The 115,343-nt window shown below is 74.1% G+C and carries 88 protein-coding genes and 4 pseudogenes (1 of these 92 running past the window's edge); 46 read left to right on the forward strand and 46 right to left on the reverse strand.

Going from position 1 to position 115,343, the window contains the following annotated elements; genetic code table 11:
• Positions 1–212: 212 nt before the first annotated feature.
• The gene (locus RM844_RS00005) at positions 213–2,540 is read left to right on the forward strand and encodes an ATP-binding protein (RefSeq protein ID WP_311663167.1); all 2,328 of its coding nucleotides are present in this window, start codon (positions 213–215) and stop codon (positions 2,538–2,540) included.
• 67 nt (positions 2,541–2,607) lie between these two features.
• Here the strand turns inward: RM844_RS00005 and nucS are convergent, their stop codons facing one another.
• Positions 2,608–3,285: an endonuclease NucS gene (gene nucS / locus RM844_RS00010; protein ID WP_311663169.1), complete on the reverse strand. Its 678-nt coding sequence runs from the start codon at positions 3,283–3,285 to the stop codon at positions 2,608–2,610.
• A gap of 51 nt (positions 3,286–3,336) precedes the next feature.
• A complete protein-coding gene (locus tag RM844_RS00015; RefSeq protein WP_311663171.1) occupies positions 3,337–4,887 on the reverse strand; it encodes a cation:dicarboxylate symporter family transporter in 1,551 nt (516 codons plus the stop codon).
• A gap of 239 nt (positions 4,888–5,126) precedes the next feature.
• On the opposite strand from RM844_RS00015, the pseudogene RM844_RS00020 reads away from it, so the two are divergent.
• From RM844_RS00020 to RM844_RS00030, 3 genes and pseudogenes are all read left to right on the forward strand, one after another.
• A pseudogene (locus RM844_RS00020) lies at positions 5,127–6,708 on the forward strand (sensor histidine kinase); the annotation flags it as partial.
• A gap of 14 nt (positions 6,709–6,722) precedes the next feature.
• Positions 6,723–7,415: a response regulator gene (locus tag RM844_RS00025; protein WP_311663173.1), complete on the forward strand. Its 693-nt coding sequence runs from the start codon at positions 6,723–6,725 to the stop codon at positions 7,413–7,415.
• 240 nt (positions 7,416–7,655) lie between these two features.
• The gene (locus RM844_RS00030) at positions 7,656–8,048 is read left to right on the forward strand and encodes an SCO5389 family protein (protein WP_311663175.1); all 393 of its coding nucleotides are present in this window, start codon (positions 7,656–7,658) and stop codon (positions 8,046–8,048) included.
• On the opposite strand, the gene RM844_RS00035 is transcribed toward RM844_RS00030, so the two are convergent.
• The gene (locus tag RM844_RS00035; RefSeq protein ID WP_311663177.1) at positions 8,009–9,124 is read right to left on the reverse strand and encodes an LLM class flavin-dependent oxidoreductase; all 1,116 of its coding nucleotides are present in this window, start codon (positions 9,122–9,124) and stop codon (positions 8,009–8,011) included. The genes RM844_RS00030 and RM844_RS00035 overlap by 40 nt on opposite strands.
• Positions 9,125–9,465: 341 nt before the next feature.
• On the opposite strand from RM844_RS00035, the gene RM844_RS00040 reads away from it, so the two are divergent.
• Complete coding sequence (locus RM844_RS00040; protein WP_394814375.1) at positions 9,466–9,711, forward strand: ATP/GTP-binding protein; 246 nt, start codon at positions 9,466–9,468, stop codon at positions 9,709–9,711.
• A gap of 618 nt (positions 9,712–10,329) precedes the next feature.
• Here RM844_RS00040 and RM844_RS00045 read toward each other — a convergent pair.
• Positions 10,330–10,788: a MarR family winged helix-turn-helix transcriptional regulator gene (locus tag RM844_RS00045; protein WP_311663181.1), complete on the reverse strand. Its 459-nt coding sequence runs from the start codon at positions 10,786–10,788 to the stop codon at positions 10,330–10,332.
• 169 nt (positions 10,789–10,957) lie between these two features.
• On the opposite strand from RM844_RS00045, the gene RM844_RS00050 reads away from it, so the two are divergent.
• Positions 10,958–12,181 carry an MFS transporter gene (locus tag RM844_RS00050; protein ID WP_311663183.1) on the forward strand — a complete coding sequence of 408 codons (1,224 nt, stop codon included), beginning with the start codon at positions 10,958–10,960 and terminating at the stop codon, positions 12,179–12,181.
• A 66-nt stretch (positions 12,182–12,247) separates the two neighbouring features.
• On the opposite strand, the gene RM844_RS00055 is transcribed toward RM844_RS00050, so the two are convergent.
• The 7 genes from RM844_RS00055 to mce all read right to left on the reverse strand — a co-directional run bounded on the left by RM844_RS00055 (position 12,248) and on the right by mce (position 21,432).
• A complete protein-coding gene (locus tag RM844_RS00055) occupies positions 12,248–13,267 on the reverse strand; it encodes an ABC transporter permease (protein ID WP_311663185.1) in 1,020 nt (339 codons plus the stop codon).
• A complete protein-coding gene (locus RM844_RS00060) occupies positions 13,264–14,379 on the reverse strand; it encodes an ABC transporter ATP-binding protein (RefSeq protein ID WP_311663187.1) in 1,116 nt (371 codons plus the stop codon). The genes RM844_RS00055 and RM844_RS00060 overlap by 4 nt, the downstream gene beginning before the upstream one ends.
• Positions 14,380–14,564: 185 nt before the next feature.
• Complete coding sequence (locus RM844_RS00065) at positions 14,565–15,332, reverse strand: ABC transporter permease (protein WP_311663189.1); 768 nt, start codon at positions 15,330–15,332, stop codon at positions 14,565–14,567.
• A gap of 3 nt (positions 15,333–15,335) precedes the next feature.
• The gene (locus RM844_RS00070; protein WP_311663190.1) at positions 15,336–16,268 is read right to left on the reverse strand and encodes an ATP-binding cassette domain-containing protein; all 933 of its coding nucleotides are present in this window, start codon (positions 16,266–16,268) and stop codon (positions 15,336–15,338) included.
• A 101-nt stretch (positions 16,269–16,369) separates the two neighbouring features.
• The gene (locus RM844_RS00075) at positions 16,370–17,320 is read right to left on the reverse strand and encodes a coiled-coil domain-containing protein (RefSeq protein WP_311663192.1); all 951 of its coding nucleotides are present in this window, start codon (positions 17,318–17,320) and stop codon (positions 16,370–16,372) included.
• Between the two features lie 215 nt (positions 17,321–17,535).
• Positions 17,536–20,862 (reverse strand): hypothetical protein, encoded by a 3,327-nt coding sequence (locus RM844_RS00080; protein WP_311664279.1) that lies wholly within the window; start codon positions 20,860–20,862, stop codon positions 17,536–17,538.
• 117 nt (positions 20,863–20,979) lie between these two features.
• The gene (gene mce / locus RM844_RS00085) at positions 20,980–21,432 is read right to left on the reverse strand and encodes a methylmalonyl-CoA epimerase (protein ID WP_311663193.1); all 453 of its coding nucleotides are present in this window, start codon (positions 21,430–21,432) and stop codon (positions 20,980–20,982) included.
• A 163-nt stretch (positions 21,433–21,595) separates the two neighbouring features.
• Between mce and RM844_RS00090 the strand changes: the two genes are divergently transcribed.
• Both RM844_RS00090 and meaB read left to right on the forward strand, forming a co-directional pair.
• Positions 21,596–22,807: an acetyl-CoA C-acetyltransferase gene (locus tag RM844_RS00090; RefSeq protein ID WP_311663195.1), complete on the forward strand. Its 1,212-nt coding sequence runs from the start codon at positions 21,596–21,598 to the stop codon at positions 22,805–22,807.
• Entirely contained in the window at positions 22,800–23,780 is a 981-nt protein-coding gene (meaB, locus tag RM844_RS00095; protein ID WP_311663197.1) for a methylmalonyl Co-A mutase-associated GTPase MeaB, read from the forward strand. The genes RM844_RS00090 and meaB overlap by 8 nt, the downstream gene beginning before the upstream one ends.
• A gap of 169 nt (positions 23,781–23,949) precedes the next feature.
• Here meaB and RM844_RS00100 read toward each other — a convergent pair whose 3' ends face one another.
• The gene (locus RM844_RS00100) at positions 23,950–24,729 is read right to left on the reverse strand and encodes a PepSY domain-containing protein (RefSeq protein ID WP_311663200.1); all 780 of its coding nucleotides are present in this window, start codon (positions 24,727–24,729) and stop codon (positions 23,950–23,952) included.
• 115 nt (positions 24,730–24,844) lie between these two features.
• On the opposite strand from RM844_RS00100, the gene RM844_RS00105 reads away from it, so the two are divergent.
• Together RM844_RS00105 and RM844_RS00110 are read left to right on the forward strand one after the other, a co-directional pair.
• Positions 24,845–25,522 carry a response regulator transcription factor gene (locus tag RM844_RS00105; protein ID WP_311663202.1) on the forward strand — a complete coding sequence of 226 codons (678 nt, stop codon included), beginning with the start codon at positions 24,845–24,847 and terminating at the stop codon, positions 25,520–25,522.
• Positions 25,515–27,062 (forward strand): sensor histidine kinase, encoded by a 1,548-nt coding sequence (locus tag RM844_RS00110; protein WP_311663204.1) that lies wholly within the window; start codon positions 25,515–25,517, stop codon positions 27,060–27,062. Before RM844_RS00105 ends, RM844_RS00110 begins: the two co-directional genes overlap by 8 nt.
• Before the next feature lie 48 nt (positions 27,063–27,110).
• Here the strand turns inward: RM844_RS00110 and RM844_RS00115 are convergent, their stop codons facing one another.
• Positions 27,111–27,590 carry a MarR family winged helix-turn-helix transcriptional regulator gene (locus RM844_RS00115; protein WP_311663205.1) on the reverse strand — a complete coding sequence of 160 codons (480 nt, stop codon included), beginning with the start codon at positions 27,588–27,590 and terminating at the stop codon, positions 27,111–27,113.
• Between the two features lie 123 nt (positions 27,591–27,713).
• On the opposite strand from RM844_RS00115, the gene RM844_RS00120 reads away from it, so the two are divergent.
• The 3 genes from RM844_RS00120 to RM844_RS00130 all read left to right on the forward strand — a co-directional run bounded on the left by RM844_RS00120 (position 27,714) and on the right by RM844_RS00130 (position 32,039).
• Entirely contained in the window at positions 27,714–28,058 is a 345-nt protein-coding gene (locus RM844_RS00120) for a DUF3817 domain-containing protein (protein ID WP_311663207.1), read from the forward strand.
• A 130-nt stretch (positions 28,059–28,188) separates the two neighbouring features.
• A complete protein-coding gene (locus tag RM844_RS00125) occupies positions 28,189–30,024 on the forward strand; it encodes a glycosyltransferase family 2 protein (protein WP_311663209.1) in 1,836 nt (611 codons plus the stop codon).
• On the forward strand, positions 30,021–32,039 hold the full coding sequence (locus RM844_RS00130) for a radical copper oxidase GlxA (RefSeq protein WP_311663211.1): 2,019 nt from the start codon (positions 30,021–30,023) through the stop codon (positions 32,037–32,039). Before RM844_RS00125 ends, RM844_RS00130 begins: the two co-directional genes overlap by 4 nt.
• A 63-nt stretch (positions 32,040–32,102) precedes the next feature.
• Here the strand turns inward: RM844_RS00130 and RM844_RS00135 are convergent, their stop codons facing one another.
• On the reverse strand, positions 32,103–33,158 hold the full coding sequence (locus tag RM844_RS00135; protein WP_311663213.1) for a glycoside hydrolase family 6 protein: 1,056 nt from the start codon (positions 33,156–33,158) through the stop codon (positions 32,103–32,105).
• Positions 33,159–33,321: 163 nt separating this feature from the next.
• Between RM844_RS00135 and RM844_RS00140 the strand changes: the two are divergent.
• The 7 genes and pseudogenes from RM844_RS00140 to RM844_RS00170 all read left to right on the forward strand — a co-directional run.
• Positions 33,322–33,825 (forward strand): annotated as a pseudogene (locus RM844_RS00140) (MarR family winged helix-turn-helix transcriptional regulator); the annotation flags it as partial.
• 117 nt (positions 33,826–33,942) lie between these two features.
• Positions 33,943–34,290, forward strand: coding sequence for a DUF3817 domain-containing protein (locus RM844_RS00145; RefSeq protein ID WP_311663214.1), 348 nt, complete (start codon positions 33,943–33,945; stop codon positions 34,288–34,290).
• Between the two features lie 81 nt (positions 34,291–34,371).
• Positions 34,372–36,081 (forward strand): acyl-CoA mutase large subunit family protein, encoded by a 1,710-nt coding sequence (locus RM844_RS00150; RefSeq protein WP_311663215.1) that lies wholly within the window; start codon positions 34,372–34,374, stop codon positions 36,079–36,081.
• 147 nt (positions 36,082–36,228) lie between these two features.
• On the forward strand, positions 36,229–37,194 hold the full coding sequence (locus RM844_RS00155) for a tetratricopeptide repeat protein (protein WP_311663217.1): 966 nt from the start codon (positions 36,229–36,231) through the stop codon (positions 37,192–37,194).
• 460 nt (positions 37,195–37,654) lie between these two features.
• Complete coding sequence (locus RM844_RS00160; protein WP_311663219.1) at positions 37,655–38,269, forward strand: DUF6230 family protein; 615 nt, start codon at positions 37,655–37,657, stop codon at positions 38,267–38,269.
• Between the two features lie 108 nt (positions 38,270–38,377).
• Complete coding sequence (locus RM844_RS00165) at positions 38,378–38,926, forward strand: DUF6114 domain-containing protein (protein WP_311663221.1); 549 nt, start codon at positions 38,378–38,380, stop codon at positions 38,924–38,926.
• Positions 38,916–40,340 carry a hypothetical protein gene (locus RM844_RS00170; protein ID WP_311663223.1) on the forward strand — a complete coding sequence of 475 codons (1,425 nt, stop codon included), beginning with the start codon at positions 38,916–38,918 and terminating at the stop codon, positions 40,338–40,340. The genes RM844_RS00165 and RM844_RS00170 overlap by 11 nt, the downstream gene beginning before the upstream one ends.
• A gap of 92 nt (positions 40,341–40,432) precedes the next feature.
• Here the strand turns inward: RM844_RS00170 and pyk are convergent, their stop codons facing one another.
• From pyk to pta, 3 genes are all read right to left on the reverse strand, one after another.
• Entirely contained in the window at positions 40,433–41,863 is a 1,431-nt protein-coding gene (gene pyk / locus RM844_RS00175; RefSeq protein WP_311663225.1) for a pyruvate kinase, read from the reverse strand.
• A gap of 61 nt (positions 41,864–41,924) precedes the next feature.
• Positions 41,925–43,127 (reverse strand): acetate kinase, encoded by a 1,203-nt coding sequence (locus RM844_RS00180; RefSeq protein ID WP_311663227.1) that lies wholly within the window; start codon positions 43,125–43,127, stop codon positions 41,925–41,927.
• Positions 43,124–45,265, reverse strand: coding sequence for a phosphate acetyltransferase (gene pta, locus RM844_RS00185; protein WP_311663229.1), 2,142 nt, complete (start codon positions 45,263–45,265; stop codon positions 43,124–43,126). The genes RM844_RS00180 and pta overlap by 4 nt, the downstream gene beginning before the upstream one ends.
• A gap of 455 nt (positions 45,266–45,720) precedes the next feature.
• Between pta and RM844_RS00190 the strand changes: the two genes are divergently transcribed.
• Complete coding sequence (locus RM844_RS00190) at positions 45,721–46,746, forward strand: ATP-dependent 6-phosphofructokinase (RefSeq protein ID WP_311663231.1); 1,026 nt, start codon at positions 45,721–45,723, stop codon at positions 46,744–46,746.
• 236 nt (positions 46,747–46,982) lie between these two features.
• Here RM844_RS00190 and RM844_RS00195 read toward each other — a convergent pair whose 3' ends face one another.
• On the reverse strand, positions 46,983–47,906 hold the full coding sequence (locus tag RM844_RS00195) for a serine/threonine dehydratase (protein ID WP_311663233.1): 924 nt from the start codon (positions 47,904–47,906) through the stop codon (positions 46,983–46,985).
• Positions 47,907–48,097: 191 nt separating this feature from the next.
• Between RM844_RS00195 and RM844_RS00200 the strand changes: the two genes are divergently transcribed.
• On the forward strand, positions 48,098–49,312 hold the full coding sequence (locus RM844_RS00200) for an amidohydrolase (RefSeq protein WP_311663235.1): 1,215 nt from the start codon (positions 48,098–48,100) through the stop codon (positions 49,310–49,312).
• A 58-nt stretch (positions 49,313–49,370) separates the two neighbouring features.
• Here RM844_RS00200 and glgB read toward each other — a convergent pair whose 3' ends face one another.
• The 4 genes from glgB to RM844_RS00220 all read right to left on the reverse strand — a co-directional run bounded on the left by glgB (position 49,371) and on the right by RM844_RS00220 (position 57,070).
• A complete protein-coding gene (gene glgB / locus RM844_RS00205) occupies positions 49,371–51,539 on the reverse strand; it encodes a 1,4-alpha-glucan branching enzyme (RefSeq protein WP_311663237.1) in 2,169 nt (722 codons plus the stop codon).
• Positions 51,540–51,646: 107 nt separating this feature from the next.
• Entirely contained in the window at positions 51,647–53,122 is a 1,476-nt protein-coding gene (locus RM844_RS00210) for a maltokinase N-terminal cap-like domain-containing protein (protein WP_311663239.1), read from the reverse strand.
• Between the two features lie 212 nt (positions 53,123–53,334).
• Positions 53,335–55,038 carry a maltose alpha-D-glucosyltransferase gene (treS, locus tag RM844_RS00215; RefSeq protein ID WP_311663241.1) on the reverse strand — a complete coding sequence of 568 codons (1,704 nt, stop codon included), beginning with the start codon at positions 55,036–55,038 and terminating at the stop codon, positions 53,335–53,337.
• A complete protein-coding gene (locus tag RM844_RS00220; RefSeq protein ID WP_311663243.1) occupies positions 55,025–57,070 on the reverse strand; it encodes an alpha-1,4-glucan--maltose-1-phosphate maltosyltransferase in 2,046 nt (681 codons plus the stop codon). The genes treS and RM844_RS00220 overlap by 14 nt, the downstream gene beginning before the upstream one ends.
• A gap of 318 nt (positions 57,071–57,388) precedes the next feature.
• On the opposite strand from RM844_RS00220, the gene RM844_RS00225 reads away from it, so the two are divergent.
• Positions 57,389–57,973, forward strand: a complete 585-nt coding sequence (locus tag RM844_RS00225) for a short chain dehydrogenase (RefSeq protein WP_311663244.1) — start codon at positions 57,389–57,391, stop codon at positions 57,971–57,973.
• Between the two features lie 67 nt (positions 57,974–58,040).
• On the opposite strand, the gene RM844_RS00230 is transcribed toward RM844_RS00225, so the two are convergent.
• Together RM844_RS00230 and RM844_RS00235 are read right to left on the reverse strand one after the other, a co-directional pair.
• Positions 58,041–58,676, reverse strand: a complete 636-nt coding sequence (locus RM844_RS00230; protein WP_394814402.1) for a pectate lyase — start codon at positions 58,674–58,676, stop codon at positions 58,041–58,043.
• A 141-nt stretch (positions 58,677–58,817) separates the two neighbouring features.
• Positions 58,818–60,626 (reverse strand): annotated as a pseudogene (locus RM844_RS00235) (rhamnogalacturonan lyase); the annotation flags it as partial.
• Positions 60,627–61,039: 413 nt separating this feature from the next.
• Between RM844_RS00235 and RM844_RS00240 the strand changes: the two are divergent.
• The 6 genes from RM844_RS00240 (at position 61,040) to glgP (ending at position 69,975) form a co-directional block, all read left to right on the forward strand.
• Positions 61,040–62,710 (forward strand): ABC transporter substrate-binding protein, encoded by a 1,671-nt coding sequence (locus RM844_RS00240; protein WP_311663246.1) that lies wholly within the window; start codon positions 61,040–61,042, stop codon positions 62,708–62,710.
• A 98-nt stretch (positions 62,711–62,808) separates the two neighbouring features.
• Entirely contained in the window at positions 62,809–63,813 is a 1,005-nt protein-coding gene (locus RM844_RS00245; RefSeq protein WP_311663248.1) for an ABC transporter permease, read from the forward strand.
• Positions 63,813–64,766 (forward strand): ABC transporter permease, encoded by a 954-nt coding sequence (locus RM844_RS00250; protein WP_311663250.1) that lies wholly within the window; start codon positions 63,813–63,815, stop codon positions 64,764–64,766. Before RM844_RS00245 ends, RM844_RS00250 begins: the two co-directional genes overlap by 1 nt.
• Positions 64,767–64,770: 4 nt before the next feature.
• Positions 64,771–65,919: an ABC transporter ATP-binding protein gene (locus RM844_RS00255; protein ID WP_311663252.1), complete on the forward strand. Its 1,149-nt coding sequence runs from the start codon at positions 64,771–64,773 to the stop codon at positions 65,917–65,919.
• Positions 65,916–67,139, forward strand: a complete 1,224-nt coding sequence (locus tag RM844_RS00260; RefSeq protein ID WP_311663254.1) for an ABC transporter ATP-binding protein — start codon at positions 65,916–65,918, stop codon at positions 67,137–67,139. The genes RM844_RS00255 and RM844_RS00260 overlap by 4 nt, the downstream gene beginning before the upstream one ends.
• 259 nt (positions 67,140–67,398) lie before the next feature.
• The gene (gene glgP / locus RM844_RS00265) at positions 67,399–69,975 is read left to right on the forward strand and encodes an alpha-glucan family phosphorylase (protein WP_311663256.1); all 2,577 of its coding nucleotides are present in this window, start codon (positions 67,399–67,401) and stop codon (positions 69,973–69,975) included.
• A gap of 54 nt (positions 69,976–70,029) precedes the next feature.
• Here the strand turns inward: glgP and RM844_RS00270 are convergent, their stop codons facing one another.
• Positions 70,030–71,946 carry an ABC transporter ATP-binding protein gene (locus tag RM844_RS00270; protein WP_311663258.1) on the reverse strand — a complete coding sequence of 639 codons (1,917 nt, stop codon included), beginning with the start codon at positions 71,944–71,946 and terminating at the stop codon, positions 70,030–70,032.
• A gap of 12 nt (positions 71,947–71,958) precedes the next feature.
• Complete coding sequence (locus RM844_RS00275) at positions 71,959–73,848, reverse strand: ABC transporter ATP-binding protein (RefSeq protein WP_311663260.1); 1,890 nt, start codon at positions 73,846–73,848, stop codon at positions 71,959–71,961.
• A 136-nt stretch (positions 73,849–73,984) separates the two neighbouring features.
• On the opposite strand from RM844_RS00275, the gene RM844_RS00280 reads away from it, so the two are divergent.
• The gene (locus tag RM844_RS00280) at positions 73,985–74,293 is read left to right on the forward strand and encodes a hypothetical protein (RefSeq protein ID WP_311663262.1); all 309 of its coding nucleotides are present in this window, start codon (positions 73,985–73,987) and stop codon (positions 74,291–74,293) included.
• A gap of 47 nt (positions 74,294–74,340) precedes the next feature.
• Here the strand turns inward: RM844_RS00280 and RM844_RS00285 are convergent, their stop codons facing one another.
• From RM844_RS00285 to RM844_RS00295, 3 genes are all read right to left on the reverse strand, one after another.
• Complete coding sequence (locus tag RM844_RS00285; RefSeq protein ID WP_311663264.1) at positions 74,341–74,940, reverse strand: ATP-binding protein; 600 nt, start codon at positions 74,938–74,940, stop codon at positions 74,341–74,343.
• 81 nt (positions 74,941–75,021) lie between these two features.
• Entirely contained in the window at positions 75,022–75,834 is an 813-nt protein-coding gene (locus tag RM844_RS00290; protein WP_311663266.1) for an enoyl-CoA hydratase/isomerase family protein, read from the reverse strand.
• Between the two features lie 55 nt (positions 75,835–75,889).
• A complete protein-coding gene (locus RM844_RS00295; protein WP_394814403.1) occupies positions 75,890–77,035 on the reverse strand; it encodes a L,D-transpeptidase in 1,146 nt (381 codons plus the stop codon).
• 255 nt (positions 77,036–77,290) lie between these two features.
• On the opposite strand from RM844_RS00295, the gene glgX reads away from it, so the two are divergent.
• Entirely contained in the window at positions 77,291–79,573 is a 2,283-nt protein-coding gene (glgX, locus tag RM844_RS00300; protein WP_394814376.1) for a glycogen debranching protein GlgX, read from the forward strand.
• 986 nt (positions 79,574–80,559) lie between these two features.
• Here glgX and RM844_RS00305 read toward each other — a convergent pair.
• The 6 genes from RM844_RS00305 to RM844_RS00330 form a co-directional block, all read right to left on the reverse strand.
• Positions 80,560–82,803: a 3-hydroxyacyl-CoA dehydrogenase NAD-binding domain-containing protein gene (locus RM844_RS00305; RefSeq protein ID WP_311663272.1), complete on the reverse strand. Its 2,244-nt coding sequence runs from the start codon at positions 82,801–82,803 to the stop codon at positions 80,560–80,562.
• Positions 82,804–82,928: 125 nt separating this feature from the next.
• Complete coding sequence (locus RM844_RS00310; RefSeq protein ID WP_311663274.1) at positions 82,929–84,143, reverse strand: acetyl-CoA C-acetyltransferase; 1,215 nt, start codon at positions 84,141–84,143, stop codon at positions 82,929–82,931.
• An 85-nt stretch (positions 84,144–84,228) separates the two neighbouring features.
• Positions 84,229–85,371 carry an acyl-CoA dehydrogenase family protein gene (locus RM844_RS00315; RefSeq protein WP_311663277.1) on the reverse strand — a complete coding sequence of 381 codons (1,143 nt, stop codon included), beginning with the start codon at positions 85,369–85,371 and terminating at the stop codon, positions 84,229–84,231.
• An 8-nt stretch (positions 85,372–85,379) separates the two neighbouring features.
• Positions 85,380–86,651: a CaiB/BaiF CoA transferase family protein gene (locus RM844_RS00320; protein WP_311663279.1), complete on the reverse strand. Its 1,272-nt coding sequence runs from the start codon at positions 86,649–86,651 to the stop codon at positions 85,380–85,382.
• Positions 86,652–86,830: 179 nt separating this feature from the next.
• A complete protein-coding gene (locus RM844_RS00325) occupies positions 86,831–88,318 on the reverse strand; it encodes a glycosyl hydrolase (protein ID WP_311663281.1) in 1,488 nt (495 codons plus the stop codon).
• Between the two features lie 148 nt (positions 88,319–88,466).
• Positions 88,467–89,561, reverse strand: coding sequence for a LacI family DNA-binding transcriptional regulator (locus tag RM844_RS00330; RefSeq protein ID WP_311663283.1), 1,095 nt, complete (start codon positions 89,559–89,561; stop codon positions 88,467–88,469).
• A gap of 211 nt (positions 89,562–89,772) precedes the next feature.
• Here RM844_RS00330 and RM844_RS00335 point away from each other — a divergent pair, with 211 nt between their 5' ends.
• From RM844_RS00335 to RM844_RS00350, 4 genes are all read left to right on the forward strand, one after another.
• Entirely contained in the window at positions 89,773–91,119 is a 1,347-nt protein-coding gene (locus tag RM844_RS00335; protein ID WP_311663285.1) for an extracellular solute-binding protein, read from the forward strand.
• 37 nt (positions 91,120–91,156) lie between these two features.
• On the forward strand, positions 91,157–92,101 hold the full coding sequence (locus RM844_RS00340) for a carbohydrate ABC transporter permease (RefSeq protein ID WP_311663288.1): 945 nt from the start codon (positions 91,157–91,159) through the stop codon (positions 92,099–92,101).
• 119 nt (positions 92,102–92,220) lie between these two features.
• Positions 92,221–93,054 (forward strand): carbohydrate ABC transporter permease, encoded by an 834-nt coding sequence (locus RM844_RS00345; RefSeq protein ID WP_311664283.1) that lies wholly within the window; start codon positions 92,221–92,223, stop codon positions 93,052–93,054.
• Between the two features lie 122 nt (positions 93,055–93,176).
• Complete coding sequence (locus tag RM844_RS00350) at positions 93,177–94,994, forward strand: glycoside hydrolase family 2 protein (protein WP_311663290.1); 1,818 nt, start codon at positions 93,177–93,179, stop codon at positions 94,992–94,994.
• A 58-nt stretch (positions 94,995–95,052) separates the two neighbouring features.
• On the opposite strand, the gene RM844_RS00355 is transcribed toward RM844_RS00350, so the two are convergent.
• Positions 95,053–96,015: a phosphotransferase enzyme family protein gene (locus RM844_RS00355; protein ID WP_311663292.1), complete on the reverse strand. Its 963-nt coding sequence runs from the start codon at positions 96,013–96,015 to the stop codon at positions 95,053–95,055.
• Positions 96,016–96,192: 177 nt separating this feature from the next.
• On the opposite strand from RM844_RS00355, the gene RM844_RS00360 reads away from it, so the two are divergent.
• A complete protein-coding gene (locus RM844_RS00360; RefSeq protein ID WP_311663294.1) occupies positions 96,193–96,525 on the forward strand; it encodes a deoxyxylulose-5-phosphate synthase in 333 nt (110 codons plus the stop codon).
• Positions 96,526–96,541: 16 nt separating this feature from the next.
• On the opposite strand, the gene RM844_RS00365 is transcribed toward RM844_RS00360, so the two are convergent.
• Positions 96,542–97,102: a DinB family protein gene (locus RM844_RS00365; RefSeq protein ID WP_311663300.1), complete on the reverse strand. Its 561-nt coding sequence runs from the start codon at positions 97,100–97,102 to the stop codon at positions 96,542–96,544.
• Positions 97,099–97,671 carry a hypothetical protein gene (locus RM844_RS00370; protein WP_311663310.1) on the reverse strand — a complete coding sequence of 191 codons (573 nt, stop codon included), beginning with the start codon at positions 97,669–97,671 and terminating at the stop codon, positions 97,099–97,101. Before RM844_RS00370 ends, RM844_RS00365 begins: the two co-directional genes overlap by 4 nt.
• Positions 97,672–97,772: 101 nt before the next feature.
• Between RM844_RS00370 and RM844_RS00375 the strand changes: the two genes are divergently transcribed.
• The 3 genes from RM844_RS00375 to RM844_RS00385 all read left to right on the forward strand — a co-directional run bounded on the left by RM844_RS00375 (position 97,773) and on the right by RM844_RS00385 (position 100,247).
• Positions 97,773–98,171, forward strand: coding sequence for a MerR family transcriptional regulator (locus RM844_RS00375; protein ID WP_311663312.1), 399 nt, complete (start codon positions 97,773–97,775; stop codon positions 98,169–98,171).
• Positions 98,172–98,302: 131 nt separating this feature from the next.
• The gene (locus RM844_RS00380; RefSeq protein WP_311663314.1) at positions 98,303–99,532 is read left to right on the forward strand and encodes an MFS transporter; all 1,230 of its coding nucleotides are present in this window, start codon (positions 98,303–98,305) and stop codon (positions 99,530–99,532) included.
• Between the two features lie 331 nt (positions 99,533–99,863).
• A complete protein-coding gene (locus tag RM844_RS00385; RefSeq protein WP_311663316.1) occupies positions 99,864–100,247 on the forward strand; it encodes a hypothetical protein in 384 nt (127 codons plus the stop codon).
• Here the strand turns inward: RM844_RS00385 and RM844_RS33455 are convergent.
• Positions 100,184–100,861: pseudogene (locus RM844_RS33455) on the reverse strand (serine/threonine-protein kinase); the annotation flags it as partial. The gene RM844_RS00385 and the pseudogene RM844_RS33455 overlap by 64 nt on opposite strands.
• 503 nt (positions 100,862–101,364) lie before the next feature.
• Between RM844_RS33455 and RM844_RS00395 the strand changes: the two are divergent.
• The 3 genes from RM844_RS00395 (at position 101,365) to RM844_RS00405 (ending at position 104,473) form a co-directional block, all read left to right on the forward strand.
• Entirely contained in the window at positions 101,365–102,045 is a 681-nt protein-coding gene (locus tag RM844_RS00395) for a ThuA domain-containing protein (RefSeq protein WP_311663324.1), read from the forward strand.
• A gap of 29 nt (positions 102,046–102,074) precedes the next feature.
• Entirely contained in the window at positions 102,075–103,202 is a 1,128-nt protein-coding gene (locus tag RM844_RS00400) for a Gfo/Idh/MocA family protein (RefSeq protein ID WP_311664285.1), read from the forward strand.
• Positions 103,203–103,486: 284 nt separating this feature from the next.
• Positions 103,487–104,473 carry a glycoside hydrolase family 43 protein gene (locus tag RM844_RS00405; RefSeq protein WP_311663326.1) on the forward strand — a complete coding sequence of 329 codons (987 nt, stop codon included), beginning with the start codon at positions 103,487–103,489 and terminating at the stop codon, positions 104,471–104,473.
• Positions 104,474–104,531: 58 nt separating this feature from the next.
• Here the strand turns inward: RM844_RS00405 and RM844_RS00410 are convergent, their stop codons facing one another.
• From RM844_RS00410 to RM844_RS00420, 3 genes are all read right to left on the reverse strand, one after another.
• A complete protein-coding gene (locus tag RM844_RS00410) occupies positions 104,532–105,437 on the reverse strand; it encodes a siderophore-interacting protein (RefSeq protein ID WP_311663328.1) in 906 nt (301 codons plus the stop codon).
• Positions 105,438–105,664: 227 nt separating this feature from the next.
• A complete protein-coding gene (locus RM844_RS00415; RefSeq protein WP_311663333.1) occupies positions 105,665–106,465 on the reverse strand; it encodes an SAM-dependent methyltransferase in 801 nt (266 codons plus the stop codon).
• Positions 106,466–106,605: 140 nt separating this feature from the next.
• A complete protein-coding gene (locus RM844_RS00420; protein ID WP_311663335.1) occupies positions 106,606–107,295 on the reverse strand; it encodes an SMI1/KNR4 family protein in 690 nt (229 codons plus the stop codon).
• A gap of 113 nt (positions 107,296–107,408) precedes the next feature.
• Between RM844_RS00420 and RM844_RS00425 the strand changes: the two genes are divergently transcribed.
• Positions 107,409–107,999: a hypothetical protein gene (locus RM844_RS00425; RefSeq protein WP_311663337.1), complete on the forward strand. Its 591-nt coding sequence runs from the start codon at positions 107,409–107,411 to the stop codon at positions 107,997–107,999.
• A gap of 5 nt (positions 108,000–108,004) precedes the next feature.
• Here RM844_RS00425 and RM844_RS00430 read toward each other — a convergent pair whose 3' ends face one another.
• Positions 108,005–108,925, reverse strand: a complete 921-nt coding sequence (locus tag RM844_RS00430; RefSeq protein ID WP_311663339.1) for an SDR family NAD(P)-dependent oxidoreductase — start codon at positions 108,923–108,925, stop codon at positions 108,005–108,007.
• A gap of 654 nt (positions 108,926–109,579) precedes the next feature.
• On the opposite strand from RM844_RS00430, the gene helR reads away from it, so the two are divergent.
• Positions 109,580–111,748 carry an RNA polymerase recycling motor ATPase HelR gene (gene helR, locus RM844_RS00435; protein ID WP_311663340.1) on the forward strand — a complete coding sequence of 723 codons (2,169 nt, stop codon included), beginning with the start codon at positions 109,580–109,582 and terminating at the stop codon, positions 111,746–111,748.
• Between the two features lie 42 nt (positions 111,749–111,790).
• Here helR and RM844_RS00440 read toward each other — a convergent pair whose 3' ends face one another.
• From RM844_RS00440 to RM844_RS00450, 3 genes are all read right to left on the reverse strand, one after another.
• Positions 111,791–113,011: an MFS transporter gene (locus tag RM844_RS00440; RefSeq protein WP_311663342.1), complete on the reverse strand. Its 1,221-nt coding sequence runs from the start codon at positions 113,009–113,011 to the stop codon at positions 111,791–111,793.
• 113 nt (positions 113,012–113,124) lie between these two features.
• The gene (locus RM844_RS00445) at positions 113,125–113,688 is read right to left on the reverse strand and encodes a TetR/AcrR family transcriptional regulator (RefSeq protein ID WP_311663344.1); all 564 of its coding nucleotides are present in this window, start codon (positions 113,686–113,688) and stop codon (positions 113,125–113,127) included.
• Positions 113,689–113,728: 40 nt separating this feature from the next.
• Complete coding sequence (locus RM844_RS00450; RefSeq protein WP_311663346.1) at positions 113,729–114,307, reverse strand: sugar O-acetyltransferase; 579 nt, start codon at positions 114,305–114,307, stop codon at positions 113,729–113,731.
• Between the two features lie 245 nt (positions 114,308–114,552).
• Between RM844_RS00450 and RM844_RS00455 the strand changes: the two genes are divergently transcribed.
• Positions 114,553–115,191 carry a maleylpyruvate isomerase N-terminal domain-containing protein gene (locus tag RM844_RS00455; protein WP_311663348.1) on the forward strand — a complete coding sequence of 213 codons (639 nt, stop codon included), beginning with the start codon at positions 114,553–114,555 and terminating at the stop codon, positions 115,189–115,191.
• A gap of 100 nt (positions 115,192–115,291) precedes the next feature.
• A protein-coding gene (locus RM844_RS00460) for an SDR family NAD(P)-dependent oxidoreductase (RefSeq protein ID WP_311663350.1) crosses the window boundary here: on the forward strand, positions 115,292–115,343 show its 5' portion. 773 nt of this gene lie beyond the right edge of the window; only the first 52 of its 825 coding nucleotides appear in the window; its start codon is at positions 115,292–115,294; its stop codon lies beyond the right edge, outside the window.

Here is a 115,343-nt window from a genome sequence, read left to right on the forward strand (position 1 = left end):
CCACCCACCCACCCCGCGCACCACCGACCACCAACGCCACGCACCACCGACCCGACTGCGGCGGCCCCCGGCGCCCGCCAGGGGCGGGCGGTAACGGAGGGCGGGCCACCCGGAATTCGCCCGCCGACGTTCGTTCTGTCACAGGCCGCGGGTAGCGTGGGACGCATCCACCCCGGCGGCCTGGCCGCATGACTGCCGAGAGACACTGACCCATGGACCTCAACCACCCCGCGACCCCCGCCGACCAGCCCGCGCGGCCCAGTGACGCCGGCGAAGGCGCGGGGCGAGCGGCCTGGCTGATCGCGGGCGACTTCCTGCTCACCGTCAACCCGATCGACGGCAGCGAGATCGAGCCCTGCCCGCCCGGCCGCCGGCCGATAGCGCCGCGTCGGACGCCCGCCGTCGCCGTCCCGGCCGACGCCGAGCCCGGCCCGCCGCTGCTCGCCCGTGAGGAGACGCGTGCCCAGCTCCGCGGGCTGCTCGCCGGCGGCCGTTCGGTGCGGCTCACCGGCCCCACCGGAGTGGGCCGCAGCGCGCTGCTGGCCGCCGTCGCCGAGGACTGCGCCGGCCTCGCGCCCGACGGCGTGGTCCGGCTCAGCGGCCACCGCCGCACCGTCCGGGACCTGCTGCACGAGCTGTACGCCGCGGTCCACCGGGTCAGCGACTACCGTCCGGGGCCCGCCGAGTTGGCCGCCGCGCTGCGCGAGGTCGGCGCCGTGGTGGTGCTGGACGACGTGGAGTTCGGCGGCGCCGCGCTGGAGGAGTTGCTGGCCGCCACCCCCGAGTGCGCCTATGTGCTGGCCCAGCTGCCCGACACGCCGGCCCCGGCGGCCGGTTCCGGGGTGCTGGACGTCCCGGTGGCCGGCCTGGAGCCCGCGGCCGGCCGCGAGTTGCTCTCGCTGGCCGTCGCCCGGGAGCTGACCCCGGCCGAGGCCGCCTGGGCGGACGAGCTGGCCCGGGCGGGCGAGGGCCGGCCGCCGTACTTCGTGCGGGCCGGCGCCGTGTTGCGGTACCGGGCGGTGGACGGCGGCGGCCCGCTGCCGCCGGTGGACGGGCTGGTGGGGGTGCTGGCCGCCGAGATGTCCCCCGGCGCCAGGGAGTTGTTGCGGACCGCCGTCGCGCTCGGCGGCGAGCTGCCCGACCCGGCGGCGCTGCCCGCCCTCACCGGCGACGACGAGGTGGCCGCCGCCTACACGGAGTTGATCGACTGCGGCCTGCTCAGCCGGGTCGGCCGCCGGCGCCGGCTGGCGCCCGACGCGTTGGCCGCGCTGGCCGGTTCGGAGCTGGCCGCCGAGGCCGCCGTGCGGACGGACTCGCTCACCCGGCACTTCATCTGGTGGCTGGCCGACGCCGGGGTGCCGGCGGCGGAGGCGGTGGCCCAGGCGGACGTGCTGCTGGCCGCGCAGCGCGCCGCCCAGCAGGCCGGGTTGGCCGACGAGGTGGTGGAGCTGGTCCGGCTGGCCGCCCCGCTGCTGGCGCTCGGCCCCCGCTGGGGCGCCTGGGAGCGGTCGCTGCGCACCGGGCAGGAGGCGGCCAGGGAGGCCGGCCTGGTCGCCGCCGAGGCGTACTTCCACCACGAGTTGGGCGTGTTGGCCATCTGCGAGGGGCAGCTGGCCAGGGCCCGGGCCGAGTTGGAGGCGGCGACGGCGCTGCGCGGGGTGCTCTCGGACACCGGCGGCGCGGTCGCCGGCCGCCGGGCGCTGGCCCTGCTGGAGGACCTCGGCCGGCCGCCCGGCGCGACGCCGGCGCACACCCCGCCGGCCGGTGCGCCGCTGCTGCTCACCCAGCAGCCGCCGCCGGAGGTCAACGGGGCTGACGGCGCCGACGAGGCGGAGACCAGGGAGATCCCGGCGGCCGCGGGGTCCCCCGAGGCGGCCGAGTTGACCCTGGTGATCCAGGGCCGCTCGCCCGAGGCGCCCCGGCCCACGCTGCGGCAGCTGGTCGCCCGGGCCAACCGGCGGAACGCGGTGTACACCGGCGCCGGCGCGGTGCTGGCCGCCCTCCTCGGCACGGTGGTCGCCCTCGGCCTGACCTCGGGCGACACCGACGACGGGGAGAACGTCACCCGCAAGGACCCGGCCGTCGCCGAGGACGAGGACGCGCTGGTGGTGGACGAGACGACGGCCGAGGAGCCGACCGACGAGGAGCCGGAGGAGCCCAGTTCGGCGCCGACGACCGAGGCGGAGGCGCCTGACCCGGAGCCGACCGAGGAGCCCACCACGCCCGATCCGACCACCGCCGACCCCACGCCGGAGGAGACCGGCGACCCGGGGGAGGACGCGGCGGGCGGCGACGGTGCCCCGGAGGAGCCGACCGAGGACCCCTCGGACGACCCGACGGACGAGCCGACCGAGGAGCCGACGGAGGAGGAACCCACCGAGGAGCCGACCGACGAGCCCACGGACGAGCCGACCGACGAGCCGACGGAGGACCCCACCGAGGGGGCCAGCGGCGGCCCGGACGCCACGCCCACCTCGACCGAGGACGCCGCCCCGGCGGAGCCGGCCGCGCCCGGCGCGGACCGGGGCACGGCCGGCTGACCGCCGCCCCCCACCCGCCTGGCCGACCGGGCGGGTGGGGGGCGGACGGCGGTTCACAACGGCCGGGTCAGAAGAGCCGTAGCTTGTCGTCCTCGATGCCGCGCAGCGCGTTGTAGTCCAGCGTGACGCAGCGGATGCCCCGGTCCGTCGCCAGCGTCCGGGCCTGCGGCTTGATCTCCTGCGCCGCGAACAGGCCCTGCACCGGGGCGAGATGGGGGTCGCGGTTGAGCAGTTCCAGGTAGCGGGTCAGCTGCTCGACGCCGTCGATCTCACCGCGCCGCTTGATCTCCACCGCCACCGTGCCGCCCTCGGCGTCCCGGCCCAGGATGTCGACCGGGCCGATGGCGGTCGGGTACTCGCGGCGGATCAGGCTCCAGCCCTCGCCGAGGGTCTCCATCCGGTCCGCCAGCAGTTCCTGGAGATGCGCCTCCACGCCGTCCTTGATCAGGCCGGGGTCCACGCCCAGCTCGTGCGAGGAGTCGTGGAGCACCTCCTCCATGGTGATGATCAGCTTCTCGCCCGCCTTGTTGACCACCGTCCACACCCGGCCGCCGCCGTCCTCCGCCTCGGCCTCCTTCAGGGTGCAGGGCGGGGACATCCAGTTCAGCGGCTTGTAGGCGCGGTCGTCCGCGTGCACGGAGACCGAGTTGTCGGCCTTGACCAGGACGAGCCGGGGAGCCATGGGCAGGTGGGCGGTGAGCCGGCCGACGTAGTCGACCGAGCAGCGAGCGATGACAAGACGCATATGGTCAGCCTAGAGGCTGTCGCCGGCCGGCACCGCCGCCCTCCGCCGGGCTCAGCGGGCTCGCGCGCCCTCGTCGTCGCCGGCGGCGCCGGCCGGCTCGGTGGGCCGCTTGGCCAGCGGCGCCGGCACCTCGGCCGGCTCCTCCCGACCGCCGTCCGCGGCCCGCTCGTTGACGGCCCCGCCCCGGTCGGCCCCGCCCCGGTCGGCCTCGCCCCGGTCAGTGCCGTCGGACGGGTCGGCGTCGTCCTGCGGGGCGCCGCCGTGCGCGTCGTCGACCAGGGTGGACTCGTCGAAGGGCAGCCGGCCGGAGAGCACGGCGCTGGCCCGTTCCCGGTCCAACTCCCTGGTCCAGGTGCCGATCAGCACCGTGGCCACCGCGTTGCCGGCGAAGTTGGTCAGCGCCCTGGCCTCGCTCATGAAGCGGTCGATGCCGACGATCAGGCCGACCCCGTCCAGCAGTTCGGGCCGGTGCGACTGGAGCCCGCCGGCCAGCGTGGCGAGCCCGGCGCCGGTGACGCCGGCCGCGCCCTTGGAGGCGATCACCATGAACAGCAGCAGGCTGACCTGCTCGCCCAGGGAGAGCGGGTCGCCCATCACCTCGGCGATGAAGAGCGAGGCCATGGTGAGGTAGATGGCGGTGCCGTCCAGGTTGAACGAGTAGCCGGTCGGCACGGTGATGCCGACCACCGGCTTGCTCACCCCCAGGTGCTCCATCTTCCCGATCAGCCGGGGGAGCGCCGACTCCGACGATGAGGTGGAGAGGATCAGCAGGAACTCGCGGCCCAGGTAGCGCAGCAGCGAGAAGATGTTGACCCTGGCCACCGCCCACAGCAGCACCCCGAGCACCAGCAGCACAAAGATCACACAGGTGACGTAGAAGCCGATCATGATGACGGCCAGCGAGCGCAGCGCGTCCACGCCGGTCTCGCCGATCACCGCCGCCATCGCCCCGAAGGCGCCGACCGGGGCCACCCACATGATCATCGCCAGCACCCGGAAGACCAGCCGCTGGAGGTGCTGGACCCCGCGCAGCAGCGGCTCGCCGGCCCGGCCCATGCCCTGCAGCGCGAACCCGGTGAAGAGCGCGACCAGCAGCGTCTGGAGCACCTCGCCCTCGGTGAAGGCGGAGGCGAAGGAGGTCGGGATGATGCCCAGCAGGAAGTCCGCGGTGGACTCGCTGGCGCCCTCGGCCTGCGCCGCGCCCGCGTCCCTGGTCGCCTCGGTGATGTCGAGCCCGGAGCCCGGCTCCAGCAGGTTGCCCACCACCAGGCCGATCACCAGCGCCAGCGCGGACATCACCATGAAGTACCCGAGTGCCAGCCCGCCCACCGCGCCGACCTTGGCGGCCTTCCGGACCGAGCCGATGCCCAGCACGATGGTGCAGAAGATCACCGGCGAGATGATCATCTTGATCAGGTTGACGAAGCCGGTGCCGAGCGGCTTCAGCTCGACGGCCGCCCCGGGCGCGACCAGCCCGACGGTGACACCGGCGACCACCGCCAGGATGACGAACACGTAGAGGTAGTGCGTCCGGTCGCGCCGTCTCGCGCCCTTCGGCTGCGCCTGCGGCGGATTGGTGGGCGTGTCGGGGGACGTGGCCACGGGGATCTCCTCGTCGTCGCGGAGTCGGTGGGGGAGGCTCCGCCCCTCGCCCCGGGGCGGCGGGCGGGGAGCCCTGCGACTATCCATCCGGCCGTGACCTGGGTCACCCTTGTGTTCATTGAGTTCGCTGACACCGGCCCGCCCGCCCCCGTCGCCAGGTGCCACCCCACGGGACGGGCCAGCGAGAACACCGCGACGTTGGGTTTCGGTCAACGTGCCGGCTGACCACACTGGGCGCCATGGCTCTTCCCCGTCCGCGCAGTCTGGCCGGCCAGCTCTTCGCCGTGCAGGTGCTGCTGGTCACCCTGGTGGTGGCCGGCTGCGCCGTCTTTACCTACCTCAGCAGCCGGGACCAGGCCGAGGAGGCGGCCAGGACCGAGGTGACCGTGGTGGCGCGGACCATCGCGGACGCGCCCTCCGTGCTGGCCGCGCTCGGCTCCGAGGACCCCAGCGGCCAACTCCAGCCCTACGCGGAACAGGTCAGGCGCGACACCGGCATCACCTTCGTCACCATCATGCGACCTGACGGGCGGCGGCTGACCCATCCCAACCCGGACCGCATCGGAGAGACCTTTCTCGGCCACACCGAACGCGCCCTCGCCGGCGAGACCTTCACCGAGTCCTACACCGGCACCCTGGGCCGCTCGGTGCGGGTGGTCACCCCGGTGCGCGCGGACGGCGAGATCATCGCGCTGGTGAGTGCCGGCCTGGCCGTCGAGACCATAGGCCGCCGGGTCGCCGACCAGGTCAGTGGCCTGCTGGTGGTGGCCGGCGGCGCCCTGGCGCTGGGCGGGGCGGGCACCTACGCGGTCAATCTGCGGCTCCGCCGGCACACCCACGGAATGAACGCGGCCGAATTGAGCCGGATGTACGACTACCACCAGGCCACGCTCCGGGCGTTGCGGGAGGGACTGCTGCTGCTGGATGGGGATGGCCGAATAGCGTTGGTCAACGACGCCGGCCTGGAACTGCTCGGGCTGCCCGCCGAGCCGGTCGGCCGACCGCTGGACGAGTTGGCGCTGCCGCCCGCGCTGCTGGCGACGCTGCGGGCGCCGGCACCGGTGGTGGACGAGGTGCGGGTGACCGAGGACCGGGTGCTGCTGGTCAACACCGCGCCGGTCTCCGACGGCGGCCAGCGCGGCACCGTGGTCACGCTCCGCGATCACACCGAACTCCAGGAGCTGGCCGGCGAGCTGGACTCGGCGCTCGCGTTCACCGACGCGCTGCGCGCCCAGGCGCACGAGGCGGCCAACCGGCTGCACGCGGTGGTGGCGCTGATCGAGCTGGGGCGGGCCGAGGAGGCGGTGGAGTTCGCCACCGCCGAGTTGGAGCTTGCCCAGGCGCTCACCGACCGGGTGGTGGACGCGGTGGCCGAACCCGTCCTCGCCGCCCTGCTGTTGGGCAAGGCGGCGCAGGCCAACGAGCGCGGCGTCGAGCTGCTGCTCACCGAGGACAGCAGGATCGACGACGGGGTGCTGCCGCCGTCCCTGCCCCCCAGGGACCTGGTCACCATCCTGGGGAACCTGATCGACAACGCGATGGAGGCGGCGATGGAGACGGCGCGTGGTGGTCCGGGCGCACGCCGGGGAACACGAGCTGCTGCTGGAGGTGAGCGACTCCGGCGGCGGCCTCGGCGAGGAGGCCGCGGACGCCGCCTTCGACTGGGGCTGGAGCACCAAGCCGGCCACCGGCGAGGGGCGGGCCGGCGGGCGCGGCGTCGGCCTCGCCCTGGTGCGGCAGGCGGTGCGCCGTAACCGGGGCACCGTCGAGGTGGCCAGGGCGGCGTCGGGCGGCGCCCGGCTCACCGTCCGGCTGCCGCTGTGGACGGGGGCGGCGTGAGCGGGGGCGCGGGACCGGTCCGGGTGCTGGTGGTGGAGGACGAGCCGCTGGCCGCCGAGGCACACCGCGGCTATGTGGAGCGGGTGCCCGGCTTCGTGGTGCGCGGCACCGCGCGGACCGGGGCGGAGACCGCCCGGCTGCTCGCCGGCACCGAGATTGACCTGCTGCTGCTCGACCTCTACCTGCCGGACGGCCACGGCCTGCGGCTGCTGCGCTCGCTGCGCGGCGCCGGGCACGCCGTCGACGTGATCGCGGTGACCTCGGCCCGCGACCTGACCGTGGTGCGGGAGGGGGTCTCGCTCGGCGTGGTCCAGTACGTGCTCAAGCCCTTCACCTTCGCCACGCTCCGTGACCGACTGGTGCGGTACGCGGCGTTCCGCGGCGCCGTTGGGGAGGCCGGCGGGCAGGAGGAGGTGGACCGGACGCTGGCGGCGCTGCGCTCCCCGGCGGCCGTCCCGCTGCCCAAGGGGCTCAGCCAGCCGACCCTGTTGGCGGTGATCGACGCGCTGCGCCAGGCCTCCGAGGGGCTGACCGCGACGGCGGCCGCCGAGCGGGTCGGTGTCTCCCGGATCACCGCCCGCCGCTACCTGGAACATCTGGTCGCCACCGCCCGCGCCGCGCGGGCCCCGCGCTACGGTCAGGTCGGCCGTCCCGAGCTGTGCTACCGCTGGCTGGATGAGGTGGGTTAGCCGGGGGTGGTGAGGTGGTAACCGGGTGAGGTCAGAGGCGTCTGGTATGGGTGGGATTCGATGACTTCGACAGTGGCCAGTTATGTGCCCAATCCACTGACACCCGGCGCTCACCGGGCCTAACGTGAGCGCAGGAGTCGCCGCTCGAACGTACGCACGTCAGTGCCGCGTTGGTGCGGTGTCACTTCCTCGGGCCAGTCCGCGGCAGACCCCGACACGGGGTCGCGAGAGGAGAAACCCATGTCGCTCGACGTCTCACCGGCGTTGCTGGAACAGGCCGAGCGGGGCGAGGTTGACGAAGCCGAGTTCGTTGACTGCATACGGACGTCCCTGCCCTTCGCCTGGGACATGATCAGCAACCTGGTAGCCCGACTACAGGTGGACGGCGGTGAGTTCGCCGACAACACCACCCCGCCCCCGGACGAGCAGGCACGGGGGCAGTTGCTGCGGGCGCTGGCCAGCGACGCCATCAGGGGTGCCCTACAGCGGCACTTCGGCGTCCGGCTCGCGTTCCAGAACTGCCACCGGGTCGCCGTCTTCCCGCTCGGCGCCGCCAGCGACGAGCGGCTCGCCCGGTTCACCTCGGTGCGCGGTCAGATACTCAACCAGTCGCCGGAGCTGCGCGACTGCTGAGCGCCGTCCCGTACGGAGGTACCGGTCGCTGCCGCCTTCCCCGCCGGTCCGGGGAGGAGCGGCAGCACCTCGGCGGCCAGCCGGCGGACGTTCCGCTCGGTGGCCGCGCTCTCGCCCGACCCCTCGACCAGCAGCGCGAAACGGGTGATGCCCGTCAGCTCGCTGGTCCGGGCCAACCGGTCGGCGCACAGCTGGGGATCGCCCACCGGATGCAGCTCGCAGAGCAGCTCGGTGTAGGCGAACGGATCGCGCATGGCCCGCGGCCCGCCGTCCAGCGTCTGGTGCGCGGCCAGCCCCTGGCGCAGCCAGCCGGGCAGCGCCCGCCGGAGTGTCTGCACCGCCTCCGTGTGGCTGTCGCCGACCTGCCCCACGCCCGCCGCCACGTGGTCGGCCGCGCGCACCACCTCCGGCGGCACCCCCGCCTCCCTGGCCGTGTCCCGCCACAGGGCCACCATCTCGGCCTTCTCCTCGTCCCCGATGTGCATCCCCAGCAGCATCGGCAGGCCACGTCTGGCCGCCAGCCGCACCGTGTCGGGGGAGGTGCAGGCGACCACCACGGGCGGCGGCTCGGCGCCGTCCCCGCCGCTCGGCGTCACCGGCACGGAACGGAACCTGAACCGCTCGCCGGCCGCGTCCACCGCCGGCTGGGTCAGCCAGCGCAGCAGCAGGTCGAGGGACTCGGGGAAATCCCGCTCCAGCGCCTCCCGGCCGGTCCCGAAGACCTCCAGATCCACCCATGGGCCGCCGCGCCCCACCCCGAGCGTGAACCGACCCCCCGAGGTCAGGTGGAGCAGCGCCGCCTGCTCGCCGAGGGCCACCGGATGCTGGGTGGAGAGCACGCTGACCGCCGTGCCCACGGTGATCCGGCGGGTCCGGCCGAGCAGCAGCGCGGCCAGCGTGACCGCTGATGGGCACAGGCCGTAGGGGACGAAGTGGTGTTCGGCCAGCCAGACGGAGTCCAGGCCGACCTCGTCGGCCACCTCGACGGAGCGGACCGCGCGGTCCAGCGCCTCCTGTTGCGGCTGGCCCGGATACTGACCGGCCAGCACAAATGTCCCTATCCGTAGGCTCCCCATGACGCCACCCTCCTCGCGGCCCCTGGCGTGCTCGCCGTGACCTGCCTCGTTCCGGGTCTCCCCATGGGCCTTAACGCGTGACACGTGCCAAGGGCACGGGACCGCGGCAGGTTTTTCCGATGATCATCAACGGGGCTGGTCGAGGGTCCGCGTAAACTCGGTTGCGTTGTCGGCTCCCCGCACTCCGGTGCGCGTCCGGCGCGACGGCGCGCCACTCGGGCCGGCCGAGCCAGCCCGCCCAACCGCCAGCCCCGTCGAGGTGTTCCGTGTCCCCGCGTCGCAACCGCCCGCGCGGTCGTCAGCAGCCGTCAACGGGCGGCGAAGGGCCCCGCGAGTACGGTGTGGAGCGCACCGACGAGTGGCGGGGCGAGGAGTGGGTGGTCCGCGGGGTCACCGGCGCCGCGGCCGCCAAGCACTACCGCTGCCCGGGCTGCGACCAGGAGATCCCGCCCGGCGTGCCGCACGTGGTGAGCTGGCCCAGCATGGGCGCCGTCGAGGACCGCCGGCACTGGCACCGGGCCTGCTGGAACGCCCGCGACCGCCGGGGCGCGCGGCCCCTCCGCACCCGGAACGCCCCTCGCTACTGACGGCTTCGCCGGGGGCCGTGTCGGCCGGCTCGGCCGCCCGGGGACGGCCGTCGCCCGCCGCCGACGGTGGCACCCGCCGTCTGTCGCTGCCCTGGCTTGGCACGCCAACGGCGGTTCGGCCTGGGCTGGCGGTGCTTCGGCTTCGCCGGGGTGTGGGTCACGCTGTCGCGGTTTGTGCCGGCCTCGCGTGCCGGCCGGCTTCGCCGTGTCGCACGCCCTTGGTGTTGCCACCTCGTTGCCGCCAGGCTCGACCGCCCGGGGGCGGCCGTCGTCCGCCGGTCGTTGTTGCCCGGCTTCGCCGGGGATGCGGATGACGTTCTCGCGGGGGCGGTACGGGGGTGGGCCGACCGCGGGCGCCAGCGGCTTCGCCGCCGTGGTGCGTCTGCGACGCCGCCGCCCGCGCTGTTGCCCGGCCGCGCCGGCGGCCGCCGGCGCGGGCCAGCGCGGTGGCTCGGTCCGGGCCGCCGGTCGCCGGATTCGCCGGCCCGCCGGCCTCGGTCGCCGGGGTCGGCCGTGGCTGTCTTCGCCCACGGGTGGGGGTGTCGGAGCGCCGGTGCCGTCTTCCGGTCGTGGTCCGGCTTCGCCGGGACTCGGCGGGTGGGGGAGCCCGTCTCCGCGTCAGTCGGTGCGGGCGGGGGCGGGGAGGGCGCGGACGGCGGTGACCAGGGGGGTGAGCTCCGGGCGTTGTTCGGCCTGGTCGAGCGCCTCGCGCAGGGCGGCGTCGTTGGTGGGGCGGGCCTCGTCGAGGAGGGCGCGGCCCGCCTCGGTGACCTCGGTGTAGATGCCCCGGCGGTCGGTCGGGCACAGGTAGCGGGTCAGCAGGCCGCGCTCCTCCAGGCGGTTGACCAGCCGGGTGGTGGCGCTCTGGCTCAGCACGACGGCGTCGGCCAGCTCGCTCATCCGGAAGTGGTGGCCGTCGCCCGACTCCTGCCGGCTCAGCACGTCGAGCACCGAGTACTCGCGGACGCTCAGCCCGTGGCCGCTCTGCAGGGCGCGTTCGATGTGCGCCTCGATGCGGTCGTGGAGGGCGGAGAGGGCGCACCAGCCCTGGGCGAGGCCCGTGTCGGAACGTGCCATCGCCGCCTCCTCGCCGTCCTCGCCGCCGTCTCCGGCGGCCTCGCTTCTCAGGGTAGCGCAGGGGCCTGAAGTGTGCGCTTGCCTTTAACCGGCGTGTGCAACTATTTTCGAAGCTGGTAATCGTCGTGTGCATCCATCTGGGTGCGCGGGAACACCGAGGAGTGCAGTCATGCCGCTCGCGGTACTGGCCCTGGCTGTCGGGGCCTTCGGTATCGGCACCACCGAGTTCGTGGTCACCGGCCTGCTCCCCGAGGTGGCGGGGGAGTTCGGCGTCTCGATCCCCACCGCGGGGCTCATCGCCACCTGGTACGCGCTGGGCGTCCTGGTCGGCGCCCCCGTGCTGGCCATCGCCGGGGCGCGGGTGTCGCGCAAGCGCCTGCTGATGCTGATGATGGTGCTCTTCACGCTGGGCAACGCGATCGCCGCGCTGGCGCCGTCGTTCGGCGTGCTGCTCGCCGGCCGGGTGATCGCCGCCCTGGCGCACGGGGTGTTCTTCGGCGTCGGCTCGATGGTCGCCGCGACGCTGGTCAGGCCCGAACGGCGGGCCAGCGCCATCGCGTTGATGTTCACCGGGCTGACCCTCGCCAACGTGCTCGGGGTGCCCGCCGGGACACTGCTCGGGCAGCGGGTGAGCTGGCGGCTGACCTTCGCGCTGGTGGCGGTGATCGGGGTGGTCGCGCTGGTCGGGCTCGCCGCCCTGGTGCCGGCCGGCACCGGCGACGGGCCGGGCGTCGGCGGGCGGCCGGGGACGGCCGGCGGGGTGCGGCGCGAGCTGGTGGCGCTGCGCGATCCGCAGGTGCTGCTGGCCATGGCGATCACGGTGCTCGGCTTCGGCGGGGTCTTCGCCGCCATCACCTATGTCGCGCCGATGATGACGGACGCCGCCGGCTACGCCGAGTCGAGCGTGACCTGGCTGCTGGTGCTCTTCGGGGTGGGCCTGGTGGCCGGCAACCTGGTGGGCGGGCGGCTCGCCGACCGGGCGCTGATGCCGCTGCTCTACGGCTCGTTGGCCGCGCTGGCGCTGACCCTGGCGGCGTTCACCGTCACCGCGCACGACCGGCTGGCGGCGGCGGTGACGCTGACGCTGGTCGGGGCGTTCGGCTTCGCGACCGTTGCGCCGCTCCAGAAGCGCATCCTGGACCACGCGGCGCAGGCGCCGACGCTGGCCTCCGCGATGAACATCGGCGCCTTCAACCTGGGCAACGCCATCGCCGCCTGGCTGGGTGGGCTGGTGCTGTCGGCCGGCGGCGGGCCGGCCACGCCGAACGCGGTGGGCGCGGCGATGGCCCTCGCCGCGCTGGGGCTCGCCGTGCTCGCCGCCGGCCTGGAGCGGCGGCGCCCGGCCCGCGCCGCCGTGGCCGCAGACGGGCCGCGACAGCCCGCCGCCCGGTGACCCCTGGGGCCACCGGGCGGCGGTCGGTGAGCGGTCGGTCCGCGGACCGGTCGGACGCGGTGACGGTCAGACGTCGGTGGTGGTCAGCCGGGCGAAGGCGGCGGCCAGCAGGGCCGCGGTGACCGCGGCCAGCAGGCCCAGCATGCCCCAGCCGGTGGTCGGCTCCTCACCGATCATCGGGATCCGGAAGAGCGAGGCCAGCCCGTTCAGCGGGGAGTACTCGATCAGCGCGTCCCGCAGGCCGGACAGCGCCTCACCGACCATGAACATGGCGGCCAGCAGCGGCACCAGCACCACGCCCAGCATGAAGGTGATCGCCCCGGCCGAGTGCCGCAGCAGGGTGCCGACGGCCAGCGCCATCAGGCCGAGCAGCGCGACGTAGAGCGAGGCGCCCACCGTGGCGCCCATCCAGTGCCCGCTGGAGGCGATCAGCTCGCCGTTCTCCACCGAGCCCTCCATGATCGGGTCGTCCCAGTCCCAGTCGGGCACCGTCTGGCCGCCGAGCATGGAGGAGTGGATCAACGCGGTCAGCGAGGTGGCCACCAGGGTCACCGTGAAGGCCAGGCCGAAGAAGACCAGCGCCTTGGCGAGCAGCACCCGGGGCCGCTGCGGGCAGGCGGTGAAGGTGGTCCTGATCATGCCGGTGGCGAACTCGGAGGTGACCACCAGCACGCCCAGGGTGATCACGCAGATCTGGCTGAACATCAGGCCGAAGTAGCCGCCGGCCAGCAGCGGCATCCCGGTGTAGTCGTCGCTGCTCAGCGCGGCGGCGAAGGCCAGGCCGATGCCCACGGTCAGGACCAGGGTGAGGGCCAGCGTCCACATGGTGGAGCGCACCGTGCGGATCTTGGTCCACTCGGAGGCGAGGGCGTGCCCGAGGTGCGTCTTCACCACCGGGATCGGTGAGCTGTAGCCGCCACCGGCGAACGCCGGCTGGCCGGGCGCCTGTTGACCCGGAGCCTGCTGGGCCGGCGGCTGCTGGGCGAACGGCTGCTGGGCCGGGGGTGCCTGCTGCCCGAACGCCTGCTGGGCGGGCGGGGCGGCCGGCGGCTGGGGGGACTGCTGCGGCGGGGGCGGAGTGCTCATCGGGCGTCCTCGGGGCGGTACGGGGCGGGGCTCGCGGCGGCCGGCTGCGCGACCGGGGGACCGGCGGGCACCGGCCCGGCCGGCGCGCCGGGCGGCGGGCCGAAGCCACCCTGCGGGGGCGGGTAGCCGGCGGCCTGCGGCGGGCCGTAGCCGGCCACCTGCGGCGGCTGGCCCTGGAGCCCGGCCCGCTGGTCGGCGGTGGAGCGGTAGTCCACGGCGCCCTGCGTCATCCGCATGTACGCCTCCTCCAGCGAGGCGTGGTGCGGTGACAGCTCCCACAGCCGGACGTCGGCCTGGTGCGCCAACTCGCTGATCCTGGGCAGTTCGAGGCCGACCACCCGGAGCGTGCCCTCCGGCTCCTGCTGCACCTGGCCGCCCGCCTCGGCGAGGACCCGGACCAGCTTCTCCCGCTGCTGCTCCTCGCTGTCCGGGGTGCGCACCCGCGCGAAGCTGGTGGAGTTCTGCTCGATGAAGTCGTTCACCGGCTGGTCGGCCATCAACTGGCCCCGGCCGATGACGATCAGGTGGTCCGCGGTCTGCGCCATCTCGCTCATCAGGTGGCTGGAGACGAAGACCGTCCGGCCCTCGCTCGCCAGCCGCCGCATCAGCTCACGCACCCAGCGGATGCCCTCCGGGTCAAGCCCGTTGACCGGCTCGTCGAAGAGCAGCACCTGCGGGTCGCCGAGCAGCGCGGTGGCGATGCCGAGCCGCTGCCCCATGCCGAGCGAGAAGCCCTTGGAGCGCTTCGCCGCGACCTGGGACAGGCCGACCACGTCCAGCACCTCGTCCACCCGGCGGGCCGGTATGCCGGAGAGCTGCGCCAGGCACAGCAGGTGCGAACGGGCGCTGCGGCCACCGTGCTTGGCGTTGGCGTCCAGCAACGCGCCCACCTGCCGGGGCGCGTTGGGCAGCTGCCGGTACTGGTAGCCGCCGATGGTCACCGTGCCGGCGCTCGGCGCGTCCAGCCCGAGGATCATCCGCATCGTGGTGGACTTGCCGGCGCCGTTCGGGCCCAGGAAGCCGGTGACCTTGCCGGGTTGCACCCGGAAGGTCAGGTTGTAGACGGCCGTCTTGGAGCCGTAGCTCTTCGTCAGGCCGGTTGCCTCGATCATCTAGCGTCACCCTGGTTGTCTGGGGTGGGGCATGGGCCCACGGCCGCAACTCGCCCCCGTCCCCGCAGACCCTAGTCCCCGACCTTCACGTTCAGGCAAACCGCTTGTTCCAAGCTCGCACCAGTTCGGCGAACCGGCGCCCGTTCCCGCGCCGCAGGTGCCCGTTTCCCGCCCGGACGCCCGGTTCAGGCGTCCCGGCGGCGGAGCGTGACATAGCCGGCGAGCAGCGCGGCCGCGGTCCAGGCGAGCATGATCAACAGCCCGGTCCACGGGCCGTACGGCCAGCTGCCGTCGTCCACCACCGCCATGATCCGGGAACCCGCCTGGTCCGGCAGGTACCGGCCGAGCTTCTCGGTGGCCGGGACGTTCGCCAGGATGCTGGAGATCATGAAGAAGAACGGGATCTGCACCCCGAAGGAGAGCAGCGGGCTGCGCAGCAGCCAGCTCACCGCCATCGCGAAGAGCGCGATCAGCCCCAGGTAGAGGCCGGCGCCGAGGACCGCCCGCGGCACCCCGGGCGCCGACAGGTCGGTGCGGTGCCCGCCCAGCATCAACTGGCCGAGCAGGAAGGCCGCGAAGCTGGTCAGCAGGCCCACCGCCAGCGCCAGCGCGGTGGCCACCGCCACCTTGGCCGCCAGCAGCTGCCCGCGCACCGGCACCGCGGTCAGCGAGGCCCGGATCATCCCGGTGCTGTACTCGCTGGAGACCACCAGGATCCCGAAGGCGATCATCGCCAACTGCCCCAGCGAGATGCCGGCGAAGCTGGTGAACGTCGGGTCGAAGGTCAGCCGCTCCCGCTGCGACAGGTCGTCGAAGGTGTGGTTGAGCAGCCCGCTGACCAGCATGCCCAGCGCGACCGTCACCACCAGCGCGCAGGCCAGCGTCCACAGCGTGGCCCGGACGGTGCGGATCTTCGTCCACTCGGAGCGCAGCACCCGGCTCGCGTGCGACACGGCTCAGCCCTCCGGGGCGCGGCCCCGCGCCTGGTACTCGACGGCCTGACTGGTCAGTCGCATGAACGCCTCCTCCAACGAGGCCCGATGCAGGCACAGTTCGTGCAGCACCAGGCCACGGTCAGCGGCCAGCCGGCCGACCGGCTCCGTCTGGTCGCCGGCCAGCTCCCAGGCCCCCTCGGCGCCCGGCCCGCGCGCCGGCTCGGCGGTGAGCCCGGCGTCCGCCAGCGCGTCCCGCAGCGCCTCCTGGTCCGGCGACCTGACCCGGGTGGTGGAGCGGGCGTTCTCCTCGATGAAGTCCGCCATCGAGGTGTCCGCCAGCAACTGCCCCTGCCCGATCACGATCAGGTGGTCGGCGGTGAGCGCCATCTCGCTCATCAGGTGGCTGGAGACGAACACCGTCCGGCCGTCGGCGGCCAGGCTGCGGATCAGGTTCCGCACCCAGTGGATGCCCTCCGGGTCCAGCCCGTTGACCGGCTCGTCGAAGATCAGGATCCGCGGGTCACCCAGCAACGCGCTGGCGATGCCCAGCCGTTGGCCCATGCCGAGGGAGAAGCCGCGGGGCCGCTTCCTGGCCACCGGGCCGAGGCCCACCAGGTCGAGCACCTCGCCGACCCGGCGCCGCGGCACGCCGTTGCTCTGCGCCAGGCACAGCAGGTGGTGGTAGGCGGTCCGGCCCGGGTGCACCGCCCTGGCCTCCAGCAGTGCGCCCACCACGGTCAGCGGGTCGGTCAGCCGCGCGTACGGCTTCCCCTCCACCCGGGCCTCGCCGGCCGTCGGATGGTCGAGCCCGAGGATCATCCGCATCGTGGTGGACTTGCCGGCGCCGTTCGGCCCCAGGAAGCCGGTGACCAGGCCGGGCCTGATCACACAGGTCAGCTCCCGCACCGCGGTCTTCAGACCGTACCGCTTGGTCAGTCCCGCCAGCTCGATCATGCCTCGACGCTAGGACGCGGAAGGGCCCGCCGCCCGTTCAGGCGGCGGGCCCTGGCCCGTTGGGGTGACGGCCGGCTCGGGGCCGTCGGGCTGGCGACGACTCAGCGCGACTGCTGGGCCGGGACGCCCTTGCCCAGGCCCTCGTCGCCGTCGTCCGAGTCGCCCAGCGACGCGGCGGCCACCTGGGCACCGGTCAGCGTGGCGAGCATCTCGCGGACGTTGGTCAGCTGGGCGTTGATGCTGTCCCGGCGGTTGGTCAGGGCGGCCAGCTCGCGCTCGGACTCGCTGCGGATGCGGTCGGCCTTCGCGTTGGCGTCCGCCACGATGTCCTCGGCCTGCCGCTGCGCGGTCTCCACCGTCTGGCGGGCCCGGCGCTCGGCGTCGGTGCGGAGCTTCTCCGCCTCCAGCCGCAGCTGCTCGGCGCGGTGCTCGATCTCCGCCAGCCGCTTCTCCGCCTTCGCCTGACGCGAGGCCAGGTCACGCTCCGACTGCTCCCGACGCTTGGCCAGGTTGGTCTCGAAGTCGGCCGCCGCCTGGGCCGCCTTGGCGCGGGTGTCCTCGAAGAGGGCGTCCGCCTCCTCGCGCTTGGCCTGGGCGTCCTTGTCGGCGTCGGCCCGGGTGGCCGCGGCCTCGCCCTGGGCCTTCTCGACGATCCGGGCGCCGTCCTCCTCGGCCTTCTGCTTGCGCTCGGCCGCGTACGCCTCGGCGTCGTTCCGCACCTGCTGGGCCGCGCCCTCGGCCAGCTCCCGGTGCTGCTCGGCGGACCGGCGGGCCTCCTCGCGCAGATCCTTGGCCTCTTCTTCGGCGAGGCGCAGGATCTTCTCCACCCGGGCACCCAGCCCGGCGTAGGACGGCTCGGAGTCGCTGATCTGGGCCTGGGCGTTCTGCGTTTCGAGGTGCAGCTCCTCGATTCGCTTCTCCAGGGAGGTGATGCGCGCCAACGCGCCGTCGCGATCCGCGACGAGCTTGGAGATGCGGTCCTCCACCTGCCCGCGGTCGTAGCCACGCCGAACGAGCTCGAAGCCGAATGGGGAAGAGGAAGTGTCGCTCATGGGGTTCCTGTCGATTCAGACGGGTGAGTGAGTAGGGGACTCGGGGCTTGGCGTTCTGCGCTTCGAGGTGTGGCTCCCAGGAAGTTGAACCAGTGACTGATTCGGGCGGGGTCCGTGCCCTCGGAGGATTCATCCTAGGGGGCCGGCCGGCGTGTCTACGAGCAGATCGCGACACTCTGTGGAGAATGTTCGCCGCTTCCGCTCAATCGTGTGGCTCAGCCACCTGAGCGTTTGCCGCCCGGCCGTCCCTGGCCGGCGCCGGCTCCCGCCGTGACCGAACCAGGCTGCCCCTTCGCCGACTTGCCCGAGCCACCCGGCTTGGGCGCCTCGAACGACTCCAGCGCCTCCAGCACGTCCTGCACCCGGGAGATCTCCGCGTTGATGTCCTGCCGTCGGCGCGTCAGCTGGTCCAGCTCGCGCTGGCCCTCCTCCACCATGCGGGTCGCCTCCCGTTCCGCCTGGACCCTGGCCTCCCGCGCCTCGGCCAGGACCGCGGTCTGCTTCAACTCCGTCTCCCGCAGCAGCGCCTCGGCCTTCCGCACCGCGGCGATCCGGATCTTCCCGGCCTCCGCGTCCGCGTCGGCCACCGCCTTGGCCGCCGCCTGCCGCGCCTCCTCGCGCTGCTCCTCCGCCGCCCGCATCAGCTTGTCCACCCGCTCGCCGGCCGCCCTGGCCTGCTCGGCTGACTCCCGCCTGGCCCGGTCGTGCAGCTCCTGCACCTCGGTCTCCACCCGGCGGCGCAGCTCCTCGGCCCGTTCCCTTATCCCCGCCGCGTCCCGACGGGCCTCCTCCAGCAGCGTGTTGGCGTCCTCGCGGGACCGCTCCACCAACCCGCTGCCGGTGGCCTTGGCCTCCGCCACCACCCGGTCCGACTCCTTGCGGGCCGCGGCCATCATCCGGTCCGCGCGGCTCTCCGTGTCGGCCGCCAGCCGCTGCGCCTCCTCGCGCGCCTCGGCCAGCAGCGCGTCCGCCTGACCGGCCGCCTCGGTGCGCCGCCGCGCGGCGTCCGCCAGCGCGCCGTCCCGCACCGCCTCGGCGTCCGCCCTGATCCGGTCGGCCTCGGCGGTGGCCGCCGAACGGCTCGCCTCCGCCTCGGCGATGGCCTCCTTGACGGTCCGTTCGGCGAGCGCGGCGGCGGCCTCCTTCTCCTCCGCCGACTCTCGCAGCACCCGGGCCGCCACCTGCTCGGCCTCGGCGCGGTGGGTGGCGATCTCCGCCTCGGCCTCCTCGCGGAGCCCGGCCACCGAGTCCCGCTCCTGCTGCGCCTTGTGCTCGGCCGCCGACACCAGCGTCTCGGCGCGCCGCTCCGCCTCGTCCAGCCGGGTCCTGGCGCCGGCCAGCAGCTCCTCGCTCTGCTCGTGCGCCTCGGACCGCTCCCGGTGCGCCGCCTCCCTGGCCTCGGCCAGGAAGCTGTCCCCCTTGGCCCGCAGCCGGGCCGCCTCCTCCTGCGCCGCGGCCAGCGCCTCGGCCGCCTCGCCCGCCGTGCGCTCCGCCGCCGCCTCGGCGTCGGCCCGCACCCGGTCGGCGGCCGTGGCGGCCTCCTCCCGCAGCCGGTCCGCCTCGGCCAGCGCCTCGCCGCGCAGCCGGACCGCCAGCTCCTCGGCCTCCACCCGGGCCCGGGCGGCGTCCGCGGTGGCCTCCTCGCGCAGCTGCTCGGCGGACCGCTCGGCCTGCTCGGTCAGCGTCCTGACCCGCTCGGCGGTCTCGGCCCGCGCGGCCTCCGCCGCCTCGTGCGCCTCGCCGCGCAGCCGCTCCGCCTCGCCCCTGGCCTCGGTCAGCTCCGTCTCGGCCGCCGCGAGGCGCTCCCCGGCCTCCGTCCGCAGCCGCTCCAACTCGGCACTCGCCGCGTCCCGTTCGGCCTGGGCGGCGGCCTCGGCCTCGGCCCGCAGCCGGTCCGCGGCGGCCTGCGCCTCGGCCAGCATCCGCTCGGCTGCCTCGGTGGCCTCGGCGCGCAGCTCGTCGGCCTCGCCCCTGGCCTTCTTCAACGCCTGCTCGGCCTGGTTGCGCAGCGTGGTGGCGCGCTCGATGGCCTCGGTGCGGACCCGCTCGCTCTCCGCGGTGGCCGCCGCGCGCAGCTCCTCGGCGTCCGCCCTGGCCTGGGCCAGCAGCTCCTCGGCGCTGGCCGCCGCCTGCTCGATCTGGGTGACCGTCTCGCGGCGGGCCTCCGCCCTGATCCGCTCGCCCTCCTCGACGGCCTCGGCGCGCAGCTGCTCCGCCTCGCCGCGCAGCCGCCGTGCCTCCTCCTGCAGCTCGACCGTCTTGGCCCGGTACTCCTCGGTGTCGTCCTGGGCCGCGCCGCGCAGCTGCTCGGCGGTCTCGTGCGCCTCGGCCCGCAGCCGGTCGGCCGTCGCCTCGGCCTCGGCGCGCAGCCGCTCGGCCTCCTCGGTGGCGGCCTTCGTCGTCGCCTTGGCCTCGCCGGCGGCCTTGTTGAGCACCTCCTCGGCGGTCCGCGCCGCCTCGGCCAGCTGCGCCGCGTACTCCTCGGCCGACCGGGACCGGGCCTCCTCGGACGCCTCGGCGAGCAGCTGCTCGGCGCGGGCGGTGGCCTCGTCCAGCGCGTGCTGCGCCTCGGTCCTGCGGCGCTCGGCGTCGGCCGTCGCCTCGCTGACCATCCTGGCCACCTCGGCCTTGGCGGTCGCGGTGCGCTGCTGGTACTCGGACTCCGCGTCCGCGCGGCGCTTCTCGACCTCGGCGGTGGCCTCCCGGCGCAGCCGCTCGACCTCCTCCGTCGCCAGCCGCAGCGCGTTGTCCGCCTCGGCGGCCCGCTCCTCCGCCTTGCGGAGCAGCGCGGCGGCCTCCCGGCGGCCGGCCTCGGCCTCCTCGCTGGCCGCGCCGCGCAGCCGCTCGGCGTGCGTGGCGGCCTCCTCGGCCTGCGCGGAGGCGGTGGCCACCATCCGCTCGGCGTCCGCCCGCGCCCGGCGCAGCAGCTCCTCGGCCTCGCCCCTGGCGGCCTCGGCCTCCAGCACCAGCCGCTGCCTGGACTCCTCGGTCAGCCGGGCGGCCTCGGCCCTGGCCTGGCTCGCGGTCCGCTCCGCCTCGGCCCTGGTCTCCTCCAGCAGCCGGCGGGCCTGGGACTCGCTGCGCGCCCGCAGCTGCTCGGCCCAGGCGACGTTCTCGTTGACGTGCGACTCGACGGTCGACCTGCGCTGGGCCAGCTCCTCGTCCAGCCGCTGCCGGCGGTTGACCGCCTCGGCGTGCAGCTCGGCCTCCAGCCGGGCGCGCTGGTCGGCCTGGTCCTGGAGCACCCGCTGGCTGCGGACCCGGGCCTCGCGCAGCTCGCGCTCGGCGTCGGCGCGCAGCTGGTCGGCCTGGTGGTGGGCGGAGCGCAGCACCTGCTCGGCGTGCGCCGCGGCGTCCCCGTAGGCCGGCCGGACCGCCAGCACCCGGCGGACCTCGTGCAACTTGGCGCGCAACACCTCGACCTGGTAGCCGAGGTCGTCGGCGTGATCGACCGCCTTGTCCCGCTCCTTCTTGAGCCGCTCCATCTCGGCTTCGAATCGCGAGAGGTGGTCGTCAGCCTGGTAGGCGTCGTAGCCCCGCACCGTGCGGTCCCATCCGTCCCCTGGTCGTGGAAAGCTGATCCGGTCGTCGGCGAACACGGGACGAGGAAATGCCCCAAAGCCCCGGCTGGGCCACTCTACCGGCCGGGGCGCCTTGCGTCAGTGGGCCTCAGGTTCCACACCGGTCTCGGTTGGTGCCGAGGTGACGAGTTCGGTCAACACCCCGTGGCAGTCCTTCGGGTGCAGGAAGGTGATCCGGGAGCCCATGGAGCCGCGCCTCGGCTCCGGATAGAGCACCCGAACGCCACGCTCCGCGACGGCCGCCGCGTCGCCGTCCACGTCGGCGGTGCCGAAGGCGAGGTGGTGCACGCCCTCGCCGTTCTTGGCCAGCCACTTGGCGACCGGCGAGTCGTCGCGGACCGGTTCGAGCAGTTGGAGCCAGGTGGCGCCGCCGTCGTCGGTCCCGTTGACCCGGAGCATGGCCTCACGGACCCCCTGCTCCTCGTTGACCTCCGAGTGGTGCACCTCGAAGCCGTAGGTCGTCCGGTAGAACTCGACGGTGGCGTCCAGGTCGAAACAGGCGATCCCGATGTGGTCGATGCGCGTCAGCATGAGTCAAGTGCACAGCGATCCGAGGGGGTTGCGCAACGTGCCCACGGTCACAGGTGGGCACCGATGACGCGGTCGGACGCCCTCGGTAGATTGAAGTGAACAGTCGTTTACCTCGGGCCGGGCCGCCGGCGGTCGGGCCCGGGTCCAGCGCGAGGAGTGCAAGATGACGACGTCCCAACAGCGCCGTTCGGTGATCGTCTCCGGTGCCCGCACCCCGATGGGGCGGCTGCTCGGCTCGCTGGCCTCGTTCTCGGGGGCCGAGCTGGGCTCGTTCGCGATCCGGGCCGCCCTCGAGCGGGCCGGGGTGGCCGCCGAGCAGGTGCAGTACGTGATCATGGGCCAGGTGCTCACCGCGGGCGCCGGGCAGATCCCGGCCCGGCAGGCGGCGGTCGGCGCCGGCATCCCGATGACGGTGCCCGCGCTGACGGTGAACAAGGTCTGCCTCTCCGGGCTCGACGCGGTGGCCCTGGCCGACCAGCTGATCAGGGCCGGCGAGTTCGACGTGGTGGTGGCCGGCGGCCAGGAGTCCATGAGCAACGCGCCGCACCTGCTGCCCGCCGGCCGGCGCGGGGTGAAGTACGGCGCCATGCAGGTGCTGGACGCGATGGCGCACGACGGGCTGACCGACCCGTTCGACGGCGTCGCGATGGGCGAGTCGACCGAGACGGTCAACACCCGGCTGGGCGTCACCAGGGCGGAGCAGGACGCCGTCGCCGCCCTCTCCCACCAGCGGGCCGCCCGGGCCCGCAAGGACGGCCTGCTGGCCGAGGAGATCGTGCCGGTCCAGGTGCCGCAGCGGCGCGGCGAGCCGCTGCTGGTGGACGCCGACGAGGGCATCAGGCCGGAGACCACCGTCGAGTCCCTGGCCCGGCTGCGGCCCGCGTTCCCCGGCCCGGACGGCGCCGGCACCATCACCGCGGGGTCCGCCTCGCAGATCTCCGACGGCGCCGCCGCCCTGGTGGTGATGGAGCGCTCGCGCGCCGAGGAGCTGGGCCTGGAGTGGCTGGCCGAGATCGGCCCGCACGGCAACGTCGCGGGCCCGGACAACTCGCTGCACTCGCAGCCGTCCCGCGCCGTCGAGCACGCCCTGGGCCGCGCCGGCCTCGCCGTCTCCGACCTCGACCTGGTCGAGATCAACGAGGCGTTCGCGGCCGTCGTCGTGCAGTCAACGCGCGACCTGGGGATCAGCTCAGATCGGGTGAACGTGAACGGTGGCGCGATCGCGCTGGGCCACCCGATCGGCATGTCCGGCGCCCGGCTGGTGCTGCACCTGGCGCACGAGCTGCGCCGCCGGGGCGGCGGCCGGGGCGCGGCGGCGCTGTGCGGCGGCGGTGGCCAGGGCGACGCCCTGCTGCTGAGCGCCCCGCGTGGCTGACCGCGGCGGCCCGGCGGCGGCCGGGGTGCGGGAGCTGGTGGCCGCCGCCCGCCGCGGCCAGCCGAGGGCGGTGGCCCGGCTGATCTCCCTGGTGGAGAACGCCGCCCCGCAGCTGCGCGCGGTGATGGCCGAGCTGGCGCCGCACACCGGCGGCGCCCGGGTCATCGGCCTGACCGGCTCCCCCGGGGTCGGCAAGTCCACCTGCACCTCGGCGCTGGTCGGCGCCTACCGGCGGGCCGGGCTGCGGGTGGGCGTGCTGGCCGTGGACCCCTCGTCGCCGTTCTCCGGCGGCGCGCTGCTGGGGGACCGGGTGCGGATGAGCGAGCACGCGCTCGACCCGGGCGTCTACGTCCGTTCGATGGCCACCCGCGGCCATCTGGGCGGCCTGGCCTGGGCGGTGCCGCAGGCGGTGCGGGTGCTGGACGCGGCCGGCTGCGAGGTGGTGCTGGTCGAGACGGTCGGGGTAGGCCAGTCCGAGGTGGACATCGCCGCCCAGGCCGACAGCACCGTGGTGCTGCTGGCCCCCGGGATGGGCGACGGGGTGCAGGCGGCCAAGGCCGGCATCCTGGAGGTCGGCGACCTCTTCGTGGTCAACAAGGCCGACCGGGACGGCGCCGGCACCACGGTTCGCGAGGTGCGGTACATGCTGGGCCTCGGCGCGCCGCGCGCGCCGGGCGACTGGCGGCCGCCCGTCGTGCGCACCGTGGCGGCGCGCGGCGAGGGCGTCGACGAGCTGGTGGCGGCGCTGGACAAGCACCACGGCTGGCTGACCGAGCACGACGAGCTGACCGCCCGCCGGACGCGGCGGGCGGCTCGTGAGGTGGAGACCATCGCGCTGACCGCGCTGCGCGCCCGGCTGGCCGCGCCGGCCGGTGACCACCGGCTGGCGGGGCTGGCCGACCGGGTCAGGCGCGGCCAGCTCGATCCGTACGCGGCGGCGGACACCCTGGTCGAGGAGCTGACGGCGGGCTGACCCCGGCGGCCCAGGGGTGCTGGGCCGCCGGGGCCGGGCGGACCGGGACGCGGCCCGCCGGACACGCCCTAAGGTGGTGTCACCGCGACCTCGGTCGCGCGGCCGTGGGGCCTGCCAGGTTGGGTCCGGCAGGCCCCGCGGCGCGGCTTCCCCGGGAGGGCACCCCGGGTCAGTCGTCCCGGCCGTCGTCGTCCCGGTCGTCCCGGTCGTCGCGGTCATCGTCGTCGTCCCGGCCGTCGTCGTCGCGGTCGTCCCGGTCGTCGTCATCGTCGTCGTCCCGGTCCCGCTCCTCCTCGACGATGTCGCCGTTCTGGAGGTTGATGCTCAGCTCGTACTCCGTGCCGTCCTCGCCCCGCAGCTCCAGCTCCCAGCGGCCGTCGTCCACGTCCGCCTCGCGCAGGGTGGCGCCGGTGTGCTGCTCGGCGATGGCCACGGCCATCGCCGCGTCGGTGTGGGACTCGGCCGCCAGCAGGCTGCGGGCCGCCGCCAGGTCGTCGTCCCAGTCGTCGTCGTCATCGTCGTCGTCACCCTGGCGGTCCCGCTCGGCGAGGACCTCGGTGCCCTCCTCGTTGACCAGGACGTGGTGCCAGGTCTCGCCCTCGCCGTAGATCTCGATCTCCCAGCCGCGCGGGTCGTCGTCGTCCCGCTCCAGGTCGATCTCGGTGACCACGCCGGGTGCCGCGGCCAGCGCGGTGTCGATGGCGCGGAGCGCGGCCGAGTCGCCGGCCACCGGCGCCGAGCCACCGTCGTCGGCCCGGTCGTCGCGCTCGTCGCGGTCGTCCGTGTCGTCGGTCGAGCCGTCCTCCTGGATCTCCAGGCTGGTGCTGCTGAGCGCCGCCGACTCCGTCCGGCTCCCCCGGTCACCGTCGGCCAGGGCGATACCGGCCAGCGTCCCGCCGCCGACCACGGCGCCGGCGGTGGCGAGGGCCACGATCATGTTGCGCTTCATGTTGGGTTCTCCCTGCTCGTCGTTGCCAACGAGTCATACGGTGCCCGAACCATCCTGAAGCTGAGCTGAAGACACCTGAAGACCTCTTCAGCTTCGGTTTGCGAAGCTTGACCCCGTGCGCGTGTTGATTGTCGAGGACGAGAAGCGGCTGGCGATATCGCTGGCCCAGGGACTGCGGGCCGAGGGCTTCGCGGTGGACGTGGTGCACACCGGCACCGACGGGCTGCACCGGGCGACGGAGGGCGACTACGACCTGATCGTCCTGGACATCATGCTGCCCGGCATGAACGGCTACCGGGTCTGCGCCGCGCTCCGCGCCGCGGGCGACGAGACGCCGATCCTGATGCTGACGGCCAAGGACGGCGAGTACGACGAGGCGGAGGGGCTGGACACCGGCGCCGACGACTACCTCACCAAGCCGTTCTCCTACGTGGTGCTGGTGGCCCGGGTGCGGGCGCTGCTGCGCCGGCGGGGCCGGAGCGCCGCGCCCGCCCTGCGGGTGGGCGACCTGACGGTGGACCGCGGCACCCGCCGGGTGACCAGGGGGGAGCGGGAGATCTCGCTCACCGCCAAGGAGTTCACCGTGCTGGAGCGGCTGGCCGACCGGCCGGGCGACGTGGTCTCCAAGGCGGAGATCCTGGAGCACGGCTGGGACTTCGCCTACCAGGGGGATCCGAACATCGTGGAGGTCTACGTGAGCGCGTTGCGCCGCAAGCTGGGCCCCGGCCTGATCGTGACGGTGCGGGGCGCCGGCTACCGGCTGGTGGCGGACGGGGGTGGCGGCCGTGGGTAGCGTCCGGGCGCGGGCGACGCTGGGCGCCACGCTGGTGGTGGCGGTCGCGCTGGTCTCCGCCGGGCTGCTCCTGCTGTGGCTGCTGCGCGGCAACCTGCAGGAGCAGGTCGATCTCCAGGCCGAGGTCACCGGCCGGGACGTGGCCGCCCAGCTGGCCACCGGCCGGGCCCTGGACGACCTGGACCTGGACGGCACCCGGCCGGTCCAGGTGGTGGACAGGGACGGGCTGCTCTACCAGGTCAGCGACGGCCTGGAGGAGATCGGCGGTACCGGCGTCGACAAGGTCGTCCCGGACGCCCCGACCCGCGAGGAGGTCCGGCAGAGCGAGCGGGACGCCCGGCAGGACCAGGCCGACGCCGACGCCGACGATGATGACGACGACGCCGACGACGACGATGACGAGGGGAACGCCGAGGAGGGCGCGGCGGGCGACTCCGACGAGCAGGTGCCGGGGCCCGGCGAGATGGATGAGGAGATCGGCTCCATCACCGGCTCCGCCGTGGTGGACGGCGAGTGGGGCGAGTACCGGTTCGCCGTGGTCGAGGTCAACACCCCGTGGGACGAGGACCTGGTGGTCTACGCGGGCGCCCCGCTGGACATCGAGCGGGCCGCCATCGACAGCGTGCGGACCTCGATGCTGGTGGGCGTGCCGGCGCTGCTCGCGGTGGTGGCCGCCGTCACCTGGCTGGTGACCCGCAGGGCGCTGCGCCCGGTGGAGGGCATCCGGCGGGGGATGGCCGACATCACCCGGTCCGAGGACCTCTCCCGGCGGGTGCCGGAGCCGGCGTCCAGGGACGAGGTGGGCCGGCTGGCCAGGACGACCAACGAGACGTTGGCCGCGCTGGAGTCCTCGGTGGACCGGCAGCGGCGGTTCGTCGCGGACGCCTCGCACGAGCTGCGCAGCCCGATCGCCTCGCTCCGCACCCAGCTGGAGGTGGGGGAGGCGCACCCGGAGCTGCTCGACCTGCCGGGCGCGGTGCAGGACACCGTCCGCCTCCAGGGGCTCGCCGCCGACCTGTTGCTGCTGGCCCGGCTGGACGCGGGCGAGCGGCCGCTGGGCGGCTCGGTCGATCTGACGACGCTGGTCACCGAGGTGCTGGACGAGCGGATCGGGGACCGGCACCCGGTGGTGCCGGACGAGGTGGCCGAGGCCACCGTGCGCGGCTCCCGCGGGCAGCTGTCCCGGGTGCTGGGCAACCTGCTGGACAACGCCCAGCGGCACGCCGCCGGCCGGGTGCGGGTCTCGCTGCGGGTGGCGGCGGGGCGGGCGCTGCTTGAGGTGGGCGACGACGGGGACGGGGTGCCCGAGGCGGACCGGGAGCGGATCTTCGAGCGGTTCGTCCGGCTGGACGACGCGCGCAGCCGGGACGACGGCGGCGCCGGTCTCGGGCTGGCCATCGCCCGGGACGTGGCCAGGCGGCACGGCGGCGAGCTGGCCGTCGGCTCGGCGCCGGAGGGCGGGGCGCTGTTCACCCTGGACCTGCCGCTGGCCAGCCGGGACTCGGCGCCGGACCCCGAGCCGGTCGCCGTCCCGGCCTGACGCCGGGACGCGGCCCGGCCCCGGTGCCGCGGCCCGGCGCCGGGGTCGTCACGGCCGGCCGCGCAGCTCGTGCAGGTGCGCGGCCACCGGCCGCAGCGAGCGGTCCAGGTCGGCCAGGGCCTTGGGGGAGAGCAGGTCTATGAAGTGCCGCCGCACCGAGGCGACATGGTGCGGCGCGACCTTCCGCATCACCTGCCAGCCCCGCTCGGTGAGGACGGCGAAGAGGCCGCGCTTGTCGGAGTCGCAGTGCTCGCGGCGGACCAGCTCCGCCTTCTCCATGCGGGTGATCTGGTGGGAGAGCCGGCTCTTGGACTGGAGCGTGGCGGCCGCCAGGTCGCTCATCCGCAGCCGGTGGCCCTCCGACTCGGAGAGGTGGACCAGGATCTCGTAGTCGTTCATGGTCAGCCCGAACGGTTGCAGGTCCCGTTCCAGCTGGTGGGTCAGCAGCCTGGTGACGTCCAGGTGGGTCCGCCAGGCGCGCTGTTCCTCGTCGCTGAGCCAGCGGGTGCCGTCGGTGTCCGTGTCCATGGGAAGGAACCCTAACCAACGGCGGGACCCCGGGCCGGTGATCGTTGGCGGGGCTGCCACAATGGGTTTGTGCATCGGTTCACATGCACCCGTCGCCACCCGCTCTGAGAGGGCGCCCATCCCATGGACATGAAGACCCTGAACGCCCTGCACCGGCTCCGCCTGGTGTCGGCCCCCGAGGCGGTCTCCTTCCTGCTGTTGCTGGTCTCCTCGGTGCTCAAGCGCACCACTGACTTCAACGCGGTGCCCGTGATGGGCGCGGTGCACGGGGCGCTGTTCGTCGCCTACGTGCTCGTGTGGGCCGACGCCTGGAACCGCGCCAAGTGGTCGCTGCAGACCGCCGCCTGGTACTTCCTGATGTCGGTGATCCCGGTCGGCGGCTTCTTCGCCGAGCGCCGGCTGCGTCGCGAGCAGGACGAGGCGGTGATCGCCGCCCGCGCCCGCAAGGAGGGCGTGGTCAACGCCTGACCGGCGCTCCCGGCGCGGCCCGCCGCGCCCCGGGGTAGCTCGCTCGGACCGCTCCGGTTCGACAGGAACCACTTTCTGACGTGTCGTTGACGTGTCGGGAAGTGGTTTTTGTCCTGTATAGGAGGGTTCCGTGCGGTCGGAGCGGTATGACTACGCGGCCTACAGCCGCCTCGCCGGACCACTCACCGAGCCCGGGCCGGGCTACCGGGTGACGTACCGGAGTCTCCTCGCCCGCGAGCCCCACCGAATACGAGCCGCCGTGCTGATGGCGCTGGCACCCACGCTCTCGCTGGTGCTGCTGCTGTGGCTGGTGTGGCCCAGCCACTGGACGGAACGCAGCCACGCGCCGCCCTGGCTGCTGGTCGCCGACGCGGTGATGCTCGGCTGCATCGCGCTGATCGAGCTGTTCCGGCTGGTCAACGTCGTCTCCGTGGCGCACGCCACGATGGTCGCCAGGGACCCGGTCCCGGTACGGCCGGAGACCGGCACCCGGGTCGCGTTCCTCACCACCTACGTGCCGGGCAAGGAGCCGCTGGCCATGCTGCGCGCCACCCTGACGGGCGCGGCCGAGCTGCGGCACGCCGGCCCGCTGGACGTCTGGCTGCTGGACGAGGGCGACGACGTCGAGGCCCGGGAACTCTGCGCCGAGCTGGGCGTCCACCACTTCACCCGGCGCGGCGTCCCGCGGTGGAACCAGGACAGCGGACCGCACCGGGCCAGGACCAAGCACGGCAACTACAACGCCTGGCTGGACGCGCACGGCGACGAGTACGACTTCTTCGCCTCGGTGGACACCGACCACGTGCCGCTGCCCGGCTTCCTGGAGCGGATGCTGGGCTACTTCCGCGACCCGGACGTGGCCTTCGTGGTCGGGCCGCAGGTCTACGGCAACTACGAGGGGCCGGTCACCAAGGCCGCCGAGAGCCAGCAGTTCCTCTTCCACGCGCTGATCCAGCGGGCCGGCAACCGCTACCGCTCGCCGATGTTCGTCGGCACCAACAACGCGGTGCGGATCTCCGCGCTGCGCACCATCGGCGGGCTGTGCGACTCGGTCACCGAGGACATGGCGACCGGCTTCGAGCTGCACCGCACCGTCAACCCGGACACCGGCAACCGCTGGACCTCCGTCTACACCCCGGACGTGCTGGCCGTCGGCGAGGGCCCCTCGTCCTGGACCGACTTCTTCAGCCAGCAGCTGCGCTGGTCCCGCGGCACCTACGAGACGGTGCTCGGCCAGTACGGGCGCGGCCGGCGGCGGCACCGGCCGGGCAGCCTGCTCAACTACTCGCTGATGCTGGCCTTCTACCCGATGGCCGCGATCACCTGGACGCTGGGTGTGCTCGGCTGCGTGCTCTACCTGCTGCTGGGCGCCTCCGGCACCCAGGTCTCGTCCTCCGTGTGGCTGATGCTCTACAGCGACGTGGCGGCGCTGCAGATCGGGCTCTACGTGTGGAACCGCCGGCACAACGTCTCCCCGCACGAGCCCGAGGGCTCCTCCGGCACCGCCGGCATGCTGATGTCCGCGCTGTCCGCGCCGGTCTACGCCCGCTCGCTGCTGGACGCGGTGCTGCGCCGCCGGTCCACCTTCGTGGTGACGCCCAAGGGCTGGTCGGCCACCCTCGACCGGCCGGCCACCTTCCGCTGGCACCTGGGCTGGGCCGGGCTGCTCACCGCCGCGCTGCTGGTCTCGGTGCTGCTGGACCACACCCACGCGGCGATGCGCACCTGGGCGCTGATCGCCCTGGTGGTCGCGCTGGCGCCGCCCGCCGTCTGGGCCTGGACCACCAGCGAGCCGCACCGCCGAGCGGCCGGCCGACACCGGGCGGCCCGCGGCCGGGCCACCGCCCGCCGCGCCCCCCGCCACGCGCTGCTGGCGGGCATCGCCAGCCAGCCGGCCGACCCCGACCGACCGACAGAACCCGGCGGTGAAGGACCGCCCCGACGTCCCGTGGGAGCCGAAGCATGAGCCACCGACGACGTGTCACCAACGGCCGCTACCGCCCCGGCGCCCGGCTGCGCAAGCTGGCCCTCGGCAGCGGCGTGACCCTGCTGCTGGTGGGGCTGAACGCGCCGGCCGCGGTGAGCTTCGCCCAGCAGCAACTCCACGAGTACCGGATCTCCCGCCCCGCCTACCAGGCGGAGTACGGCTCCTGGCAGACGGTGGACGTGCCCGAGGAGTACCGCACCAACGCCATCCACGCCGCGCTGCTGCACACCGGGAAGGTCCTGCTGATCGCCGGCTCGGGGAACAACGAGGAGGAGTTCGAGGCCGGCACCTTCGACAGCGTCCTGTGGGACCCGGCGGACAACTCGTTCGAGAAGGTGCCCACGCCGGACGACCTGTTCTGCGCCGGCCACGCCCAGCTGCCGGACGGGAAGCTGCTGGTGGCCGGCGGCACGCTCCGCTACGAGGTGCTCGGCGACGCCGTCACGCACGCCGGCGGCCCGATGCTGATCAAGAACGAGGACCCGGACCAGGAGCGGGAGTTCCCGGCCGGCACCCGGCTGCGCGGCCCCGACGGGCAGCTCTACGAGACCACCAACGCGATCACCCTGCCGCCCGCCGACAAGCGGGAGGAGCCGGCCGCCGACGAGACCGCCGACGAGACCGACGGGACCGAGGCCGGGGAGCCGGCCGCCGAGCCGGAGATCACCGTCACGGCCAGCGAGGAGCGGGTCTTCGTCACCGCCGTCGAGGAGGGTGAGCAGGGCGTGGCCACCGAGCCGGCCCAGTACGAGATCGTCGGGCTGACCGGCGACGACGCCGCCAACCTCTACGGGCTGGCCGGCCAACTGACCCTGGACGACCAGGACTTCCAGGGCATCGACGTGGCCTACGAGTTCGACCCGGTGGCCGAGCGGTACATCCCGGTCGACCCGATGGCGGAGGCCCGCTGGTACCCGACGCTGACCACGCTGCCGGACGGCCGGGTGCTGACCGTCTCCGGTCTCGACGAGGTCGGCGAGGTGGTGCCGGGCATCAACGAGATCTACGACCCGGAGACCAAGACCTGGTCCCAGGGGCCGGAGCGGTACTTCCCCACCTACCCCGCGCTCTTCCTCACCCAGGGCGGCGAGATCTTCTACACCGGCTCCAACGCCGGCTACGGTCCCGCCGACGAGGGCCGGAAGCCCGGCATCTGGAACCTGGAGGAGAACACCTTCGAGGAGGTGGGCGGCCTCTCCGACGCCGACCAGCTGGAGACCTCGGCCTCGCTGCTGCTGCCCCCGGCGCAGGAGCAGCGGTTCATGGTGCTCGGCGGGGGCGGCGTCGGCGAGTCGGCCAAGTCGACGGAGCGGACCGCCATCATCGACCTCACCGAGGAGGACCCCACCTACCGCGAGGGCCCCAGCCTGCCGCAGGGCACCCGCTACCTGAGCAGCGTGCTGATGCCGGACGACACCGTCTTCACCTCGGGCGGATCGACCGACTACCGGGGGCGCGGCGAGAGCGACATCCTGCGGGCCCAGTTCTACGACCCGGCCGAGGACACCTTCGTGCCGGCCGCCGCCCCCACCGTCGGCCGGAACTACCACTCCGAGGCGCTGCTGCTGCCGGACGGCCGGGTGGCCACCTTCGGCTCCGACCCGCTGTACGGGGACAAGAACAACACCATGACCGGCGAGTTCGAGAAGCGGATCGAGGTCTACACCCCGCCCTACCTGCACGACGGGCGGGAGGCCGACCGGCCGGCGCTGACCGGGGGACCGGACCGCGCCACGCTGGGCGAGACCCTGACCTTCGCCACCGCGGACGCCGACCGGATCGCCACCGCCCGGCTGATGCGGCCCAGCGCCGTCACCCACACCACCGACGTGGAGCAGCGCTCGATCCAGCTGGAGCTGGAACGGGCGGACGGCGAGGTGCGGTTGACCGTGCCGGAGGACCCGTCGCTGGTGCCGCCCGGCTGGTACATGGTCTTCGTCACCGACGAGGCCGGCACCCCGTCCGAGGCGAGCTGGGTCAAGCTCGGCGGCTGACCGCCGGGGCGCTCCGACCCGCCCGGCGCCGCGGCTCCCGCGGCGCCGGGCGCGGTCACGCGGTCACCGGGTGGCGCGCTCGGCCAGGCCCAGCGCGTACTCCGGCCACCAGCGGCCGGCCTCCGGGCCGCCCCGGCACTCGCCGTCGGACTCGCCCGGCCGCTTGACCCACAGGTAGGCGTCCACCAGCGGGTCGTCGGTCTCGGTGGTCGGCGGGGTGCCCAGCGCCCGGTCCGGCGGGTTGCACCAGCGCTCGTCCCCGCCCTCCTCCCAGGGCCCGTTCCCGTTGCGGCTGGTGTCGATGACGAAGTGCGCCCCGTCCAGCAGCCCGGACAGCTCCCGGCCGTACGCGGTGCTGCGCTCCGTGGTCTGGAAGTTGGCGACGTTGAGCGCGAAGCCGGCGGCCCGCTCGACGCCGGAGGCGCGCAGCGCCTCGGCCAGCCGGCCCACGTCGGTCACCCAGTCGGGGTTGCCGGCGTCCAGGTAGACCCGGGTGCCCGGCTGCTCGGCGAGCCGGTCGACGGCCTCGGCCAGCAGCGTGTAGCGGTCCTCGACGTACATCGGCGCGGTGCAGCCGTCCAGGGTGTGCGGCAGCGCGTCCGGCTCCAGCACGACCACGGCCTCGGCGTCGCCGATGCCGTCGGCCACCGCGTCGATCCACTCCCGGTAGGCCGCGTCGCTGGCCGCGCCGCCCTCCGAGTACTGGCCGCAGTCGCGGTGCGGGATGTTGTACGCCACCAGCACCGCCGTGCGGTCGTCGGCGGTGGCGGCCTCGGTGACCCGGCGCACCTCCGGGCCCGGGTCCCCGTGGCCGGGCGCCCAGAAGGCGAGCGGCCGGTCGGCGATCCGGCGCACCGTCTCGGCGTCGGCCGACCGGCCCGACTCCGCCCACTCCCGCACCTGCCGGGCCGCGGGGGAGTCCGGGTCGACCCAGAATCCCGAGGTGTCGTCGCCGCCCGGTGCGGGCTCCTGGCCGGCGGCGCCCGGCGGGTCCCCGGCGGCGGACGAGCCGCCGGACGAGCAGCCGAGGGCGAGCAGGGCCAGGGCGAGGGAGGGCAGGGCCAGGGCGAGCGTGGGCCGGCCGAGCCGGCGGCGCACTGCGGTGGTGGGGCCGGGCATGGCGTCATGGTGCCATGCCGGGACACCCTCGGTGGCCGCACGGTGGCGGAGCGTGTCCGGCCCGCGGTGCGGCGCGTTCGCCCGTTCCCCACCGGTCACCCCGGCCCGGCTGTTCACTCGATGGGACGTATTTCGCGGAGGGCGGCCGGGTAGGGTCACACGCGTGCCCAAGCCGCTCAGCCTTCCGTTCGACCCCATCGCCCGCGCCGACGACCTGTGGAAGCGGAGATGGGGTTCCGTCCCCTCGATGGCCGCGATCACCTCGATCATGCGCGCCCACCAGATCCTGCTGGCCGAGGTGGACGCGGTGGTCAAGCCGCACGGGCTGACCTTCGCCCGGTACGAGGCGCTGGTGCTGCTGACCTTCAGCCGGGCCGGCGAGCTGCCGATGTCGAAGATCGGCGAGCGGCTGATGGTGCACCCGACCTCGGTCACCAACACCGTGGACCGGCTGGTCCGTTCGGGGCTGGTGACCAAGCGGCCCAACCCCAACGACGGCCGGGGCACGCTCGCCTCGATCACCGAGCGGGGGCGGGAGGTCTGCGACGCGGCCACCCGGGACCTGATGGCCGCCGAGTTCGGTCTGGGCGCCTATGACGACGAGGAGTGCCGGGAGATCTTCGCCATGCTGCGGCCGCTGCGGGTGGCGGCCCGGGACTTCGACGACCGGGGCGCCGGGGGGCGGGACGCCGCGGACGGGGGCTTCGGGGACGGGGTGGACGGCGGCGCCGGCTCGCGGGGGCCGGGCGGGGATGGGTCGGAATGACCCGATAGGCTCGCCGGCATGAAGCGGAGTGTGCTCACCCGGTACCGGGTCATGGCCTATGTCACTGCGGTGATGTTGCTGGTCCTCGGCACCTGCATGGTCTTCAAGTACGGCTTCGACACCGGGGACGGCGTCACGCTGGTCGTCTCCCAGGTGCACGGCCTGCTCTACATCATCTACCTGGTCTTCGCCTTCGACCTGGGGCAGAAGGCCCGCTGGCCGTTCGGCAAGCTGCTGTGGGTGCTGGTCGCCGGCTCCATCCCGTTCGCCGCCTTCTTCGTGGAGCCCCGGATCACCGCCGAGGCCGCCGCCCTGGTGGAGGACGAGGACGAGGACGCCGACGCCGGGGCGCCCGTCGGCGCCTGACCCGCGGCCACCGACCCGGCCCGGGCATCGGGTCGGGTTCTCCCTTGGACATATAGTTGGACGTCCAAGTAAATTGGCGGTATGGACGCTGACGCCATCGAAGCGGGCCGCCGACGCTGGCAGGCCCGGTACGACGCGGCCCACACCAGGGACGCCGACTTCACCACGCTCTCCGGAGACCCCGTCGAGCCCGTCTACGGTCCCGCGCCCGGGGACGCCTACGCCGGTTTCGACCGGATCGGCTGGCCCGGCGAGTTCCCCTTCACCCGGGGGCTGTACCCCACCGGCTACCGGGGCAGGACCTGGACCATCCGCCAGTTCGCCGGCTTCGGCAACGCCGAGCAGACCAACGAGCGCTACCGCACCATCCTGCGCAACGGCGGCGGCGGACTCTCCGTCGCCTTCGACATGCCGACCCTGATGGGCCGGGACTCCGACGACCCCAAGGCGCTGGGCGAGGTGGGCCACTGCGGGGTCGCCATCGACTCGGCCGCCGACATGGAGGTGCTCTTCCGGGGCATCCCGCTCGGTGACATCACCACCTCGATGACCATCTCGGGGCCCGCCGTCCCCGTCTTCTGCATGTACCTGGTCGCCGCCGAGCGGCAGGGCGTGCCGGTGGAGACGCTCAACGGCACCCTCCAGACCGACATCTTCAAGGAGTACATCGCCCAGAAGGAGTGGCTCTTCCCGCCCGAGCCGCACCTGCGGCTGATCGGCGACCTGATGGAGTACACGGCGGCCCGCATCCCGGCCTACAAGCCGCTGTCGGTCTCCGGCTACCACATCAGGGAGGCCGGCGCCACGGCCGCGCAGGAGCTGGCCTACACCCTGGCCGACGGCTTCGGCTACGTCGAGCTGGGACTGAGCCGGGGCCTGGCGGTGGACGAGTTCGCCCCCGGGCTGTCGTTCTTCTTCGACGCGCACATCGACTTCTTCGAGGAGATCGCCAAGTTCCGGGCCGCGCGCCGGATCTGGGCCCGCTGGATGCGGGACGTCTACGGCGCGACCACCGAGCGGGCGCAGTGGCTGCGGTTCCACACCCAGACCGCCGGCGTCTCGCTCACCGCCCAGCAGCCGTACAACAACGTGGTGCGGACCGCCGTCGAGGCGCTGTCCGCGGTGCTCGGGGGCACCAACTCGCTGCACACCAACGCGCTGGACGAGACCCTGGCGCTGCCCAGCGAGCGGGCCGCCGAGATCGCGCTGCGCACCCAGCAGGTGCTGATGGAGGAGACCGGGATCACCTCGGTGGCCGACCCGCTGGGCGGCTCCTGGTACGTGGAGCGGCTGACCGACCGGATCGAGGCGGACGCGGAGCGGATCTTCGAGGAGATCGCCGAGCGTGGCCGGCGGGCGCTGGCCACCTCGGGCGCGGCGGAGCACGCCATCGGGCCGATGACCTCGGGGCTGCTGAGCGGGATCGAGGACGGCTGGTTCACCGGGCAGATCGCGGAGTCGGCCTTCCGGTACCAACAGGCGCTGGAGAAGGGCGACAAGCGGGTGGTGGGCGTCAACTGCCACACCGCCTCGGTCACCGACGAGCTGGAGATCCTGCGGGTCAGCCACGAGGTGGAGCGCGAGCAGGTGCGGACGCTGGCCGGCCGCCGGGCGGCGCGCGACGAGGCGGCGGTCAGGTCCGCCATCGCCGAGCTGGTGCGGGTGGCGCGGGGCACCGGGGACACCATCGCGCCGATGCTGGCCGCCGTCCGCGCGGAGGCCACGCTGGGCGAGATCTGCGGCGCGCTCCGGGAGGTCTGGGGCGGCTACACCGAGCCGGCCGGTTTCTGAGCCGGCCGCGCGGGCCGGTCCGTCTCGGCCGGTCCGTCTCGGGCCGGCCGGTTTCCGGCCGGCCGAGGCGGCCGGAGACGGCCGGGACGTGAGGAGGCGGGTGGGACCGCGTTCCCGAACGTTTCCCGGAGGAGGGAGACTGGTGCCATGCAGCCACGCAACATGTCCATGAGCGGAGCGGTCGATCTCTCCGCGGTCAAGGCCGCGGCCGAGGCCAAGCAGAAGGCCGAGCAGGCCCGTGCCCAGCGGGCGGCGCAGCCGGACGCGGAGGCGGCGCCCGTCTCCCTGGTGATCGACGTCGACGAGGCCGGCTTCGAGCAGGAGGTGGTCCAGCGCAGCGCCGAGGTGCCGGTGGTCATCGACTTCTGGGCCGAGTGGTGTCAGCCGTGCAAGCAGCTGAGCCCGGTGCTGGAGCGGCTCGCCCAGGAGTACGCCGGGAAGTTCGTCCTCGCCAAGATCGACGTGGACGCCAACGGCCGGCTCTTCCAGCAGTTCGGCGTGCAGGGAATTCCGGCCATTTTCGCGGTGATCGCCGGCCAGGCGCTGCCGCTCTTCCAGGGGGTGGCGCCGGAGCCGCAGGTGCGGCAGGTGCTGGACCAGCTGATCGAGGCGGCCGAGGAGCGGTTCGGCATCGTCGGCGCGCCGGTCGATCCGGCGCAGGCCGCGGCGGCGGCCGAGGCCGCGCCGGCCGAGCCGCCGGCGGACCCGGCGCTCTCCGCCGCGCACGCGGCGCTGGACGCCGGGGACCTGACGGGCGCCGTCGCGGCGTACGAGAGCATCCTCGCCGCCGAGCCGGGGAACGCCGAGGCCGCGCTGGCCCTCGGCCAGGCCCGGCTGTTGGCCAGGACCCAGGACCTCGTCCCGGATCAGGTGCGCAAGGCCGCGGCGGAGAGCCCCGCCGACGTGTCGGCCCAACTGGCCGTCACCGACCTCGACCTGGTCGGTGGCCATGTCGAGGACGCGTTCAGCCGGCTGATCAGCGGCGTGCAGCGCTCGGCGGGCGAGGACCGGGACACCTACCGGGTCCGGCTGCTGGAGCTGTTCGACGTGGTGGGCGCGGAGGACCCCCGGGTGGTCGCCGCGCGCTCCGCGCTGGCCCGGGTGCTCTTCTGAGCTGACCGCCACTCATCCGCCCGACGGCGGCCGCGTTTTACCAAAACTTGGGAAACGTGGCCGCCGTCACACTTGGTGATGCCGCGCGGTAAGGTCGATGCGTTTGGGGATGGTTGGCGGGAGAATGTGAGTCTTTTCGGCCGGCACCCTCGGTGGGTGAACGGGCGCGATCTTCCCTCGTCCGGCATATCTCCATTACTGGCAAGTAACGAACCTCTTGTGTCGAGGCGTGAGATAGACCACGATCGGCGGGGCCGACTCGGCCACGCGTCGGCCGTGGTGTGACCCCGCCCGCGCGACGGTGCGCCACGCAACCGGAGGCCGCCGCCCGGCGGCCAGTGGCTGTCGCCGGAACGCTGGTCGCCGGGGACAACGCGCCTCTCCACGCCGGAGTTCCCGGGCGGTACACCGCAATGACCGCCGGGCCCGGGGGAGATGTTCGTCCGAGAAGGAGGAAGTCATGGAGTCACAGGCTCGCGGCGGCACGAGATGGCGGCGATTCGGGCTGGTCATGGTGCCGAGCGTGGCCGCAACCGCCGCGATAGGCGTCGCCCTCGCCCAGGGGGCACTCGCCGCTTCGTTCGCCGTGTCGGGTCAGCAGTTCAAGGTCAGCGTCGACCGGTTGGACGGGGAGGGCTTCGTCCAGTACGGGGCCATGGTCACCCCGGCCGGCGGCGAGGAACGCCCGGTCGCGGTCTCGGCGTTCGACCACGCCACCATCAACAACCTGTGCCAGTCCGTGGTGTTGCCGGTCCCGTTCTTCGGTGACGTCACCGTGCGCATCGGCGCCGGCTCCAACCCGAACAACCCGGTCGAGGCGGACAACCTCTTCATCGACCTGGAGCAGCTCAACGCGGACGCCACCTTCACCAACATCGACATCGGTGTCGCCGCCGACCAGACGACCAAGGGGCCGACCCCGGGGGCCGGAGTGCTGCCCGGGTCCTTCGCCCAGCAGTCCGATCGCGCGGTGCTGACCGACGTCGAGCAGACCGCCTGGGCGACCTCCGCCGGCACCTTCAAGCTCAGCGACCTGAGCCTGTCCCTGCACCGGGGCGCGAACGAGTGCTTCTGACGGTCTGATTCGCGCCTGGGGCAGGGGCGGCAGGCCTGGCTCTGCCCCAGGGGCACACCGCCGTATCGTGCGTCTCGCCACTGAATCGCGCCAAGGGGAGTACGTGCCGTGAGCACCAACATCGATGTCGCACCGACCGCGTCGCTCGTCACCAGGGGAAGACTGGCCTTCCGCCGCTTCCGGTGGGGGCGACCGTTCTGGGCCGGGCTCTTCACCATGGTCGCCGGGCTGCCCATCGCCTACCTCCCCTACGCCAACCTGACGTTGGGGCAGCTCACCATCCGGATGGCCACCACGGCGGGCGCCGGTTCGCTGGTGATCGGCATCCTGCTGGTGGTGTTGGGGCTGACCATATGGTTCCAGCCGCACGTCCGGATATTCGCCGGCGTCGCCGCGATCCTGCTGTCGCTGGTCTCACTTGTCGTGTCCAACTTCGGTGGATTCCTGGTGGGTTTCGTCTTCGGCATGGTGGGCGGTGCCATGAGCATCGCCTGGATGCCGGGCGAGCCCGTGACCTCCCCCACGGACGAGGCCGACACCGCTGACCGGGAGCCGCCGGTCATGACCCCCGGCACCGGCAGCGCGCTGGCCTCCTTCGACGGCCACGCACCGGCCCACGGGGAGGAACCGGGGAAGGGAAACCAACGTGCCGACTGAAGACATATCCGCCGTCGAGCCCGACGGGTCCCGGCCGGCCGCCGCGCGCCGGCCGCTGCTGAGCCGGCTGCGGATGCCGGTGGGCAAGGCCATCGCGCTGGCGGCGATGCCGTCGGCCGCGCTGCTCGGCATGGGGTTCACCTCCCCGCTGGCCAAGGCGGACCCGCAGCCGGAGAACCCGTTCGCGGACGGGCCCTGCGTGACCCAGCCCGACGAGGAGCCGGCCGAGGAACCGGCCGAGGACGGCGCGACCGAGGAGCCGGCCGAGGAGGCTCCCGCCGAGGAGCCGCCGCCGGAGGACCCGGCGGAGCCCGAGGAGCCGGCGGACGATCTTGCCGCCGAGGAGCCGCCGGCGGCGGAGCAGCCGGCCGAGCCGGCGGAGCCCGCCGAGGAGCCGACCGTCGGGCGGCCGGAGGAGCCGGTCGAGGAAGCCCCGGCGGCCCCGCCGACGCCCGAGGAGCCCGCGGAGGAGGACGAGTTCAACCCCTGGGACCCGCTGGGCCTCGGCCGCGGTCTTGAGGAGCTGTGGGACCTGCTCACCCCAAGGGAGCGCGCCGAGGCCGAGGAAGCCCAGCGCGCGGCGGAGGAGCAGGCCGCCGAGGAGGCCGCCGAGGAGGAGGCCAGGGCCGCGGAGGCCGAGGCGGAGCGCGAACGCCGGGCGGCGGCGGAGGAGCGGGCGGCCGAGGAGGCCGCCGAGGCCGAAGCCGAGGCCGAAGCCGAGGCCGAAGCCGAGGCCGAAGCCGAGTCGGGCGAGACCACCGAGCAGGAGACCGAGACCGAGTCCGCCGAGTCCGACCAGTCAACGGAGACCCCCGAGACCGAGACCGAACCCGGGACGGAACCCGAGACCGACACCGCGCCCGAGACGGGGTCAGCCGACGAGGAGCAGCCGACGGGCGGCGCCGTGGACGGCCGGGAGCCGTTCCCCTGCCCCGAGGAGCTGCGGGTGCCGGGCGAGGACGAGCAGACCGCGCTGGTCCTGCCGGACGCGGCCTGGTACCTGGACGCCACCTATCTGACCCTGCGCGGCCTGGACTACCACGGGGTGGTCAACGTGACGACGGCCAACGGCAGCGTCAAACAGGTGCTCAAGTTCACCGCCGAGAAGCTGGACATCGGCGACCTGCACCAGATCGTCGACGCGGCCGACGGGGTGCGCTACCACGTGGCGACCGCCCCGGGCTCCAACTCGACGTTCCGGGACGGCACGGTGACCATGTACACCGAGCGGCTGGAGGGCAACCTCTTCGGGGTGATCCCGGTGGTCTTCGACGCCGAGCACCAGCCGCCGCTCGACCTGCCCATCGCGCACTTCACCGACGTCTTCGTCACCCAGGCCGGGCAGTTCGGCGGCACCCTCACCATGACCGGGATGCACTCCTACACCACCGGCGACGGGCCGACCGTGCCCTGAGGCGGTGACGCCGACCAACTCCCCGTCCCCAGGGTGGTTCCCCGTCCGGCCGGATCGCGGGCCGGACGGGGAACCACCGGACGGGACGCGGATCAGACGCCGCCGTGGCCGCCCAGGTGGTGCACCCGGACCATGTTCGTGGTGCCGGGGACGCCGGGCGGGGAGCCGGCCGTGATGATCATGGTGTCGCCGGTCTCGTAGCGGTTCAGCCGGGACAGCTCCGCGTCACACAGCTCCACCATCTCGTCGGTGTGGCTGACCAGCGGCACCACGAAGGTCTCCACGCCCCAGCTGAGCGTCAGCTGGTTGCGGGTCGACGCCTCGGTGGTGAAGGCCAGGATCGGCTGCACCGCCCGGTAGCGGGAGAGCCGGCGGGCGGTGTCGCCGGACTTGGTGAACGCGACCAGCGTCTTGGCGTTCAGGAAGTCCGCCATCTCGGCCGCCGCCCTGGCCACCGAACCGCCCTGGGTGCGCGGCTTCTTGCCGGCGACCAGCGGCTGCAGGCCACGGGAGAGCAGCTCGTCCTCGGCGGCCACCACGATCTTGGACATCGTCTTGACGGTCTCGATCGGATAGCGCCCGACCGAGGACTCCGCCGACAGCATCACCGCGTCCGCGCCGTCCAGGATGGCGTTGGCCACGTCGGACGCCTCGGCGCGGGTGGGACGGGAGTTGGTGATCATCGACTCCATCATCTGGGTCGCCACGATCACCGGCTTGGCGTTCCGCCGACAGAGGTCGATCAGCCGCTTCTGCACCATCGGCACCCGCTCCAGCGGGTACTCGACGGCCAGGTCGCCGCGGGCCACCATCACCCCGTCGAAGGCGAGGACGACCTCCTCCATGTTCTCGACCGCCTGCGGCTTCTCCACCTTGGCGATCACCGGGACCCGGCGGCCCACCCGGTCCATCACCCGGTGCACGTCCCGCACGTCGTCGGCGTTGCGCACGAAGGAGAGCGCCACCAGGTCGGCGCCCAGCCGGAGCGCGAACTCCAGGTCCTCGACGTCCTTCTCGGACAGGGCCGGGACGTTGACCGCCACGCCGGGCAGGTTGATGCCCTTGTGGTCGGAGATCACGCCGCCCTCGATCACGATGGTGCGCACCCGCGGGCCGTCCACCTCCAGCACCTGGAGGGCGACGTTGCCGTCGTTGATCAGGATGCTCTCGCCCTTGGCGACGTCCCCCGGCAGGCCCTTGTAGGTGGTGCCGCAGATGGTGCGGTCGCCGGGGACGTCCTCGGTGGTGATGGTGAACTCGTCGCCCCGGGTCAGCTCCACCGGCCCGTTGGCGAAGGTCTCCAGGCGGATCTTGGGGCCCTGGAGGTCGGCCAGCACGCCGATCGCGCGGCCGGTCTCCTCGCTGGCCTTGCGGAGTCGGTGGTACCGCTCCTCGTGCTCCTCGTGGCTGCCGTGGCTGAAGTTGAAGCGGGCCACGTTCATGCCGGCGTCGATGAGGGCCTTCAGATTTTCGAAGGAGTCGACGGCGGGGCCCAGGGTGCAGACGATTTTGGAGCGGCGCATGGAAGCGATCCTATCGTTTTGTTCCATGGTGGAATAATTTGCGGGCTCAGGTTAGCCGAGGTCAGGCACTCACCAGCGCGAATGCCTGGGTGGCGATCTCCAGTTCCTCATCCGTGGGCACCACGGCGACCGCCACCCGAGCGTACTCCGGGGAGATCAGCCGGGGGCCGCGATCGGCGGCGGTGTTCAGCCGTTCGTCGACGGCGAGCCCCAACGCGTCAAGCCCGGCGACGGTGGCCGTTCGCACCGGTGCCGAGTTCTCCCCGACCCCGGCGGTGAAGGCCACCGCGTCCACCCGGCCCAGCACCGCGACATAGGCGCCCAGGTAGGAGCGCAGCCGGTGGACGTAGACGTCGAAGGCCAGCCGGGCCCGCTCGTCGCCCGCGTCCCGCCGCCGCACCACCTCCCGCATGTCGTTGTCGCCGCACAGCCCGCGCAGCCCGGACCTGGAGTTGAGCAGCTCGTCGATCTCGGCCACCGACATGCCGCCCACCCGGGCCAGGTGGAAGACCACCGCCGGGTCGATGTCGCCCGACCTGGTGCCCATCACCAGCCCCTGAAGCGGGGTCAGCCCCATCGAGGTGTCCACGCAGCGCCCGCCGGCCACCGCCGCGGCTGAGGCGCCGTTGCCCAGGTGCAGGGTGATCACGTTCACCTCGGCCGGCGGCCGGCCCAGCAACTCGGCGGTGCGGCGGGAGACATAGGCGTGCGAGGTGCCGTGGAAGCCGTACTTCCGCACCCGGTGCTCGGCCGCCACCTCCGCGTCGATCGCGTAGCAGGCCGCGTGGTCCGGGATGGTGGTGTGGAACGCGGTGTCGAAGACCGCCACCTGCGGCAGCTCCGGGTTGATGGCCAGCGCGGTGCGGATGCCGGCCAGGTTGGCCGGGTTGTGCAGCGGGGCCAGCGGCACCAGCCGCTCGATCTCCGCCAGCACCCGGTCGTCCACCACCGTCGGCTCGGTGAACGTCCGGCCGCCGTGCACCACCCGGTGGCCGATCGCGGCCAGCCGCGGCGAGTCCAGTCCGTGGCCGTCGGCGGACAGCTCCGCGTCGGCCGCGCGCAGCGCCGCCGCGTGGTCGCCCACCGGCAGCTCCCGCTCCCGCGGCGTGCCGCCGGCCGGGGTGTGGACCAGCCGGCCCGGCCCGTCCTCGCCGATCCGCTCCACCAGCCCGGCGGCCAGCCGCCGCCCCTCGGGCATCTCCAGCAGCTGGTACTTCAGTGACGAGGAGCCGGAGTTGAGCACCAGCACCTGAGAGGCGTTCACGCCGACGGGTCCCTTCGGGTTCGGGCGGCGGCGTCCTGGGCCTGGACGGCGGTGATCGCCACCGTGTTGACGATGTCCTGCACCAGCGCGCCCCTGGACAGGTCGTTCACCGGCTTGCGCAGCCCCTGGAGCACCGGGCCGACGGCCACCGCGCCGGCCGACCGCTGCACCGCCTTGTAGGTGGCGTTGCCGGTGTTCAGGTCGGGGAAGACCAGCACCGTGGCCTGGCCGGCCACCTCGGAGTCGGGCAGCTTGGTGGCCGCGACCGAGGGCTCGACGGCCGCGTCGTACTGGATCGGGCCCTCCACCAGCAGGTCGGGGCGCGCGGCCCGGACCAGCTCGGTGGCCTCCCGCACCTTGTCCACGTCCGGGCCGGAGCCCGAGGTGCCGGTCGAGTAGGAGAGCATCGCCACCCGGGGCGACACCCCGAACTCGGCCGCGGTGCGCGCCGACTGGATCGCGATGTCCGCCAGCTGGCGCGCGTCCGGGTCCGGGTTGACCGCGCAGTCCCCGTAGACCAGCACCCGGTCGGCCAGGCACATGAAGAAGACCGACGAGACGATCGCCGCGTCCGGCTTGGTGCGGATCACCTCGAACGCCGGCCGGATGGTGGCCGCCGTGGAGTGCGCGGCGCCGGAGACCATCCCGTCCGCCAGCCCCTCCCGCACCATCAGGGTGCCGAAGTACGAGACGTCCGAGACCACGTCGTAGGCCAGCTCCACGCTGACCCCGCGGTGCGCCCGCAGCCGGGCGTAGATCTCGGCGAACCGCTCCCGCAGCGGCGAGCTGGCCGGATCGACCACCCGGGCCACCGGGCCGTCTCCTTCGGCCGCCTCAGCCGCGCCCAACAGCTTCAGGTCCAGGCCGAGTTCGGCCGTCCGGCGGCGCACGGCCGACTCCTCGCCGAGCAGCGTCAGATCGCAGACCCCGCGGCGCAGCAGCACCTCGGCGGCGCGCAGCACCCGCTCCTCGGTGCCCTCCGGCAGCACCACGTGCCGCCGGTCGGCCCTGGCCCGCTCGATCAGCCCGTGCTCGAACATCATCGGCGTCACCCGGTCCCCGCGGGCCACCGCGAGCCGCTCGGTCAGGGCCGCTCCGTCCACGTGGGTCTCGAAGAGGCCCAGCGCCAGCTCCGCCTTCCGCGGGGTGGCCGCCGTCAGCTGGCCCTCAAGACCGGACAGCTCGGTCGCGGTGACGAACGAGCCGGCCGCGACCGACAGCACCGGGGTGCCGGGGGAGAGCCGGGCGGCCAGCGCCATGGTGCCGTCGTCCGGCCGGTCGCCCAGGGTCAGCAGCACCCCGGCGATCGGCGGCGAGCCGGCCGAGTGCGCGGCCAGCGCGCCGACCAGCAGGTCCGCCCGGTCCCCCGGGGTGATCACCAGGGCGCCCTCGGTCAGCGCGCCCAGGAAGGTCGGCAGCATCGCCCCGCCGAAGACGTAGTCCCGCACGTCCCTGGCCAGCCCCGCCGGGTCGCCGAGCACCACCTCGGCGGTCAGCGCCCTGGCCACCTGCGCCACCGTGGGCGCGGCCAGCGCCGGGTCCTCGGGCAGCGCGTAGACCGGCACCGGCAGGTGGTCGGCGAGCGCCGCCACGGTGGCCGGCACCTCGGCCCGCGGCACCCGGTTGGCGATCATCGCCAGCACGTCGCAGCCGAGCGCGGCGAACGCGTTGTGCGCGTTCCGCACCTCGGCGGCGATCGCCTCCCCGTCCTGGTCGACGCCGGCCACCACCGGCAGCACCGGGGCGCCGAACTCGTTGGCCAGCCGGGCGTTGAGGGTCAGCTCGGCCGGCAGCTGGGTGTCGGCGTAGTCGGTGCCCAGGACCAGTACCACCTCGTACTCGTCGGCCACCCGGTGGTAGTGCCGCACCAGCTCGGTGACCAGCTCGTCCATGCCGCGCTCGGCCAGCAGCGCGGCGGCGTGCTGGTAGCTCATCCCGGTCACCTCGGCCGCCGACTGGGAGAGCCGGTAGCGGGCGCGCAGCAGCTCGACCACCTGGTCGACGTGGCCCGCGTGGCCGAGCGGCCGGAAGAGCCCGACCCGGTCCACCGTCCGGGTCAGCAGCTCCATCACGCCCAGCTCCACCAGCTGTCGGCCGTCGCCCCGGCCGATGCCGGTCACATACACGCTGCCTGGCACTGGTCCCCTCCCGCTTCCTTCGAGTCGGTGCCGCGCGCTGTTCCCGCGGTCTTCGTCCGGCGTTGCCCCGCTGTCCGCGCGGGTACCCGTCGGGCCGTGGTTCGGTCGTGGTTCGGATCGTCGGTCGGTGCGCCGGCCGGTAGGCCGGTCGGTTCGTCGGTCGCTGCGTGGTTCGGTCATGACGCGGTCGCGGACGGTCGTTGTCCGGGCGAACCGGGAATGTTTCACCCGGGTGTTCCGGTCGCTTCCGGTTGCTTCCGAGCACTTCCGGCCACATCCGGGCACCGGGGCATTCCCCGCCCGACGGTAACCCGGAGCCGTGCGGGGGCGCGCGGCGGCCCTCCGAGCGCCGTTGGTGGGCACCGGGCCTCTCGTGACAGAATCCGGACGGCCCCGAAGGCGAGGCCGGTCACCCTCACCCCCCTAACCAGCGCTATGCGAGGAGAGCGGTCCACATGCGCATCGGAGTTCTCACCGCGGGCGGCGACTGCCCCGGTCTCAACGCGGTGATCCGGTCGGTCGTCCACCGCGCCGTGGTGGATCGCCAGGACGAGGTGATCGGATTCGAGGACGGCTTCAAGGGCCTGCTCGAAGGCCGTTACCGCACGCTCGACATCAACGAGGTGAGCGGCATCCTGGCCCGCGGCGGCACCATCCTGGGCTCCAGCCGGCTGGAGCGCGCCCGGCTCCGCGAAGCCTGCGACAACGCGGAGCAGTTCCAGCGCGAGCTGAGCCTGGACGCCCTGATCCCGATCGGCGGCGAGGGCACCCTGACGGCGGCCAAGATGCTCGCCGACGCCGGCATCCCGGTGGTCGGCGTGCCCAAGACCATCGACAACGACATCTCGGCCACCGACCGCACCTTCGGCTTCGACACCGCCGTCGGCGTGGCCACCGAGGCCATAGACCGCCTGAAGACCACGGCCGAGTCGCACCAGCGGGTCATGGTCGTCGAGGTCATGGGGCGGCACGCGGGCTGGATCGCGCTGGAGGCCGGCATGGCCGGCGGCGCGCACGGCATCTGCGTTCCCGAGCGTCCGTTCGAGGTGGACGCGATGTGCAAGATGATCGAGGACCGCTTCGAGCGGGGCAAGAAGTTCGCGGTGATCTGTGTCGCCGAGGGCGCCCGCCCGGCCGAGGGCTCGATGCCCTACGAGCGCGGCGAGATCGACCCCTACGGCCACGAGCGGTTCACCGGCATCGGCAACCGGCTCGCCATCGAGCTGGAGCAGCGCCTCGGCAAGGAGGCCCGGCCGGTCATCCTCGGCCACATCCAGCGCGGCGGCACCCCCACCGCCTACGACCGGGTGCTGGCCACCCGCTTCGGCTGGCACGCGGTGGAGGCCGCGCACCGGGGCGAGTTCGGCATGATGACGGCGCTGCGCGGCACCGAGATCGTGATGAGCCCGCTGGCCGACGCCACCGCCGAGCTGAAGCGGGTCCCGCAGAACCGGATGGACGAGACCGAGGCCGTCTTCTGACGGCCCCCGGCCGGCTCTGGCCGGCCGGGCCCGGGACTCAGGCTCAGGCCCGCCCTGATCGCCCCGGCCGACCGCTCACGATCGACGCTGATCGACCAGGGCCGGGGCTGGACCAGGACCGACCTGAGCCTGAGTCCCGGGCCCGGACCTGGACCCCGACCGGACCCGGGCTGGACCGGCTTGGCCCGAGACCTGACCGGTTTGGGCCTGGCCGGCGCCGACCGGTCGGCTCGGGCCTAGCCGGTCAGGTCGGCCGGGTCGGTGTTGGCGCCGCAGAGGACCACGCAGACCTCGCCGTCCGGCGGCGGCTGCGGGGCGCCGGCCAGCGCGGCCGCCGCGGCGTGCTCCACCGCCAGCCGGTGCTCGCGCCACAGCCGCCCGCGCGCCTCGACGATCGCCTGGTCCGGCACCAACACCGAGCGCACATGCGGCTGTCGCGCCCACCACAGGGCGTCGGCCGAGACCCGGCGGGCGCCCAGCGAGTCGGCCGCGACCGAGGCCACCGGGACATCGACCACCCGGCCGGCGGCCAGCGCCGCGTGCAACGCCCGGCAGTGCTCGGGCTCCACGCCCACCACCGTCAGCCCGTGCTCGGCCGCCGCCGCGGCCACCCCGGCCAGCAGCCCACCGCCGCCCACCGCGACCACCAGGGTGGTCACCGAGGGACGGGCCGCGAGGATCTCGCCGACGAGCGTCCCGGCCCCGGCCGCGATCAGCGGATGGTCATAGGCGTGCGACGCCAACGCCCCGTGCGCGGCGACGAACTGGGCACAGGCGTCCGCCGCCTCCGCGTACTCCGTGCCCACCTGCCGTACCTCGGCGCCCAGCGCACGCAGCCGCGCCACCTTCACCTCCGGCGCCGTGGTCGGCGTGAACACCGTCGCCGGCACCCCGGCCGCGGCCGCCGCCCAGGCGGCGGCCAGCCCCGCGTTGCCGCCGGAGGCGATGGCCACGCCGGCCGCCGGCAGGCTGCCGGCGGCCCGCCGGGCGGCGAGGAAGTTCCACGCGCCCCTGGCCTTGAAGGTGCCGGTGTGCTGGAGGAACTCCAGGGCGAACCACGTCCGTTCGCCGCCGGGCGCGAGCACCACCGGCCGCACCACGCCGGCGATCCGCTCGCCGGCCGCCCGCACATCCTGGTATCCGAGACCACACGCGTTCACCCGGCTCACCCTAGACGCCAGGACCCGCACCGGCCCGGCCACCTCCCCGCCGCCCGGCGGGAGGCCGCGGCCACGCCCTGGATGTGCCGTCCCGGGACGTTGGTCTCCCGGCACAGCCACGCCTGGAACCTCGGTCAGGCCGGCTGACCTACGGCGGAGCGCGGCCGGCCGGTGGGATAGGTTCGGCCACCATGGACATAGCGATCAGATCCGGCTATGTGGTGCCGGTGGACGGTGCCCCGATAACCGGGGGCACGGTGTTGGTGGTTGACGGGAAGATCGCGGCCGTGGGGCCGGACGCCGAGGTGGCGGTGCCGGACGGGGTGCGCGTGGTGGACGCGGCCGGCCGCTGGGTGCTGCCCGGCTTCGTCGAGGCGCACGGCCATCTCGGGGTGCACGAGGAGGCCGAGGGCTGGGCCGGCCAGGACACCAACGAGATGACCGACCCGGTCGGGGCCAGGATGCGGGCGCTGGACGCCATCAACCCGGCCGACCTGGGCTTCGCCGACGCGTTGGCCGGCGGGGTGACCAGCGCGGTGATCAAGCCCGGGTCCGGCAACCCGATCGGCGGCCAGACCGTCGCGGTCAAGTGCTGGGGCCGCACGGTGGACGACATGCTGGTCCGCGAACCGGTCAGCGTGAAGAGCGCGTTGGGCGAGAACCCGAAGCGGGTCTACGGCGAGAAGAAGCAGCTGCCCTCCACCCGGCAGGGCGTCGCGGCGGTCATCAGGGACGCCTTCACCCACGCCGAGGACTACCGGGCGCGGCGGGCGCACGCCGCCGCCGAGGGCAAGCCGTTCGACCGGGACCTGTCCCTTGAGGTCCTGGTGCGGGTGCTGGACGGCGAGTTGCCGTGGTGCCAGCACGGCCACCGCGCCGACGACATCGCCACCGCGATGCGGCTGGCCGACGAGTTCGGCTACCGGCTGGTGCTCAACCACGGCACCGAGGGCCACCTGTTGGCCGACGAGATCGCCCGCCGGGAGATCCCGGTGATCAGCGGCCCGCTCTTCACCACCCGCAGCAAGGTGGAGCTGCGCCAGCGGACGCTGGCCAACCCGGGCATCCTGGACCGCGCCGGGGTGCGGGTCGCGATCACCACCGACCACCCGGTGGTGCCGATCAACTTCCTGGTGCACCAGGTGACCCTGTGCGTCAAGGAGGGCCTGGACCGGGACCGGGCGCTGGCCACCATCACCACCAACCCGGCCGCCATCCTCGGCCTGGACGACCGGGTCGGCGCGCTCCGCCCCGGCCTGGACGGCGACGTGGTGATCTGGTCCGGCGACCCGCTGGACGTGTTCAGCCGCGCGCTGACGGTCTTCGTGGAGGGCCGCGAGGTCTACTCCTACGACACCGCGACCGGCGTCGGCACGGTGACCGACCCCTACCACCGGACGGCCTGAGCCCGCACCCCCCGACGCCGACGCCCCGCCGCCCGGAGGGTCGGCCGGGCGTCGGCGGTCAGGCCGGGGTGAGCCAGAGGGTGGCCAGCGGGGGGAGGGTGGGGGCGATGCTGACCGGCTGGCCGTGGCTGGGGATGGTCTCGGCCTTCAGCGGTTCGGGGTTGGCGACGCCCCCGCCGCCGAACCGCGGGTCGTCCGTGTTGAGCGTCTCCCGCCAGGCGTGGCAGCGGTCCGGCACCCCGAGCCGGTAGTCGTGCCGGACCACCGGGGAGAAGTTGCAGACCACCAGCAGCGGGCCGCCGTCCGCGGCGAACCGCAGGAAGGCCAGCACGTTGTCGCCGGCCGCCTCGGCCGCCACCCAGGCGAAGCCGGCCGGGTCCGAGTCCAGCTCCCAGAGCGCCGGGGTGGCCAGGTAGCGGTGGTTCAGCTCGCGCACCAGGTCCCGCACGCCCCGGTGGTCGCCGGCCGCCACGTAGTCGTCGGCCAGCACCCACCACTGCGGGCCCTCGACGTGTGACCACTCCGCGCCCTGGGCGAACTCCTGGCCCATGAAGAGGAGTTGCTTGCCCGGGTGGGACCACATGAAGCCGAGGTAGGCGCGCAGGTCGGCGCGCCGCCGCCACCAGTCGCCCGGCATCTTGGAGACCAGCGCGCCCTTGCCGTGCACCACCTCGTCGTGCGAGATGGGCAGCAGGTAGTTCTCCGAGTAGGCGTAGTGCAGGGCGAACGTCATCCGGTGGTGGTGCCAGGCCCGGTGCACCGGGTCCTCGCCGAGGTAGAGCAGGGTGTCGTGCATCCAGCCCAGGTTCCACTTGAGGTCGAAGCCCAGCCCGCCGTGCTCGGTGGCGCGGGTGACGCCGTCCCAGGCGGTGGACTCCTCGGCCACCGTGAACACCCCGGGGCAGCGGCGGTGGACGGTGGCGTTCAGCTCCTGGAGGAAGGACACCGCGTCCGGGTTCTCCCGGCCGCCGTGCGCGTTGGGCAGCCACTCGCCCTCGCCGCGCGAGTAGTCCAGGTAGAGCATGGAGGCCACGGCGTCCACCCGCAGCCCGTCCACGTGGTACTCCTCGCACCAGTAGAGGGCGTTGGCCACCAGGAGGTTCCGCACCTCGGGGCGGCCGTAGTCGAACTCCAGGGTGCCCCAGTCGGGGTGCTCGGCCCGCCGCGGGTCGGGGTGCTCGTAGCAGGGGGTGCCGTCGAACGCGGCCAACGCCCAGTCGTCCTTGGGGAAGTGCGCCGGCACCCAGTCGACCAGCACCCCGATGCCGGCCTGGTGCAGCGCGTCCACCAGCAGCTTGAAGTCGTCCGGGCGGCCCAGCCGGGCGGTGGGCGCGTAGTAGCCGGTCACCTGGTAGCCCCAGGAGCCGCCGAACGGGTGCTCGGCCGGCGGCATCAGCTCCACGTGGGTGAAGCCCAGGTCCCGCACGTAGGCGGGGAGTTGCTCGGCCAGCTCGCGGTAGCCGAGGCCGGGCCGCCAGGACGCCGGGTGCAGCTCGTAGACCGAGAGCGGGCCGGTGTGCACCGGGCGTGCGCCCCGGGTGGCCAGCCAGTCGGCGTCGCCCCAGCTGTAGTCGCTCTCGTGCACGATCGAGGCGGTGGCCGGCGGGCACTCGGTGCGGCGCGCGAACGGGTCGGCGCGCAGCGTGTGCGTGCCGTCGACGCCCCGCACCTCGAACTTGTAGAGCGCCCCCGGGCGCACGCCGGGCACGAACAGCTCCCAGACCCCGCTGGCGCCCAGCGAGCGCATCGGTAGCGCGGTGCCGTCCCAGTGGGTGAAGTCACCGGTGACCCGCACCCCCTGGGCGTTGGGCGCCCAGACGGCGAACCGGGTGCCGGCCACCCCCTGGTGGGTGGTGGGGTGCGCGCCCAGCGCCTCCCAGAGGCGCTCGTGCCGGCCCTCGGCGATCAGGTGCAGGTCCAGCTCGCCCAGCGTGGGCAGGAAGCGGTACGGGTCGTGGGTGACCAGCTCGGTGCCGTCCGGGTAGCCCACCACCAGCTGGTAGTCGGCCGGCGGTGGCCCGGGCAGCACGGCCTGGAAGAGGCCGTCGCCGAGCCCGGTCAGGGGCGTCCGCGACCCGTCGGGGCGGCGCACCGCGACCCGGTCGGCCAGCGGGCGCAGGGCCCGCACCAGCGTGCCCCCGGGGAGCGGGTGGGCCCCCAGCAGCGCGTGCGGGTCGTGATGCGCCCCGGCGAGCAACAACGCGCGGTCCTGTGCGGGCAGCTTCACGGGCGTGGTCTCCTCAACGACGGGCGGTGACGGGCTGGCTACGAGGCGGGACGGACGACGAGCGGCGAACCGGGGGATGGGGGAGCGGGGGAAGGGCGGCGGGGCGCTCAGCCGTCGGCGGCGGCCTCGGCCAGCCGACGGACCGCCATCATCGGCACCGGCAGCCAGGACGGCCGGTGCCTGGCCTCGTAGAGCACCTCGTAGATCGCCTTGTCCGTCTCGTAGGCGAGCAGCAACTCCCGCTCGGCCAGCGGGTCCCGGCCGCCGGCGGCCGCGTAGCCGGCGCGGAACGCGGCCCGGTTGGCGCGCGACCACTCGGCCGCGCCGCGGTGCCCGCGCACCTGGTGCTGGCAGGCCGCGTAGTCGAAGGAGCGCAGCATCCCCGCCACGTCCCGCACCGGTGGCCCCGGCTCGCGCCGGTCGGCCAGCGGCCGGGCCGGCTCGCCCTCGAAGTCGATCACCGTCCACGGCGCGTCGGCCGCGTCGGCCGGCCCGTCCGTGGTGAGCACCTGCCCCAGGTGCAGGTCGCCGTGGAGCCGCTGGACGTGCGCCTGGCCGCCGCGCGCCGCGTAGTCCGCCAGCGCGGCGTAGGCGCGGCGCAGCCCGTCGCGGTGCGGGCGCAGCGCGGAGACCACCTCGACGGCCCGGTCCAGCCGGTCCAGCATGCCGAGCGCGATGCCCTCCAGCCGCCGGCCGGCCAGCCGGTCGGTGGGCAGCGCGGCGGCCAGCGCCGCGTGCACCTCGGCGGTGGCCCGGCCCAGCGCGTGCGCGGCCGGGGTGAAGTCGGTGCGGTCGGCCAGCGAGCGCTGGGCCAGCTGCCAGCCGTCGGTGGAGCCGGCGAGGAACGGCTGGAGCACGCCCAGGGTCAGCGGCTCCGCCTGGGCGCCGGGCCAGTTGGCCTCGAACCAGGCGGCCGGCGCCGGCACCCGGGCGCAGCCGGCCTCGGCCAGCGCCAGCGGCAGTTCGAGGTCCGGGTTGACGCCGGGGGAGACCCGGCGGAAGAGCTTGAGGATGTGCGCGTCGCCGAAGACCACGGAGGAGTTGGTCTGTTCGCCGGTCAGCAGCCGGGCGGCCAGCCCCGAGGGGATGCGGGCGCCGGCGGACCGGCCGAAGGAGAGGGTGCCCAGCCGGCCCGGGGTGCGCAACCGTTCCAGCAGCAGGCCGGCGAGCCGGGGGTCGTGCAGCGCCTCGTAGATCGCCCAGCCGCGCAGTGGCCCCTCGGCGGCCCGGCCGACCAGGGCCGGGCCCAACGCGTCCGGCAGCGCCGGCCGGACGCCGAGCAGCAGTTGGTAGCAGTCGCCCGCCGGCTCGGCGCGCGCCGGCCCGGTGCCGGCGCGCACGATCAGGTGGAGCAGCCCCGGGGTGGTGCCCGCGGGGTGGCAGGGCAGGAGTTCGGTCGCTGAGACGGTGGTCAGCTCGCCGAGCGGCCGGCCCTTGCCGGCGAACCAGCGTTGTTCCGGCAGCCAGTTGGTGAGGAGCCCGGTGAGCGAGCGCAACAGCGCGCTGGCGTGCGGCTGGCGGGCCCGCGCCGGGCGGGGCGAGTGGGGGGCCTGAGCCGTCCGGGGCGCGGAGCTATCCGACATGACGTCCTTTCCCCGGGCGCGTTGTTTGTCACGAAGTGTCCCGGATGCCGGCTTGAGTTGCCCGGCGGTGTGGGACGTGTCGTGCAGGAACGGCCGTGCGGGTGAGGAGCGTGACGCGGCGGGAGGCTCTGGCCAACGGTCGGTCGGCGGCGGTCGGGGGAGGGCCGCCCCCAGCGTGCTGGGGGAAGCCGGTCGGGGTCCCGCTGTGCGCGCTACGCCTCGGAGGGCTGCCGCAGCCGGAACCAGTAGAAGCCGTGCCCGGCGAGGGTCAGCAGGTACGGCAGTTCACCGACGGCGGGGAACCGCACCCCGCCGATCAGCTCCACCGGCACCCGCCCCGTCCAGGACCGCAGGTCCAGCTCGGTGGGCTGGGAGAACCGGGAGAAGTTGTTGACGCACATCACCAGGTCGTCGCCGTGCTCCCGCAGATAGGCGAGCACCGCCGGGTTGGACGAGGGCAGCTCGGTGTAGGTGCCAAGACCGAACGCCGGGTTCTGCTTGCGGATCTCCACCATCCGCCGGGTCCAGTGCAGCAGCGAGGCCGGCGAGCTCATCGCCGCCTCCACGTTGGTCACCTGGTACCCGTAGACCGGGTCCATGATGGTCGGCAGGAAGAGCCGGCCCGGGTCGCAGGAGGAGAAGCCGGCGTTCCGGTCCGGCGTCCACTGCATCGGGGTGCGGACCGCGTCCCGGTCGCCGAGCCAGATGTTGTCGCCCATCCCGATCTCGTCCCCGTAGTAGAGGATCGGCGATCCGGGCAGCGACAGCAGCAGCGCCGTGAACAGCTCGATCTGGTTGCGGTCGTTGTCCAGCAGCGAGGCCAGCCGCCGCCGGATGCCGATGTTGGCGCGCATCCGCGGGTCCTTGGCGTACTCCGCGTACATGTAGTCGCGCTCCTCGTCGGTGACCATCTCCAGGGTCAGCTCGTCGTGGTTGCGCAGGAAGATCCCCCACTGGCAGCCGGAGGGGATCTGCGGGGTCTTGGCCAGCACCTCGGAGACCGGGTAGCGGGACTCCCGGCGCACGGCCATGAAGATCCGTGGCATCACCGGGAAGTGGAACGCCATGTGGCACTCGTCGCCGCCCTTGTCGAGGTCGCCGAAGTAGTCCACGACGTCCTCCGGCCACTGGTTGGCCTCGGCCAGCAGCACCGTGTCCGGGTAGTGCGCGTCGATCTCGGCCCGCACCCTCTTCAGGAAGGCGTGGCTGGCAGGAAGGTTTTCGCAGTTGGTGCCCTCCGCCGCGTACAGGTAGGGCACCGCGTCCAGCCGGAAGCCGTCGATGCCCAGGTCCAGCCAGAACTTCAGCGCGGAGATCATCTCCTCCTGCACGGCCTCGGACTCGTAGTTGAGGTCCGGCTGGTGGGAGAAGAAGCGGTGGAAGTAGTACTGCTTGCGGACCGGGTCGAACGCCCAGTTGGACGACTCCGTGTCGACGAAGATGATCCGGGCGTCCCCGTACCCCTTGTCGTCGTCGGCCCAGACGTAGTAGTCCCCGTACGGGCCCTCCGGGTCCCGGCGGGACTCCTGGAACCAGCGGTGCTGGTCGCTGGTGTGGTTCATCACGAAGTCGATGATGACCCGCATCCCGCGCTGGTGCGCGGCGTCCACGAACTCCACGAAGTCCGCCAGGTCACCGAACTCGGGGAGCACGTCGGTGTAGTCGGAGACGTCGTACCCGCCGTCACGCAGCGGGGACTTGAAGAAGGGCGGCAGCCACAGGCAGTCCACGCCCAGCCACTGAAGGTAGTCCAGCCGCGCGGTGATCCCCTTCAGATCACCGACACCGTCGCCGTTGCTGTCCTGGAAGGAGCGGACGAGGACCTCGTAGAAGACCGCGCGCTTGAACCACTCGGGATCACGGTCGCGGGCGGGCGTGTCCTCGAAGGTGTCGAGGACCGGCTCATTGACGCTCATGGTTGGGTGACCCTCCGGTCTGTGAGGACGGTCGCAGGGCCAAGATGTGCGCTGACGAGGCGTACGCATCCGCACGGCCCGGCTCAAGCCGCACATAGTTGTCCCTGCCCCAGTAGTAGGTCGTCCCGGTGAGCTGGTCGCACACCGGAAAGGGCTCGGCGCCGCCTTCCTGCGCGGGCGTGAGGCCGCACCCTTGGAGTTGCTCCATATCCAACGAGACCGTCGCTTCGTGGGTGTGGTGTGGATCGAGGTTGACCACGATCAGCACGCAGTCGGCCTGAGGTGTCCGCGTCCGCTTGGAGTAGGCCAGGATGTGCTCGTTGTTCGTGCGGTGGAAGTGAAGATTCCGAAGCTGCCGCAGCGCCGGGTGGCGCCGCCGGAGCGCGTTGAGCAGCGTGACGAGCCCGGTGATGCTCTGGCCCGCGGCCTCCGCGCCGGCCCAGTCGCGGGGGCGCAACTCGTACTTCTCCGACGCCGCGTACTCCTCGCTCCCCGGCGCCGCCGCCTGGTTCTCGCACAGCTCGAAGCCCGCGTACATGCCCCAGGTCGGGGCGAGCGTGGCCGCCAGCACCGCCCGGACCTGGAACGCCGGCCGGCCGCCCGTCTGGAGGTAGGCGGGCAGGATGTCCGGCGTGTTCACGAAGAAGTTGGGCCGCATGTAGGCGGCGGCCGGGCCGCTGAGTTCCGTCAGGTACTCGGTCAGCTCCTCCTTCGTGTTCCGCCAGGTGAAATACGTGTAGGACTGCTGGAAACCGATCTGCCCCAACGTCCGCATCATCGCCGGCCTGGTGAAAGCCTCGGCCAGGAACAGCACGTCCGGATCGGCCCGGTTGATCTCGGTGATGACCTTCTCCCAGAACACCACCGGCTTGGTGTGCGGATTGTCGACGCGGAAGATCCGCACCCCGTGCGCCATCCAGAACCGCAGCACCCGCAGCGTCTCGGTGACCAGCCCGCGGAAGTCCTGCTCGAAGGAGATCGGATAGATGTCCTGGTATTTCTTCGGCGGATTCTCGGCGAACGCGATCGTGCCGTCCAGGCGCCGGGTGAACCATTCCGGATGGCTTTTCACCCAGGGATGGTCGGGGCTGCACTGGAGGGCGAAGTCCAGTGCCACCTCAAGCTCCAGCTCCCTGGCCCTGGCGACGAACGCGTCGAAGTCGTCCAGGGTGCCGAGATCGGGGTGGATCGCGTCGTGACCGCCGTCCGGCGAGCCGATCGCCCAGGGCGAGCCGACATCGTCCCGCCCCGCCGACAGGGCGCCGTCCCGCCCCTTGCGGAACGCCGTGCCGATGGGGTGGACCGGCGGCAGGTACACCACGTCGAAGCCCATCTCGGCCAGCGCCGGCAGCCGTTCGGCGGCGCTCCGCAGCGTGCCGTGCACCGGGGGCGTGTTCGGCCGCACCCGCGCCCCCTCGGAGCGCGGGAACATCTCGTACCAGGAGCCGAAGAGCGCCCGCTCGCGCTCCACCAGCACCGGCAGCGGCCGTGAGGCGCTGACCAGTTCACGCAGCGGGTGCTCCGCCAGCACCTCGGCGACCCGCGCCGCGTGCGCGGCGGCCAGCCGGGTGGCCGGCGGCAACTCCGCGTCCGACAGCCGGTCGGCGGTCCGCAGCAGCACGTCCCGGCCGGCGTTCTTCGGGACCCCGCCGGCCGCCCGGCGCAGCAGTTCGGCGCCCTCCAGCAGCGTCAGCTCCACGTCGACGCCGGCCGGCACCTTGATCGCGGCCCGCCGCAGCCAGCTGGTCACCGGGTCCCCCCAGGACTCGACCGCGAACGTCCACCGGCCCTCCCGGTCCGGCGTGACCTCCGCCCCCCAGCGGTCCAGGCCCGGCTCCAGCTCGGCCATCGGCAGCCACGGCCCGCCCCGGCCCCCCGGGTCCCGCAGCACCACGTTGGCCCCCACCGCGTCCGGCCCCTCCCGGAAGACGGTCGCGGTGACCAGGAAGGTCTCCCCCGGCACCGCCTTGACCGGGCGACGCCCGCAGTCAACGCGTGGCTGGACGTCAAGGACAGGAATACGACCGATCATGGGGAGTCCACCTGAATACGTCGGGGGCGGGCTTTTCCCTCGCGGGAAGAGACGTTGTCCTTTGTATCCGTTGGACTCCAGGGTAAGGGGTTTCGGAACTCCCGCCCTGGGCCCGCGTCACTCGGCTGGCGGGGCTTTCGACGCCTGACGGCCGTTCTCCGGAGGGGTTTTTCGTACCGCCGTTTCACCTGCCCCGAAGAGGTATGCCGCGACCCGCGGAACCGGTTTGCCGGCGGGCTGGTTGCGACCGGTCGGATTCGGCCATCCCCCGACGCCGTTCCGTGCGCGGCCGGCCAACCGGCTGAGATGATCCGGGACATGAAGGTACTCGTCATCGGTGCGACCGGCACGATCGGCGGCGCGGTCGCCACCGCGTTGGCGGCCTCCCACCAGGTCGTCGGGGCGTCCCGCACCGGGCCCACCAGGGTGGACCTGGCGGACCCGGCCTCCCTGGACACGCTCTTCGACGAGGTGCCGGAGCTGGACGCCGTGGTGTGCTGCGCCGCCAGCGGCCCGCTGGTCGACCTGGCCTCCGTCACCGACGACGCGTTCGAGGCCGGCCTGCGGGCCAAGTTGCTGGGCCAGGTCGCGCTGGCCCGCCGGGCCGCGCGGCGGCTGCGCGACGGCGGCTCCATCACCCTGACCGGGGGCACCTTTCCCGGCCCGCTGGCCGGCGGCTCGCTGGGCGCCCTGGTCAACTCGGGCCTGGCGGGCTTCGTCCGCAACGCGGCCAGCGAGCTGCCGCGCGGGCCGCGGCTCAACCTGGTCAGCCCCGGCTGGGTCAGGGAGACCCTGGAGAGCCTGGGCGAGGACGGCACCGACGGCACCCCCGTCGCCGAGGTGGCCCGCGCCTACGTGACGGCCGTCGAGGGCACCGCCCGGGGGCAGGTCCTGCGCCCCTGACCGGGTCCGGCGACGCCTCGCCCCCGGCCGCGGGGTGCGGCCGGGGGCGAGGCGTCAGGGCCGGGGGTTACTGGTAGGTGATGTCGGATTCGGTGTAGCGGCAGTGGGTGCCGTCGGGGCCGTCGCCGGACTCCTCCGGCTCGTCGCCCTCGTCGTTGCCGATGTACCGCTGGCACGGCACCAGGTCCCGGTCGTCGTCGCCGATCACCGTGATGTCGGTGAGGGTGGCGGTGTCGTCGTAGTTCTCGTTGACCCCGACCAGCCGGCTGGCCGGCGCGGTCACCTCGACCGAGTCGAGGACGACGGAACGCTGGTACTGGCTGGAGCAGTTGCCGCAGGAGCGGTACAGGGTGGTGAAGTCCTCGGCGGCGAAGTCGGTGATGGTCAGCTCGCCGCCGCCGTTGTGCTGGAACACCTTGTCGTCCGCGCCGCGGGCCGCGCCGCCGGTGACGGTGAAGCGGGAGCCGTCGCCGCCGCGGAAGGTCGCGGCGTCCTCGCCGATGTCCTCCCACCAGACCCGCTCCAGGGCGCAGCTGCCCGAGCAGTGCACGCCGTCGGCGCCCGGCGAGCCGATGATCACGTCGCTGAGCGTGCCGCCCTCGGACACCTCGAAGACCGGCAGCTGGTCCTCGCCCTGGCCGCCGTCGCCGAGCCCAGGGCCCGGCACGTAGCGGACGTTGCCGCCGTCGAAGTCGCCGTCCACCTCGATGGTCTCGTTGACCTCGATCTCGTCGGTGGCCTCCGGCCAGTCGACGGCCAGCGGCCCGGCGGCTGGCTCAGCGGCCGGCCCGGCGGCCGGCTCGGTGCCCGCGAGCTGGGTGGCGGCGGCCGTGGCGTCCAGCGCGAAGCTGGGGTGCGGCGGCTGGTTGTAGGCGGTGTTCTGCCAGGCCACCCCGGTGCGGTACTGCCGGTCCTCCATCAGCGAGGGGAAGCTGAGGTCGGTCGGGATGTCGGTGCTGTGGACGCGCAGCGCCGAGTTGTCCGAGGTGCGCCAGATGACCTCCTCGCGCCAGTCGCCGAGGATGTCGGCGGACAGCGCCGGCGTCGACTTGGTGCCGTTGTTGGAGGCCACGCCCTCGGCGGTGAGCAGCCGCTCGTCGCCGTCGGGGCCGTACTTGTCGATGTGGGTGCCGTCCAGCAGCTCCCGGGTGGCGTCGCCGTCCCACCAGACCAGGAAGTTGGTGCTGGACGGCTTGCGGCCGATCTCGTCGCCGTCCAGGTCGCGCAGCGAGCTGTCCGCCGACGACCAGAACTCGGCGCCCGGGTTGTCCGCCCAGATGTCGCCGGCCACCCCGCGCCCGTTGTCCGAGCCGGCCGGCGTCTCCCACCTGATGTCGCCGTTGGCCGGGTCGATCAGCAGCGAGGACGGCTGGTTGGACGACTCGGAGACCTTGTAGTACTCAAGGCCGGGGCTGCTCGGGTCGAAGTCGCCGAGGTGCTGGGCGTCGCCGTGCCCGGTGCCGGTGCTCCACAGCGGCGAGCCGTCGTCGTCCAGCGTCATCGCGCCGTAGACGATCTCGTCCCGGCCGTCCAGGTCCACGTCGCCGACGGACAGGCTGTGCGAGCCCTGCCCCGCGTACTGGCCGCCCGCCTCGTCGCTGTCGAAGAACCACCGCTGGTTCAGCGACTGGCCGTCGAAGTCCCAGGCGGCGACGGTGGACCGGGTGTAGTAGCCACGGGCCATGACCAACGAGGGGCCCTCGCCGTCCAGGTAGGCGGTGCCGGCCAGGAACCGGTCGACGCGGTTGCCGTAGCAGTCGCCCCAGTCGCAGGTGTCGCCGCGCGCCGGGAGGTAGTCCACGGTGTCCACGGCCGCGCCGGTGGCGCCGTCGAAGACGGTCAGGAACTCCGGCCCGGACAGCACGTAGCCGTCGCCGTTGCGGTGGTCGGCGCCCGCGTCGCCGATCACCGTGCCGGCGCCGTCCACGGTGCCGTCGGCGGTCTTCACGGCCACCTCGGCCGAGCCGTCGCCGTCGTAGTCGTAGACCTGGAACTGCGTGTAGTGCGCGCCGGCGCGGATGTTGCGGCCCAGGTCGATCCGCCACAGCTGCTCGCCGCCCAGCGTGTAGGCGTCGAGGTAGACGTTGCCGGTCACCCCGCCCTGCGAGTTGTCCTTGGCGTTGTCCGGGTCCCACTTGACGACGATCTCCAGCTCGCCGTCGCCGTTCAGGTCGCCGACCGAGGCGTCGTTGGGCGTGTGCTCGCCCGAGGGGCGGTCCAGCGGGATGTCGGTGTGCGCCCGCGGCATGGCCAGCGCCTCGGTGGCGTCCCGGGTCTCCACCCCGTCGGTGACGGTGGCCAGCGTGTAGACGGCGTCCGCCGGGGCGCCCTCGTCCAGGTGGTTGGTGACCCCGGTCAGCGGCTCCTCGGTGATCCGGGTGCCGTCCCGGTACAGGTGGAAGGCGAGGTCGTCGGGGTCGGCGGCCAGTTGCCGCCAGCTCACCAGGTTGCCCTGGTCGCCGCCGACGCTGACCAGGCCGCGGCCCAGCCCGTCCGTGGCGCGTTCGGCGGCCGGTTGGCCGGCCGGGGCCCCGGTGGTCTCGCTGGCCTGCGCCAGGACGGTGACGCCGCCGGTCGCCAGCACGCCGCCGAGGGCGGCGGCCAGCAGCGCCCGGCGGCGCCGGCCGGGTCGTGCGCGGTGAGGGGATGTCACGCGGTCTCCTTGGTGTGGGGGGTACTGCGCGCGGCGGCGGCGCGGTGGGGCGCCGGCCGCCCGGTCACCCTCCGGTCGTCGCCGACGGCCGGGAGGTTGCCGGTGGCCGGGGGACGGTCAGGGCCGGGTCCACGGACCCGGCCGGGCATTCAACCCATAGGGCGGTCAACGGGGATGCGTGGTGTGGTACGGCAAGTAAGCCGGAAAGGTGGGCAATTCGTGACCCGGTGGCGCCGGTCGGAGCCCGCGTCGGCGGCAACTCGCGCACGAAAGAGGGTGTTTCGTGTGGTTTACGCGCCACGTCTCAGCTCGGTATCGCCCCGCTGAACGATGTTCACAGCCAAAATCCCGGGCAGTAATGTGCCGTCCACCGGCTTAGGCCCTACCCCGCCCGAACCCTCTGAGGTGGATCAATGCGCATAGCAAGACCCCGCGCCGCGAAGGCGATCGTGGCCGCCCTGGCGATCGGCATGGTCGCCACCGCCTGTGCCAGCGACCGCGACGAAAGCGACTCCAGCGGCGACTCCGAGGTGTTCGTGTTCGGCGCCGCGGGCGACCCGGCGGCCCTCGACCCGTCGCTGGCCAGCGACGGCGAGTCGTTCCGGGTGACCCGGGCGGCCTTCGAGACCCTGCTGGAGCACGAGCCGGGCGGCACGGAACTGGTCCCCGGCCTGGCCAGGGAGTGGTCCTCCAACGAGGAGGGCACCGAGTGGACCTTCCAGCTCCAGGAGGGCGTCACCTTCCACGACGGCGCCGAGCTGACCGGCGAGGTCGTCTGCCAGAACTTCGACCGCTGGTACAACTGGTCGGGCACCTACCAGAACACCACGCTCTCCTACTACTGGCAGGGCGTCTTCGGCGGCTTCGCCGAGAACGAGAGCGAGAACGTCCCGGAGCCCAACTACGTGGGCTGTGAGGCGCCGGACGAGCTGACCGCCACCATCACGGTGGAGCGGCCCTCGGCCAACTACCCGGGCGGCTTCTCGCTCCAGGCGTTCGCCATCCACTCGCCCGACGCCATCGAGGCGTACGCCGAGGACGACGCCAGCGGCAGCGGCGAGAACATCACCTTCCCGGCCTACAGCCAGGAGGGCGGCACCGTCGCCGGCACCGGCCCGTTCCGCATCACCGAGTGGAACAAGGGCAACGGCGAGGTCACCCTGGAGCGCTTCGACGAGTACTGGGGCGAGACCAAGGCCGGCGTGGACACCCTGGTCTTCCGCACCATCCCCGAGGAGTCGGCCCGCCGGCAGGAGCTCCAGGCCGGCGACATCCACGGCTACGACCTGGTCGCGCCGGCGGACGTGCGGACGCTGGAGGACGAGGGCTTCCAGGTCCCGGTCCGCGGCGTCTTCAACATCCTCTACCTGGGCATCACCCAGGAGCGGCAGCCCGCGCTTGAGGACCTCCAGGTTCGGCAGGCCATCGCGCACGCCCTGGACCGGCAGAACATCGTGGACACCCAGCTGCCCGAGGGCGGCGTGCAGGCCACCCAGTTCATCCCGGACACCGTCGCCGGTTACTCCGAGGACGTGCAGACCTACGAGTACGACCCGGAGCTGGCGCAGAGCCTGCTGGCCGAGGCCGGTGCCGAGGACCTGACGCTGGAGTTCTGCTACCCGACCGAGGTCACCCGCCCGTACATGCCGGCGCCCGTCGACATCTACGAGCTGCTGCGCGCCGACCTGGAGGCGGTCGGCGTGACCGTCGAGCCCAAGCCGCTCACCTGGAACCCGGACTACCAGGAGACCACCAGGTCCGGTGGGTGTGACGTCTACCTGCTCGGCTGGACCGGCGACTTCAACGACGCCTACAACTTCCTGGGCACCTGGTTCGACGGCTACTCGCAGGAGTGGGGCTTCGAGAACGAGGAGATCTTCGACCTGCTCGCCGAGGTCAGCGCCGAGCCGGACGTCGCCACCCGTGAGGCCATGTACGAGGAGGCCAACGTGGCGATCATGGACTTCCTGCCCGGCGTGCCGATCTCCAGCTCGCCGCCGTCCATCGCCTTCTCCGCCGACGTCAACCCGCCGACGACGTCTCCGCTGACCCAGGAGAACTTCGCCGAGGTCTCCTTCAAGTAGCCCTTGAGGGCAGGGGATTCGGACTTCCGCCCGGCCACGGGACCCGTGGCCGGGCGGCGGTCTTCCCCCTGGGACCTGAGAGAAAGGGGAGCCCATCGGTGCTCCGTCTCGTCGTCCGCAGGTTGCTACAGCTGATACCCACGCTGTTCGGCCTGTCGGTTCTGCTGTTCCTCTGGATCCACCGACTACCCGGCGGTCCCGCCTGGGCGCTGCTCGGTGAACGGGGGGACGAGGCCTCCCGCCGGCAGATCGAGGAACAACTCGGGCTCGATGAGCCCCTGCTGGTGCAGTACGGCCGTTGGCTCGGCCGGCTCGTCCGGCTCGACCTCGGGAACTCCGTGAAGACCGGCCAGCCGGTCTGGGAGGAGTTCACCCTGCGCTTCCCGGCCACCGTCGAACTCGGCCTCACCGCCCTGCTGTTCGCCGTGGTCATCGGCATCCCGCTCGGCTACTTCGCGGCCCGCCGCCGCGGCACCTGGCTGGACGTCGCCGCGGTCTCCGGCTCGCTGCTGGGGATCTGCGTCCCGGTCTTCTTCCTGGCCATGATCCTGCGGTCGATCTTCGCCGTGAACCTGGGCTGGCTGCCCAGCGGCGGCCGGCTCACCACCGGGATCAACGCCACCGACGTCACCGGGTTCGCGGTCCTCGACGGGCTGTTGACCGGCGAGTTCGACGCCTCCTGGGACGCCATCCAGCACCTGATCCTGCCCGGCCTGGCGCTGGCCTCCATCCCGTTGGCCGTGGTGGTCCGGATCACCCGGGCCAGCGTGCTCGAGGTGCTCAGCGAGGACTACGTGCGCACCGCCGAGTCGAAGGGGCTGCGCAAGAGCGTGGTCCGCGGCCGGCACGTGCTGCGGAACGCGCTGCTGCCGGTGGTCACCACCGTCGGCCTGGTCACCGGCAGCCTGCTGTCGGGCGCCGTGCTGACCGAGTCCGCGTTCTCCTTCGGCGGCATCGGCAGCTTCATCCGGCAGGCCATCTCCGACCGTGACTACCCGGTGCTGATGGGCTTCATCCTGTTCATCGCCCTGCTCTACGTGCTGATCAACCTGGTGGTCGATCTCACCTACGGCCTGATCGACCCGAGAGTGCGGGTGAACTGATGGCGACCAAGACCGAGAAGATCGACCGGCTGGCCGAGCTCACCGCGCGGCGGGAGACCGCGGTCGGCGGCAGCCTGTGGGTGGAGGCGTTCCGGCGCCTGCGCACCAGCAAGATGGCGATGATCGGCGCCTGCATCATGGTGGCCTTCGTGATCATCGCGATCATCGGCCCGTGGATCGCCCCGCACAACCCGACCGCCCAGCTGTGGCGGGACGAGGTCTTCACCAACCGGGGCGAGTTCGTCGGCCCGCGCGCCGAGAACTGGCTCGGCCTGGACCACCTGGGCCGCGACCAGCTCTCCCGGCTGCTGGTCGGCGCCCGGCAGACGCTGCTGGTCGGCGTCGTCGCCACGGTGCTCGGCTTCGCCGTCGGCGCGCTGATCGGCGGAATCTCCGGCGCGGCGCTGGCCTTCGGCGGCCGGGCCGGCCAGCGGCTGGACACCGTGCTGATGCGGTTCATCGACATGATGCTGGCGATGCCCTCGCTGCTGCTGGCGGTGAGCATCGCCGCGGTGATGGGGCAGAGCCTCACCACGGTGATGATCGCCGTGGGTGTGGTGCAGGTCCCGGTGTTCGCCCGGCTGTTGCGCGGCTCGATGCTCTCCCAGGCCAACGCGGACTACGTGCTGGCCGCGCGGGCGCTCGGCGTGCGCCGGCGGCGCGTGGTGCTCGGCCACGTGCTGCCCAACTCGCTGGGCCCGGTCATCGTGCAGTCCACCCTGGCGCTGGCCACCGCCATCATCGAGGCCGCCGCCCTGTCCTACCTGGGCCTGGGCAACCCGGACGCGTCGCAACCCGAGTGGGGCGTGATGCTGGCGCAGGCCGAGCGGTTCTTCGACGAGGCACCGCTGATGGCGTTCTGCCCGGCGCTGGGCATCATCATCACCGCCCTCGGCTTCACCCTGCTCGGTGAGGCCATGCGGGAAGCACTCGACCCGAAACTGCGGAGCTGATCCCATGCCCCTGCTTTCCGTGGACGAACTGAAGGTCACCTTCCAAGGGCGTGGCCAGCGCCCGGCCACCGCCGTCTCCGGCGTCTCCTTCGACGTGGACGAGGGCCAGGTGGTCGGGCTGGTCGGGGAGTCGGGCTGCGGCAAGAGCGTCACCTCGCTGGCCCTGATGGGCCTGTTGCCCAGCAAGGGGGTGCGGGTCGAGGGGCGGGCCGACTTCCGCGGCACCGACCTGCTGTCGCTGCGCCAGTCCGCGCTGCGCGACCTGCGCGGCACCCAGCTGGCGATGATCTTCCAGGACCCGCTCTCCTCGCTGAACCCGGTGGTGCCCATCGGCGTGCAGGTCACCGAGATCCTCAGCCGGCACCGGGGGATGCGCGGCCAGGCCGCCCGCAAGGAGGCCGCCGCGCTGCTGGACCGGGTCGGCATCCCGGACCCGACCCGCCGGCTCAAGGAGTACCCGCACCAGCTCTCCGGCGGGATGCGGCAGCGCGCCTTGATCGCCATGGCGGTGGCCTGCGCGCCGCGCCTGCTGATCGCCGACGAGCCGACCACCGCGCTGGACGTCACCATCCAGGCGCAGATCCTGGAACTGCTCAAGGAGCTGGTGGACGAGCAGGGCACCGCGCTGCTGATGATCACCCACGACCTGGGGGTGGTCGCCGGGCTCTGCGACGAGGTCAACGTGCTGTACGCCGGCAAGGTGGTGGAGTCCGCCGACCGGCGGACGCTGTTCGCCGAGCCGAGCCACCCGTACGCGCACGGCCTGCTCAACTCCATCCCCCGGCTGGACGCGCCGCGTGGCCAGCCGCTGAACCCGGTGCGCGGCTCCATCAACGACCAGATCCCCTGGGCCGAGGGCTGCGCGTTCGCCCCGCGCTGCGACTTCTACACCATGGACTGCCTCCAGGGGACGCCGGCGCTGGACGCGTTGGCGCCCCCGGGCGGGGCCCCTGAGCGGCCGGGGCCGGCCGGCCACCAGGTCCGCTGCGTCAACCCGGTGCGCGAGCCGCTGAAGGTCGCCACCCTGGCCGAGGTCGGCGCGGCCGGCGGCCCCGGTGAGACCGGCGGCCCCGGTGAGACCGGCGGTTCCGGTGCGACCGGTGGCGCGGCTTCGGCCGAGGCGGCCACCCCGAAGGAGGAGACCGCAGAGTGAGCCTGCTGGAACTGAACGACGTCAAGGTCCACTTCCCGGTCCGCCGCGGTGTCCTCTTCGACCGCACCGTCGGCCACGTCTACGCCGTGGACGGCGTCTCGCTGTCCGTCGAGGCCGGCCAGACCTACGGGCTGGTCGGCGAGTCCGGCTGCGGCAAGACCACCCTGGGCCGGGCGGTGCTGCGGCTGACCGACATCACCTCGGGCGAGGTCGTCTTCGACGGCACCGACCTGGCGGCGCTGCCGGAGGAGGAGATGCGCCGCTCCCGGCGCCGGCTCCAGATGGTCTTCCAGGACCCGCTGGGCAGCCTCAACCCCCGGCAGAACATCGAGTCGATCCTGGCCGAGGGCATGGCGGCGCACGGCATCGGCGCCGACCGCACCGAGCGGCGGGCCCGGATCGTCGAGGTGCTGGAACGGGTGGGCCTGCCGGCCGACGCGCTCTCCCGCTACCCGCACGAGTTCTCCGGCGGGCAGCGGCAGCGCATCGGCATCGCCAGGGCGCTGGTCCTGGAGCCGGACCTGATCATCTGTGACGAGCCGGTCTCCGCGCTGGACGTCTCCATCCAGGCCCAGGTGATCAACCTCCTGGAGGAGCTTCAGGAGCAGCTGGGGCTGACCTACCTGGTGATCGCCCACGACCTGGCCGTGGTCCGGCACATCTCGGACGTGATCGGCGTGATGTACCTGGGCGCGCTCGTCGAGGAGGCGCCCAGCGACCTGCTCTACGCCGAGCCCCGGCACCCGTACACCCGGGCGCTGATGTCGGCCGTGCCGGTGCCCGACCCGGAGGTGGAGGACAACCGGGAGCGCATCCTGCTCCGCGGCGACCTGCCGTCGCCGGCCAACCCGCCGGCCGGCTGCCGCTTCCACACCCGCTGCCCCTGGCGGCAGCCGGAGCGGTGCGACACCGAGCGGCCCCAGCTCACCGAGCTGGCCGACGGCCACCGGGTGGCCTGCCACTACGCGGCGGAGATCGCCGACGGCCGCATCCAGCCGGTCCGGGAGCTGGCCGAACGCATCCTGCCGCCGGAACCGGACGAGCCGGCCGCCGGCTCCGACGAGCCGGCGGGGCCGGGCGAGTCGTCGGCGCCCGAGTCGTCGGCGGGGCCGGGCGAGTCGGCGGCGCCCGAGTCGTCGGCGCGGCTCGCGGGCGCGGCGGAGCCGGCGGAACCCCCGGGGTCCGGGGAGTCGGCGCGGCCCTCGGAGTCGAAGGGCTGAGCCCCGCGGGCCCCGCCCGGGTCGGCGAGCGTGGCCGAGCCGGGCGGCCCCGGCGGCCCCGGCGGCCCCGGCGCTTGGCCGGGCGAAGCCGGCCGGGCCCCGAGCGGTCAGCCGGGGCCGGCGACCCGCCGGCCCCGGCGGTGCCGCTCGGTCGGCCAGCGCGGCCCGCTGGTCCCCGGGGGTGGTTTGTCGGGGGTGATCGGGCTGAATCAGCCGGAATCCACCGTTACCGCCCTCGGGGCCCGGCTACGGTCGTGCCGTGAAGGCCATCCGTCGCTTCTCCGTACGCCCCGTCCTTCCCGAGCCCCTGCGACCCCTCCAGGAACTGGCGCGCAACCTGCGCTGGTCCTGGCACCCCGAGACCCGTGAGCTGCTGCGCTCCGTCGATCCGGACAGCTGGCAGTCGGGCGGCGAGGACCCGGTGCGGCTGCTGGGCACCGTCACCGCCGGCCGGCTGGCCGCGCTCGCCGCGGACCGCGGCTTCGTGCGCCGCCTCGGCATGGCCGCCGAGGACCTCAGGGACTACCTCACCGAACCCCGCTGGTACCAGCAGGCCGAGGCCCGCACCGGCGGCGAACTGCCCCGTTCCGTCGCCTACTTCTCCCCGGAGTTCGGCATCACCGCCGCGCTCCCGCAGTACTCGGGGGGCCTCGGCATCCTGGCCGGCGACCACCTCAAGGCCGCCAGCGACCTGGGCGTCCCGCTGATCGGCGTGGGCCTGCTCTACCGGCACGGCTACTTCCGGCAGAGCCTCTCGCCGGACGGCTGGCAGCAGGAGCACTACCCGGTCATCGACCCCCACGAGCTGCCGCTGACCCCGCTGCTGGAGGCGGACGGCAGCCGCGCCCGGGTCACCCTGGCGCTGCCCGGCGGCCGGGCCATGACCGCGGTGATCTGGCAGGTCCAGGTCGGCCGGGTGCCGCTGCTGCTGCTCGACTCCTCGGTCGCCGAGAACGGGCCGGCCGAACGCGACGTCACCGACCGGCTCTACGGCGGCGGCAGCGAGCACCGGCTGCTCCAGGAGATGCTGCTGGGCATCGGCGGGGTGCGGGCGGTGCGCGCCTTCTGCCGGCTCACCGGCCACCCGGAGCCCGAGGTGTTCCACATGAACGAGGGGCACGCCGGCTTCCTCGGGCCCGAGCGGATCAGGGAGCTGGGGGAGTACGGCGTCGGCTTCGACGCCGCGCTGCGCGCCGTCCGGGCCGGCACCATCTTCACCACCCACACCCCGGTGCCCGCCGGCATCGACCGGTTCGCCGAGGAGCTGGTCGCCCGGCACTTCGGCGAGGGCGGCGAGCTGGCCACCGTCGATCTCCAGGCGCTGCTCGGCCTCGGCCGGGAGCCGCTGGGCGCGGCCGCGCCGGGCGGCCAGCCGGTGGCGGAGGACGAGCCGCCACCGTTCAACATGGCTGTCCTCGGCCTGCGCACCGCGCAGCGCTGCAACGGCGTCTCCACCCTGCACGGCCACGTCAGCCGGGGCATGTTCGCCGGCCTGTGGCCCGGCTTCGACGAGGCCGAGGCGCCCATCGGCTCCGTCACCAACGGAGTGCACGCCCCCACCTGGACGGCCGACGCCACCCGCCGGCTCGCCGAGGGCGGCCGGGGCGACACCGAGCTGTGGGAGCTGCGCCGCGCGCTGCGCGAGCAGCTGGTGCACGACGTGCGCGCCCGGCTGCGCGCCTCCTGGCGGCAGCGTGGCGCCGGCCAGGCCGAGCTGGGTTGGGTGGACGAGGTCTTCGACCCGGAGGTGCTCACCCTGGGCTTCGCCCGCCGGGTCCCCTCCTACAAGCGGCTCACGCTGATGCTCCAGGACCAGGACCGGCTCAAGGCGCTGCTGCTGCACCCGCGGCGCCCGGTGCAGATCGTGGTCGCCGGCAAGGCCCACCCGGCGGACGACGGGGGCAAGCGGCTGATCCAGGAGCTGCTGCGGTTCGCCGACGACCCGGAGGTCCGTCACCGGATCGTCTTCCTGCCCGACTACGGCATGGGCATGGCCCGCTCGCTCTACGCCGGCTGCGACGTCTGGCTCAACAACCCGCTGCGACCGCTGGAGGCGTGCGGCACCTCCGGGATGAAGGCCGCGCTCAACGGCTGCCTCAACCTGTCGGTGCGGGACGGCTGGTGGGACGAGTGGTTCGATCCGGACTTCGGCTGGGAGATCCCCACCGCCGACGGGGTCGCCGCCGCCGAGCCCGAACGCCGGGACGCCATCGAGGCCGCCGCCCTCTACACCCTGCTGGAGCAGCAGGTGGCGCCCTGCTTCTACGACCGGGGCGTCAACGGCGCCGGGCTGCCCGGCCGGTGGCTGGAGATGGTGCGGGCGACGCTGGACCGGCTCGCCCCCCGGGTGCGGGCCGAGCGGATGCTGCGCGAGTACATCACCGACTACTACGGCCCGGCCGCCGCCGCGCACCGGGCGATGACCGCCGAGGCGGCCGGCGAGCTGGCGGCCTTCGCCGAACGGGTCACCCGGGCCTGGCCCGGCGTCTCGGTGGAGCACGTGGAGCCCGGCAACGAGCCGCCCACGCTGGGCGGTTCGGTCTCGCTGCGGGTGCGGGTGGCGCTCGGCGGGCTGGAGCCGGCCGCGGTCGAGGTGCAGGCCGTCACCGGCCGGGTGAACGGCGACGACACCCTCGCCGAGCCGCAGTGCGTGCCGCTGAAGGCGGTCGGCGGGGCCGACCTGGCGGGGCGGTGGACCTTCGAGGGCGAGCTGACCCTGAGCCGGCCGGGCCCGTTCGGCTACACCGTGCGGGTCCTGCCGGCGCACCCGCTGCTCGCCTCCCGCGCCGAGCTGGGCCTGCTCGCCGTCGCCGGCGACGCGGCCCTGCCGGGCTGACCGCCCCCGCCCCGGACCCGGCCCCCGCCTCGGCGGGCGCCGGGTCCCGGGCGGTCAGGCCAGCGACTCGCGCCAGGCGCGGTGCAGGTCGGAGAAGCGGCCGGTGCCGGCGACCAGCTCGGCGGGCGCGCCGTCCTCCACCACCCGGCCGTCCTCCATCACCAGCACCCGGTCGGCGATCTCCACCGTGGACAGGCGGTGCGCGATCACCAGCGCCGTCCGGTCCCGCAGGACCGTGACCATGGCGTCCTGCACCGCCCGCTCGCCCGGGATGTCCAGCGAGGACGTCGCCTCGTCCAGGATCACCACCGCCGGGTCGGCCAGCAGCACCCGGGCGAAGGCCACCAACTGCCGCTGCCCGGCCGAGATCCGGCCGCCGCGCTTGCGGACGTCCGTGTCGTAGCCGTCGGGCAGCTCCACGATGAACTCGTGCGCCCCGATGGCCCGGGCCGCCGCCTCGATCTCCGCCCGGCTGGCGTCCGGCTTGCCCAGCGCGATGTTCTCCGCGACCGTGCCGGAGAACAGGAACGCCTCCTGGGTCACCATCACCACCCCGCGCCGCAGCTCCGTCAGGCTCAGTCGCCGCAGGTCCGTGCCGTCCAGCAGCACCCGGCCGTCCGTCGGGTCGTAGAACCTGGCCAGCAGCTTGGCCAGCGTCGACTTGCCGGCGCCCGTCGCGCCGACCAGCGCCGTCGTCTCGCCGCTGGCCAGCGTCAGCCGGAAGCGCGGCAGCACGTCCCCGCCGGTGCGGTAGGCGAACCGCACGTCGTCGAAGACCACCTCGCGCCCCGGCCGGCCCGCCGGCCGCTCCGGCAGCGCCGCCGGCTCGTCCGGCTCGGGCACGTCCGGCCGCTGGGCCAGCAGCCCGGAGATCTTGTGCAGCGAGGCCACCGCCGACTGGTAGCTGTTGAGCAGCATGGCGAACCGGTCCAGCGGGTCGTAGAGCCGCCGGATGTAGAGCGCGCCGGCGGCCAGCGCCCCCAGCTCCAGCTCGCCGGCCCGCACCCGCTGCGCCCCCCACAGCACGATGCCCGCCACCGCGACGGCCGCGACCAGCCGGCTGAGCACCACGAACCTGGCCATCTCCAGGATGGTGTCGCCGTTGATCCGCTCGTGCCGGCGGTTCAGCCGGTCGAAGGCCTCGTCGTTGGCCCGCTCCCGGCGGAACGCCTGCACCGGGCGGATGCCGTTGACCGTCTCGGTGAACTTCACGATGACCGCGGCGATCGCCGAGGACCGGGCGGTGAACCGCTCCGCCGAGCGCCGCCGGTAGCTGCGCACCAGCAGGCTCAGCGGCACGAACGACACCACGGCGGCGGCACCGAGCCCCACGTCCAGGTAGAACAGCAGGCCACCGATGTAGGTGAGGGAGACCAGGATCAGCAGCATCTCCTGGAGGCCCTCGTTGAGCAGCTCGCGCAGCGACTGCACGTCGCTGGTGGAGCGGGAGATCAGCCGGCCCGAGGTGTACCGGTCGTGGAAGTCGAGGCTGAGCGCCTGCGCGTGCCGGTAGATCCGGCCCCGCAGCTCCAGCAGCACGTTCTGGTTGACCCGGGCGGAGACCCGGATGAAGAACGACTGGAACACCCCGGCGCCCAGCGCGCACAGCAGGTACGCCACGGCCACCGCGATCAGCGGCCCGTTGTCGTCCTCGCGGAGCGCCGGCACGCCCCGGTCGATGGCGAAGGCCACCAGCAGCGGCACGGCCTGCACCGCCGCCTGCTGGGCCAGCAGCAGCACCGCGGCCAGCGCCACCCGGGCCCAGTGCGGGCGCAGTAGCGAGAGCAGCAGCTCACGGGAGGCGCCGGCGGGGGAGGGCAGCTCGTCGCTGGCGTACGGATCGCCGGCCGCGTCGGCGGGCTCCAGCGCCTCCGGCGGCTCCGTCGGGTCGATCCGGCCGGCCTCGGGGCCCGGCCGGGAGCGGTCGTCGTCGTGGTGGTCGGTGTCCTGGCCGTTGACGGTGGTGGTCATGGGGCGGGCGCCTTACGAGGATCGGGAGGGGGCGGTCAGCGAACCGCCGGCGGAGGGCTCCTGGCCGGCGGCCTGCCGGAGCTGGGACTCGCCGGTCATCAGCCGGCGGTACTCGGCGTTGCCGCGCAGCAGCTCCGCGTGGGTGCCGACGGCGGAGACCCGACCTTCGGTCAGCAGCGCCACCCGGTCGGCCAGCTGGACCGTGGACGGGCGGTGCGCCACCACCAGGGCCGTGGTGCCGACCAGCACCTCGCGGAGCGCGGCCTCCACCCGGGCCTCGGTGTGCACGTCGAGCGCGGAGAGCGGATCGTCCAGCACCAGGAAGCGGGGCTTGCCGATGACCGCGCGGGCCAGCGCCAGCCGCTGCCGCTGCCCGCCGGAGAGACTCAGGCCCTGCTCGCCGACCTCGGTCTCCAACCCCTCGGGCAGCGCCCGGACGAAGCCGTCGGCCTGGCTGACCCGCAGCGCCCTGGCCAGCTCGGCCTCGTCGGCCCGCGCCGCGCCCATCAGCACGTTCTCCCCGACGGACGCGGAGAACAGCGTCGGCTCCTCGAAGGCGACCGCCACCAGGGCGCGCACCTCGGCCCGGGAGAGCGTCGCCGTGTCCACCCCGTCCAGCGTGATCCGGCCCGAGGTGACCTCGTGCAGCCGGGGCAGCAGCGCCAGCAGCGTGGTCTTGCCGCTGCCGGTCGCGCCGACCAGGGCCAGCGTCTCGCCCGTGCGGACGTGCAGTGACAGCCCGTCGAGCGTCGGCGGGCTGTCGGGCGGCGCGTCCGGGTAGCGGAAGACGACGTCCTCGAAGCGGATGCCGTCGCCCGGCTCGGCCGCGGCGGCCGACGGCTCGGGGCCGCGGCCGGCGGCCCGGGCCGCCGCCCGCTCCGGCTCCGGCGGCACCTCGGTGTCCAGCACCTCGAAGTACCGGTCGGTCGCGGTGGCCGCCTCGTTGCAGAGCGCCAGCAGGAAGCCCATCGACTCCACCGGCCAGCGCAGCACCATCGCCGTGGCCATGAAGGCGACCAGGGTGCCGGCGGTCAGCTGGTTGTCGGCGACCTGGGCGACGCCCAGCACCAGCGCGGAGCCCAGGAACAGCTCCGGCAGCGCCAGGATCACCAGCCAGATCAGGGAGAGCAGCCTGGCCTTGTGCAGCTCGGTGTCTCGCAGCTCCCCGGAGAGCGCCCGGAAGGCGCGGGCCTGGCTGCGGTGCCGGCCGAAGCCCTTGATGATCCGGATGCCGAGGATCGACTCCTCGACCACCGTGGTCAGATCCCCCATCTGGTCCTGCGCCCGGCGGGCCACCAGGGAGAACCGCGCCTCGAAGAGGGCGCAGAGCACCACCAGCGGCACCACCGGCAGGACCAGCACCAGGCCCAGCGTCCAGTCCTGGACCAGCAGCACGCCGAAGCCGATCACGATGGTGGCGCTGTTGACGATGAGGAAGGTCAGCCCGAACGCCAGGAACATGCGCAGCAGTTGCAGGTCGCCGGTGGCCCGGGAGAGCAGCTGGCCGGTGGGCCAGCGGTCGTGGAAGGAGACCGGCAGCCGTTGCAGGTGGCGGTAGATCGCGCCCCGCATGTCCGCCTCGACGCGGGCCAGCGGCCGGGCCACCAGCCAGCGGCGGAGGCCGAAGAGGAAGGCCTCGGTCAGCCCGACGACGAGCAGCACCGCCCCGCCCCACCAGACGCCGGCCGTGTCGCCGTCGGCGACCGGGCCGTCCACCATCCACTTCAGCACCAGGGGCATCACCAGCCCCATGGAGGCGGCGACAACCGCCACCGCGGCGGCGCCGAAGACCCGGCCTCTGACCGGTCTGACATAGGGCCACAGCCGCAGCAGGGCACGGACGACGGAACGTTTTCGGGGCGCGGACTCGGGGAGGGCGGGGGCGGAGGCTGAGGCAGACATCGCTTCCGAGCCTACGAGCTGGCACTGACATCGCCCACCCGGTTTTCGACCTAGGTCCCGGGACCGAGACGCTGGTCGACCGCCGGGTGGCGGGGGCGGCCGGCCGTTGTCAGTGGCGGCGCCTACTGTGGCCCGCATGAGTCAACAGGGTGAGCTGCGCGAGTTGCAGGCGGCGCTGCGCACGGCCTCCGACGTCGCCTTCGACCAGGAGCCGCCGGCCGGTGAGCAGGCCGAGGTGCTGGTCGACGCGCTGCGTCGGGCGCTGGCCGCGGCGCAGACGATGAGCGACGGGCCGGGGGAGACGGGCTGCCGGGAGCATCCCAGGGGGGCGGTCGATCCGCTCTACGGCGATCCGGAGGACCCGCTGCCGCCCGGCTGGGGCCGCTGCCTGCTGTGCAACGACCGCCGCCGCCGGGCCAGCACCCGCCGCCGGCCCGGCCGCTAGGGCGCGGCGGGGCGGCGGCTGGGACGAGGGGGCGGTCAGCGGTGGGGTCAGCGGTGCGGGACGCGCATCTCGAACCAGGTGGACTTGCCGTGCGCCAGCAGGTCCACGCCCCAGCGGTCGGCCAGGGTGTCCACGAGGAACAGGCCGCGCCCGCTGATCACCTCCATCTCGCGCACCGGCAGCAGCGCCGGCAGCGCCCGGGACGGGTCGCTGACCTCGACCCGCACCCAGCCCCTGCGGCGCCTGATGCGCAGTCCGAACTGGGCGGCCCCCGCGTGCTGGACGGCGTTCCCGACCAGCTCGGAGACGAGCAGCACGGCGTTCTCGGTCAGCTCGTCGGGCAGCAGCCAGCGGGCGGAGAGCTGCTGACGGGTGAGCCGACGGGCCCGGCCGGCGGACGCCGGCTCGGAGGGCAGCCGCACCTCGGCGAGCGAGGGGTCGTCGGTCACCGGCCACTGGCCGGGCTGCTCCCGCCGGAGCGGCCGGCCCTGCTGCTGTTTCGGTGGGTGCCCCGGCTGGTGGCCCGGTTGCTGTCCCGGTTGGTGTGCGCCGTGCGGCTGGTCCTGGGGATGGCCGTGCGGGGCGGCGGCCCTTCCGAGGTCGGTCTTCTCGCATTCGCTCGTGGGGACGTTCGCCGGTGCAGCCATGTGCTCCATCATGGCGGCGCCGGCGCGGTGCGCGGGCCGTTTCGGGGGAACTGCCGCCCGGGCGCGGGGGGTTGGCGCCGGCTACGGCGCCTCGGCCGGTGGGGCGGCCGGCGGTTCGGCGGCCGGGCGCCGGAAGCGCGCCCGGCCCGGCCCGTCCTCGACGAAGGAGCGCATCCCCTCGGCCCGGTCCGCGGTGGCGAACAGGCTGGCGAACCAGGTGCGTTCGATGGCGAGCCCGGTCTCCAGGCCGGTCTCCAGGCCGCGGTCCACCGCCTCCTTGGCGGCGCGCAGCGCGGTGGCCGGCCCCGCGGCCAGCCGGGCGGCCCAGGCGTGCGCCTCGGTCAGCAGCTCGTCGGCCGGCAGCACCCGGTCCACCAGCCCGATGGCCAGCGCCTCGGCCGCGGTCAGCTGGCGGCCGGTGAAGATCAGGTCCTTGGCGCGGGACGGGCCGATCAGCCGGGGCAGCCGCTGGGTGCCGCCGGCTCCCGGGATCAGCCCGAGGAGGATCTCCGGCTGTCCGAGCCGGGTGTCCTCGGCGGCGAAGCGCACGTCGGCGGTGAGGGCCAACTCCAGCCCGCCGCCGAGCGCGTAGCCGTGCACGGCGGCCACCACGGGCTGCGGCAGCTGGGCCACCGCGGTGAAGGAGTCCTGGAGGTCGCGGGCCCGGGCGATCATCGCCGCCTGGTCCATCGCCCGCATCTCCTTGACGTCGGCGCCGGCGGCGAAGGCCCGGCCGGTGCCGGTGAGCACCAGGGCGCGGATGTCGTCCCGGCCTGCGATCTCGGTGGCCAGGGCGCGGAGTTCGTCCTGGAGGGCGGTGTCCAGCGCGTTGAGCGGCGGACGGTCCAGCCGCAGGGTGCCGACCCCGTCCGCCACGTCCAGATGTACCGTCATACGGCCCAGCGTAGCGGGGCGGTGAGCGCTCGTTCACCGCCCCGCCGCCGGTTGGTCACTGACCGGCGCCCCAGTCGGCCCAGTCCATGTTCCAGCCGTTGATCCCGTTGTCCGGCGCGATCACGTCGTCCTCGGAGTTGATCACCTCGACCACGTCGCCGATCATCGAGTTCTCGTAGAACCAGGCGGCGTCCGTGTTCGGGTCGCCGGCGCCCTGGACGTCCGCCAGGCCGACGCAGCCGTGGCTGACGTTGGCGCTGCCGAAGGTGCCGGAGGACGCCCAGTAGTTGCCGTGTACGAAGGTGCCGGAGGTGGACAGCCGCATGGCGTGCGGCACGTCCGGGATGTCGTACTCGCCGCCGAAGCCGACGGTGGCCCCGTCCATCCGGGTCTCCCGGAACTTCTCGGTGATCACCATCTTCCCGTTCCAGGTCTCGGTGCCCGGGGCGCCGGCGGTGATCGGCACGGTGCGGAGGTTCTCCCCGTCCCTGACCACCTCCATGGTGTGCGCGGCGGCGTCCACGGTGGTGACCTGGCTGCGGCCCACGGTGAAGGAGATGTCCTCGCGCAGCGTGCCGAAGACGCCGTCGGCGCCCTCGACGCCCCGGATCCGGAAGCTGACCTCGACCTCGGTGCCGGGCGCCCAGTACTCCTCGGGCCGGAAGTCGACCCGCTGTTCGCCGAACCAGTGCCCGCGCACCTCGACGGGCGGGTCGGTGGTGATCCGGATCGCGTCCCGCACCTCGGCGGTGTTGGCGATGGGTGTGTCGAAGGTGACCGACAGCTCCATCCCCACGCCGACCTCGGAGCCGTCCGGGATGTTCCAGGAGCTGGAGAAGGTCGCCTCGGCCGCCACCGTGGTGAAGCCGGCGATCGCGGTCTCCGACTCCCCGGCGGCGTTCTCGCCGACCGCGGTCACCGTGTACTCGGCGTCGTTGGCCAGTGCCTCGGTGGGCGCCCAGGCGTCGCCCTCCTCGGTGATCTCGCCGGCGACCTCCTGGTCCTCCGGTCCGACGACGGTCACCTCGGTGAGGGTGCCTCCCTCGGCGCTCACCGCCAACCCGCCGGTGGTGGGCACCCCTTCGGCGCCGTCCTCCGGGGCGATGGTCAGCGCCACCGCCGCGTGGGTCTCCTCCTCGGTCTCCTCTTCCGCCCCGTCACTTCCGCTGCACGCCGTCACCGTCAGCAGCAGCACACCCAACAGCGCACCCACCCCCGTGGACGCCCGCCGTCTCCCACTCCCCGATCGCACGCCGTTCCTCTCGCCTCACGTCCTCTGACTGTCAGGCAATCACACTGGCGTGCGGAGAAAGGGCGCGAAATTGTCACCGTTCCGTCGCAGTTCGCGGCCCTGGCCGGCAACTCCCATGGGGTGCCGCCCGGCTGACCCGGCGCCGTCCGTGCCGTCGCCCCCCGGCCAGCGGGCAAGTCGTGGCAAAATGCTGCATTCCCGACAGTGGCCATCCGGCGGCCACCTCCGCGCCGCCGGCCCGCGGGCCGCGCCGGAGCAGCACCGCCCGGGAGAGACGAGGAGGACCCCGTGTCCCTGGCAGCCGAGCACCCGAGGACCGACGTCTGGCCCGGCCACCCGCAACCCCTCGGCGCCAGCTTCCGGGTCGGCCCCGGCGGCACCGAGGGCACCAACTTCGCCCTCTGGGCCGGCGGCGCCGACGCCGTCGAGCTGTGCCTCTTCGACGACGCCGGCCGGGAGAGCCGGCACCCGCTCACGGAGTCGGCCCACGAGATCTGGCACGGCTTCCTGCCCGGCGTCCGCCCCGGCCAGCGCTACGGCTACCGGGTACACGGCCCCTGGGACCCGTGCGCCGGCGCCCGCTGGAACCCGGCCAAGCTGCTGCTCGACCCCTACGCCCGCGCCGTGGACGGCGAGTTCACGCTGCCGCCCGAGGTGTACGGCCACACCGTCGACCACCAGGACCCGGCGGCGGCCGACACCGTGCGCGACCCCCGGGACTCGGCGCCGCACGTGCCCAAGGGCGTGGTGGTCCACGACACCGAACCGTGGACCGACGACCGCCGGCCCAAGACCCCCTGGCCGGACTCCGTCATCTACGAGCTGCACGTGCGCGGCTTCACCATGCGCCATCCCGACATCCCGCCCGAGCTGCGCGGCACCTACGCCGGCCTCGGCCACCCGGCCGCCATCGAGCACCTCGTCCGACTCGGCGTCACCGCCGTGGAGTTGCTGCCGGTCCACCAGTTCGCACACGAGGAGCACCTGCTCCGCGCCGGACTGCGGAACTACTGGGGCTACAACTCCGTCGGCTACTTCGCCCCGCACGCCGCCTACAGCGCCTCCGGCACCCGCGGTCAGCAGGTCGGCGAGTTCAAGAACATGGTGCGGGCCCTCCACCAGGCCGGCCTGGAGGTGATCCTGGACGTCGTCTACAACCACACCGCCGAAGGCGGCGAGGGCGGCCCGACGCTCTCGCTGCGCGGCATCGACAACGCCGGCTACTACCGCCTCGCCGAGAACCCGCGCCACTACACCGACTACACCGGCTGCGGGAACACCCTGCACGTGGTCCAGCCGCAGGTGCTGCGGCTGATCACCGACTCGCTCCGCTACTGGACGCAGGAGATGGGCGTCGACGGCTTCCGCTTCGACCTGGCCGCCGCGCTGGCCCGCTCCTTCCACGACGTGGACATGCTCTCCCCGTTCCTCGCGGTGATCGCCCAGGACCCGGTGCTGCGCCGGGTCAAGCTGATCGCCGAACCCTGGGACGTGGGCAGCGGCGGCTACCAGGTGGGCGCCTTCCCGCCGCTGTGGACCGAGTGGAACGACCGCTACCGGGACACCGTCCGCGACTACTGGCGCGGCGCGCTGCCCGACGTCCGGGACCTCGGCTACCGGCTCTCCGGCTCCAGCGACCTCTACGCCTGGGGCGGCCGACGCCCCTACGCCTCCGTCAACTTCGTCACCGCGCACGACGGCTTCACCCTGCGCGACCTGGTCTCCCACGAGCGGAAGCACAACGAGGCCAACGGCGAGGAGAACCGCGACGGCACCGACGACAACCGCTCCTGGAACTGCGGCGCCGAGGGGGAGACCGACGACCCGGCCGTCAACGCGCTGCGCCGCCGGCAGCTCCGCAACCTGCTGACCACGCTGCTGCTCTCCACCGGCGTCCCGATGCTGGTGGCAGGCGACGAGTTCGGCCGCACCCAGGGCGGCAACAACAACGGCTACTGCCAGGACAACGAGATCGGCTGGCTCGACTGGTCGCTGCCCGACGACCCGAACTGGCGCCCGCTGCTCGACCTGACCCGGCGGCTGGTCCGGCTCCGCCGGGCGCACCCGGTGCTGCGCCGGCGCGCCTTCTTCTCCGGGCGCCGGCAGGCCCCGGCCGGCATGCGGGACCTGGGCTGGTTCACCGCCGAGGGCCGGGAGATGACCGAGGACGACTGGTACGCGCCCAGCCGCACCCTGGGGATGTACCTCTCCGGCCGCGACATCCCGCAGCGGGACGAGCGGGGGCGCCCGGTCACGGACGTCAGCTTCCTGGTGCTGCTGCACGCCGGCGACCAGCCGCTGGACTTCCCGTTGCCCGGGCCGCCCTGGGGCTCCGTCTACCGGCTGCTGCTCGACACCGCGCGGGAACGGCAGGACGTCGCCCCCGACTCCACCCACCTGGGCGGCACGGTGCTGCGCCTCCCCGAACGCTCGGTGCTGCTGCTCCGCGTCGAACCCACCGACCCGCCCCCACGCGCCGGCGCGTAGCCCGGCGGGGCCGGCGACGGGATCCGCCGGCCGTCGGTGGCCGGGCCGGGCCGAGCCCGGCTCCGCGGGCGGGGCCCGGGCCCCGCCGCTGGCCGGCCTCGCCGGCCAGGCGCCGGCCCGGCCGGTCGCGCTGTGGGCACGGGTGCCGCCCCGCGCCCCGGGGCCTTCCGGCCAGGCGCCGGCCCCGCTCCGGGGCCTTCCGGCTTCGCCGGCCAGCTCACCGACCCCGGGTCGGGCCGCACGCGGCGCGACCGCGACGCGGTCTCCCCCGGCCGGGGGCTTCGCCGGGGCCGAAGGCTTACCGACGGCCCGCTGGCAGGGAGCGGGGCCGGCTTCGCCGGCCTGGACAGTGGGCTCATCACCGGCTTGCCAGGCCGGATTCCGGATGGGCCTCCGGCTCCGCGGGGCGGCTCGCCAACTCCGGGCAGGGCCGCACGCGGTGCGGTCGCCGGTTCGCTGTTCCGGCTCCGCCGGGCGGGGGTGTCCGCAGGTGGGGGGGCGCCTCGGCTTTGTCGGCTGGGCGCTGGCCTGTTGGTGGGTTGTTGGGTGCCGGCCCGGGCCTGGCTTCGCCGGTCGGACCAGAGGTGCCGGCTCGTCCGGTGCGCGCCGCCGGCCCGACCGGGGCCCTGCCATTCGGCCCGCGCTGGCGAGGGGCTCGGCCCGGCCCGCGCCTCGGGGCTTTCCGGCTTTGCCGGGCGAGTGTGCTCGCCGGTTGGGGCCGGCCGTTGGTGCCGGCCGTGCCTTCTGGCGTGGGGTGCCGGGCGGGTGCCTGCTGTCGGCCCTGGCCGGGGGTGTTCCGGCCGGGCGCCGGCCTCGGGGCTTTCCGCCCTCGCCGGGCGAGTGTGCCCGCCGGTTGCGCCCCGGGCGCGGCGTGCCGGGCGGGTGCCCGCTGTCGGCCCCGCCCCGGGGCCTTCCGGCCAGGCGGTGCCCCCGCCCCGGGGGCCGGGCCCCCGGGGGCCCGGCCTGGCCTTCCGGCGCCGCCGGGGCTACGCGAAGTGGCCGTTGCCGGTGGCGAGTTCGCGGAGGGGGGCGGGTGGGGTGAAGCGGTCGCCGTAGCGGGTGGTCAGTTCCTCCGCGCGGGCCAGCGCGCCGGCCGGGCCGCCGGGGAAGCCGTTGAGGTACTGGAGCACCCCGCCGGTCCAGGCGGGGAAGCCGATGCCCAGCAGGGAGCCCACGTTGGCGTCCGCCACCGAGGCCAGCACCCCCTCGTCCAGGCAGCGCACCGCGTCCAGCGCCGGCGCCAGCAGCAGTCGGTCGACCAGGTCGGCGAAGGGCACCGGCGCCGCGTCGTCGGGCGCCGCGAAGTGCTCGCGCAGCCCCGGCCAGAGGCCGGCGCGGGCACCGTCCCGGTAGTCGTAGAAGCCGGCGCCGGCGGCCCGGCCCCGGCGGTCGAACTCGTCCAGCATCCGGTCCAGCACCGCGTCCCCCGGGTGCGGTCGCCACTCGCCGCCGGCCTCCTCGACGGCCTGGCGGGTCTCCTCCCGGATTCGGCGCGGCAGCGTGAGGGTCAGCTCGTCGAGCAGCGCCAGCACCCCGGCCGGGTAGCCGGCCTGGGCGGCGGCCTGTTCGATGCTGGCCGGGGCGATCCCCTCACCCACCATGGCCAGGCCCTCGGAGAGGAAGTGGCCGATCACCCGGGAGGTGAAGAAGCCCCGCCCGTCGCGCACCACGATCGGGGTCTTGCCGAGCGCCCGCACCAGGTCGAAGGCGCGGGCCAGCGCCGGGTCGCCGGTGCGCGCGCCGACCACGATCTCCACCAGCGCCATCCGGTCCACCGGGGAGAAGAAGTGCAGCCCGACGAAGTCCTCGGGCCGGCGCACCCCCTCGGCCAGCTGACCGATGGGCAGCGTCGAGGTGTTGGAACAGAGCAGCGCGTCCGGCGCCACCACGTCCTGCACCTCCTGGAAGACCTCGCGCTTGAGCGCCGGGTCCTCGAAGACCGCCTCGATCACCACGTCGCAGCCGGCCACCCCCGCCACCTCGGCGGTCGGGGTGATCCGGGCCAGCGTCGCCCGCTGGGCCTCCTCGGTGAGCCGGCCGCGCCGCACCGCCCGGTCCAGCGTCCCGCGCACCGTCGCGAGCCCGCGCTCGGCCGCCTCGGCCGACACGTCCTTGAGCACCACCTCGAAGCCGGCGCTGGCGCAGGCGTGGGCGATGCCGGCGCCCATCATGCCGGCGCCCAGCACCGCCACCCGCCGCACGGTCCGCGCCGGCTCGCCCTGCGGCCGACTGCGGCCGGAGTTGACCGTCCGCATATCGAAGAAGAACGCCTGGATCATGTTCTTGGCGGTCTGGCCGACCACCAACTCCGTGAAGTAGCGGGCCTCGATCACCGCCGCCGTCTCCACGTCCACCTGGGCGCCCTCCACGGCCGCCGCCAGGATGTTGCGCGGCGCCGGGTAGGGCGCGCCGCCCAGCCGCTGGCGCAGCCGGGCCGGGAAGGCGGGCAGCTGGGCGGCGAGCTTCGGGTGGCTCGGGGTGCCGCCCGGCATCCGGTAGCCGGGGGCGTCCCACGGCTGCGTCGCCTCCGGATTGGCCTCGATGAACGCCCTGGCCCTGGCGAGCAGTTCGGCCTGGTCGGCGGCGACCCCGTCGAGCAGGCCCAGCTCCTCGGCCGCCCGCACCCGGTACCTGCGCCCCTCCAGCAGCACCTTCACCAGCGCGTCCGTGACGCCCAGCAGCCGCACCGCGCGCACCACCCCGCCGCCGCCGGGCAGCAGGCCCAGGGTCACCTCGGGCAGGCCGAACCTGGCCTTGGGCGCGTCCAGCGCGATCCGGTGGTGGCAGGCCAGCGCGATCTCCAGGCCGCCGCCGAGCGCGGTGCCGTTCAGCGCGGCCACCACCGGGCGGCCCAGCGTCTCCAGGGCGCGCAGGGCGCGCTTCACCCGCAGGCTCCGCTCGAACACGTCGGCCGCCTGGTCGGGGGTGGCGGCGAGCAGCTCGTTGAGGTCGCCGCCGGCGAAGAACGTCGCCTTGGCGGAGGTGACCACCACGCCCCGAATTCGGTCACGGTCGGCCACCAACTGGTCGACGGCGCGCTCGAAGGAGTCGATGAACGCCGCGTTCATGGTGTTCGCCGACTGCATCGGATCGTCCAGGACCAGCGTGACGATCCCGTCGGCGTCCCGCTCCAGCCGGACGGTGTCCCGCGCCGGCTCGGTGACGGACGCCGGCTGCGCGGACTCCCCGGGGCTCGGCGGGGTGGCGGGGGCGGGCGGGGTGGTGGACATGGGGGCTCTCTCCTCGACAACCAGGGACGACCGTGACGGACGGCCGTGGGGCACGGGACGGTGGGCGGGTGGGGCGAGCGGACGCAAGGCGACCACGGGAAGGGGGCGGGTCGCGGCCGTCCTGCTCAGAGGCGTTCCAACACGGTGGCCACTCCCATCCCGCCGCCCACGCAGAGTGTGGCCAGCCCGTAGCGGCCGTCCCGGCGCTCCAGTTCGTCCAGCAGCGTGCCCAGGATCATCCCGCCGGTGGCGCCCAGCGGATGCCCCAGCGCGATGGCGCCGCCGTTGACGTTGACGATCTCCGGGCTGAGCGCCAGCTCCCGCACGAAGCGCAACACCACGGCGGCGAACGCCTCGTTGATCTCCACCAGGTCCAGGTCGGCCACCGTCAGCCCGGCCTTGGCCAGCGCCTTGCGGCTGGCCGGCGCCGGCCCGGTCAGCATGATCGTCGGCTCCGAGCCGGAGACCGCCGCCGAGACGATCCGGCCCCTGGGCCGCAGCCCGTACCGCTCGCCGATCTCCCGGTTGCCGATCAGCAGCAGCGAGGCGCCGTCCACGATGCCGGAGGAGTTCCCCGCGTGGTGCACATGGTCGATCCGCTCCAGCCAGTGGTACTTCTGCAGGGCCACCGCGTCGAAGCCGCCCAGCTCACCGACGGTCGCGAACGACGGCTTGAGCCGGCCCAGCGACTCGACCGTGGTGCCCGGGCGCGGGTGCTCATCCCGGTCCAGCACCACCAGCCCGTTGCGGTCCAGCACCGGCACCACCGAGCGGTCGAAGCGGCCGTCCTTCGCGGCCGCCGCCGCCCTGGCCTGCGACTCGGCGGCGTAGGCGTCCACGTCGCGGCGGCTGAACCCCTCCACGGTGGCGATCAGGTCGGCGCCGACGCCCTGGGGCGCGAAGCCGGTGGTGTAGTTGGTCATCGGGTCGTGCGCCCAGGCGCCGCCGTCCGAGCCCATCGGCACCCGCGACATCGACTCGACCCCGCCGGCCAGCACCAGGTCCTCCCAGCCGGAACGGACCTTCGCCGCCGCCAGGTTGACCGCTTCGAGCCCCGAGGCGCAGAAGCGGTTCTCCTGGACCCCGGCCACCGTGTCCGGCAGCCCGGCGGCCAGCGCCGCCGTCCGCGCGATGTCCGCGCCCTGGTCCCCGATCGGGGTGACCACGCCGAGCACGATGTCGTCGATGGCGGCCGGGTCCAGCCCGGGGAACCGGCGGCGGATCTCGTCGATCAGCCCGACGACCAGTTCCACCGGCCGGACCTCGTGGAGTGAACCGTTCGCCTTGCCGCGCCCGCGCGGGGTGCGGATGGCTTCGTAGACAAAGGCGTCGCTGCTCAACGTCGTTGTCCTTTCTGCGGGGCCGCGCGGGGGCGGCGGGGGGATGGGGGAGACACGCGGAACGAAGGGGCCCGGGCCCGGGGAGTCAGTCCAGCAGGGAGCGGCCGATGATCTCCTTCATGATCTCCGTGGTGCCGCCGAAGATCGTGCCGACCCGGTTGTCGGCGAACGCCCTGGCCACCGGGTACTCGGTCATGTACCCGTAGCCGCCGTGCAGTTGCAGGCAGCGGTCGGTGACCCGGTTGGCCAGCTCGGTCGACCACCACTTGGCCATCGAGGCATGCGTGGTGTCCAGCCCGCCGGCGTTGTGCTCCAGCACGCAGCGGTCGACGAAGGTCCTGGTCACGGCGCACTCGGTGGCCAGCTCGGCGAGCTGGAAGCGGACGTGCTGGAGCTTGGCCAGCGGCCTGCCGAACGCCTCCCGCTCCCGGACGTAGGCCACCGTGCTCGCCAGCACCGCCTCGGCGACCGCGATCGCGCCGACCGCGATGGTCAGCCGCTCCTGCGGCAGCCGCGCCATCAGCTGCGCGAAGCCCCGGTCCCGCTCGCCCAGCAGGTTCTCCCTGGGCACCACCACGTCGGTGAAGGACAACTCGGCGGTGTCCTGCGCGTGCAGCCCCAACTTCTCCAGGTTCCGGCCGCGTTCGAAGCCGGCCATGCCGCGCTCCACCACCAGCAGGCTCAGCCCCCGGGCGCCGCCCTCCGGCGTGGTCCGGGCGGCCACCACCACCAGGTCGGCCAGGATCCCGTTGGAGATGAAGGTCTTGGCGCCGTTGAGCAGGAAGTGGTCGCCCCGGTCCTCCGCGCTGGTGCGGATCGCCTGGAGATCGGAACCGGCCCCCGGCTCGGTCATCGCGATGGCCGCGATGGTCTCACCCGAACAGAAACCAGGCAGCCAACGACGCTTCTGCTCGTCCGTGGCCAACTCGGTGAGATAGGGCCCCACGATGTCGTTGTGCACCCGGAAGCCGGGACCGGTGGCCCCGGCCTTGGCGAACTCCTCCGCCAGCACGGTGGCGAACCGGAAGTCGTCGCTGCCCCCGCCGCCGTACTCCGCCGGCACGGCGAAGCCCAGCAGCCCCTGCCGGCCGGCGGCCCGCCACACCGAGCGGTCCACCACCCCGGCCCGCTCCCACCGCTCGTGGTGCGGCGTCACCTCGCGCGCCACGAAGGCGCGGACCGTCTCCCGGAACGCCTCGTGCTCCGGCTCGAAGATCTCCCGACGCATCTCCGCCCTCAACTCCCCGTCGTCTCCCGGCTGTCCGGCCTCGCGCCGGCCCGCGCACCGACCCCGCCGCCTCCGCCACCGACCCCGCCGCCGGCCGGTGCCCCGCCCGGCTGCCGGGCCCCGTCGCCAGCCCCGGCCGCGCCCGGCCCGCGCAGGCCGGCGACGTCCCAGTCGGCGGCCACCTCGGCGGTGTGCGCGCCCGGCTCCGCCGGCGGCCGGCGCAGCGCGCCCGGCGTCCGGGAGAACCGGGGCGCGGGCGCCGGCTGGGTCAGCCCGTCCGCGGTCACCAGCGTCCCGCGGGCCGCCAGCTGCGGGTGGGCCGCCGCCTCGCGCAGCGAGAGCACCGGCGCCACACAGGCGTCCGTCCCCTCGAAGAGCGCCGTCCACGCGGCCCGGCTCCGGGCGGCGAACCGCTCGGCGATCAACGCCCGCAGCTCCGGCCAGCGGGTCACGTCCCCCCGGTCCGGGGCGTCCGCCGGCAGCGGCAGCAGCCGGGCGAACTCGGCGTAGAAGCGCTCCTCCAGCGCTCCCACCGCCATCCAGCCGCCGTCGGCCGTGGCGTACACCGCGTAGTAGGGACAGCCGCCGTCCAGCAGGTTGGTCCCCCGGGCGTCCCGCCACAGGCCGGCGCCCAGCAACCCCCAGAGCATGGCGCCCAGATGGGCCACGCCGTCCACGATGGCCGAGTCCACCACCTGGCCCTCGCCGGTGCGCTCGGCGTGCCGCAGCGCCGCCAGCACCCCGCTGACCAGGTAGAGCGCGCCGCCCGCGTAGTCGCCCAGCAGGTTGGCCGGGATCGCCGGCGGGCCGCCGGCCGGGCCGATCAGGCCCAGCGTGCCGGCGGTCGCCAGATAGCCGATGTCGTGCCCGGCGCTGGCGGCCAGCGGGCCGTCCTGCCCCCAGCCCGTCATCCGCCCGTAGACCAGCCGTGGGTTGCGGGCCAGCGCGGCCTCCGGGCCCACGCCGAGCCGCTCGACGACGCCCGGCCTGAACCCCTCAAGCAGCACGTCCGCCCGCGCGGCCAGGTCGAGCACCGTGGCCTTGCCGTCGGCCGCCTTGAGGTCCAGCAGCACCGATCGCTTGTTGCGGTTGGTCACGTCCGTCGCCGGCGGAACGGCCATCGGCTGCCCGCCCGGCCGGTCCACCCGGACCACGTCGGCGCCGAGGTCGGCCAGCAGCATCCCGGCGAACGGCGCCGGCCCGAGGGCCGCCAGCTCCAGCACCCGCACCCCGGCCAGCGGCCCAACGCCCGTGCTCCGGCTGGTCATCGGGTCGGTCATCAGGCTCCCCGGACTCGGCGGACGGCGGCCGCGACGCCGCCTGGTCCCGCGATGTTACGGACGAGTAGGGTCGCGACGCAAGGCGGGCCGGACCACGTTCGAGGGAACGCGGCCCGGCCCGCCCCGTGGGTCGGCCGGCGGCCGGCCGGCGGGGGCGCCGGGCCGGACCACCCGCCGGACTACTCGTCGGCCGGCTCCCCGTGGTGCTTGAAGTCGCCGACCTCGTCCAGGTTGATCACCCGGGGATGCTGGTAGACGTGCTCCAGGTGCTCCCTGGAGTTCCAGACGCCGTCCGTCAGGAAGTCACCGGACCAGGTGACGAACCAGCTCCAGTCCGCCCGGTAGGCGTCCAGCAGGTCGGGGTCCGGGATCGGGCCGACCTCGGTGAGGGCCACCAGCTTCTGGTCCTGGCCCAGCTCGACCAGCCGGTCGTAGGTCGCGCTGACCGGCCCGTGGTCGCCGGCGGCCGGGTAGGAGTCGGCGCTGACGATGTCCACCACGTCGTCCCCCGGGTACCAGGCGGGGTCGACCGAGTTCCACACCCACAGCAGGTTGTCCAGCTCGTGGACCTCCGTCAGCCGCTGGTACATGATCCGCCACAGCTCCTTGGCCGGCTCGGGGCCGTGCGCGCCCCACCAGAACCAGCCGCCCTCCGCCTCGTGCAGCGGGCGCCACAGCACCGGGACGCCGGCGTCCCGCAGCCGGGTCAACTCGACCGCGATGGCGTCGATGTCGCGCAGCAGCAGGCCGTACTCGGTCGACTCCGGGTCGGCCAGCGCCGCCGCCACGTCGAAGGTGGTGGCGTCCGTGTAGAAGCCGCGCCACCACTCCCTGCCCGGCTCGTCGATCAGCCCGGACGGCGCGTTCCAGTGCCAGACGAAGGTGGTGATCCCGCCGCGCTCGTCCCACTCCAGCGCGTGGTCCACGTCCACCCCGACGGTGCCCCGCTCGACCCGGCTGGGGGAGTAGTCCATCAGGTCCAGGCCGGCGACGGCCGGCGTGGTGCCGAGGTTCTCCTCGATCCACTCGATGGAGGCCATGTCCTGCTGGCCGCTCAGGATGTGCTCGCCGTAGTGGTCGGTCAGGTAGCGCAGCAGCGACCTGGCCTCGGGGGTGGCGTCCGGGTTGACCGGCTCGCCGGTGACCTGGTGCGGGGGCGGCTCGGGCGCCGGGGCCAGGCTGATCGCGTCGATCTCGTACCAGCCCCAACCGCTGCGCACGGTCAGCGTGTTGTCGCCCTCCTGGAGCAGCGTCTTGCCGGCCGGCAGGGCGGTGAACTCCTCGGTCGCGGCCAGCGTGATCTCGCCCATGCCGGTGCCGTTCAGCTCCAGCACGGCGTTCTTCTGGCCGTAGGGGGCGCGGTAGTGCACGGTCAGCTCGTAGAGCCCGCCCGGACTGTCCGGCACGGTGACGGTGACCTGGTCGGACTCCTGGTCGAAGCCGGTCACGTAGCCGGTGCCGGAGTGGCCGGGGGCGGTCGACTCGACCTGCACGCCGACCAGTTCGCCGTCCTCCGCCTCGTAGACCTCGACGGTCGGCGCCGGTTCCCCCTGGGCGGTCGGCTCCGGTGTTCCGGCCGTGGCGCCCGGCGCGCCCGCCGTGATGACCAGCAGGCCGGCGGCGGCCAGGCCGGCCAGGCCCGCGCGCGGCACTCCTCGGAATCTCATCTGTCTTCGGCTCCCTGTCCCGGCGGGCGATGCCCGGCCGCGGCTCGAATGGTGTGCGGGAGCGCTCCCAAATGTTCATTTGAGCTTGGGAGTTGGTGGGTGTCAACAGGACGGAACGGGCGCGCCGCGGGGGCGCGGGCCCGGCCGGTCAGGCGTCCGGGCGGACCGTGGACGCCGGGGCGCCGGCGGTGGACTCGCGGACCACCAGCCGGTGCGGCACCAGCCGCTCCCGCGGCGGCTGGCGGCGCCGGACCGCCGGCCGGGGCCCGTCGCCGTCGGCCGCCACCGGCTCGCCGGCGCCGGCCTCGGCGATCCGCTGGACCAGCGCCGCCACGGCCGCCGCCGCGATGGCCGCCTTGTCCGGCGCGACGGTGGTCAGGGTGGGCACGCTGTACCGGCCGGCCTCCACGTCGTCGAAGCCGACCACCGCCACGTCGCCCGGCACCCGCAGGCCGTGTTCGTGCAGGGCGCGGATCGCGCCGATCGCCATCTGGTCGTTGAGCGCCAGCACCCCGTCCGGGGCCAGGCCGGCGGCCAGCGCCGCGTGCACCGCCGCCGCGCCGTGCGGGGTGGCGAACTGCGTGACGGGGCGCACCAGTCGGGGATCGTACGGCAGGTCGGCGGCGGCCAGCGCGGCCCGGTGGCCGCGGGTGCGGACCTCGGCCGTGCCGGTGCTGTCGCCGTCCCGGCCGCCGACCACCAGCAGCCGGCGGCGGCCGAGCGCCAGCAGGTGCTCGGTGGCCTCCCGGGCGGCGGCGGCGTTGTCGATCGCCACGTGGTCGGCCGAGCTGGCGCTGAGCCGCTCGCCCAGCAGCACGGTGGGCAGGCTGCCCCGGCGGTCGCGCAGGTCGTCCTCGACCAGGGCCAGCGGGCTGAGGATCACCCCCTCGGCGAAGTCCGAGCCGAAGCCGTCCAGGGCGGCCAGCTCCTGTTCCCGGTCCGCCCTGGTCTGGTGGACCAGCACGGTCAGCCCGTTGCGGCCGGCCTCCGCGACGATCAGGTTGGCCAGCTCGGCGAAGTAGGGCAGGTCCAGCTCGGGGACGACGAGCGCGATGATGCCGGTGCGGCCGCGCCGCAGGTGCCGGCCGGCGAGGTTGACCCGGTAGCCCAGCTCGTCGATCGCCTCCCGGACCACCCGCCGGGTGCGGTCGGAGACGTGGACGTAGTCGTTGATGACGTTGGAGACGGTCTTTTCCGAGACCCCCGCGCGTTGCGCCACGTCCTTGATCCTGGGCCTCGCCACCCCGACCTCCCTGAGCCGCGACGATCGTACCCGGGGTGGCCGACCGGTCGAACGAACGGGCCGCCGCTGACCGGCCGGCCGAACAGCGGCCCAGCCCACCCAGGAGTCACCAATCCCCAACAGAAAGAGACGCGTTACGACCTCTTTACACAACTTGTTACATCGATGTAAGACGTACCAACAACCCAGCGTCGGGTCGGAGAGGTGCGCGATGAGCTTTGATCATTCCGGACATGGTGGCCGTGCGCGGCTGGGCCGGCGGGGCTTCCTCCGCTGGGGTCTGGCGGGCGCCGGCGCGGCCGTCGCCCCCGGGCTGCTGGCCGGCTGCGCCTCCCCGGCGGCGCCCTCCGACTCCTCCACGCTGCGGGTCTGGGACCTGTTCTCCGGCGGCGACGGTGTGCTGATGGACGAGATGCTCGCCGCCGTCGGCAGCGGCCCGGACGCCTTCTCCATCGACCGGACCATCCTGGAGTGGGGCCCCTCCTACTACACCAAGCTCGCCATGGCGGCGGCCGGCGGCCGGGCCCCCGAGGTGGCCGTGCTCCACCTCTCCCGGCTGGCCGCCTACGCCCCCGGCGGCCTGCTCGACCCCTTCGACCTCGACCTGCTGGCCGAGTTCGGCGTCACCGAGCAGCACTTCGCCCCCGCGGTCTGGGAGCGGGCCGGCTGGGACGGCGAGATCTACGCGATCCCGCTGGACACCCACCCGTTCATCGTTTTCTACGACAAGGAGATCGCCGACCGGGTCGGACTGCTCGACAGCGACGGCGAGCTGGCCCCCTTCGGCTCCCCGGAGGCGATGATCGAGGCCAGCGCGGCGCTCGCCGCCGAACAGGGCGGCTCCGGCGTCCTCTTCGGTCACGTCGCCGACCAGGCCCAGTGCTGGCGGCTCTTCAACGGCCTGTACGCGCAGACCGGCGCCACCTGGGAGCTGCCGGACGGCGGCGAGCCGCGGGTGGACTTCGACGCCGCGGTGCGGGTGGTCACCTTCATGACCGAGCTGTTCGACGGCCGGACCAACCCCAACTCCCTCGACTACTTCGGCGCGATGGCCGCCTTCCAGGGCAGCCGGGGCGCGATGATCTTCTGCGGCGAGTGGGAGCTGCCCAACGTGCGCTCCACCGGCCGGCCGATGGGCGCGGCGCCGTTCCCCAACCTGTTCGGCCAACCCGCCGTGCACGCCGACTCCCACGCCTACGTCCTACCCCGCCAGGAGCGGGTCGACCAGGCCCGGCGGCGGGAGGCGCACCGGTTCGTCGCCACCATGCTGAAGAACAGCTACACCTGGGCCAGCGCCGGCCACATCCCCGCCTACCAGCCGGTGATCGCCGACGAGCGGTACGCCGACCTCGACCCGCAGGCCTCCTACGCCGACGCCGCCGAGGTCGCGGTGCTCGACCCGCCGTCCTGGTTCACCGGCTCCGGCTCCAACTTCCAGAACCAGATGACCCAGCCGATGTCCTCGGCGCTGATCGGCGACATGTCGCCGGAGCAGGCCGTCCAGCAGATGGTCGACCAGTCCGCCGCCATGATCGACCAGCCCAACCCGGTCGCGTGAGCGCGCCGTCGCGTGCGCGAGACAAGGAGCCTGTGACGTGAGCACCACCGCTTCGCGGCCCACCGCGGCCGACTCCGGCCCGGCGGCCGACCGGCCGGGCCCCCGCGCCACCGGGGTCGGGCGCCGCGCCCGGTCCACCGGCTGGCTGTTCGTGCTGCCGTTTGTGGCCGTCTTCGGCCTCTTCATGATCTGGCCGATCGTGCACGGCATCTGGATGAGCTTCACCGACGAGTCGCTCACCATGGCCGGCACGGACTTCGTCGGCTTCGACAACTACGTCGAGGCGTTCGGCGACCCGGACGTGTGGAGCAGCCTCGGCAACACCCTCTTCTTCACCGTGATCACCGTCGTCCCGCTGGTGGTGCTGGCGCTGGCCATGGCGCTGCTGGTGCACACCGGGCTGGCCGGCCAGTGGGTGTGGCGGCTGTCCTTCTTCGCGCCGTTCCTGCTGCCGGTCAGCGTCGTCACCATCATCTGGAGCTGGCTCTACCAGCCGGACCTCGGCATGGCCAACCAGCTGCTGGACTCCCTCGGCATCGGGCCGGTCGGCTGGCTCGCCGAGGAGGACGTCGCCATGTGGTCGCTGGCGGCACTGACCGTCTGGTGGACGGTCGGCTTCAACTTCCTGCTCTACCTGGCCGCCCTCCAGTCCATCCCCGACCAGCTCTACGAGGCGGCGGCGCTGGACGGCGCCGGGGCCTGGCGGCGGCTGTTCTCCGTCACGCTGCCGCAGCTCAGCCGGATCACCGTGCTGGTCGGCATGCTTCAGATCCTGGCCTCGCTGAAGGTCTTCGACCAGATCTACATCCTGACCAAGGGCGGCCCCAACAACTCCACCCGGCCGATCCTGGAGTACATCTACGACGTCGGCTTCACCGGCTACCGGCTGGGCTACGCCTCCGCGATCTCCTACCTGTTCTTCGCCCTGATCATCATCGTCTCCATCGCCCAGCTGCGGTTCATCCCGCGTCAGGAGGGCTGACCGTGTCCGCCGCCACGACCACGCGATCCCGCCTCTCCACCCGGCCCGGGCCCGGCCGCGGCTACGGCCCGCGCGGGCCGCGCCGGCCCCGCCAGCCGAAGGAACAGGCCGGCTCCGCACTGCTGTTGGGCCACGGCCGGCTGCCCAGGGTGCTGGCCGGCGGCGCGCTGGTGGTCTTCGCCGCGCTCTGGCTGACGCCGTTCGTCTGGGCGCTGGCCACCTCCTTCCAGCAGGAGCAGGACGTCGCCAGCCCCGGGCTCAACCCGATCAAGGGCGCGCTGACGCTGGAGTCCTACCGCACCATCCTGGACCGCGGCAACATACCCGTCTGGGCGTTCAACAGCGTGCTGATCGCCACCCTGGTCACCGTGCTCACCGTGGCCGTCTCCACGCTGGCCGCCTACGGCCTCTCCCGCGGCACCTTCCGCGGGCGCCGGCTGCTGCTGGCCGTCACGGTCTCCTCGATCATGGTCCCGCCGCAGCTGCTGATCGTGCCGCTCTTCCAGCAGATGCTGGCGCTCGACCTGGTGGACACCTACTGGGCGGTGATCCTGCCGCAGGTGGTGGCGCCGATGATGGTCTTCATCCTGAAGCGGTTCTTCGACGCCATCCCCCGCGAACTGGAGGAGGCCGCCCGCATCGACGGTGCCTCCGAGCTGCGGGTCTTCTGGTCGATCGTGCTGCCGCTGTCCCGCCCGATCGTCGCGGCCGTCTCCGTCTTCGTCTTCATCGGGGCCTGGAACAACTTCCTGTGGCCGTTCATCGTCACCAACGACCCGGACCTGATGACGCTTCCCGTCGGCCTGGCCACCGTCAAGGACGCCTACGGCGTGGTGTACGCGCAGAACATGGCCGGCGCGCTGCTGGCCGCCGCGCCGCTGATCCTCGTCTTCCTCTTCTTCCAGCGCCGCATCGTCAAGTCCGTGGCCACCACGGGCCTGGGCGGCACCTGAGAAGCCGGGCGGCGGCGGGCACGCCCCGGGGCAGCCGCCCCGGGGCCGCCGTCGCCCGCGGCACCAGACCCGCGCGCGGTGGAACCTCGCCGCGCGCAACCACCCATCTCACGGGAGTTCCTGTGCCTACCCCCTCCGCCATCCCGCGGCCCGAGTACCCGCGGCCGCAGTTCGTCCGTGGCGACTGGCTCAACCTCAACGGCACCTGGCAGTTCGAACTCGACCGCGGCGACAGCGGTATCGACCGAGGACTGCTGGAACGTGACCTCAACGGCGAGATCACCGTCCCCTTCTGCCCGGAGTCGGAGCTGTCCGGCGTCGGCGAGACCGACTTCCTGGAAGCCGTCTGGTACCGGCGCACCGTCGGCGTCCCCGCCGAGTGGGCCGGCCGCACCGTCCACCTGCACTTCCAGGCCGTCGACTACGACACCACCGTCTGGGTAAACGGCACCGAGGTCGCCCGGCACCGCGGCGGCTTCACCCCCTTCACCGCCGACCTGGGCGAACTCGCCCGGCCGGGCGAGGAGTTCACCCTGGTGGTGCGCGCCAGGGACCCCAAGCACGGGCCGCAGGCGCGCGGCAAGCAGGCCATCAGGTACGCCAACACCGACTGCCACTACACCAGGACCACCGGCATCTGGCAGACCGTCTGGCTGGAGCCGGTCGCCGCCGACCACCTCAAGCGGCCCCGGATCACCCCCGACCTGGCCGGCTCCGCGTTCCACCTGGAGCTGCCGCTCTCCGGCAACCGGCCGGGCCACCGGGTGCGCGCCCGGCTCAGCGACGCCGCCGGCGAGGTGACCACCGCCGAGGCCCGCGCCGACCTCGACCTGGCCCCCCGCCTGTACCTCCCCGTGCCGGCCGACCGGCGCCGCGAGTGGAGCCCCGAGGATCCGCACCTCTACGACCTCACCCTCGAACTCCTCGACGCCGACGGCACCGTGCTGGACCGCGCCGCGAGCTACGCCGGGCTCCGCTCGGTCGGCATCGACGGCAAGGCCGTCACCCTCAACGGCCGGAAGGTCTTCCAGCGCCTCGTCCTGGACCAGGGCTGGTACCCCGACGGCCTGATGACCGCGCCCAGCGACGCGGCGCTGGTCCGGGACATCGAACTCGCCATGGCCGCCGGCTTCAACGGCGCGCGCCTGCACCAGAAGGTCTTCGAGGAGCGCTTCCTCTACCACGCCGACCGGCTGGGCTACCTGGTCTGGGGCGAGTTCGGCGACTGGGGCTGCAACCTCGGCGGCCGGCCGGACGACCGCCAGCAGCCCGACGCCTCCTACGTCGCGCAGTGGCTGGAGGCGGTGGAACGCGACTACTCCCACCCGTCGATCGTCGGCTGGTGCCCGCTCAACGAGACCTTCCAGGAGCTGAGCGACCGGATCAGCCAACTCGACGTCATCACCCGGGGGATGTTCCTCGCCACCAAGGCGATGGACACCACCCGGCCGGTGCTGGACGCCTCCGGCTACTCCCACCGGGTGCCGGAGACCGACATCTGGGACTCCCACAACTACGAGCAGGACCCGGCGGCCTTCGCCGAACAGGTCGGCGGGCTCAGCCGCGGCGAGCCGCACACCAACCACCACGACCCGGCCCGGCCCTGGTCCCTGCCGTACGCCGGACAGCCGTACTTCGTCAGCGAGTTCGGCGGCATCTGGTGGTGCCCGGAGACCGCGGCCGAGGCCCGTGGCGACGACCGCGCCGAGTCCTGGGGCTACGGCGACCGGCCGCGCGACGAGGAGGCGTTCCAGCTCCGCTTCGCCGGGCTGACCGGCGTGCTGCTGGACGACCCCGACATGTTCGGCTACTGCTACACCCAACTCACCGACGTCTTCCAGGAACAGAACGGCGTCTACCGCTTCGACCGCACCACCAAGCTGGACGTGGACCGGGTCCGCCAGGCCCAACAGCGCCCCGCCGCCATCGAACAGGACTGACCCGGCCGCCCCGCCCCCTGGCCCCGGCTCGCGCCGGGCCGGGGGCGGGCGGCCTCGGCTAGCGGGCCGACCGGTGCAGCCAGCGGCGCGCGTCGGCCAACCGCTCCTCGTTGCCCGTCGGGTCGGTCAGCCCGGTGTGGTCCGCGCGGAGTATCCGGTCCGCGTAGTAGAGCGCGTTGACCGCGTACCGGAAGTCCAACAGCGGCACCAGCCCCCGGTCGACCTCGCCCGGAGTGAGCGCGCCCGCACGCAGGTAGGCGGCCAACAACGGCCGGGCCCGCTCGGGGCCGCCGGCGTCCATCACGACCGTGGCCAGGTCGTACAGCCGCACCCACGAGCCGGCCGCGCCCCAGTCGATCAGCCCGCACCGGCCGGTCGCCGGGTCCAGCCGGAAGTGCTCGGGCGCCGGATCACCGTGCACCGGGCCCCAGGTCAGGGTCTCCGGACGGAGCGCCAACAGCCGCTCCACCGCGGCCTCCACCGCGGGGCGCAGCCACCGGCGGACCGTCAACACGGCCGTATCGGCCAGCCCGGCCAGCAGGTCGAAGCGCGCGCCGGCCGCCGTCGCGGTGACCCGTTCGGTGCCCAGCGCCCGGTGCACCCGACCGAGGGTGGCGCCCAACAAGGCGTGCTCGGCCGGCCCCCGACCGGTCAGCTCCCGGCCCGAAACCCAGCGCAGCAGGGCCAGTCGGTGACCGGAGACCGGTACCGTGTGGCGGCCGTCGCCGGCCGGCACCGGTGTCCCGGTCGGCACGCCGACCGCCGCCTCCACCCGCGCCGCGAGGTCGAGCCCGTACCGGAAGCACCCCACCCCGGGCCCGTCCGGAACGGCCTTCGCCACCCATACCCGGCCACCGTGTACCACCCGCCAGGTGATCGAGTTCATGCCGCCGGGCAGCGCGGACACCTCGGGGTCCGACAGACCCCAGTGGTCGGCCAGCGCGGCGCGCAACCGGCGCCGGCCGGGCACCGGCCCGGCGGGCGAGGACGACGGGACTGACGAGGACGGTGGCGATGACATGGGGAGCGTCTCCGGGAACGACGAAGGAGCCGCCGGGAGCGGCGGCGGAATCGGACCGCTGCGCGCGACGCGGAGCGCGTCGCCGGGCACTCACCTCACGCCGCCGACCCTAGCGGCCCACCACCCGGCGCGGAAAGCCACTGCCGGTGGGCGGGGGTGGGCCCTAGGGTGGCGGGCATGTCTGGCCACGCGAAGACCTCCTACGTCTGCCTGCCCTGCCGGGCCGCCTACAAGCAGCCCTACGGTCCGAAGCGGCAGCGCGTCTGCCCCCGCTGCGCGGGGCCGTTGCTGCACGCCGGCTCCGCGTTCGCCGCGCCGCCGCGGCGGGACGTGGCCGCCTGGCGGGCGCTGACCGCGCTGTTGAACGCCGGGGTCGGCTTCCACATGGGCTGCTGCGACGGGCCCGGGTTCCGCCCCCGCACCCCGCGCGAGATCCGCCAACGCCTCGCCCACGCCCACCGCACCGGCGAACCGATCAGCCGCGCCCTGACCCGCCCCGAACTGCCCTGACCACCCCACCCACCCGCTACTGCCCGACCCGGCCGTCGACGCGTTCGCGGAGGAGGTCGGCGTGGCCGCAGTGGCGGGCGTACTCCTCGATGCGGTGGACCAGCAACTCCCGCACGGCCGTGCCGTCCCGGCCCAGCCGCCTGCCCAGGTCCTGGTGCTCGGCGAGCGCCGCGTCGGTGGCCGCCTGCTCGCGGGCCAGCGCCTCGTACGCCGCGTCGACCACGGCCTGGTCGGCGACGGCGCCCCGGAAGTCGCCGTCGTCCGCGTCGTACAGCGGCGGCAGCGGATCGTCGTCGGTGATCCAGTTGCGCCAGTCGCGCTCCACCTCGGCGAGGTGGCGGAGCAGGCCGAGCAGCGACATCGTGGACGGCGGCACCGAGCGGCGGGCCAGCTGCTCCGGGGTCAGGCCCTCGCACTTCATCCGCAGCGTCAGGCGGTAGTTGGTCAGGAAGTCCTGGAGCGTCGCCAACTCGCCGTCCGGGCTGGGCCCGTCGCTGTCGCGCGGGTCGTCGTCCGGGTCGACCCACATGTCGGGGTGGACGGTGGCACTGGTCCAGCGGGTGGGCTGGTCGGTCACATGCTGCTCCCCTCGTCCGCGCTGGCGGCCCGGCGCCGTCGGTGGAGCGCCAGGACCAGCATGAGTGGGAAGAGTACGGCGCAGAGCACGAAGGGGACACCGACTATCAGGGTGAAGGTCCCCATGAAGAGCAGCAGCACCAGCGGTCTGCCCCAACTGCCCCCCGCGTAGGCCTGGTCCGTCTCGTTGGGCAGCAGCCAGCTGCCGTGGTCGGCGCGGATCAGCCGCGCGTCGGCGACGCTCTCCAGCTCGCAGCTGCCTATGTGTACGCGGAGGTCCGGCAGCGGCGCCGAGCCGTCGGCCGGGGTGAAGGTGCCGAAGCAATGTGTGCGCTTGCTGCCGCCGCCCCGGCCGCCGCCCTCGAAGACCTCCTCGCGGTCACTGATCGTCACCTGACCCGGCTCGCCGGCCCAGCCGAACGAGGCGGCCAGCACCCGCCCCTGGTGGATCGGCACGTCCTGCGCCAGCTGGACGAAGAACCACGCCACCGGCGCGCACACCAGCCACAGCGCCACCAGCACGCCGATGTTGGCGTGCTCGGCTCCGGCGAACCAGCGTCGCAGTCGCATCGAATGGCCCCCCGTCGATCTCGGTCGTGACTCACCGTACTCCCACCCACTGACAGCGGCCGCCGCCCCGGCCAGGTCCAGTCCGGCCCTAGGATCGAGCCATGCGGGACGGCCGGAGCATGCGCATCGGGGAGTTGGCGGCACACATCGGCGCGAGCCCCCGCGCGTTGCGCCACTACGAGGAGCAGGGGCTGCTGGCGCCCGAGCGGCTGCCCAACGGCTACCGGGTGTACGACGCGTTGGCGATCAACCGGGCGGCCGCCATCAAGGAGTTGCTCGACGTCGGCCTGACCAGCGAGGACATCAGGCCGCACCTGGAGAGCGGCTGTCTCGACACGCCGCCGGCCCGTGCCGCGCACTGCCAGGGCGAGTTGGGCGCCATCCACGCCCGGCTCGGCACGCTGAACGAGCTGATCGCGCGCCTGGAGGCGGTCCGCGACCGGTTGGCCGAGCACGCGGCCACCGTGGAGGCCGCGGTGGCCGGGCGGCACCCCGACTGACCGCCCGGCGGTGACGGTCTCGGCGCAGGTCCAACCCGCGGGGAGCGGCGAGGACTTGACCCTGACGCTAGCGGCAGCTTCCTACCGTGGGCGCGCCCACCGCCGTCGAGCGACAGGAAACCGCGTCCCCCATGTCCTCTTCTTCTCCCGCCCCGCCGACCGCGCCCGGGGCCTCGCTGAGCTGGCTGCCCGGGCTCATGCTGGCCGTGTTCGTCATCGGCACCGACGACTTCATCATCGCCGGGGTGCTCCCGGAGATCGCCGCCGACCTGCGGGTGAGCGAGGCGGCCGCGGGGCAGTTGGTGACCGTCTTCTCCCTGGTGTACGCGGTCGCCGCGCCCGTCATGGCGGTGCTCACCGCGCGCCTGCCCAGGCGCGCCATCGTGGTGGGCGGCCTCGCGGTGTTCGCGCTGGTCAACGCCACCACCGTGGCGGCCACCAGCTACCCGGCGCTGCTGGCCCTGCGGGTGCTGGCGGCGCTGGTCGCGGCGAGCGTGAGCCCGGCGGTGTTCGCCGTCGCGGGAACGCTCGCGCCTTCGCACCGGACCGGTCGGGCGATCGGCGCGGTGGCCGCGGGGCTGACCGTCTCGCTGGTGGTCGGGGTGCCGCTCGGCTCGTGGCTGGGCGCGGAGTTCGGCTGGCGGGCCACGTTCGTCCTGGTGGCCGGGCTCACCGTGGTGGCTGTCGCGGTCACCGCCGGCACCCTGCCGCGGCTGCCGGACCAGCCGGCGACCGGCGTGCGGGAACGGCTGTCCCTGCTGCGCCGGCCGGCCGTGCTGACCTGCGTGGCGGGCACCGTCGTCGGGGCGTGCGCCGGCCTGTTGCCCTACGTCTTCATCGCTCCGGTGATCGTCGATCTCACCGGCGCGGAGCGGTCCTGGGTGCCTGTGGTGATCGGCGTCTACGGGCTGGCCGGCGCCATCGGCACCGTGCTCGGTGGCCGCCTCAACGACCAGTGGGGCACTGACCGGTCCGTCCTCGCCCTGCTGACGCTGGTGTGTGGCGCGACGGTGGCGATGGCGGTGACCGGCCTGCTCGGGGGCGGTGACGTGCCGCTTCCGTTGCTGGTGGCGCTGATCGTGGTCTGGGGGTTGGCGGGTTGGGCCTACAACCCACCGATGAACGCCAGAGCCCTGCGACTGGCCGGTGCCGCCGGGACGGAGGCCATCGCGCTCAACACCAGTGGCCTCTATGTGGGCATCGCTGCGGCCGGAGTGGTGGGCGGCGGTGCACTGAGCGTGGGCGGGGGAGTCGGGGTGCTGCTCGCGGCCGGGCTGGTGGGGTTCGGCAACCTGGCCTTCATGATCCGGGCGGTGCGTCGCTACCCCGCCGCCCCGGCCGCGTCCGCGGGGGCGTCCTGAGCGGCCGGTGGCGGGGTGCAGCGCCAGGACCAGGGTGACCACGGCCAGGATCGCCATCAGCGGGCCCAGGCTGAAGACCAGGAGCGAGCCCGGCTCGTCCATGTCCACGTCGCCGCCCGTGGCCGTGAACTGGGCGCTGACGCTCACCCAGTGCAGGGCGGCGGCGCCGGCGGAGACCGCGACCAGCCGGCGCCCGGACTCCAGGCCCTGGCGCAACCGCCGGGCGCCGACGCCGAGTCCGGCCATCTCAGCGGCGCCCACCAGCAGGTTCACCACGATCAGATAGTGCGGCGCGTTCTGCATGCTCAGCGAGAAGGCACCGAAACCGAACATGGCCAGCAGCCCCGGCAGGCACAGCAGAGCAGCCTGGGCCGCCGCCCGCGCGGTGCGTCCCGCGGCCTCGGGCGGCGGCCCCCAGCCCGCCGTGGCGCTGGCGCCGACGGCGGGCGGCCGGGGCCGCGGCACCGTGCGCGGCCGGGTCGGGGACCGCGCCGGCCGGCCGAGCGCCGCGGGGACGGTGGGCGCCTGCGGCGTCGGGGGCGTGCCCGAGGCGGCGAGGCCACGCAGCGCGGTGCCCAGCGTGGCGGCGTCCTGGTACCGCTCCTCCGGGTTCTTGCGCAGCAGGGTCAGCACCAGGTCGTCCCAGGCCGGCGGCACGCCGCGGGCCACCGAGCCGGGCGCCGGCGGCGTCTCGGTGAGGTGTGCCGAGAGGTAGCCCACGGGGTCGGGGGAGTGGAACGGCAGCCGGCCGGTGAGCAGTTCGAAGAGCAGGCAGCCGAGCGCGTACAGGTCGCTGCGCGGCTCGGGGAGCCCCCGGGCCTGTTCGGGGGCCATGTACGCGGGGGTGCCCACGATGAAACCGGTCCGGGTGAGCCGGCCCCCGGTCGCCGCCGGGTCGGCGGCCCTGGCGACGCCGAAGTCCAGCACCTTGATGCCGCCGTTCGGCGTGGTCAGGACGTTGGACGGCTTGATGTCCCGGTGGGTGATCCCGGCCCGGTGCGCCTCGTCGAGCGCGTCACAGATCCGCGCGCCCCACCGGGCGACGACCGCCGGCGCGACGGGGCCGTCGCGCAGCACCGTGTCCAGGCCGTCCCCCCGGACCAGCTCCATGACCAGGAACGGGACCCGGTCCGCGCCGCTGCCCGTCTCGCCCAGGTCGTGGATGGTGACGATGTCGGGGTGCTGGAGCCGGGCGGTGAGCCGCGCCTCGCGCAGGAACCTGGCGCGGGCCTCGTCGCCGCGGCTGCCGCCGCCGGCGAGCAGGGAGACCACCTTGACCGCCACCGGCCGGCGCAGCTTCTCGTCCCGCGCCTCCCACACCTGGCCCATGCCGCCCTCGCCGAGCAGTCGCACCAACCGGTAGCGGTCGCCGAGGAGTTGGTCGCGCACCGCCCCACCTCCCCCGTCGTCGCCGTTCCGTCGCCGTGCCGGCGATCCGGTGTCAGGGGCATCATGCCGTGGCCGGGGGCGTCGGGCGAGACGAACGGGTGTCGCCGGCTTGATCGTTCGTGATCCCGGACAAGCGTTTTCCAAACGTTTCCGTGCCCTTTGTCACACTTGATTCGCCGGTCTCGTCACCCGTGGGGCGACGGTGAAGGATGGCCGGGTTGCCCCGTCGGCTGCTCGCGGGCGGGCGGACGCCGCACGTCACACCGTGCGCGGGCGCGGCGGGGCAACCCGGCCCCGACCGTCCCCGGCGGCACCCGCGCCGCCCGGGCCCGCCCCGTTCTCCCGTCACCCCCGGGCGCGGCGCGCGCCGCACGCGCGCGCCCCGTGACGCGCCCCCGCCCGACCGCACCGAACCCCGACTCTTTCGCCGAAACGGAGTTCCGATGACCACCACCGAGGCCCCTCGACGGGCACTGGTGACCCGTGGTGGCTGGGATGGCCACGCCCCCGTCGAGACCACCGATCTCTTCATACCGTTCCTGCGCGAACAGGGATTTGAGGTGACCGTCTCCGACAGTCTGGATGCCTATCTGGACGCGGAGGCGCTCGCCGGGACCGATCTGGTCGTCCAGTGCTGGACCATGGGCGAGATCACCGACGCGCAGGCCGCCGGGCTGGCCGACGCCGTGCGGGCCGGCACCGGTCTTGCCGGTTGGCACGGCGGGATCTGTGACGCCTTCCGCGGCAACACCGGCTACCAGTGGCTGACCGGCGGCCAGTTCGTGATGCACCCGGCCGAGTGGCTGGACCACACCGTGGACCTCAGCCCAGCGCACGCCGACCATCCCGTGCTGCGCGGCCTGCCCGCCCGGATCCCGCTGCACACCGAGCAGTACCTGGTGCACACCGCGCCCGACGTCGAGGTGCTGGCCACCACCACCTTCGACCCCGCCGACCCCGCGGTCCCGACGGAGGCCGCCGGGGTCAGCTGCCCCGCGGTCTGGACCCGCGGCTGGGGCGCCGGCCGCGTCTTCGTCAGCACCATCGGGCACAAGCTGGACGACCTGGAGGACCCCACCGTGCGAACGCTGACCGAGAGGGGCCTGCTGTGGGCGGCGCGTTGAGCGAGAACGGCCAGGTGGACGGGGCCGGCGTGGGGCACGAGGGCGGTTCGACCCGGCCCACCCGGGTCGGCATCGTCGGGGCCGGCGCCATCAGCGGCCAGTACCTGGACTACTTCGCCGAACACGGCCCGGCGGCCGGCGTCCTGGTCACCGCGATCGCCGACCTCGACCCGGCGCGCGCCGCCCGGGCCGTCGATGGCCGGCCGGGCGTCCGGGCCGCGACGCCCGACGAGGTCTACGCGGCCGACGACGTGGACATCGTGCTCAACCTGACCATCCCCGCCGCGCACGCCCCGGTGGCGCTGGCCGCCATCGCCGGCGGCAAGCACGTCTACGGCGAGAAGCCGATCGCCGCCACCAGCGCGGAGGCGCGGCAGGTGCTGGCCGCCGCCGCGGCGGCCGGGGTGCGGGTCGGAGCCGCGCCGGACACCGTGCTGGGACGCGGCACCCAGACCGCGCGGGCGCTGATCGACGCCGGCCGGATCGGCCAACCGCTCGCCGCCACGGCCTTCTTCGCCTGCGCCGGGCACGAACGCTGGCACCCGGACCCGGACTTCTACTACCAGCCGGGCGGCGGGCCGCTCTTCGACATGGGCCCCTACTACCTGACCGCGCTGGTCCACCTGTTGGGGCCGGTGGAGTCGGTGGTCGGCGCGGCCAGCCGGAGCGGCGCCGAACGGGTCGTCGGCTCCGGCCCCCGGGCCGGGGAACGCTTCCCGGTCGAGGTGGCCACCCATGTCACCGGGGTGCTGCGGCACCGGGGCGGCGCGCTGAGCACGGTGCTCATGAGCTTCGACGTGATCGGCAACGAGCTGCCCAGGATCGAGGTGCACGGCACCGCCGGCAGCGTCTCGGTGCCCGACCCCAACTACTTCGAGGGGCCGGTGCGGTTGGCCACCCACGACTCGGACGGCTGGCGGGAGGTCCCGCTCAGCCACGGCTACGCGGCGGCCGGCCGCGGCCTCGGACTGGCCGACCTGGCACGGGCGTTGCGCACCGACTGCCAGGCGCGCGCGGACGGCGCGGTCGCGCTCCACGTGCTGGAGGTGATGGAGGCGCTACTCGGCGCCGCCGAGGACGACCGGGCCCGCCCGGTGGCCAGCGACTGCGCCCGCCCGCCGCTGGTGCCGGAGTCGGCGCGGGTCGCCGTCGACTGACCGGCTCCCCCGGCCGGGCCCTTCCCCGCGGGGAACGGGCCCGGCCGGCGTGGTTGGCCGGGCGCCGCGCTGGTCCGCGGCGGCTTGGGCTGGTGGGTTCTGTCCGGGTGTCTGGACAGGTGCGCGCGCCTGTGTTGTTCTGTGCTGAACGCTGTTCTACATCGTTGGAAACCCTGGGTGTCGCCGGCGCGGCCGGCCCCGTCGGGCCGCTGTCCCGCCCCGACGCCGAGGAGATCGAGCCAGAAGCCGAGACAGTTCCCCTCCGTTCCCCCAGGAGCCGCACCGTGTCCCGGATATCCCCCATCGCTCGCCGCTCGCTCGCCGCCGCCGGGGTGCTCGCCCTGGCCTCGCTGCTGCCCACCGTGCCCGCCGCGCAGGCCCACTCCGCCCCCCGCCTGGTCATCGACGGCAACTTCCCCGACCCCGAAGTGGTCGCCACCGACGGCGCGTTGTGGGCCTACGCGACCAACGCCGAACCCACCGGCGACCCCGCCAACCCCGCCCACAACGTGCAGACCGCCACCGCGCCCGGACCCGAGGGGCCCTGGACCCGGCAGGCGGACGCGCTGCCCGTGCTCGGCGACTGGGCGCGCCCCGGGCTGACCTGGGCGCCCGAGGTCGCCCCGCGGCCGGACGGCGGCTTCGTCATGTACTACACCGCGCGGGACGTCGCCACCGAGCGGCAGTGCGTCGGCACCGCCGTCTCCGACACCCCGGCCGGGCCGTTCACCCCGGTCGGCGACGGCCCGCTGGTCTGCCCGGCCGACGAGGGCGGCGCCATCGACGCCGGCAGCTTCACCGACGAGGACGGCACCCCGTACCTGCTCTACAAGAACGACGGCAACGCGGTCGGCGTGGACACCTGGATCCACCTCCAGGAACTCACCCCCGACGGGCTGGGCTTCGCCGGGGAGCGGGTGCCGCTGCTGCGGCAGGACCGGCCGGCCGAGGGCGGCCTGATCGAGGCGCCCACGCTGGTCCAACGCGCGGGCGCCTACGTGCTGTTCTACTCGGCCGGCTACTACGGCGACGGCACCTACCACACCGGCTACGCCACCGCGCCCGCGTTGACCGGGCCCTACACCAAGTCCGACGAGCCGCTGATGACCTCGGAGAACACCGGGATCACCGGGCCCGGTGGGCAGGACGTCATCCCGGGGGCGGACGGCGACTGGCTGGCCTTCCACGGGGTGCTCTCCGAGGAGCCGCTGGTCCGCGGCATGTTCGTGACACCGCTGCGCTGGGACGGCGCCACCCCGTCCATCGACTGACGGCCGGCCCGCCGGCGGCCCACGTACCGCGCCCGGGGGCCGCCGGCGGGGGTGGGGCTCAGAGGCCGAGCCGTTCCAGCTGGGCGTGGTAGTCGTCGGTGATCTCCTCGATGTCCCGGGACTCGTCGTCCCACATCGCGTAGAGCCGGGTGCGCGTGGTGTCGTCCAGCGCCTCCCAGCGCTGGCGCAGCTCCTCGGCCCGGTGGGTCCAGTAACCGACCGTGGTGTAGCTGCCGTTGGGCAGCTTCCGCTGGTGCCTGAGGTTCTTCCGGATGGACCGCATCACGCCGGTCTCGCCGGCGAACCACAGGTAGCCGGGCTCCTCGGGCAGCTCCAGTCCCGCCACCAGCCGGTCCAGCCGGGACGGGGCGTGGCCGTTGCCGGCGTAGACCCACTCGACGGTCAGCTCGGCGGCGTCCCGCTCCGGGTCGCCCAGGGTGATCGGCTGCCGGTGGCGCGGGTCGATGACCTCCAGGATCACCCGGGTGCGCACCCCGGGCCTGGTCTGCTCGACCAGCCGGGCGACGGCCGGCAGCCCGGCCGCGTCGGCGATCAGGATCTGCCAACGCGCCTGCTCCGGCAGCACGTAGACGCCGGTCGGCGAGGTCAGGCCGACGGCGTCGCCCGGCTGGGCGGCCAGCGCCCAGGCCGCGGCGACCCCGCCGTCGTGCACCACGAAGTCGATGTCCACGGTGCCGGCCGTGGCGTCCACCCCGCGGATGGTGTACGTCCGCATCGGCGCCGGCCGCTGCTCGTCGGCCCAGCTCCAGCCGCCCCGCTCGGTCGGCGTCGGCAGCTCCGGCTCCCGGGCGCCCTCGGCCGGGAAGAAGACCCGGACGTACTCGTCGCCCACGCCCGTGGTCGGGTAGTCGGCCAGATCAGGACCGCCCAGCGTGACCCGGGTCATCCCCGGGGTAAGCCGGCGGGTGGCGACGACCTGCGCGCGGTGGATGGTGAGTGACATCAGCCCAACAGCTCCTTCTCGGACATCGAGGTACGCCAGCCGGATGCGACCTGGCGCTCCGAAGGGCAACTCCGTTGAGCCTACGGTAAGGTAAGCCTTTCCTTAGCTCAATGTCCGAGGGGTGGTCGGCGGTTCCCGGCCGACGCCTCCGGCGCTTTCCGCACTCCCCGTGTTCAGCCGTGCGCGCCGGCGCGCACGGCCGGGACAGGGCCGGGCCCGGGCCGGGGTCAGGGCTTGTGGCCGACGGCGGCCCACATGGAGACCAGCGGGGCCAGGTCGCCGTCCGCCGCGCCCCGCGTCGTGTCCGCGTCGGGACGCCACCGGTGCGGCGGGACGACGCCCGGCTCGGCCAGCTCCAGACCGTCGAAGAAGGCCAGCACCTCCGCCCGGCTCCGGGACTGCGCCGCCATCCCGCCCTGCCGGTAGATCGCCTCGACCCGCAGCATCACCTCGGCGTCGAAGTCGTGGGTGCCGTGCGAGAGGACCAGCGCCGACCCGGCCGGGAGCGCGTCCAGCAGCGCCCGCACCACCTCGCGCGCCCCCTGCTCGTCCGGCACGAAGTGCAGCAGCGCCACCAGCGAGAGCGCCACCGGCTCGGCCGGGTCCAACACCTCGAACGCCTCGCGGATGATGCGCTCGTGGTCGCGTGCGACATCCGCCTCCACATAGCGGGTGCGGCCCTCGGGAGCACTCCTTATCAGCGCGTCGGAGTAGGTGAGGACCAGCCGGTCCTTGTCCACGTACACCACCCGGGAGTCCGGGGCCACCGACTGGGCGACCTGGTGCAGGTTCGGCTCGGTCGGGATGCCCGTGCCGATGTCCAGGAACTGCCGGATGCCGCGCTCGCCGAGGTACCGCACCGCCCGGTGCATGAACTGGCGGTTGACCCGTGCCGCCGCCCGCGCGCCCGGCCACACCCGCAGCACCGCGTCGCCGGCCGCGCGGTCCGACGCGTAGTGGCTCTTGCCGCCCAGGTAGTAGTCGTAGACCCGCGCCGTGTGCGGCACGTCGTACTGCGGTAGCTCCACGATCTCCCCAATCCGTCCCCGTCGATGCCGGCCGTGCGCCCACAGGTACCCAGGCGGGCCGGGTTCAGTCGCCAGCCGGGGCGCCCCGTGTGCCCCAACCCGCCGGCGGCGCGGCCCACTTCGCGGACCCGCCGGCCGTCTCAGCCGGGCAGCCCCACCGGCGCGACCCGGTAGCCGTGCTCGGCCGGCCCGCCCGGTCCGTCCAGGCCCCGAACCCGGCTCGGCGGCCAACCCCAGACCAGCTCGCCCGCCGGGCCGACGAACGGGTCGTCCCAGTGCCGCGCGCCCGCCACCGGGGGCCGGTCCACCAGCCACGCGGCGAGGTCCGCGAGACAGTGCGCCAGGGACGGCCAGGACGTCCGGTCGTCGAAGGTGGCCGGCGCGTCGTGGTAGACCGGCCCGAACCGGCCCTGCCGCGGCCCCGGCCGGGCGTCGATCGCCCGCACGTCGCCCTGGAACTCGGCGACCGGCACCCACCGCTCGTGCCAGTAGGGGCCGCCGCCCGGCAGCGGCGGCAGGTCGTCCTCGTCCTCGGCCCGCAGCTCGCGCTCCGCCTCGACCCGCAGCTCCCACTCCTCGACGACCCGGGCCGCCGACAGCAGCCGGAGGTCCGGCAGCACGTCCACCGTCGCGCTGGCCCCGTCGTGGCGGCGCAGCGAGGCGGCCAGGTCGGCGGGGAGCGGGGCGCCGAGCGCCGCCTCGGCGGCGGCCAGCGCGGCCGGTTCGGCGGGCGGGGCCAACAGGGCGGCGCTGGCCGGCGCGTGCGCCGCCAACCAGGCGTCGATCCGCCGCCACGAGGCGGCGACCGGGGGTATGGCGGAGTCGGTCACCCGCCCATTGTCCCCACCCGGCACGGCCGAGCGGGACCCGTCAACACCCCTGCCCAGCAGGGTGGGTGACGGCGGGCCGCGGATCAGCGGCCCGGCCGGGGTAGCGTGCCGCCATGGTCAACACCCCGGGGCGGCGGCTCGGCGCCCAGGCCGCCCGCCGCCTGGCCGCGCTCGGCCGGGCCGAACGCGGCCCCGGCCTGACCGAGCCCGAACTCGACGTGTTGCAGGAGCGGTTCGGGATCGTGTTCGCCGCCGACCACCGGGCGTTCCTCGCCGCCGGCCTGCCCACCGGGCCGCGCTGGCCGGACTGGCGGAACGGCGAGCTCGGCGCGCTCCGCGCCTGGTTGGCGCGGCCGGTCGAGGACGTGCTCTTCGCCGTCGCGGAGGCCGGGTACTGGCACCCCGGTTGGCGCCGGCGCCCGCCGGCCCGGGACGCGGCCCTGGCCGAGGCGCGGGCCCGGCTGGCCACCGTGCCGCGGCTGATCCCGGTCCGCGGCCACCGCTACCTGCCGGACGGCCGGGCCGCGGCCGCCGGCCACCCGGTGCTCTCCGTGCACGGCGCGGACGTCGTCCCCTACGGCGACGACCTACTCGACTACGTGGAGCGCGAGTTCGGCGCTCCGACCCGGCCGCCGGCCGGCGCGCCGGCCACGGCCGCGTTCTGGTCCGACTACCTGGCCTGGTCCAACCGGCCCGGCGGCTGAGCCCGTCACAGCGCCGCCAGCTGACCGCCGTCCACCGGCACCGAGGTGCCGGTCTGGAAGGAGAAGGCGTCGGAGGCCAGGGCGAGCGCCGCGGCGGCGATCTCCTCGGGCTCGGCCATCCGCTTCAGCCCGGCCACGCCCTGCTCGGCGAACGCGGCCTTGGTGCGCGCCCACTCCTCGTCCGAGAGGCCGGCGGGGCGGTGCGCGTCCAGCATCTCGGTGTCGGTCATACCGGGCGCGATGGCCACCACCCGGATGCCGTGCGCGGCGTTCTCCAGGGCGGCGGCCTGCACCAGGCCGGTCACCCCGTTCTTGGCCGCGGTGTAGGAGCCGAGCCCGTTCCTGGTGGCGAACTGGTTGCTGGAGCCGGTGACCAGGATGACGCCGCCGCCCGCCGCGCGCATGGGCGGGATCTGGTACTTCATGGCGAGGAAGACCCCCCGGACGTTGGTGCCGGCCACGTCGTCCCACTCCTCGACCGTCACCTCGTGCAGGTCGGTGAACGGCCGCTGCACGCCCGCGTTGTTGAGGGCGATGTCCGGGCCGCCGTACCGGCTGACCGCCCGGTCGACGAAGGACCGCACCTGCTCGGCGTCCCGCACGTCGGCCCTGAGGTAACTGGCCTCGCCGCCGTTCTCCCGGATGGTCCGTTCCACGGCCCGTCCGAGCCGTTCCCGGCGCCCGCAGAAGGCGACCCTGGCCCCCTCCCGGGCGAACGCCTCGGCGGCGGCCCGGCCGATGCCGGAGGTGCCGCCGGTGATCAGCACCGACCGGCCCTCGAACCGGCGTGCGCCGCCCCGCCGTTCGGCGGCCCGGGCGGTGCCGCCCGTCGCGGCGGCGGCCGCGCCGGCGAAGGCGAGTCCGGCCGCGGCGCCCACCGCTCCGCGTCGGCTCAGTCGGGGCTCTGGCGTCGGCTTGCGTCCCATCCGGGGGTCCTCTCCTCGTGGTTGACTCGGGCCGCCCCAGGCTGCGTGTCGCCGCTGACCGGCCACTGGAACGACCGCTGGAACGCCCGCGCGCACGCCGCCCGTCGCACGGGCCGGACACGGGCCGGGCGCGCCGGCGGAGACGCCGAAAACGGCGCGCCGGCGCACACCCGGAGGAAGACCTCCGGCTGTGCGCCGGCGCACGCCAAGCGGGAACGCTGCCCGAGGCCGCGGCAGATGATCGAAGGGGAACGCCGAAACGCACCACCGGCGAACGCTGCGGTGGAGCGCCGGCGAACACTGTCGGGGCGCGCGTCGGCGGCGGCCGGCGGAGACGCCGGAGGGCGAGACGAAGGGAGGCCGAAGCGCGACGCCGGTGAACGCCGCGGCAGATGATCGAAGGAGCACGCCGAAACGCACCACCGGTGAACGCCGCCGAAGATGTTCGAAGGGGAACGCCGCTGGTCCGGCCCGCCCGGTGGCTGTGAGCCGGCACAGCCGGGCGGTGCGAGCGAGCACCCGGGCCGGCGAGGGGGCATCGCCACCTCTCGCCACTCTCAACGTATAGCGCACCGGGGGGCTTGTGGCAAGACCCCCCTGTTGTCGCAGAATCGCCCTCTCAACCGGAAGCTGGGGGAATCGGAGATTCACCACGTGTATACGCCTTTGTCGGGCCAGGGAAACGCCACCACCAGCGCGTTCGATCTGCCCGACCGCCTCGCCGCCAAGGCCGACCCGGCGCTGGTCGCCGACGACGAGCGGCACTTCGCGGCCGTCGCCGCGTGCCTGGAGGAGTCGGTCGCCGAACTGTCCGAGCGGCTTGACGCGCTGCGCAGGGCGCCGGGCGGTCTCGGCCGGGACGCCATGGACCGGGACCTGGAGATCCACCGGCTGACCGCCAGGCTGCGCACCCTGCGCCGTTTCGGCCTGGACCTGTGCCTGGGGCGGATGGTCAGCGCGGACGAGCCCGAGCCGGTCTACCTCGGGCGGCTGGGCCTGACCGACCGCACCGGGCGCCGGCTGCTGCGCGACTGGCGGGCGCCGGCCGCCGAGCCGTTCTTCGCCGCCACCCACGCCCGGCCGATGGGCCTGCTCAGCCGCCGCAGGTACCGCTGGAGCGGGGGGCAGGTCAGCGACTACTGGGACGAGGTGTTCGACGACGACGCGTTGGCCGGGCACGCCGCGCTCGACGACCAGTCCGCGTTCGTCGCCAGCCTCGGCGGCAGCCGGTCGAGCCGGATGCGGGACGTGCTCGCCACCATCCAGGCCGACCAGGACGCCGTCATCCGGGCCGGGTCGCGGGGGGCGCTGGTGGTCGACGGCGGCCCGGGCACCGGCAAGACCGTGGTGGCGCTGCACCGCGCCGCCTACCTGCTGCACGCCGACCCGCGGCTGCGGCAGCGCGGCCGCGGCGTGCTGTTCGTCGGCCCGCACCAGCCGTATCTGGCGTATGTCGCCGACGTGTTGCCCAGCCTCGGCGAGGACGGGGTGCGGGTCTGCACGCTGCGGGACCTGGTCGCCGAGGGCGCCGAAGCGGTGCCGGAGGCGGACCCGGCGGTGGCCCGCCTGAAGGCGTCGGCGGAGCTGCTCCGGGCCGTCGAGCCGGCCGTCCGGCTCTACGAGGAGCCGCCGGCCGAGGGCATGACGCTCGGCACCGAGTGGGCCGAGGTGCGGGTGGAGCCCGAGGACTGGGCGGCGGCGTTCGAGGCGGTGGAGCCGGGCACCCCGCACAACGACGCGCGGGCACCGATCCTGGCGGAGCTGGTCGACCTGCTGGTGGCGAAGCTGGCCGGCGTCGCGCCGGCCGAGCGGCTGCGGGCCGCGCTGACGCGGGACGTGGAGCTGCGCCGGGCGCTGTACCGGGCCTGGCCGCTGCTGGAGGCGGCCGACCTGGTGGGGGACCTGTGGGCGGTGCCGGCCTACCTGCGGAGGTGCGCGCCCTGGCTGGACGCCGAGGACGCCCGGCGGCTGCGCCGGCCGGACCCGCAGCGGTGGACCGTCGCCGACCTGCCGCTGCTGGACGCGGCCCGGCGGCGGCTCGGCGACCCGGAGGCGGCCCGGCGGCGTCGCCGGCAGGCGGCCTCGGCCGAGGCGGAGCGCCGCCGGATGGCCGACGTGATCGACAACCTGCTGGCGGCCGACCCGGACGGGGAGGGCGCGGTGACCATGCTGCACGGCGCCGACCTGCGGGAGAGCCTGGTCGACGAGGCCGCGCTGCCTCGGGACGCCCGCGATCCGCTGGCCGGCCCGTTCGCGCACGTGGTGGTGGACGAGGCGCAGGAGTTGACCGACGCGGAGTGGCGGCTGCTGCTGTCCCGCTGCCCGTCCAGGAGCTTCACCATCGTGGGGGACCGCGCGCAGGCCAGGCACGGGTTCACCGAGACCTGGCCGGAACGGCTGGACAGGGTCGGGCTCGGCCGGGCCAGGGTGGCGTCGCTGACCGTCAACTACCGGACGCCGCGGGAGGTGATGGCCGAGGCCGAGCCGGTGATCCGGGCGGTGCTGCCAGACGCCAACGTGCCGACCTCGATCCGGGCCGGCGGCGTCCCCGTCGCGCACGGGTCGGTGGCGGAGCGGGACGCGGTCCTGGACGGCTGGCTCGCCGAGCACGCCGAGGGCGTCGCCTGCGTGATCGGCGACCCGGGCTTCCGGGAGCGGCCCCGGGTCCGGTCGCTGACCCCGGAGTTGGCGAAGGGGCTGGAGTTCGACCTGGTGGTGCTGGTCGAGCCGGACAGGCTCGGCGACGGGATCGAGGGCGCGGTGGACCGCTATGTGGCGATGACCCGGGCCACCCAGCGGCTGGTGGTGTTGCGCGACGCCTGACCCGCCGGCGGTCCCGGGGCCCGGGACCGCCGGCCGGGGGCGCTATCCGGCGTCGGGTTGACGGCGCGGGTCCAGGGCCCCCGAGGTGGCGAGGATGGCCAGGCCGGCCAGCGGCACCAGCACCAGGCCGAGCCGGATCGACTCGGCGTCGGCGATCAGCCCGATCAGCGGCGGCGAGGCCAGGAAGCCGACCCGCAGCAGGAACGCGGCGACGGTGATCCCGGTGCCGGCGGCCAGCCCAGGGATCTCGTCGGCCGCGTGGAAGGCGGCCGGGATCAGCGTCGCGATGCCGATCCCGCACAGCCCGAAGCCGATCACCGTGCTGGGCACGGACGGCCAGAGCAGGGCCAGGCCCATGCCGAGGACCACCAGCACCCCGCCGATCCGGGCGGTGGTCCGGTCGCCGAGCCAGCGCACCACGTGGTCCCCGGCCAGCCGGGCGACGGTCTGGGTGCCCTGGAGCGCCATGAAGGCGAGGCCGCCCACGAACGGGCTCGAACCCAGCTCGTTCTGGAGGTAGTTGGAGCCCCAGGAGGCCGGCGCGTCCTCCACCACGGCGGTGGCCGCCGTCATCAGGCCCAGCACGGCGAAGGCGAGCAGCACCGGCCGGCGCAGCCAGGCCCGGCCCGCGGGGGACGCGGCCGGCCCGTCGGCCTCCGACGCGGCCTCGGCGGCCGGGCGCTCCGCGTTCTCGGGGCCGGGCAGCAGGAACCGCAGGGCGGTCAGCGCCGCGGCCACGGTGAGCAGCCCGACCACGGTCAGGTGGAGCGGCAGCGGCACCGCGAGCTGGGCCGCGACGGCGCCCGTTATCCCGCCGAGCACCGCGCCTACGCTCCACAGGCCGTGGAAGGCGTTGAGGATGGACCGCCCGTACCGGCGCTGGACGCGCAGGCCGTGGGCGTTCATCGCGACGTCGGTGACCGCGTCCAGGCTGCCGGCCAGGAACATGCCGACGCAGAGCACCGCGAGGTTGGGGGCGGTGCCGACCAGCAGGATGTTGACGCCGGCCAGCAGTTGGGAGGCCACCGCGGTGCGGGCCGAGCCGAACCGCTGGATCAGCGGGCCGGCGGCCAGCCCCAACACCAGGGCACCCAGCGGCATCGCGGCGATGGCGGTGCCCAACGCGGCGTTGGACAGGGCGAGGTCGGACTTGATCTCCGGGTAGCGGGGGACCACGTTGGCGAACAGGAAGCCGTTGACGAGGAACAGGACGGCGACCGCGACGCGCGCCCTGACGGGACGGTCGGCGGCGGTGGGGGACATGGGGTCTGCCTCCGGGCGTGCGGGAAGTGCTGGGCGTGCTGGGGCGCTGGGGGTGCGCTGGGGGGTGTGCCGGGTGTCAGGGGCGTGGGACGGGCGCGGGCGGCCCGGGCGGTTCAGTCGGCGGTCGGGGTGGTGAGTCGGGTGATGGCCTCGACGGTGAGGGCCCGCTCGTGCGGCTCGGTGTCCAACGCGCGGTGGATCGCCAGCCCTTCGATCAGGGCGTCCAACTGCCGTGCGGTGACCGGGTCGAAGTGCCACTCCAACGCGCGTCGGCTGCGCCGCATCCACTCCCGGGTCAGCTCCCGGAACGCCGGCTTCCGCGCCGCCAGCGTGTACAGCTCGTGCGAGAGGACCAGGGTGCGCTGGTGCTCGGGGGCGTTCTCGTCGGAGAGGTGGTGCACGAGGTCGGCGACCGCCGTCCTGGCCTCGGCGATGTCCCGGGCGGCGCCGAGCCGCTCCTCGAAGAGCGCCACCGCCGACTCGGTGAAGCTGCCGAACGCCTCGCGCAGTAGGTCGTCCATGCCGTCGAAGTGGTAGGTCATCGAGCCGAGCGGCACCCCGGCGTGCGCCGCGACCCTGCGGTGCGAGGTGCCGGCGACCCCGACCTCGGCGATCACGTCGAGGGTGGCGCGGATGATGCGGGCCCGGCGGTCCGGATCGTGCCGTCCGAAGGTCATCACGCCACCGCGCGCGGCCGCGCGGGATCGGGGGAGCGCACTACAGGGACCTGATCACCTGGGCGGGGCTGCCCAGGGCCAGGACGTTGGCCGGGATGTCCCGGGTCACCACGGCGCCGGCGCCGATCACCGCGTTGTCCCCGATGGTCACCCCGGGGCAGACGATCACCCCGCCGCCCAGCCAGACGTTGTCGCCGATGGTGATCGGCTTCGCGGCCTCCAACTTGTCGCGGCGCGGCTGCGGCTCCAACGGGTGTGTCGGGGTGAGGAGCTGGACGTTGGGGCCGATCTGGCAGTCCGCCCCGATGGTGATCGGCGCCACGTCCAGGGCGGTGAAATTGAAGTTGACGAAGGTCCGGTCGCCGATGCTGAGGTAGGTGCCGTAGTCGACGAAGACCGGCGGCCGCACATGGGCGTCGACGCCGAGGGAGCCGATCAGCTCCCGGGCGATCCGCTGGGCGCCGACCACGTCGGTGGCGTACGCGGCCTGGTACTCGGCGGCCAGCCGGACCGCGCGTTGCTGGGCGGTCAGGATCTCCGGGTCGTCGGCGATGTAGAGGTCTCCGGCGAGCATCCGCTCGTGGTTGCTGCGGGGGTCCCCAGCGAAGTAGTCCGTCACCCGACCGAGACTACCCCCTCGGTGTACGTTCGTACACCCGCTCTGACCTGGGCTTTTATCCTCCCTCGGCGAGGGTTGGGCCGGGGCGGCGCGGAGCGGGACGAGGGCCGGCCGAGCGGCCAACCACGGGTGGTGAGCGGCGAGTTGACCCCCGGGCCCGGGTCGGGTGGCGGGCCGGGCGGGGAGCAGAATGGGCGCGGCGGGGCGCGGCCCGCGTCCCGGCACCCGGACCACGGAGGACGAACATGCGCGTCGTGGACGCCTATCTGGACGCCGCAGGGGAGGCGGTGACCCTGCTGGGCAGCCCGGAGGTCGCCGCGGCCTGGCCGCGGCCCAGCGCCCTGACCGGGCTGACCGTCGGCGGGCTGGCCGGCCACCTCGCCCACCAGCTCTTCAGCACCAGCGACGCGCTGGCGCCGACGGAGGCCCCGACCGAGCCGCCCATCCCGCTGCTGACCCACTACGCGCGGGCCACCTGGATCGACGCCCCGCTGGACGGGGAGGCCAACGTGGGCATCCGGGAGCGGAGCGAGGGCATCGGGGCCGAGGGGCCGGCGTTCCTGGCCGGGACGGCCGGCACCGTGCTCAGCCAGCAGCGCGCCCAACTGCCCGAACTGCCGCCCGACCGGCCGGTGTTGCTGCCGGCCAACGGCTGGGCGCTGCGGCTGGAGGACTTCCTGGTCACCCGGCTGCTGGAGCTGGCCGTGCACCTGGACGACCTGGCGGTGAGCGTGGGACACGAGGAGCACCGGCTCTCCGACGCCGCCCTCGACCCGGTGCTGGCGCTGCTGGCCCGGCTGGCCGCCCGCCGGCACGGCGGCACGGCCCTGCTGCGCGCGCTGACCCGGGTGGAACGGGCCCCCTCGGCGATCAACGCCATCTGACCACCGGCTGACCACCGGCCGTTTCCCCGCCCGGCGAACCGCCCGGCCCGGGGCCGAAATCGGCTGGGCGCTGGCCGCTCCACGTGCTACCCGTGGACCCATGGAGCGAACAACACCGCGAGTGGCCCTGGTGACCGGCGCGAACCAGGGCA

The sequence above is a fragment of the Streptomyces chisholmiae genome, from assembly GCF_031845445.1.
Classification (GTDB): Bacteria; Actinomycetota; Actinomycetes; order Streptomycetales; family Streptomycetaceae; genus Streptomyces; species Streptomyces chisholmiae.

Bases quoted from the DNA above. Each gene is read 5' to 3' on its own strand.
- RM844_RS00005 (WP_311663167.1), top strand. From the start codon at position 213: ATGGACCTCAACCACCCCGCGACCCCCGCCGACCAGCCCGCGCGGCCC.
- nucS (WP_311663169.1), bottom strand. From the start codon at position 3,285: ATGCGTCTTGTCATCGCTCGCTGCTCGGTCGACTACGTCGGCCGGCTC.
- RM844_RS00030 (WP_311663175.1), top strand. From the start codon at position 7,656: ATGTCGCTCGACGTCTCACCGGCGTTGCTGGAACAGGCCGAGCGGGGC.
- RM844_RS00035 (WP_311663177.1), bottom strand. From the start codon at position 9,124: ATGGGGAGCCTACGGATAGGGACATTTGTGCTGGCCGGTCAGTATCCG.
- RM844_RS00045 (WP_311663181.1), bottom strand. From the start codon at position 10,788: ATGGCACGTTCCGACACGGGCCTCGCCCAGGGCTGGTGCGCCCTCTCC.
- RM844_RS00050 (WP_311663183.1), top strand. From the start codon at position 10,958: ATGCCGCTCGCGGTACTGGCCCTGGCTGTCGGGGCCTTCGGTATCGGC.
- RM844_RS00055 (WP_311663185.1), bottom strand. From the start codon at position 13,267: ATGAGCACTCCGCCCCCGCCGCAGCAGTCCCCCCAGCCGCCGGCCGCC.
- RM844_RS00060 (WP_311663187.1), bottom strand. From the start codon at position 14,379: ATGATCGAGGCAACCGGCCTGACGAAGAGCTACGGCTCCAAGACGGCC.
- RM844_RS00070 (WP_311663190.1), bottom strand. From the start codon at position 16,268: ATGATCGAGCTGGCGGGACTGACCAAGCGGTACGGTCTGAAGACCGCG.
- RM844_RS00075 (WP_311663192.1), bottom strand. From the start codon at position 17,320: ATGAGCGACACTTCCTCTTCCCCATTCGGCTTCGAGCTCGTTCGGCGT.
- mce (WP_311663193.1), bottom strand. From the start codon at position 21,432: ATGCTGACGCGCATCGACCACATCGGGATCGCCTGTTTCGACCTGGAC.
- RM844_RS00090 (WP_311663195.1), top strand. From the start codon at position 21,596: ATGACGACGTCCCAACAGCGCCGTTCGGTGATCGTCTCCGGTGCCCGC.
- RM844_RS00100 (WP_311663200.1), bottom strand. From the start codon at position 24,729: ATGAAGCGCAACATGATCGTGGCCCTCGCCACCGCCGGCGCCGTGGTC.
- RM844_RS00115 (WP_311663205.1), bottom strand. From the start codon at position 27,590: ATGGACACGGACACCGACGGCACCCGCTGGCTCAGCGACGAGGAACAG.
- RM844_RS00120 (WP_311663207.1), top strand. From the start codon at position 27,714: ATGGACATGAAGACCCTGAACGCCCTGCACCGGCTCCGCCTGGTGTCG.
- RM844_RS00130 (WP_311663211.1), top strand. From the start codon at position 30,021: ATGAGCCACCGACGACGTGTCACCAACGGCCGCTACCGCCCCGGCGCC.
- RM844_RS00135 (WP_311663213.1), bottom strand. From the start codon at position 33,158: ATGCCCGGCCCCACCACCGCAGTGCGCCGCCGGCTCGGCCGGCCCACG.
- RM844_RS00145 (WP_311663214.1), top strand. From the start codon at position 33,943: ATGAAGCGGAGTGTGCTCACCCGGTACCGGGTCATGGCCTATGTCACT.
- RM844_RS00150 (WP_311663215.1), top strand. From the start codon at position 34,372: ATGGACGCTGACGCCATCGAAGCGGGCCGCCGACGCTGGCAGGCCCGG.
- RM844_RS00155 (WP_311663217.1), top strand. From the start codon at position 36,229: ATGCAGCCACGCAACATGTCCATGAGCGGAGCGGTCGATCTCTCCGCG.
- RM844_RS00160 (WP_311663219.1), top strand. From the start codon at position 37,655: ATGGAGTCACAGGCTCGCGGCGGCACGAGATGGCGGCGATTCGGGCTG.
- pyk (WP_311663225.1), bottom strand. From the start codon at position 41,863: ATGCGCCGCTCCAAAATCGTCTGCACCCTGGGCCCCGCCGTCGACTCC.
- RM844_RS00190 (WP_311663231.1), top strand. From the start codon at position 45,721: ATGCGCATCGGAGTTCTCACCGCGGGCGGCGACTGCCCCGGTCTCAAC.
- RM844_RS00200 (WP_311663235.1), top strand. From the start codon at position 48,098: ATGGACATAGCGATCAGATCCGGCTATGTGGTGCCGGTGGACGGTGCC.
- RM844_RS00210 (WP_311663239.1), bottom strand. From the start codon at position 53,122: ATGTCGGATAGCTCCGCGCCCCGGACGGCTCAGGCCCCCCACTCGCCC.
- treS (WP_311663241.1), bottom strand. From the start codon at position 55,038: ATGAGCGTCAATGAGCCGGTCCTCGACACCTTCGAGGACACGCCCGCC.
- RM844_RS00220 (WP_311663243.1), bottom strand. From the start codon at position 57,070: ATGATCGGTCGTATTCCTGTCCTTGACGTCCAGCCACGCGTTGACTGC.
- RM844_RS00225 (WP_311663244.1), top strand. From the start codon at position 57,389: ATGAAGGTACTCGTCATCGGTGCGACCGGCACGATCGGCGGCGCGGTC.
- RM844_RS00240 (WP_311663246.1), top strand. From the start codon at position 61,040: ATGCGCATAGCAAGACCCCGCGCCGCGAAGGCGATCGTGGCCGCCCTG.
- RM844_RS00250 (WP_311663250.1), top strand. From the start codon at position 63,813: ATGGCGACCAAGACCGAGAAGATCGACCGGCTGGCCGAGCTCACCGCG.
- RM844_RS00255 (WP_311663252.1), top strand. From the start codon at position 64,771: ATGCCCCTGCTTTCCGTGGACGAACTGAAGGTCACCTTCCAAGGGCGT.
- RM844_RS00270 (WP_311663258.1), bottom strand. From the start codon at position 71,946: ATGACCACCACCGTCAACGGCCAGGACACCGACCACCACGACGACGAC.
- RM844_RS00275 (WP_311663260.1), bottom strand. From the start codon at position 73,848: ATGTCTGCCTCAGCCTCCGCCCCCGCCCTCCCCGAGTCCGCGCCCCGA.
- RM844_RS00280 (WP_311663262.1), top strand. From the start codon at position 73,985: ATGAGTCAACAGGGTGAGCTGCGCGAGTTGCAGGCGGCGCTGCGCACG.
- RM844_RS00285 (WP_311663264.1), bottom strand. From the start codon at position 74,940: ATGGCTGCACCGGCGAACGTCCCCACGAGCGAATGCGAGAAGACCGAC.
- RM844_RS00290 (WP_311663266.1), bottom strand. From the start codon at position 75,834: ATGACGGTACATCTGGACGTGGCGGACGGGGTCGGCACCCTGCGGCTG.
- RM844_RS00305 (WP_311663272.1), bottom strand. From the start codon at position 82,803: ATGTCCACCACCCCGCCCGCCCCCGCCACCCCGCCGAGCCCCGGGGAG.
- RM844_RS00315 (WP_311663277.1), bottom strand. From the start codon at position 85,371: ATGCGTCGGGAGATCTTCGAGCCGGAGCACGAGGCGTTCCGGGAGACG.
- RM844_RS00320 (WP_311663279.1), bottom strand. From the start codon at position 86,651: ATGACCGACCCGATGACCAGCCGGAGCACGGGCGTTGGGCCGCTGGCC.
- RM844_RS00325 (WP_311663281.1), bottom strand. From the start codon at position 88,318: ATGAGATTCCGAGGAGTGCCGCGCGCGGGCCTGGCCGGCCTGGCCGCC.
- RM844_RS00335 (WP_311663285.1), top strand. From the start codon at position 89,773: ATGAGCTTTGATCATTCCGGACATGGTGGCCGTGCGCGGCTGGGCCGG.
- RM844_RS00355 (WP_311663292.1), bottom strand. From the start codon at position 96,015: ATGTCATCGCCACCGTCCTCGTCAGTCCCGTCGTCCTCGCCCGCCGGG.
- RM844_RS00360 (WP_311663294.1), top strand. From the start codon at position 96,193: ATGTCTGGCCACGCGAAGACCTCCTACGTCTGCCTGCCCTGCCGGGCC.
- RM844_RS00370 (WP_311663310.1), bottom strand. From the start codon at position 97,671: ATGCGACTGCGACGCTGGTTCGCCGGAGCCGAGCACGCCAACATCGGC.
- RM844_RS00375 (WP_311663312.1), top strand. From the start codon at position 97,773: ATGCGGGACGGCCGGAGCATGCGCATCGGGGAGTTGGCGGCACACATC.
- RM844_RS00380 (WP_311663314.1), top strand. From the start codon at position 98,303: ATGTCCTCTTCTTCTCCCGCCCCGCCGACCGCGCCCGGGGCCTCGCTG.
- RM844_RS00385 (WP_311663316.1), top strand. From the start codon at position 99,864: ATGGCCAGCAGCCCCGGCAGGCACAGCAGAGCAGCCTGGGCCGCCGCC.
- RM844_RS00395 (WP_311663324.1), top strand. From the start codon at position 101,365: ATGACCACCACCGAGGCCCCTCGACGGGCACTGGTGACCCGTGGTGGC.
- RM844_RS00410 (WP_311663328.1), bottom strand. From the start codon at position 105,437: ATGTCACTCACCATCCACCGCGCGCAGGTCGTCGCCACCCGCCGGCTT.
- RM844_RS00425 (WP_311663337.1), top strand. From the start codon at position 107,409: ATGGTCAACACCCCGGGGCGGCGGCTCGGCGCCCAGGCCGCCCGCCGC.
- RM844_RS00430 (WP_311663339.1), bottom strand. From the start codon at position 108,925: ATGGGACGCAAGCCGACGCCAGAGCCCCGACTGAGCCGACGCGGAGCG.
- RM844_RS00440 (WP_311663342.1), bottom strand. From the start codon at position 113,011: ATGTCCCCCACCGCCGCCGACCGTCCCGTCAGGGCGCGCGTCGCGGTC.
- RM844_RS00445 (WP_311663344.1), bottom strand. From the start codon at position 113,688: ATGACCTTCGGACGGCACGATCCGGACCGCCGGGCCCGCATCATCCGC.
- RM844_RS00455 (WP_311663348.1), top strand. From the start codon at position 114,553: ATGCGCGTCGTGGACGCCTATCTGGACGCCGCAGGGGAGGCGGTGACC.